This is a genomic window from Afipia dichlorophenoxyacetatis (assembly GCF_055386385.1).
In genome coordinates, this window is the sequence record NZ_AP029250.1 from 3,968,088 (window position 1) to 4,083,430 (window position 115,343).

105 protein-coding genes and 1 pseudogene (2 of these 106 cut by a window edge) are annotated in these 115,343 nt (G+C 58.5%); 29 read left to right on the forward strand and 77 right to left on the reverse strand.

Annotated features, from left to right (window positions below):
* The 10 genes from ACZ5C3_RS18635 to ACZ5C3_RS18680 form a co-directional block, all read right to left on the reverse strand.
* Positions 1 to 488, reverse strand: partial view of a polyamine ABC transporter substrate-binding protein gene (locus tag ACZ5C3_RS18635; RefSeq protein ID WP_464031994.1) — the start only. 613 nt of this gene lie to the left of the window's left edge; the window shows 488 of its 1,101 coding nt (coding positions 1-488); the start codon lies at positions 486 to 488; its stop codon lies off the left edge, out of view.
* 28 nt (positions 489 to 516) lie between these two features.
* Positions 517 to 1,668 (reverse strand): aminotransferase, encoded by a 1,152-nt coding sequence (locus ACZ5C3_RS18640; RefSeq protein WP_464031996.1) that lies wholly within the window; start codon positions 1,666 to 1,668, stop codon positions 517 to 519.
* A gap of 7 nt (positions 1,669 to 1,675) precedes the next feature.
* Entirely contained in the window at positions 1,676 to 2,005 is a 330-nt protein-coding gene (locus ACZ5C3_RS18645; protein WP_464031998.1) for a rhodanese-like domain-containing protein, read from the reverse strand.
* A 72-nt stretch (positions 2,006 to 2,077) separates the two neighbouring features.
* Entirely contained in the window at positions 2,078 to 4,003 is a 1,926-nt protein-coding gene (locus ACZ5C3_RS18650; protein WP_464032000.1) for a potassium transporter Kup, read from the reverse strand.
* Positions 4,004 to 4,134: 131 nt separating this feature from the next.
* Positions 4,135 to 6,036 carry a potassium transporter Kup gene (locus tag ACZ5C3_RS18655; protein ID WP_464032002.1) on the reverse strand — a complete coding sequence of 634 codons (1,902 nt, stop codon included), beginning with the start codon at positions 6,034 to 6,036 and terminating at the stop codon, positions 4,135 to 4,137.
* Between the two features lie 315 nt (positions 6,037 to 6,351).
* Entirely contained in the window at positions 6,352 to 7,176 is an 825-nt protein-coding gene (locus ACZ5C3_RS18660; protein ID WP_464032004.1) for an OmpA/MotB family protein, read from the reverse strand.
* A gap of 29 nt (positions 7,177 to 7,205) precedes the next feature.
* Complete coding sequence (locus ACZ5C3_RS18665; protein ID WP_464032006.1) at positions 7,206 to 7,979, reverse strand: motility protein A; 774 nt, start codon at positions 7,977 to 7,979, stop codon at positions 7,206 to 7,208.
* 193 nt (positions 7,980 to 8,172) lie between these two features.
* Complete coding sequence (pssA, locus tag ACZ5C3_RS18670; RefSeq protein ID WP_464032007.1) at positions 8,173 to 9,051, reverse strand: CDP-diacylglycerol--serine O-phosphatidyltransferase; 879 nt, start codon at positions 9,049 to 9,051, stop codon at positions 8,173 to 8,175.
* Positions 9,052 to 9,130: 79 nt separating this feature from the next.
* Positions 9,131 to 9,829, reverse strand: a complete 699-nt coding sequence (locus ACZ5C3_RS18675; RefSeq protein ID WP_464032009.1) for a phosphatidylserine decarboxylase — start codon at positions 9,827 to 9,829, stop codon at positions 9,131 to 9,133.
* A 33-nt stretch (positions 9,830 to 9,862) separates the two neighbouring features.
* A complete protein-coding gene (locus ACZ5C3_RS18680) occupies positions 9,863 to 11,824 on the reverse strand; it encodes an ABCB family ABC transporter ATP-binding protein/permease (RefSeq protein ID WP_464032010.1) in 1,962 nt (653 codons plus the stop codon).
* A 232-nt stretch (positions 11,825 to 12,056) separates the two neighbouring features.
* Here ACZ5C3_RS18680 and ACZ5C3_RS18685 point away from each other — a divergent pair, with 232 nt between their 5' ends.
* Positions 12,057 to 12,662 carry an LOG family protein gene (locus tag ACZ5C3_RS18685; protein ID WP_464032012.1) on the forward strand — a complete coding sequence of 202 codons (606 nt, stop codon included), beginning with the start codon at positions 12,057 to 12,059 and terminating at the stop codon, positions 12,660 to 12,662.
* A gap of 14 nt (positions 12,663 to 12,676) precedes the next feature.
* Here the strand turns inward: ACZ5C3_RS18685 and ACZ5C3_RS18690 are convergent.
* The 4 genes and pseudogenes from ACZ5C3_RS18690 to cysS form a co-directional block, all read right to left on the reverse strand.
* Positions 12,677 to 13,062, reverse strand: a pseudogene (locus tag ACZ5C3_RS18690) (VOC family protein).
* 9 nt (positions 13,063 to 13,071) lie between these two features.
* On the reverse strand, positions 13,072 to 14,670 hold the full coding sequence (gene cimA / locus ACZ5C3_RS18695; RefSeq protein WP_464032013.1) for a citramalate synthase: 1,599 nt from the start codon (positions 14,668 to 14,670) through the stop codon (positions 13,072 to 13,074).
* Complete coding sequence (locus tag ACZ5C3_RS18700; RefSeq protein WP_464032014.1) at positions 14,667 to 15,191, reverse strand: GNAT family N-acetyltransferase; 525 nt, start codon at positions 15,189 to 15,191, stop codon at positions 14,667 to 14,669. Before ACZ5C3_RS18700 ends, cimA begins: the two co-directional genes overlap by 4 nt.
* Positions 15,192 to 15,305: 114 nt before the next feature.
* Positions 15,306 to 16,700: a cysteine--tRNA ligase gene (cysS, locus tag ACZ5C3_RS18705; RefSeq protein WP_464032016.1), complete on the reverse strand. Its 1,395-nt coding sequence runs from the start codon at positions 16,698 to 16,700 to the stop codon at positions 15,306 to 15,308.
* 293 nt (positions 16,701 to 16,993) lie between these two features.
* Between cysS and ACZ5C3_RS18710 the strand changes: the two genes are divergently transcribed.
* The gene (locus ACZ5C3_RS18710) at positions 16,994 to 17,302 is read left to right on the forward strand and encodes a hypothetical protein (protein WP_464032018.1); all 309 of its coding nucleotides are present in this window, start codon (positions 16,994 to 16,996) and stop codon (positions 17,300 to 17,302) included.
* A 194-nt stretch (positions 17,303 to 17,496) separates the two neighbouring features.
* Positions 17,497 to 18,567, forward strand: a complete 1,071-nt coding sequence (locus tag ACZ5C3_RS18715) for a DUF2865 domain-containing protein (RefSeq protein ID WP_464044208.1) — start codon at positions 17,497 to 17,499, stop codon at positions 18,565 to 18,567.
* 109 nt (positions 18,568 to 18,676) lie between these two features.
* On the opposite strand, the gene ACZ5C3_RS18720 is transcribed toward ACZ5C3_RS18715, so the two are convergent.
* Genes ACZ5C3_RS18720 through ACZ5C3_RS18730 form a run of 3 tightly spaced genes read right to left on the reverse strand, consistent with a single transcriptional unit; the run spans position 18,677 to position 22,222 of the window.
* On the reverse strand, positions 18,677 to 20,434 hold the full coding sequence (locus ACZ5C3_RS18720) for an NAD+ synthase (RefSeq protein WP_464032020.1): 1,758 nt from the start codon (positions 20,432 to 20,434) through the stop codon (positions 18,677 to 18,679).
* A gap of 43 nt (positions 20,435 to 20,477) precedes the next feature.
* Positions 20,478 to 20,831 (reverse strand): diacylglycerol kinase, encoded by a 354-nt coding sequence (locus tag ACZ5C3_RS18725; protein ID WP_464032022.1) that lies wholly within the window; start codon positions 20,829 to 20,831, stop codon positions 20,478 to 20,480.
* A 2-nt stretch (positions 20,832 to 20,833) separates the two neighbouring features.
* Complete coding sequence (locus ACZ5C3_RS18730; protein WP_464032023.1) at positions 20,834 to 22,222, reverse strand: class II 3-deoxy-7-phosphoheptulonate synthase; 1,389 nt, start codon at positions 22,220 to 22,222, stop codon at positions 20,834 to 20,836.
* Between the two features lie 168 nt (positions 22,223 to 22,390).
* Between ACZ5C3_RS18730 and ACZ5C3_RS18735 the strand changes: the two genes are divergently transcribed.
* The gene (locus ACZ5C3_RS18735) at positions 22,391 to 23,278 is read left to right on the forward strand and encodes an alpha/beta hydrolase family protein (protein WP_464032025.1); all 888 of its coding nucleotides are present in this window, start codon (positions 22,391 to 22,393) and stop codon (positions 23,276 to 23,278) included.
* A 46-nt stretch (positions 23,279 to 23,324) separates the two neighbouring features.
* Here ACZ5C3_RS18735 and ACZ5C3_RS18740 read toward each other — a convergent pair whose 3' ends face one another.
* The 4 genes from ACZ5C3_RS18740 to rpiA all read right to left on the reverse strand — a co-directional run bounded on the left by ACZ5C3_RS18740 (position 23,325) and on the right by rpiA (position 27,586).
* Entirely contained in the window at positions 23,325 to 24,488 is a 1,164-nt protein-coding gene (locus ACZ5C3_RS18740; RefSeq protein ID WP_464032026.1) for a YncE family protein, read from the reverse strand.
* 273 nt (positions 24,489 to 24,761) lie between these two features.
* Positions 24,762 to 26,147, reverse strand: coding sequence for a glutathione-disulfide reductase (gene gor / locus ACZ5C3_RS18745; protein WP_464032028.1), 1,386 nt, complete (start codon positions 26,145 to 26,147; stop codon positions 24,762 to 24,764).
* Between the two features lie 200 nt (positions 26,148 to 26,347).
* Positions 26,348 to 26,866, reverse strand: coding sequence for a DUF2059 domain-containing protein (locus ACZ5C3_RS18750; protein WP_464032029.1), 519 nt, complete (start codon positions 26,864 to 26,866; stop codon positions 26,348 to 26,350).
* Positions 26,867 to 26,881: 15 nt separating this feature from the next.
* Entirely contained in the window at positions 26,882 to 27,586 is a 705-nt protein-coding gene (gene rpiA / locus ACZ5C3_RS18755) for a ribose-5-phosphate isomerase RpiA (RefSeq protein ID WP_464032031.1), read from the reverse strand.
* 166 nt (positions 27,587 to 27,752) lie between these two features.
* Here rpiA and gph point away from each other — a divergent pair, with 166 nt between their 5' ends.
* From gph to ACZ5C3_RS18780, 5 genes are all read left to right on the forward strand, one after another.
* Positions 27,753 to 28,439: a phosphoglycolate phosphatase gene (gene gph, locus ACZ5C3_RS18760; protein WP_464032032.1), complete on the forward strand. Its 687-nt coding sequence runs from the start codon at positions 27,753 to 27,755 to the stop codon at positions 28,437 to 28,439.
* Between the two features lie 159 nt (positions 28,440 to 28,598).
* Positions 28,599 to 29,090 carry a PEGA domain-containing protein gene (locus ACZ5C3_RS18765; RefSeq protein WP_464032034.1) on the forward strand — a complete coding sequence of 164 codons (492 nt, stop codon included), beginning with the start codon at positions 28,599 to 28,601 and terminating at the stop codon, positions 29,088 to 29,090.
* A 110-nt stretch (positions 29,091 to 29,200) separates the two neighbouring features.
* A complete protein-coding gene (moaA, locus tag ACZ5C3_RS18770) occupies positions 29,201 to 30,235 on the forward strand; it encodes a GTP 3',8-cyclase MoaA (RefSeq protein ID WP_464044209.1) in 1,035 nt (344 codons plus the stop codon).
* Between the two features lie 212 nt (positions 30,236 to 30,447).
* Positions 30,448 to 30,984, forward strand: a complete 537-nt coding sequence (locus tag ACZ5C3_RS18775) for a TRAP transporter small permease subunit (protein ID WP_464032036.1) — start codon at positions 30,448 to 30,450, stop codon at positions 30,982 to 30,984.
* A gap of 28 nt (positions 30,985 to 31,012) precedes the next feature.
* Entirely contained in the window at positions 31,013 to 32,425 is a 1,413-nt protein-coding gene (locus ACZ5C3_RS18780) for a TRAP transporter large permease (RefSeq protein WP_464032038.1), read from the forward strand.
* Between the two features lie 79 nt (positions 32,426 to 32,504).
* Here ACZ5C3_RS18780 and ACZ5C3_RS18785 read toward each other — a convergent pair whose 3' ends face one another.
* Together ACZ5C3_RS18785 and ACZ5C3_RS18790 are read right to left on the reverse strand one after the other, a co-directional pair.
* Positions 32,505 to 33,593, reverse strand: a complete 1,089-nt coding sequence (locus tag ACZ5C3_RS18785; RefSeq protein ID WP_464032039.1) for a TRAP transporter substrate-binding protein — start codon at positions 33,591 to 33,593, stop codon at positions 32,505 to 32,507.
* 124 nt (positions 33,594 to 33,717) lie between these two features.
* Positions 33,718 to 34,848 carry an Mrp/NBP35 family ATP-binding protein gene (locus tag ACZ5C3_RS18790; protein WP_464044210.1) on the reverse strand — a complete coding sequence of 377 codons (1,131 nt, stop codon included), beginning with the start codon at positions 34,846 to 34,848 and terminating at the stop codon, positions 33,718 to 33,720.
* A gap of 172 nt (positions 34,849 to 35,020) precedes the next feature.
* Between ACZ5C3_RS18790 and ACZ5C3_RS18795 the strand changes: the two genes are divergently transcribed.
* From ACZ5C3_RS18795 to ACZ5C3_RS18810, 4 genes are all read left to right on the forward strand, one after another.
* Positions 35,021 to 35,890: an NAD(P)-dependent oxidoreductase gene (locus tag ACZ5C3_RS18795; protein ID WP_464032041.1), complete on the forward strand. Its 870-nt coding sequence runs from the start codon at positions 35,021 to 35,023 to the stop codon at positions 35,888 to 35,890.
* 248 nt (positions 35,891 to 36,138) lie between these two features.
* Complete coding sequence (locus ACZ5C3_RS18800) at positions 36,139 to 37,740, forward strand: sensor histidine kinase (RefSeq protein WP_464032043.1); 1,602 nt, start codon at positions 36,139 to 36,141, stop codon at positions 37,738 to 37,740.
* A 90-nt stretch (positions 37,741 to 37,830) separates the two neighbouring features.
* The gene (locus ACZ5C3_RS18805) at positions 37,831 to 38,043 is read left to right on the forward strand and encodes a DUF1289 domain-containing protein (RefSeq protein ID WP_464032045.1); all 213 of its coding nucleotides are present in this window, start codon (positions 37,831 to 37,833) and stop codon (positions 38,041 to 38,043) included.
* 37 nt (positions 38,044 to 38,080) lie between these two features.
* Positions 38,081 to 38,599: a TIGR02281 family clan AA aspartic protease gene (locus ACZ5C3_RS18810; RefSeq protein ID WP_464032047.1), complete on the forward strand. Its 519-nt coding sequence runs from the start codon at positions 38,081 to 38,083 to the stop codon at positions 38,597 to 38,599.
* Here ACZ5C3_RS18810 and dusA read toward each other — a convergent pair whose 3' ends face one another.
* The 23 genes from dusA to ACZ5C3_RS18925 form a co-directional block, all read right to left on the reverse strand.
* Complete coding sequence (gene dusA / locus ACZ5C3_RS18815; protein ID WP_464032049.1) at positions 38,600 to 39,598, reverse strand: tRNA dihydrouridine(20/20a) synthase DusA; 999 nt, start codon at positions 39,596 to 39,598, stop codon at positions 38,600 to 38,602.
* A gap of 267 nt (positions 39,599 to 39,865) precedes the next feature.
* Complete coding sequence (locus ACZ5C3_RS18820; protein WP_464032051.1) at positions 39,866 to 41,467, reverse strand: amidohydrolase family protein; 1,602 nt, start codon at positions 41,465 to 41,467, stop codon at positions 39,866 to 39,868.
* 68 nt (positions 41,468 to 41,535) lie between these two features.
* Positions 41,536 to 42,852 carry a hypothetical protein gene (locus ACZ5C3_RS18825; RefSeq protein WP_464032053.1) on the reverse strand — a complete coding sequence of 439 codons (1,317 nt, stop codon included), beginning with the start codon at positions 42,850 to 42,852 and terminating at the stop codon, positions 41,536 to 41,538.
* A 226-nt stretch (positions 42,853 to 43,078) separates the two neighbouring features.
* A complete protein-coding gene (locus tag ACZ5C3_RS18830) occupies positions 43,079 to 43,783 on the reverse strand; it encodes an ABC transporter ATP-binding protein (protein WP_464032055.1) in 705 nt (234 codons plus the stop codon).
* Positions 43,770 to 44,570, reverse strand: a complete 801-nt coding sequence (locus ACZ5C3_RS18835; RefSeq protein WP_464032057.1) for an ABC transporter ATP-binding protein — start codon at positions 44,568 to 44,570, stop codon at positions 43,770 to 43,772. Before ACZ5C3_RS18835 ends, ACZ5C3_RS18830 begins: the two co-directional genes overlap by 14 nt.
* A complete protein-coding gene (locus tag ACZ5C3_RS18840) occupies positions 44,570 to 45,604 on the reverse strand; it encodes a branched-chain amino acid ABC transporter permease (RefSeq protein ID WP_464032059.1) in 1,035 nt (344 codons plus the stop codon). The genes ACZ5C3_RS18835 and ACZ5C3_RS18840 overlap by 1 nt, the downstream gene beginning before the upstream one ends.
* Positions 45,601 to 46,473 (reverse strand): branched-chain amino acid ABC transporter permease, encoded by an 873-nt coding sequence (locus ACZ5C3_RS18845; protein ID WP_464032060.1) that lies wholly within the window; start codon positions 46,471 to 46,473, stop codon positions 45,601 to 45,603. The genes ACZ5C3_RS18840 and ACZ5C3_RS18845 overlap by 4 nt, the downstream gene beginning before the upstream one ends.
* A gap of 95 nt (positions 46,474 to 46,568) precedes the next feature.
* The gene (locus ACZ5C3_RS18850) at positions 46,569 to 47,732 is read right to left on the reverse strand and encodes an ABC transporter substrate-binding protein (RefSeq protein WP_464032062.1); all 1,164 of its coding nucleotides are present in this window, start codon (positions 47,730 to 47,732) and stop codon (positions 46,569 to 46,571) included.
* 179 nt (positions 47,733 to 47,911) lie between these two features.
* A complete protein-coding gene (locus tag ACZ5C3_RS18855) occupies positions 47,912 to 49,279 on the reverse strand; it encodes an L-serine ammonia-lyase (RefSeq protein WP_464044211.1) in 1,368 nt (455 codons plus the stop codon).
* Between the two features lie 33 nt (positions 49,280 to 49,312).
* Entirely contained in the window at positions 49,313 to 50,269 is a 957-nt protein-coding gene (locus ACZ5C3_RS18860; protein WP_464032064.1) for an LLM class flavin-dependent oxidoreductase, read from the reverse strand.
* 17 nt (positions 50,270 to 50,286) lie between these two features.
* On the reverse strand, positions 50,287 to 51,057 hold the full coding sequence (locus ACZ5C3_RS18865; RefSeq protein WP_464032065.1) for a CoA-transferase subunit beta: 771 nt from the start codon (positions 51,055 to 51,057) through the stop codon (positions 50,287 to 50,289).
* The gene (locus ACZ5C3_RS18870) at positions 51,050 to 52,021 is read right to left on the reverse strand and encodes a CoA transferase subunit A (RefSeq protein ID WP_464032067.1); all 972 of its coding nucleotides are present in this window, start codon (positions 52,019 to 52,021) and stop codon (positions 51,050 to 51,052) included. Before ACZ5C3_RS18870 ends, ACZ5C3_RS18865 begins: the two co-directional genes overlap by 8 nt.
* The gene (locus ACZ5C3_RS18875) at positions 52,018 to 53,529 is read right to left on the reverse strand and encodes a pyridoxal-phosphate dependent enzyme (RefSeq protein WP_464032069.1); all 1,512 of its coding nucleotides are present in this window, start codon (positions 53,527 to 53,529) and stop codon (positions 52,018 to 52,020) included. The genes ACZ5C3_RS18870 and ACZ5C3_RS18875 overlap by 4 nt, the downstream gene beginning before the upstream one ends.
* Before the next feature lie 78 nt (positions 53,530 to 53,607).
* The gene (cofH, locus tag ACZ5C3_RS18880) at positions 53,608 to 56,037 is read right to left on the reverse strand and encodes a 5-amino-6-(D-ribitylamino)uracil--L-tyrosine 4-hydroxyphenyl transferase CofH (protein ID WP_464032070.1); all 2,430 of its coding nucleotides are present in this window, start codon (positions 56,035 to 56,037) and stop codon (positions 53,608 to 53,610) included.
* 1 nt (position 56,038) lies between these two features.
* The gene (gene cofC / locus ACZ5C3_RS18885) at positions 56,039 to 56,740 is read right to left on the reverse strand and encodes a 2-phospho-L-lactate guanylyltransferase (protein WP_464038376.1); all 702 of its coding nucleotides are present in this window, start codon (positions 56,738 to 56,740) and stop codon (positions 56,039 to 56,041) included.
* Positions 56,740 to 57,720, reverse strand: a complete 981-nt coding sequence (gene cofD / locus ACZ5C3_RS18890; protein WP_464032072.1) for a 2-phospho-L-lactate transferase — start codon at positions 57,718 to 57,720, stop codon at positions 56,740 to 56,742. Before cofD ends, cofC begins: the two co-directional genes overlap by 1 nt.
* Complete coding sequence (gene cofE, locus ACZ5C3_RS18895) at positions 57,717 to 58,484, reverse strand: coenzyme F420-0:L-glutamate ligase (protein WP_464032074.1); 768 nt, start codon at positions 58,482 to 58,484, stop codon at positions 57,717 to 57,719. The genes cofD and cofE overlap by 4 nt, the downstream gene beginning before the upstream one ends.
* 12 nt (positions 58,485 to 58,496) lie before the next feature.
* A complete protein-coding gene (gene npdG, locus ACZ5C3_RS18900; protein ID WP_464032076.1) occupies positions 58,497 to 59,153 on the reverse strand; it encodes an NADPH-dependent F420 reductase in 657 nt (218 codons plus the stop codon).
* Positions 59,154 to 59,192: 39 nt separating this feature from the next.
* Positions 59,193 to 59,969: a LamB/YcsF family protein gene (locus tag ACZ5C3_RS18905; protein ID WP_464032078.1), complete on the reverse strand. Its 777-nt coding sequence runs from the start codon at positions 59,967 to 59,969 to the stop codon at positions 59,193 to 59,195.
* A gap of 106 nt (positions 59,970 to 60,075) precedes the next feature.
* Complete coding sequence (locus tag ACZ5C3_RS18910) at positions 60,076 to 61,284, reverse strand: xanthine dehydrogenase family Fe-S subunit (protein WP_464032080.1); 1,209 nt, start codon at positions 61,282 to 61,284, stop codon at positions 60,076 to 60,078.
* The gene (locus ACZ5C3_RS18915) at positions 61,281 to 62,120 is read right to left on the reverse strand and encodes an FAD binding domain-containing protein (RefSeq protein ID WP_464032082.1); all 840 of its coding nucleotides are present in this window, start codon (positions 62,118 to 62,120) and stop codon (positions 61,281 to 61,283) included. Before ACZ5C3_RS18915 ends, ACZ5C3_RS18910 begins: the two co-directional genes overlap by 4 nt.
* Complete coding sequence (locus ACZ5C3_RS18920; RefSeq protein ID WP_464032084.1) at positions 62,117 to 64,480, reverse strand: xanthine dehydrogenase family protein molybdopterin-binding subunit; 2,364 nt, start codon at positions 64,478 to 64,480, stop codon at positions 62,117 to 62,119. Before ACZ5C3_RS18920 ends, ACZ5C3_RS18915 begins: the two co-directional genes overlap by 4 nt.
* Before the next feature lie 131 nt (positions 64,481 to 64,611).
* The gene (locus tag ACZ5C3_RS18925; RefSeq protein WP_464032086.1) at positions 64,612 to 65,565 is read right to left on the reverse strand and encodes a GntR family transcriptional regulator; all 954 of its coding nucleotides are present in this window, start codon (positions 65,563 to 65,565) and stop codon (positions 64,612 to 64,614) included.
* Between the two features lie 118 nt (positions 65,566 to 65,683).
* Between ACZ5C3_RS18925 and pxpB the strand changes: the two genes are divergently transcribed.
* Positions 65,684 to 66,409 carry a 5-oxoprolinase subunit PxpB gene (gene pxpB, locus ACZ5C3_RS18930; protein WP_464032088.1) on the forward strand — a complete coding sequence of 242 codons (726 nt, stop codon included), beginning with the start codon at positions 65,684 to 65,686 and terminating at the stop codon, positions 66,407 to 66,409.
* Positions 66,406 to 67,443, forward strand: coding sequence for a 5-oxoprolinase subunit C family protein (locus ACZ5C3_RS18935; RefSeq protein WP_464032090.1), 1,038 nt, complete (start codon positions 66,406 to 66,408; stop codon positions 67,441 to 67,443). The genes pxpB and ACZ5C3_RS18935 overlap by 4 nt, the downstream gene beginning before the upstream one ends.
* Positions 67,444 to 67,479: 36 nt before the next feature.
* Here the strand turns inward: ACZ5C3_RS18935 and ACZ5C3_RS18940 are convergent, their stop codons facing one another.
* The 3 genes from ACZ5C3_RS18940 to ACZ5C3_RS18950 form a co-directional block, all read right to left on the reverse strand.
* Entirely contained in the window at positions 67,480 to 68,445 is a 966-nt protein-coding gene (locus tag ACZ5C3_RS18940; protein ID WP_464032092.1) for a 2-hydroxyacid dehydrogenase, read from the reverse strand.
* A gap of 90 nt (positions 68,446 to 68,535) precedes the next feature.
* Entirely contained in the window at positions 68,536 to 69,921 is a 1,386-nt protein-coding gene (locus ACZ5C3_RS18945; protein ID WP_464032094.1) for an MFS transporter, read from the reverse strand.
* Between the two features lie 155 nt (positions 69,922 to 70,076).
* A complete protein-coding gene (locus ACZ5C3_RS18950; protein ID WP_464032096.1) occupies positions 70,077 to 72,092 on the reverse strand; it encodes a class I SAM-dependent methyltransferase in 2,016 nt (671 codons plus the stop codon).
* Positions 72,093 to 72,300: 208 nt separating this feature from the next.
* Here ACZ5C3_RS18950 and ACZ5C3_RS18955 point away from each other — a divergent pair, with 208 nt between their 5' ends.
* Positions 72,301 to 72,606, forward strand: coding sequence for a hypothetical protein (locus ACZ5C3_RS18955; protein ID WP_464032098.1), 306 nt, complete (start codon positions 72,301 to 72,303; stop codon positions 72,604 to 72,606).
* Between the two features lie 47 nt (positions 72,607 to 72,653).
* Here ACZ5C3_RS18955 and ACZ5C3_RS18960 read toward each other — a convergent pair whose 3' ends face one another.
* Positions 72,654 to 73,769, reverse strand: a complete 1,116-nt coding sequence (locus ACZ5C3_RS18960; RefSeq protein WP_464032100.1) for a four-carbon acid sugar kinase family protein — start codon at positions 73,767 to 73,769, stop codon at positions 72,654 to 72,656.
* 268 nt (positions 73,770 to 74,037) lie between these two features.
* Here ACZ5C3_RS18960 and ACZ5C3_RS18965 point away from each other — a divergent pair, with 268 nt between their 5' ends.
* The 3 genes from ACZ5C3_RS18965 to ACZ5C3_RS18975 all read left to right on the forward strand — a co-directional run bounded on the left by ACZ5C3_RS18965 (position 74,038) and on the right by ACZ5C3_RS18975 (position 79,156).
* Positions 74,038 to 75,006 (forward strand): zinc-binding dehydrogenase, encoded by a 969-nt coding sequence (locus ACZ5C3_RS18965; protein ID WP_464032102.1) that lies wholly within the window; start codon positions 74,038 to 74,040, stop codon positions 75,004 to 75,006.
* A 94-nt stretch (positions 75,007 to 75,100) separates the two neighbouring features.
* Positions 75,101 to 76,468, forward strand: coding sequence for a cation diffusion facilitator family transporter (locus ACZ5C3_RS18970; protein WP_464044212.1), 1,368 nt, complete (start codon positions 75,101 to 75,103; stop codon positions 76,466 to 76,468).
* Positions 76,469 to 76,726: 258 nt separating this feature from the next.
* A complete protein-coding gene (locus ACZ5C3_RS18975; protein ID WP_464044213.1) occupies positions 76,727 to 79,156 on the forward strand; it encodes a PAS domain-containing sensor histidine kinase in 2,430 nt (809 codons plus the stop codon).
* Here ACZ5C3_RS18975 and ACZ5C3_RS18980 read toward each other — a convergent pair.
* The 11 genes from ACZ5C3_RS18980 to ACZ5C3_RS19030 form a co-directional block, all read right to left on the reverse strand.
* Positions 79,047 to 82,010 carry a bifunctional [glutamine synthetase] adenylyltransferase/[glutamine synthetase]-adenylyl-L-tyrosine phosphorylase gene (locus ACZ5C3_RS18980; RefSeq protein ID WP_464032104.1) on the reverse strand — a complete coding sequence of 988 codons (2,964 nt, stop codon included), beginning with the start codon at positions 82,008 to 82,010 and terminating at the stop codon, positions 79,047 to 79,049. The two genes, ACZ5C3_RS18975 and ACZ5C3_RS18980, sit on opposite strands and share 110 nt — an antisense overlap.
* Positions 82,007 to 83,446 (reverse strand): sensor histidine kinase, encoded by a 1,440-nt coding sequence (locus ACZ5C3_RS18985; RefSeq protein ID WP_464032105.1) that lies wholly within the window; start codon positions 83,444 to 83,446, stop codon positions 82,007 to 82,009. The genes ACZ5C3_RS18980 and ACZ5C3_RS18985 overlap by 4 nt, the downstream gene beginning before the upstream one ends.
* Positions 83,430 to 84,155 (reverse strand): response regulator transcription factor, encoded by a 726-nt coding sequence (locus tag ACZ5C3_RS18990; RefSeq protein WP_464032107.1) that lies wholly within the window; start codon positions 84,153 to 84,155, stop codon positions 83,430 to 83,432. The genes ACZ5C3_RS18985 and ACZ5C3_RS18990 overlap by 17 nt, the downstream gene beginning before the upstream one ends.
* Positions 84,156 to 84,431: 276 nt before the next feature.
* Positions 84,432 to 86,009: a Do family serine endopeptidase gene (locus ACZ5C3_RS18995; protein WP_464032109.1), complete on the reverse strand. Its 1,578-nt coding sequence runs from the start codon at positions 86,007 to 86,009 to the stop codon at positions 84,432 to 84,434.
* Positions 86,010 to 86,138: 129 nt separating this feature from the next.
* Positions 86,139 to 86,636: a cytochrome c-type biogenesis protein gene (locus ACZ5C3_RS19000; protein WP_464044792.1), complete on the reverse strand. Its 498-nt coding sequence runs from the start codon at positions 86,634 to 86,636 to the stop codon at positions 86,139 to 86,141.
* Positions 86,637 to 86,643: 7 nt separating this feature from the next.
* Positions 86,644 to 88,626, reverse strand: a complete 1,983-nt coding sequence (locus ACZ5C3_RS19005; protein ID WP_464032110.1) for a heme lyase CcmF/NrfE family subunit — start codon at positions 88,624 to 88,626, stop codon at positions 86,644 to 86,646.
* Positions 88,623 to 89,096, reverse strand: coding sequence for a cytochrome c maturation protein CcmE (gene ccmE, locus ACZ5C3_RS19010; protein ID WP_464032112.1), 474 nt, complete (start codon positions 89,094 to 89,096; stop codon positions 88,623 to 88,625). The genes ACZ5C3_RS19005 and ccmE overlap by 4 nt, the downstream gene beginning before the upstream one ends.
* A 15-nt stretch (positions 89,097 to 89,111) precedes the next feature.
* Positions 89,112 to 90,212, reverse strand: a complete 1,101-nt coding sequence (gene ccmI, locus ACZ5C3_RS19015; RefSeq protein ID WP_464032114.1) for a c-type cytochrome biogenesis protein CcmI — start codon at positions 90,210 to 90,212, stop codon at positions 89,112 to 89,114.
* A 194-nt stretch (positions 90,213 to 90,406) separates the two neighbouring features.
* Entirely contained in the window at positions 90,407 to 91,795 is a 1,389-nt protein-coding gene (locus tag ACZ5C3_RS19020) for a hypothetical protein (RefSeq protein WP_464032116.1), read from the reverse strand.
* 188 nt (positions 91,796 to 91,983) lie between these two features.
* Positions 91,984 to 93,375: a sensor histidine kinase gene (locus tag ACZ5C3_RS19025; protein ID WP_464032118.1), complete on the reverse strand. Its 1,392-nt coding sequence runs from the start codon at positions 93,373 to 93,375 to the stop codon at positions 91,984 to 91,986.
* Positions 93,365 to 94,042, reverse strand: a complete 678-nt coding sequence (locus ACZ5C3_RS19030; protein WP_464032119.1) for a response regulator transcription factor — start codon at positions 94,040 to 94,042, stop codon at positions 93,365 to 93,367. Before ACZ5C3_RS19030 ends, ACZ5C3_RS19025 begins: the two co-directional genes overlap by 11 nt.
* Before the next feature lie 307 nt (positions 94,043 to 94,349).
* Between ACZ5C3_RS19030 and ACZ5C3_RS19035 the strand changes: the two genes are divergently transcribed.
* Positions 94,350 to 95,114 (forward strand): S1 family peptidase, encoded by a 765-nt coding sequence (locus tag ACZ5C3_RS19035; RefSeq protein ID WP_464032121.1) that lies wholly within the window; start codon positions 94,350 to 94,352, stop codon positions 95,112 to 95,114.
* 63 nt (positions 95,115 to 95,177) lie between these two features.
* On the opposite strand, the gene ACZ5C3_RS19040 is transcribed toward ACZ5C3_RS19035, so the two are convergent.
* Positions 95,178 to 95,342, reverse strand: a complete 165-nt coding sequence (locus ACZ5C3_RS19040) for a hypothetical protein (RefSeq protein WP_424627016.1) — start codon at positions 95,340 to 95,342, stop codon at positions 95,178 to 95,180.
* A gap of 95 nt (positions 95,343 to 95,437) precedes the next feature.
* The gene (locus tag ACZ5C3_RS19045; protein WP_464032122.1) at positions 95,438 to 95,806 is read right to left on the reverse strand and encodes a response regulator; all 369 of its coding nucleotides are present in this window, start codon (positions 95,804 to 95,806) and stop codon (positions 95,438 to 95,440) included.
* 419 nt (positions 95,807 to 96,225) lie between these two features.
* On the opposite strand from ACZ5C3_RS19045, the gene ACZ5C3_RS19050 reads away from it, so the two are divergent.
* Positions 96,226 to 96,426, forward strand: a complete 201-nt coding sequence (locus tag ACZ5C3_RS19050; RefSeq protein ID WP_464032123.1) for a hypothetical protein — start codon at positions 96,226 to 96,228, stop codon at positions 96,424 to 96,426.
* A gap of 58 nt (positions 96,427 to 96,484) precedes the next feature.
* On the opposite strand, the gene ACZ5C3_RS19055 is transcribed toward ACZ5C3_RS19050, so the two are convergent.
* The 5 genes from ACZ5C3_RS19055 to ACZ5C3_RS19075 form a co-directional block, all read right to left on the reverse strand.
* On the reverse strand, positions 96,485 to 96,676 hold the full coding sequence (locus ACZ5C3_RS19055) for a hypothetical protein (RefSeq protein ID WP_464032124.1): 192 nt from the start codon (positions 96,674 to 96,676) through the stop codon (positions 96,485 to 96,487).
* Positions 96,677 to 96,884: 208 nt separating this feature from the next.
* Positions 96,885 to 97,610 (reverse strand): RES family NAD+ phosphorylase, encoded by a 726-nt coding sequence (locus ACZ5C3_RS19060; RefSeq protein WP_464032125.1) that lies wholly within the window; start codon positions 97,608 to 97,610, stop codon positions 96,885 to 96,887.
* Complete coding sequence (locus tag ACZ5C3_RS19065; protein WP_464032126.1) at positions 97,601 to 97,999, reverse strand: antitoxin Xre/MbcA/ParS toxin-binding domain-containing protein; 399 nt, start codon at positions 97,997 to 97,999, stop codon at positions 97,601 to 97,603. Before ACZ5C3_RS19065 ends, ACZ5C3_RS19060 begins: the two co-directional genes overlap by 10 nt.
* A 110-nt stretch (positions 98,000 to 98,109) precedes the next feature.
* A complete protein-coding gene (locus tag ACZ5C3_RS19070) occupies positions 98,110 to 99,693 on the reverse strand; it encodes an MDR family MFS transporter (protein WP_464044214.1) in 1,584 nt (527 codons plus the stop codon).
* A 185-nt stretch (positions 99,694 to 99,878) separates the two neighbouring features.
* Positions 99,879 to 100,397 carry a YcgN family cysteine cluster protein gene (locus ACZ5C3_RS19075; protein ID WP_464032130.1) on the reverse strand — a complete coding sequence of 173 codons (519 nt, stop codon included), beginning with the start codon at positions 100,395 to 100,397 and terminating at the stop codon, positions 99,879 to 99,881.
* 298 nt (positions 100,398 to 100,695) lie between these two features.
* Between ACZ5C3_RS19075 and ACZ5C3_RS19080 the strand changes: the two genes are divergently transcribed.
* Genes ACZ5C3_RS19080 through ACZ5C3_RS19100 form a run of 5 tightly spaced genes read left to right on the forward strand, consistent with a single transcriptional unit; the run spans position 100,696 to position 106,349 of the window.
* Positions 100,696 to 102,957: a transglycosylase domain-containing protein gene (locus ACZ5C3_RS19080; RefSeq protein WP_464044215.1), complete on the forward strand. Its 2,262-nt coding sequence runs from the start codon at positions 100,696 to 100,698 to the stop codon at positions 102,955 to 102,957.
* A gap of 25 nt (positions 102,958 to 102,982) precedes the next feature.
* A complete protein-coding gene (locus tag ACZ5C3_RS19085) occupies positions 102,983 to 103,561 on the forward strand; it encodes a DUF1214 domain-containing protein (RefSeq protein WP_464032131.1) in 579 nt (192 codons plus the stop codon).
* Complete coding sequence (locus ACZ5C3_RS19090; RefSeq protein ID WP_464032132.1) at positions 103,558 to 104,121, forward strand: DUF1254 domain-containing protein; 564 nt, start codon at positions 103,558 to 103,560, stop codon at positions 104,119 to 104,121. Before ACZ5C3_RS19085 ends, ACZ5C3_RS19090 begins: the two co-directional genes overlap by 4 nt.
* Before the next feature lie 56 nt (positions 104,122 to 104,177).
* Complete coding sequence (locus ACZ5C3_RS19095; RefSeq protein ID WP_464032134.1) at positions 104,178 to 104,654, forward strand: thiol-disulfide oxidoreductase DCC family protein; 477 nt, start codon at positions 104,178 to 104,180, stop codon at positions 104,652 to 104,654.
* A complete protein-coding gene (locus ACZ5C3_RS19100; RefSeq protein WP_464032136.1) occupies positions 104,655 to 106,349 on the forward strand; it encodes a DUF4166 domain-containing protein in 1,695 nt (564 codons plus the stop codon).
* Here ACZ5C3_RS19100 and ACZ5C3_RS19105 read toward each other — a convergent pair.
* The 4 genes from ACZ5C3_RS19105 to ACZ5C3_RS19120 all read right to left on the reverse strand — a co-directional run bounded on the left by ACZ5C3_RS19105 (position 106,328) and on the right by ACZ5C3_RS19120 (position 108,849).
* On the reverse strand, positions 106,328 to 106,966 hold the full coding sequence (locus ACZ5C3_RS19105) for a TerC family protein (protein ID WP_464032137.1): 639 nt from the start codon (positions 106,964 to 106,966) through the stop codon (positions 106,328 to 106,330). The two genes, ACZ5C3_RS19100 and ACZ5C3_RS19105, sit on opposite strands and share 22 nt — an antisense overlap.
* A 225-nt stretch (positions 106,967 to 107,191) precedes the next feature.
* Positions 107,192 to 107,542, reverse strand: a complete 351-nt coding sequence (locus ACZ5C3_RS19110; protein WP_464032139.1) for a hypothetical protein — start codon at positions 107,540 to 107,542, stop codon at positions 107,192 to 107,194.
* A gap of 158 nt (positions 107,543 to 107,700) precedes the next feature.
* Positions 107,701 to 108,429 carry a hypothetical protein gene (locus tag ACZ5C3_RS19115; RefSeq protein WP_464032141.1) on the reverse strand — a complete coding sequence of 243 codons (729 nt, stop codon included), beginning with the start codon at positions 108,427 to 108,429 and terminating at the stop codon, positions 107,701 to 107,703.
* A gap of 219 nt (positions 108,430 to 108,648) precedes the next feature.
* On the reverse strand, positions 108,649 to 108,849 hold the full coding sequence (locus ACZ5C3_RS19120; RefSeq protein WP_464032143.1) for a hypothetical protein: 201 nt from the start codon (positions 108,847 to 108,849) through the stop codon (positions 108,649 to 108,651).
* 143 nt (positions 108,850 to 108,992) lie between these two features.
* Here ACZ5C3_RS19120 and ACZ5C3_RS19125 point away from each other — a divergent pair, with 143 nt between their 5' ends.
* Positions 108,993 to 110,009: a DUF2336 domain-containing protein gene (locus ACZ5C3_RS19125; protein ID WP_464044216.1), complete on the forward strand. Its 1,017-nt coding sequence runs from the start codon at positions 108,993 to 108,995 to the stop codon at positions 110,007 to 110,009.
* On the opposite strand, the gene ACZ5C3_RS19130 is transcribed toward ACZ5C3_RS19125, so the two are convergent.
* From ACZ5C3_RS19130 to ACZ5C3_RS19140, 3 genes are all read right to left on the reverse strand, one after another.
* A complete protein-coding gene (locus ACZ5C3_RS19130; RefSeq protein ID WP_464032144.1) occupies positions 110,010 to 110,357 on the reverse strand; it encodes a DUF1491 family protein in 348 nt (115 codons plus the stop codon).
* Positions 110,358 to 110,561: 204 nt separating this feature from the next.
* Positions 110,562 to 111,200, reverse strand: coding sequence for a peptidoglycan-binding domain-containing protein (locus tag ACZ5C3_RS19135; RefSeq protein WP_464032146.1), 639 nt, complete (start codon positions 111,198 to 111,200; stop codon positions 110,562 to 110,564).
* Positions 111,193 to 112,944, reverse strand: coding sequence for a PAS domain-containing sensor histidine kinase (locus ACZ5C3_RS19140; protein ID WP_464032147.1), 1,752 nt, complete (start codon positions 112,942 to 112,944; stop codon positions 111,193 to 111,195). The genes ACZ5C3_RS19135 and ACZ5C3_RS19140 overlap by 8 nt, the downstream gene beginning before the upstream one ends.
* Before the next feature lie 538 nt (positions 112,945 to 113,482).
* On the opposite strand from ACZ5C3_RS19140, the gene ACZ5C3_RS19145 reads away from it, so the two are divergent.
* Positions 113,483 to 113,926, forward strand: a complete 444-nt coding sequence (locus tag ACZ5C3_RS19145; protein WP_464032148.1) for a DUF5330 domain-containing protein — start codon at positions 113,483 to 113,485, stop codon at positions 113,924 to 113,926.
* A 75-nt stretch (positions 113,927 to 114,001) separates the two neighbouring features.
* On the forward strand, positions 114,002 to 114,427 hold the full coding sequence (locus tag ACZ5C3_RS19150) for a SufE family protein (protein ID WP_464032150.1): 426 nt from the start codon (positions 114,002 to 114,004) through the stop codon (positions 114,425 to 114,427).
* An 81-nt stretch (positions 114,428 to 114,508) separates the two neighbouring features.
* Here the strand turns inward: ACZ5C3_RS19150 and ACZ5C3_RS19155 are convergent, their stop codons facing one another.
* Together ACZ5C3_RS19155 and ACZ5C3_RS19160 are read right to left on the reverse strand one after the other, a co-directional pair.
* Entirely contained in the window at positions 114,509 to 114,925 is a 417-nt protein-coding gene (locus ACZ5C3_RS19155) for a Ros/MucR family transcriptional regulator (protein WP_464032152.1), read from the reverse strand.
* Between the two features lie 154 nt (positions 114,926 to 115,079).
* Positions 115,080 to 115,343 carry the end of a hypothetical protein gene (locus tag ACZ5C3_RS19160; RefSeq protein ID WP_464044217.1) on the reverse strand. It continues 735 nt past the right edge of the window, so 264 of the gene's 999 nt are visible here — the last part of the coding sequence; the start codon falls outside the window, past its right edge; it ends in the stop codon at positions 115,080 to 115,082.

A 115,343-nucleotide genomic window follows, 5' to 3' on the forward strand; every position in this document is an offset into this window, starting at 1 on the left:
GGCTTGAACACGATATCCCAGGAATCGATCTTTGCGTCCGGCCCCAGGATGTCGCGAACCATCTTGACGTTATAGCCTATGCCCGTGGTGCCCCACATATAGTTGACGGCGTAGGCGTTCCCCGGATCGTAGATCGCGAGACGCTTGGTCACCTCGGGCCAAGCATTGGCGAGATTAGGCAGCTTGGTCTTGTCGAACTTCTGAAAGATATTCGCCGCGATCTGACGCTGCAGGAAATAGGCTGTCGGGACAACCACATCGTAGCCGGACTTGCCCGCAAGCAACCGCGTTTCGAGTGTCTCGTTGGCATCGAATGTGTCGTAGACAACCTTGATGCCGGTCTCCTTGGTGAAGTCGTCAAGGACGCCCGGCGCCATGTAGTTCGACCAATTGTAGAAATTGACCGTTCGCTGCTGGGCTTGCGCTGAACACGCCGTCAGCACGCCTGCGATCAAAGCTACCAGGCGTAGTCCTTTCGCAATCCCCATGCCCATCAGCCTTCTTTCGTCGTCTCAATCAGCCATTCAGCACACGCGACAGTCGTTCCAGCGCCGTGTCGATCGTTTCGTCCTTCTTTGAGAAGCAGAACCGCACCACCGACGTCACATGATCCTCTTCATAGAAAGCTGACACAGGAATCGTCGCGACCTTGTGCTCAGTGACGAGACGCTTGCAGAAGGCTTCGTCAGTCTCGTTCAGCCCAAGCGGAGCAAGGTCCACATTGACGAAATATGTGCCCTGCGATTTCAGGACAGGAAAACCAATCCGTGACAATCCCTCACTCAACCGGTCGCGGCTGCGCGCCAGTTCTGCGCGCATGTTGAAGAAGTAATCGTCTGATTTGCCGAGCCCGTAGGCCACCGCGACCTGAAGGTTCGGCGCTGTAGTAAAGGCCAGGAACTGGTGAGCTTTTGCCAACACGCGCAGGAGATGCGGCGCGGCGCAAACAAAGCCCACTTTCCACCCGGTCAGCGCGAAGATTTTTCCGGCAGAGCCGACCTTCACAGTGCGATCGCGCATTCCCGGAAGCGAAATCAGAGGAATGTGTTGCAATCCGTCGAAGACCACATGTTCCCAGACCTCGTCGCAAACCGCGATCAGGTCGAACTCCTGACAGATCCGCGCAAGCATCTCCAGGTTTTCGCGCGGATATACTACAGCGGCGGGATTCAATGGATTGTTGAGAACGACGTACTTCGTTTTCGGCGTAATCGCGCGACGGATCGCTTCTTCCGGTAGCAACCAATGCGGTGGCTCGAGGCGAATGAATTTCGGGATGCCGCCCGCCAAGCGAATGATCGGCACGTAAGAATCGTACATCGGCTGGAACACCAGCACCTCGTCGCCGGGCTTGATCAAGCCGAGCAGTGATCCCGCCAGTGCCTCCGTTCCGCCGGAGGTCACCATGACTTCCGTCATGGGGTCGAGCTGGACGCCATGCCAGTGCGCATAATGGGTCGAAATCGCCTGACGAAGTTCAGGGATCCCCATCATGGAAGGATATTGATTGTAGCCGTTCAAGACGGCGTCGGCCGCCTTTTCACGAATGTCCAGCGGACCCGGGTCATCCGGAAATCCCTGGCCGAGATTGATGGCGTTGAGGTCACGCGCAGCCTGCGACATGGCCTCGAAGATTGTGACCGGCAGGTCCGCGAATATCTTGTTCATCGAAAAATCAGCCGCCCGTCTTCGTCGGCAGGCCAGCAGCCTTCCAACCCAGCATGCCGCCGGCAAGATGCGAGTCATAAGGCTTGCCGTCCGCCTGCGCAGCCAGCGACGCGGTCACGGAACGTTTGCCAGAACGGCAGGCGAAAACGATCGTCTTGCCCTGCGGGTCGGGAATGTCGGAAGGGTCAAAAGTTGAGAGCGGTACCACCACCGCGTCAGGATAGGCTTCGACCGCAACTTCATTCGGCTCCCGGACGTCGATCAACAGATAACGCCCTTCGGCAATGCCCTTGGCAACGTCGGCCGGAGCCAAATCGTGAACTTTATGGTCTGACAATTTAAGCCTCCGGGAGGTGCATGGATGCCGCAAACTCCCTTTTTATGACGGGAAAATCAAGCTTTCGCGCAGCTAGATAGTGACCTGCGTTCCGACTTCAACGACCCGCCCGGTTGGGATCTGGAAGTAATCGGTGGCATCGTTGGCGGAGCGGCTCAAGGCAATAAACAAGTGATCCTGCCAGCGCGGCATTCCGGATTGGGCGGCGGGCTTCAAGGCACGGCGCGACAGGAAAAACGAAGTCGACATGATGTCGAACTGCCAGCCCAGCTTGCGGGCGATGACAAGGGCCCGCGGCACATTCGGCGATTCCATGAAACCGAATTTGAGCACGACCTTCGAGAACATCTCGCTCACCTCTTCAAGCCGCACGCGCTCCGACGGATCGATGCGCGGAGTCGGCGCGGTTTCGATGGTGAGAATAACATTCTTCTCATGCAGCACTTTGTAATGCTTCAGACTGTGCATGAGCGCTGTCGGCGCGTAGTCGGGGTTGCTCGTCAAAAACACCGCCGTACCTGGCACGCGCTGCGGCGGCTTCTTTGCCAACATCCCGATGAGATCGGTCAGAGGAATTTCCTGCTTGTGCGACTTCTCATAGAGCAGCCGACTGCCGCGCCGCCACGTATACATCAACAGCATGACAAGGCCGCCGAGTGCGAGGGGCACCCACCCGCCTTCGAAAATTTTCAGCAGGTTGGCCGTCAGGAAAGTTAGGTCGATCACGAGGAACGGCAGAATCAAAGCGGCAGCCGCGAGAGGATGCCACCGCCAGACTTTCCAGATCACCACAAAACCCATCATCGCCGTGACGACCATCGTCCCCGTCACCGAGATGCCGTAAGCCGAAGCGAGCGCGCTGGAGGAACGGAATACGACCACCAGCATCAGCACCGCGATGAACAGCAGCATGTTGACGCGCGGAATATAGATCTGACCGGAATGCGTTTCAGACGTGTGAGTGATTTCAAACCGCGGCATCAAACCGAGTTGGATCGCCTGGCGAGTCAGCGAATAAGCACCGGTGATAACCGCCTGACTGGCAATGACGGTTGCGATGGTCGCAAAGATCACCATCGGCACAAGAGCCCAGTCGGGAAACATCAGATAGAACGGGTTCTCGATCGCCTTCGGATTGCCGATGACGAGCGCCCCCTGCCCGAGGTAGTTCAGCGCCAACGACGGCAAGACAATGCTCAGCCACGCGGTCTGAATTGGGCGTTTGCCGAAATGGCCCAGATCCGCATAGAGCGCCTCTGCGCCGGTCACCGCCAAGAAAACGGCGCCCAGTGTTACTAGCCCGATCACGCCATGGTGGAGGACGAACGATACGGCATAGGTCGGGTTGAGAGCTCGTAACACCTCCGGATGCAGCAGGATTTGCGGTACGGCCGCAACGGCGATCACGACAAACCAGAGACACATGACCGGACCAAAGAATGCAGCAACCCGTGCCGTCCCGCGCGATTGAACGGCAAACAGCGCCATAAGGATGATGACCGTCAAGGGAACGACGTAGGGATCCAGAGCCGCGGTTGCGAGCTTCATGCCTTCGATGGCCGACAGCACTGAGAGCGCAGGTGTGATGACGGCATCGCCGTAGAACAATGCGCCGCTGATAATGCCGAGCATAACGATCAACCCGCTGCTCGACTTCAGCGCACGCTGGGCCAGCGCCATGAGCGCCAGGGTGCCGCCCTCCCCGTTGTTGTCGGCCCGCAACAGGATCACGACGTATTTGAGGGTCACGACGACGATCAACGCCCAGAGGATCAATGACAGGACGCCAAGCACCGCGAAGGGTTCAATGACGTCCGCCTTTGTACCGGCTGCAGCCACCGCTTCACGGAAGGCATAAAGCGGACTGGTGCCGATGTCCCCGTAGACAACACCGATACTGCCGAGCATTAGCGCACTGAGTGAAGCCGTTGAATGCGTCTCGCCATGGCCGCTTGCCGCCGGCGTATCTACGGCGGTCATTGATGTGTCCGTGGTCATGGATCAGTGCCTCAACCCTCGCTGCCCTTAAGCAGACAACGAAGTATACCGGTAAATTCACGCGGACGCACTGCGAGAGCATCCACAAGGGTTAAACGTTTGCGCATATCAGCCGGTTCAATTTTCCGGGGTTAGATAGTGACTTGCGTACCGACTTCCACGACCCGTCCCGTCGGAATCTGGAAGTAGTCGGTTGCGTCATTAGCCGAACGGCTCATTGCGATAAACAGGTGATCCTGCCAAAGCGGCATTCCGGATTGCGCTGCCGGCTTCAAAGACCGCCGCGACACGAAAAATGACGTCGACATGATGTCAAACTGCCATCCGAGCTTGCGGGCAATCGCCAAGGCCTTTGGCACGTTCGGTGATTCCATAAAGCCAAATTTAAGGCGTACCGTGGAAAACTTGTCACTGATGCGCTCCATCTTGACGCGCTCTGAAATATCCACGCGCGGTGTCTCCGCCGTGTGAATGGTCAGGATGACATTGTGCTCGTGAAGAACCTTGTTGTGCTTCAGGTTATGCAACAGCGCGGTCGGCACATATTCCGGGTCACTGGTTAAAAAGACCGCAGTTCCCTTGACGATATGCGGCGGCCGTTTCTCGAGGCTTTGGATCAAATCCCGCAATGGCACTTCGGTACGGCGGGTCTTGTCGATCAGAATCGCGGCACCCTTGCGCCAGGTCCAAATCATCATCACCATGATCAGACCGAACAGCAGCGGCACCCACGCTCCCTGAAGCAGCTTCAGTAAGTTAGCTGCCAGAAACGTCAGGTCGACCACAACAAGTGGCGCAATCAACGCAGCAGCCGCGGCCGCGCGCCAATTCCACAGCTTCCAGATCACAACAAAACACATGATGCCGTCAGCAACCATCGTGGTTGAAACCGCGATGCCGTAGGCCGACGCCAGTCCGCTCGATGTCCGGAACAGACCAACCAGCAGCAACACGCCGATCAGCAAAAGGATATTCACACGCGGCAAATAGATTTGCCCGGCGTGCGCCTCCGAGGTGTAGCGGACCTCGAAACGGGGCAGCAATCCGAGCTGGATCGCCTGACGTACCAACGAGAATGCCCCTGTGATCACTGCCTGACTGGCAATCACCGTCGCGGCCGTCGCCAGACAGATCAACGGCACCAGAACATTTTCCGGCACCATGCGGTAGAACGGGTTTTCGACTGCCCCCGGATGAGACAGGACCAGTGCACCCTGACCAAAGTAATTGATGAGCAGACTGGGCAGCACAAAGAAGAACCAGGCGGCCTGAATCGGTTTGCGTCCGAAATGCCCCAGATCGGCATAAAGTGCCTCGCCACCCGTGACGGCGAGGAATACTGCGCCGAGAATAACCAGGCCGATCACGCCGTGAGTCAGCAGAAACCCGACCGCGTGGACCGGATTGATGGCGTACATCACGGTGGGATCATCGCTGATGTGCATCAAGCCCAGGACGCCAAGCGTGGCGAACCAAATGATCATCACGGGAGCGAAGGCGCTTGCAACCAGCGCCGTTCCACGGCTCTGTACGGCGAACAAACAAACGAGGATCACGATCGCCAGCGGCACAACATAATGTTCAAGCGCGGGGGCCGCCAACTTTAAACCTTCAACGGCCGAGAGCACGGAGATAGCCGGCGTGATCATGGCGTCGCCCAGGAACATCGAGCCGCCGACAACACCCAGCGCGAGAAGGAGCCAGCTTCGCCGGCCGAGCGCGCGCTGACCGAGCGCCATCAACGATAGCGTGCCGCCCTCCCCGTTGTTGTCGGCCCGCAGCAGCAGCAGCACATACTTGATGGTCACGACGACAATCAGCGACCATAAAATCAGCGATAGCACCCCCAGCACGATCTCGCGCGACACAGGCCCGCCATGGGCTGCGTTGTGGACCGCCTCGCGAAAGGCATACAGGGGCGACGTGCCGATATCACCGAACACGACGCCGATACTGCCGAAAGCAAGCGCCCAAAAGCCGGTCCTTACCGGGACTTCGTGCGCAGCTTCAGCCGATGTCTCGCTGGCCGCCATATCGAGGGAACGCCTATGGTGTTTCTTTGATCCTGACGGACCATGATCGATTTGAGGTGGGGCTTCTTATATCACCCCAACCCAAATGGCACCTGCGACAATGCAGATCAGGTTCTTCTTAGTGGTGGTTCAGAGGTTCGCCCGATTTTTCCTGCGAGACCTGCCAGCGAACGTCTAAACACTAAAGTGTTTTAGAATCATATACTTATTAGCGCCCCCTCGAATCCAAAGTCCGCTGCGGAGCGCGCTGCGCATGAGTTAGACTTCGGATTCGGGACACCGGCAGCGCAAGAGGTATAATAGTAGTGATAAATCTTATGGCTTCAGATTGGGAGGCAGCGGCGGATCTTCCCGCATCAAGGTGATGGTCACCCGCCGGTTTGCTGCCAGCATCGGGTCATCCGGGAAGAGCGGCTGGGTGTCGGCCTTGCCCGATACCGCAAAGACGTGTGACGTCGGCAAGCCTTCCTGCTCCAGGATCTGACGCACGGCATTGGCGCGATCGGACGACAGATCGAAGGCATCGTATCCCGATCGCGATGGAACGAAGCTGGCCGAGGTATGACCAACAACCGACACGCGGAGCGGAGTCATTCGCAGCGGCGCGGCGAGCCGTTGGATCAGTCGCCGCGTTCTTTCCAACGGCTGTTTCGACCCTTCGGCAAACATCGAGCGGCCGTCTTGATCGACGATTTCAAGATTGAGCCCCTCCTTGGTTTCTTCGAACATGATGTTCTTGGACACCTCGGTGATTTCCGGCATGTCCTGCAAAGCCTGTCGCAGCGATGCTGACGCGAGCGCAAATTCGCGATCGGTCTTCATCTGCGCGCCAACAATTTTGTTCTTGTCATCCTGGTCTGGCGTCGGAGTGGACGATGCCTCTTCCGGGGGAATATGAGCGGCGTTCTTCATCCTGGCGCGCGTCGGCAGACCATCGACTTCAATGATCCCCGCGTAGCGCTGAATCGAAACGCCGAACGCGTCGCGCATGGAGCCCGCAACAACCTTCAGTTTGTTTTGGTCCTGATTTGAAAATGCGACGAGCACGACGAAAAACATCATCAACAAGCCCATCAGATCGGCGAACGTGACGAACCAGCCGTGACCGCCGCCATGCCCGCCACGATTTTTCTTGGCCATGACCTGTCTCCTGCCTCAGCGTTATGAGATCAAGCCGGAACCGGCTCGCCCGCTTCATGGCGGTGCTTTTCCGGAAGATAGGCCAGCAGCATTTCACGGACGAGCGTTGGAGACTTCGCATCGCGAATCATCAGGATGCCGTCGATGATCAGGGTGCGGTTGGTTTCCTCGTCGGCCAGTTTGACATGAAGCTTGTCGGCAAGTGGGAGACAGAACAGGTTGGCCACAAGCGCGCCATACAGTGTCGCAAGCAGCGCAACAGCCATGAAGGGGCCGAGCTTGGATGCGTCGGACATGTTGGAGAACATCTGCACCATGCCGATGAGCGTGCCGACCATGCCGAACGCCGGAGCGCAGTCGCCGATAGCGCGATAGATCTTCTGTCCCTCGTCGAGGTGCATCAGGAAGTTGTCGCGATCGCGCTCAAGGTTGTCGCGAATGAACTCCATGTCGTAACCGTCAGCGACATAGCGGATGCCTTTGGCAAGGAACGCGTCGTCTGTCTCGACCTTTTCAAGACCAACCGGCCCCTGCTTGCGGGCGACTTCGGCCAAACGCGCCAGCTCATCGACCAGCTCGCGCGACGTGGTGCTGCGGATGGTGAAGGCGAATTTCAATCCCAGCGGCATGCCATGGAGGATAGCGACCAAAGGAAAGCGGATCAGCGTTGCGGCAAACGAGCCGCCGCCGATAACGATAAGCGCGTGGGTATCGTAGAAGGCTCGGAAGTCGCCGCCCAGAAGAATAAGTGTCGAAACAACGATGAGCCCCGCAATAAGGCCGGCAGCGGTAGTGATATCCATAGAAGCACCCCAACGCATTTACGGCGCGCCTCGTTCTGAAACGCGCAGCGTGACCCTAGCGTCGATGCAATTAAATTCGCGTAAAGGTTATCGAGCGAAGTACTCGGACAACCGCAAATGACGATCGCGATCGCCCAAAGCGCGTCATGGAGATTTTTAAGAATCTCCTAACGATCGCGCTAATGATTGGCCGTCAGTTCAGGCGCGACGGCCGATCCGTCTGGTCCTGCTCAGCTGCTGCAGGCGCGCTGAAGTCCGGCGCAGCCTCCTGACGGCCGGCATCACTTGAAGCCGCCGCCGCACGAGCCCGGTGCTCATGGTCGCGATAGGACTTCCATCCGATAGGCAGGGAGATGAGATAGAGAAGCGAGCCGCCGGTCAAAAGATGCCACGGGTAGCTGATCAGGATGGCGATGAAGAGGACGACCAGTACGACCACGGGCAGCACCATGTCAGGCGCGACTTTGGCGCCGATCATTTTGCCGGAAAAGACCGGCAACCGTGACACCATCAGGAAGGCAATCGTCAACGTATAGATAGCGGTCAGTGTGGCTGGGAGTTGAGGAGCCCCGATGAGCACGAGGTACATCGGCAACAGCACGCAAATCGCTCCGGCAGGCGCCGGCACGCCGGTAAAATAATTCGCGGCGAACGGCGGCTTGTTCGGATCGTCCATCGTGGCGTTGAAGCGCGCCAGACGCAGCCCGCCGCTGATCGCGAAGATCATCGCGGCGATCCAGCCGACATTATTGAGATCGTGCAGCTGCCAGAAATAAAGAATGAGAGCAGGCGCCACGCCAAAATTGACGAAGTCTGCGAGACTGTCGAGCTCGGCGCCGAAGCGGGATTGCCCCTTGATCATGCGCGCCACGCGGCCATCGATGCCGTCGAGCACTGCGGCGAAAACAATCGCCGCCAGGGCCAGTTCGTTGCGCCCCTCGATAGAGAGGCGGATTGCGGTTAGTCCGGCGCAGATCGCCAGCAACGTGATGACGTTAGGCACCAGCATCCGGATCGGAATCTGGCGAAACCGGCGGCGGCGGAGATCGGGCGATCTTGGATCAGAAACCATGGGCATAACCCATTATATAACAAGTCAGCCCGCCTCCGCCACGACGGTCGAAGGCTTTCCGTTCCTGCCACAGGCGTGGTTAATCGACCCGGTACGTCCGTCCGCCATCGCCGAGGCGGAAGTCTGCCAAGACGGTCTCGCCGGCAATGGCGGTCTGTCCCTCGGCCACCAGCGCCTTGGCCCCCTCTGGAAGATAGACGTCCAGGCGCGATCCAAAGCGGATCAAGCCAAAGCGCTCACCAGCCGCCAGGGTCTGCCCTTCCCGCACGAAAGATACGATGCGCCGGGCAACCAGCCCGGCAATCTGGATGACGCCGATCCGGCCGGCCGGGGTCGAAATCACCAGCGAGTTGCGCTCATTGTCCTCGCTCGCCTTGTCGAGATCGGCATTGAGGAACTTCCCGGGGCGATAGGCGATTCGGTCGATCCGGCCTGCCACCGGGCTGCGGTTCACATGACAGTTGAAAACGCTCATGAAAATGGAAACGCGTGGGAGCGGCCTGTCGCCCAGCCCCAATTCCGCTGGCGGTACAGCCTGCACCACCATGGAGACACGCCCGTCAGCTGGCGAGACAACGAGGCCTTCGCGGGTTGGGGTGACTCGGACAGGATCGCGGAAGAACAGCGCGCACCATATAGTCAACCCGCATCCGATCCAGCCCAGTGGCGTCCAGATCCAGAACAGGATCAGGCTGGCGAGCGCAAAGCCACCGATAAACGGATAGCCTTCCGGATGGATCGGAGGGATTTGCGCGCGAATGGAATTGACGACAGACATAAAATTCTGACCTGTGTTTAAACGTAATACAGATTATTCTGCAGCGACCAACGGATCGTCGATCTGTGGAGGTGCGCGATTCAGCGCGATGTTTTCATCGGCCATCATCGCCAGCTTCTCGCGCGCTTCCTGAGCTTCACGTTGCCTGTTCCACATGCTGGCGTAAAGGCCGTTTGCCGCCAGAAGGCGTGAGTGCGTGCCACGCTCGACGATCCGTCCTTGATCCAGCACGATAATCTCATCTGCGCCAACGATCGTGGACAACCGATGCGCGATGACCAGTGAAGTGCGGTTGCGCGATACCTTCTCAAGTTCGTCCTGAATCTCGTGCTCGGTGTGGCTGTCGAGCGCGGACGTCGCCTCATCGAGAACCAGTATCGGAGGCCCCTTCAGAATGGTGCGTGCAATCGCCACGCGCTGCTTCTCGCCACCCGATAGCTTCAGACCGCGCTCGCCGACTTCGGTTTCGTAGCCGTGTGTCGACCTGCGGATGAAGCCATCGATCTGCGCCATGGCCGCGGCCTCTTCGACTTCCGCATCGGTCGCATCCCAACGGCCATAGCGAATGTTGTAGCGGATGGTGTCGTTGAACAGCACGGTATCCTGCGGCACCATACCGATCGAAGCACGAAGCGACGCCTGTGTAACCGCACGGATATTCTGGCCATCGATCGTGATCTGTCCGCCGCTCACGTCGTAAAGGCGGAACAGCAGCCGCGAAATGGTGGACTTCCCCGCCCCTGACGGACCGACGATGGCAACGGTTTTACCCGCCGGGACCTCGAAGCTGAGCCCCTTCAGGATGGGCCGCTCGGGATCGTAAGCGAACTGCACATTGTCAAACCGGACAACGCCTGCCGACACATGCAGCGGCTGCGCACCTGGAATATCCTTTACCTCTGCACTCCGGCCAAGCACGCCGAACATCTTCTCGATGTCGATGATCGCCTGTTTGATCTCGCGATACACCATGCCCATGAAGTTGAGCGGCTGATAAAGCTGGATCATCATGGCGTTGACCATGACGAAGTCGCCCACGGTGTTGGTGCCGTTGCGTACGCCCATGGCGCACATCATCATCGTCGCAGAGAGGCCGAGGGTGAAGATGATGGCTTGTCCGGTGTTGAGCACGGCGAGCGAGGTGTAAGTCTTGACGCTCGCGCGCTCGTAGCGCTCCATCGACTTATCGTAGCGCGTTGCCTCGCGATCTTCCGCGCTGAAATACTTCACCGTCTCATAGTTGAGCAGCGAGTCGATGGCCTTGGTGTTTGCCTCCGTATCGGAGTCGTTCATCTTGCGGCGAATTTCGATCCGCCATTCCGTCGCGATGTAGGTGTAGTACATGTAGATCACGACAGTCGCGAGCGTGACGAGCGCATAACGCCAGTCGAACTGCCAGACCAACACCGCCATCAATAATGCAAGCTCAACGATGGTGGGTGCGAGCTGCAGGATCACCATACGCACGATGGTCTCGATGCCGGTGCGACCACGCTCCAGCACACGCGTCAAACCGCCGGTCTTGCGCTCCAGATGGAAGCGCAGCGACAGTTCATGCATATGGATAAAAGTCAGGTAGGCGAGCTTGCGCACCGCATGCATCGCCACCTTTGCAAAGATGCCGTCGCGCCACTGCGTCAGCACCGCCATGAGGATACGCGTGCCGCCATAGCTGGCAGTCAAGAGCAGCGGCGATGCGAACAGCCACAGCGTCCAGTTTGACGCCTGCACAGGCGCCGTGTCCGCCCCGGTCAATGCGTCGGTCGCCCATTTGAAGGTGAACGGCACAGCGAGCGTTGCCAGCTTGGCGATCAACAGCAACACCATCGACCAAACGACACGCATCTTTAGATCGAAGCGGTCACCTGGCCAGATATACGGCCACAGGCGCGCCAGCGTTCCGAACAGCGTTGCTTTTTCGGCTTTCAAGTCTGCGATGGCATTTTCAGCAGCGGCGGCGGAAGCCGCGGGGGACGAAGCGCTCGTATCAACCATTGGCCGTCCCGGTCACATAGGGCAGCCGTTCGCGGCCGCCAATCTCTTTTTGTTCACGGATTGTCATGCGCCCCATATAGAGGCTTTAGGTCCGTTTCGCACCCTTTTTGGTGGTAATTCTTTCCAATCCCACCTCGCCTTGGGATGATTTTCCCCGCCTGATTTCCTGAGCCCATAATCCCGCAATGCGGCCGTCTTGACGATGTCGCAATGCGATGCCACATCGCAAAGTATGAAAATTATCAAGAATGTTTGCGTTTATTGTGGTTCCGGCCCTGGCACTAATCCCGGTTTCGTCAAAGCAGCCACAGCGTTCGGCAAGGCCCTTGCCGAGAACGGTGTCGGCCTCGTCTATGGCGGCGGCTCGATTGGCCTGATGGGCGCTGTCGCGACAGGCGCGCTCGACCACGGCGGTACGGTGACCGGCATCATCCCGGACTTCCTGACCGCGCGCGAGAACGCGCTGAAACGTGCGCAGGAGCTGATCGTCACGAAGGACATGCATGAGCGAAAGCAGCTCATGTTCGATCGCTCCGACGCGTTCGTGGCGCTTCCCGGCGGCATCGGCACGCTAGAAGAGCTTGTCGAGCAGATGACCTGGGCCCAGCTTGGCCGTCACACCAAGCCAATCCTCATCGCCAACATCGAAGGCTTCTGGAATCCCCTGCTCGTGCTGCTCGATCACATGAAGGATACGGCGTTCATTCGCGCGAATCTGTCGGTGGATATTTTGACCGCGGAACATGTCGAAGACATTTTGCCGATCCTGGAAAAGGCGGCAACCCGCGTTCCTGAAGCGACCAAGCTGATGGACGACAAAGTCGCAAGCCGGCTCTAATCTAGAGCTAGCTATCAGCCGGACTTGTCCTTCAAAAAGGTCACGGCCTCGATCCGATTGCCGTCCAGGTCGACGATGAACGTCGCATAGTAACTCGGATGATACTCTAGACGCGGGCCAGGCGCTCCACTGGACTGCCCGCCCGCTTTTAACGCGGCTGCATGAAGGCTTCGATCGCAGCCGTTGTCGGCGCACGCAGGCAGATATGCGTTCCACACTCAAGCGGGACCGGCTTCATGCCAGCGCGAAGATTGATCCAGAACTCGGGATAGTTTTTTCCAAACCCGATCGTGGTGGGTCGCTCAACCAGCTTGGTCATACCAAGCGGTGCGAGCACAGTTTCATAGAACTTTGTGCCGCGCTCGAGATCGGAAACCCCAACAGAGACATGATCGATCATCAGACCTCCTCACGTCGGTGCGTTCGATTTCACCAGCTTGTAGATCACCGAGTCCATCAGCGCCTGGAATGACGCGTCGATAATATTGGGCGAGACCCCGACGGTCGTCCAGCGCTCGCCTTGCTCATCCTCGCTTTCGATGAGCACGCGGGTCACCGCTTCGGTGCCGCCGTTGAGGATACGCACACGATAATCGACGAGCTTCAGGCCTTCGATATACTTCTGATACTTTCCCAGGTCCTTGCGTAGTGCCACGTCAAGCGCATTGACAGGACCGTTGCCTTCCGCCGCGGAAATCAACTTCTCTCCGGCGACATCAACCTTCACCACCGCCATCGCCACGGTGACACGCTCGCCGAGGGAATTGTAGCGCTGTTCGACGTTCACGTCGAACTGCACAACATTAAAGTAGTCCGGAACCTTACCGAGCGTCCGGCGCGCCAACAGATCGAACGAGGCATTGGCAGACTCGTACGCGTAGCCGGCGGCCTCCCTCTCCTTCATCTCTTCGACAAGCCGTGTGAACTTCTGGTCGTTCTTGTCGAATGGAATATTGGCGCGCTCCAGTGCCGCAATGACATTGGACCGCCCCGCCTGATCGGACACCAGCACCCGGCGATGGTTACCCACGGCCTCAGGCGCGATATGCTCGTAGGTCTGCGGATCTTTCAGCACCGCAGAGGCGTGAATACCCGTCTTGGTGACAAACGCACTCTCACCGACATAGGGCGCGTGACGATCCGGCGCCCGGTTGAGAATATCGTCAAGCGCGCGCGAGGCATGAACCAGCGTCGCGAGCTTTTCCGCCGACACGCCGATCTCGAACTTCTCAGCAAATTCCTTCTTCAGCTTCAGCGTCGGAATCAGCGAGCAAAGGTTGGCGTTTCCGCAACGCTCGCCGAGCCCGTTCAGCGTGCCCTGAATTTGACGCGCACCCGCACGAACCGCAGCCAGCGCATTCGCTACGGCCTGTTCCGTGTCGTTGTGGGTATGGATACCAACGTGGTCGCCCGGAATGTGTTTGACGACCTCAGCGACGATCGCCTCTATCTCATTCGGCATGGTGCCGCCGTTGGTGTCGCAAAGCACAACCCAACGGGCCCCGACGTCGTAGGCAGTCTTCGCACAGGCCAACGCGAATTGCGGATTTTCCTTGTAGCCATCGAAGAAATGTTCGCAATCGAGCATCACTTCGCGGCCTGCAGCTTTTGCTGCACTGACACTGTCACGGATCGACGCGAGGTTTTCCTCATTGGTGGTCTCAAGCGCGACACGGACCTGATATTCCGACGACTTCGCAACAAAGCATATTGCATCGGCCTTTGCTTCGATAAGCGCACCAAGACCCGGATCGTTCGATGCAGAGCGGCCGGCACGGCGCGTCATCCCGAATGCGGTGAACTTCGCATGACCGAATTTCGGCTTGGTAGAAAAAAACTCGGTGTCGGCAGGATTGGCCCCCGGATAACCGCCCTCAATGTAGTCGATGCCGAGCTCATCGAGCATGGTGGCGATAATCTGCTTGTCATGCAGCGTAAAATCGACGCCATTGGTCTGCGCACCGTCGCGCAGGGTCGTGTCAAACAGATAAAGTCGTTCGCGGCTCATGACGGCCTGCCGGGCGCCTCGCCACGCGCGCCGTCACCGCCGAGAGCTTTCCTCATCGTGGTGTTGGTGAGCCATTCGTCACCCAACGAAACTGTGTTGCGTTGCTCGGCAACATAGCCGCGCTTTGCGAAGAACGGCTCAGCCGTGTCGCTGGCCTCCACTTTGAGAGAGGTCACGCCACGCGCGGCCGACAATTTCTCGATCGCATCGCAGAGCGCCGTAGCGACGCCTTGCCGAACAAAGCCCGGATGAACATACAGCAGGTCGATGTGGTCATTGCCCTTCACGGAAATGAAGCCCACGGGCGAACTTTGGATGGTCGCGACCAGGGTCAACTGGCCGGCGAGACGCTTGCCGAATTTCTCCTCGTCCTCAGCGACGTTGGCCCAGGCCTCGCGCTGCGCCTCCGAATAGTCGTCCTCGGTCAACTCCTCGACGCTTGCGACGAAAATCGCAGCAAGCACCGCAGTGTCCACGGGAAGAAGTGGCCGCAAGCCAACCTTGGGAAGCGCCTGTCCCATGACGTTAGAAGACTCCGAATACTTTGAGTGCGATCACGACAGCAGCGGCAATCACAACCCACTTGATCACGATGTAATAACGCCAATGCTTCGGAAACGGAGTGTCCGGCTTTGTCATCTCGCGATCTCCCAAGTGGTTCCTTCTTTCGAATCCTTGATGACGACCCCAATCGCGGCGAGTTCGTCGCGGATGCGGTCAGACTCCTTGAAATCCTTGCGGGCACGGGCGGCCGTGCGATCTGAAATCAGGCTGTTGACGCGATCGGCGTCGATGCCGCTCGCCTGTTGTTTCTTGGCTTTCCATCCCGCTGCACTCTCGGACAAAAAGCCAAGCAAGCGCAAGGACGCAGCGAATTCTTCGCGCTGTTTCGCGTCACCTTGTCCCGCAGCGTTGCGCAAACCATGCAACAAAGCGACAACCTGAGGCGTATTGAGATCGTCGGACAGCGCATCGAGAACCGCCTCAGATGCGATTTCTCCCTTGCTGTCAGCGGCAACCTCATACCAATCATCAAGCGTCTTGGCACTTTCTTCCAAGCTCTTGACTGTCCAGTCGATTGGCGAGCGGTAGTGTGTTTTCAGCATATTGAGGCGCACCACTTCGCCGGGCCAATCCTGCAGCAGCTCATTGATGGTGACGAAATTGCCGACGCTCTTCGACATCTTCTCACCTTCGACCTGCAGGAAGCCGTTGTGCATCCAGATATTCGCCATGGTATGCGTGCCATGAGCGCATCGCGATTGCGCGATCTCGTTTTCATGATGAGGGAAGATAAGATCGAGACCGCCACCGTGGATATCGAAAACTTCGCCGAGATAAGCAGCGCTCATCGCCGAGCATTCGATATGCCAGCCGGGGCGTCCCCTACCCCATGGACTGTCCCATCCAGGCTCCTCGTCCGATGAGCGCTTCCACAACACGAAGTCGGCCGCGTTCTTCTTGTGCTCGTCAACCGCAACGCGGGCGCCCGCCTGCTGTTCATCGAGCTTGCGGCCTGACAGCATTCCATAGTCCGGCATCGACGACGTATCGAACAGTACCTCGCCTGCGGCCTCATAGGCATGTCCGCGCGCGATCAGTTGCTTGATCAGGGTGACCATGTCCGTTTTGCCGTCAGGGCGCGGCAAGACAAATTCAGTCGCGCGCGGCTCAAATGTCGGCTTCAAGCAGCCCAACGCCGCCACGTCGGTATGAAACTGAGCAGCTGTCTTTTCAGTGACTCGCCTGATCGCCTCATTCAGCGGCAGATCGGGAAAATCACGCAACGCCCTTGCGTTGATTTTGTCATCGACGTCCGTGATGTTGCGAACATAGGTGACATGGCTTTCGCCATAGACCTGCCGCAGCAGCCGGAACAGCACATCGAATACGATCACCGGGCGGGCGTTGCCGATGTGTGCAAAATCGTAGACCGTCGGTCCACAGACATACATACGCACGTTTTGCGGATCGAGCGGCCGGAACGGCTGCTTGTGCTTGGTGAGCGTGTCGTAAAGCTTCAGTTCCATGGAAGGCGCATCCGTCCTTTGCCTTGCGGCCGGGCGTCCCATGATCTCATTTTTGAGAAAAGACGGCTCCAGCCAGCGAATCGCTAGCGAATAATCCCGCGGCAAATGCCGAAAATGGAGAGAGAACCGTTCATTGGCCGCACAATGGTCCAGCCAAGGGGACCGCGTCAAGGCCGTGGTATGTCCGGCACACTCTCCAAACCTTTTGTATAACTGGGGCTCGTAGCCTTAATAATTCTTAACTGTTTGGACCTATTCGTGTATGCGCCTGCTTCCCTCTCTACCGGTGCACCATGCGATTCGTGTCCGCGCTGTCCTTCTGCGCTCTTTTGTTGGTCAATTCGTCTGTCCTGGCTGACAGCCGCGTCTTTGTGATCGCCAATCAGTCAGACGGCTATGGCGTTAACGAGTGCCTTGCCAATGGGGACAAGTGTGGCGAACACGCCGCCCGAGCCTATTGCCAATCTCGGGACTTCTCCCAGGCCACCAATTATCATCGCATCGACCCCGACGAAGTGACCAGCTCGGTTCCGGCATCCACAAGCCGCACCTGCAGTGCAGGCGAGTGCGGCGAGTACATCGCAATCACCTGCCAGCGTTGAGCGGCAACACTCACGTTCCTTTGCAACTTTTGCCTTATCTGCGCCCCGGAATCGACGTGACCTCGCCGCCGGAAGCTAGTATGTGAGCATCCGTCGACCGCGTCGCGGTCAGTCAGCCGGATCGTGACAGTTTGCCCAGCCTCTTCTTCAAGCGATGCATCCTTGCCTGCGCCGCCGCCCTAAGCGTCGCAGCGATGACTTTCGAAGCCTTGGCGCAAGGTGCCCCTCCGCCCCCTCCCGGAGCGCCAGCAGGCAGCCCTATGTGTCAGCGGCTCGTCGGCCAGCTCGCAGCCATCGATGGCGGTGGCGGCGACAGCGCCCGCGCAGATCAGATCCGCCGCTACGAAGAAGCCGCCCGTCGTCAGCAGGGAGAGCTCGAGCGCGTACAAGGCCAGGCACGGCGCCAAGGATGCGATAGTTCGGGATTTTTCTCGCTATTCAGCGGCCAGTCGGCGCAGTGCGGGCCGATCAATACCCAGATTCAGCAAATGCGCTCGAATCTCGACCAGATCACCACCAACCTCGAGCGATTGCGCGGCGGTCCCGGCGGCAACCCTGAGCGCGACAATCAGCGCCGTTCGGTACTGTTGGCGCTGGCCCAGAACAATTGCGGCCCTCAGTACGCCCAAGCGGCTCGCGCAGCTGGCGGCGGGGGATTCCTGGAAAATCTGTTCGGCGGCGGCGGTGGAGGCCAAGTAACGGATGCACCTCCGTTGGACAATGGCGCTCCTTCATCGACATACCGCACCGTCTGCGCGCGTAGCTGCGACGGGTATTACTTCCCGATCTCTTTTGCCACAGTCCCGAGCCGTTTCGCGGACGACGAAAAGGTCTGCAAGAGCCTATGCCCAGCGGCAGATGCGACACTCTTCACCTATCGCAATCCGGGCGAAGACATGAATCAGGCCGTCTCGCTCACAGGCCAACCCTATTCGCAGTCTCCGAATGCGTTTCGCTATCGCCAGCAGTTCGACAAAACATGCAGCTGCAAGGCAGCCGGGCAAACCTGGTCGGATGCTCTGAAGAACATCGACGATAAGGCGGCTCTTGAGCAGCAAGGCGATATCGTCGTCACCGACGAACGTTCGAAGAAGATGGCGCAGCCGCAGCAAACACCGGTGTCGCAGCGTAAAGGTGCCGCGCCTCCGGCGGCAACGGCACAAAATCCAGTTCCAGCCGCCGCACCGGCTCCAGACCAGAGCACGACACCATCGGACAACAAACCGATCCGCTCGGTCGGGCCCACGTTCATTCCGGCGCGCTAATTTGCGCACCAGTGCGACTGATCGGCGACGCTACCAGATCTGCTCCGACGTTCTTTTCCGAGATTCCTGCAACACCGCATGAGCTGCGCGGCTAACGCCGTGCAACCAACTAGCCGTCAAAGGCTTCAACCGAGCCGCGGCTTGGGCGTGTGACCAGCGTGTCGTCCGCCTTCGGCAACGGCACACCGTTTTCACGAAACTTGTTGGTGATGGGATAGCGGCGGTCGCGGCCGAAATTCTTCCGGGTGACCTTCACGCCGGGTGCAGCCTGCCGACGCTTATATTCCGCGACATTCAGCAAACGGCTGATCCGCAGCACCGTGTCGCGATCGAAGCCTTCTGCAATGATTGAAGCCAACGGCTCTTCACGCTCGACAAGACGTTCAAGTATGGCGTCGAGCGTATCGTAAGGCGGCAGCGAATCCTGGTCGGTCTGATTTTCACGCAATTCCGCCGTCGGCGGCCGCGTGATGATGTTGGGAGGAATAACCTCCCCCGATGGCCCGAGGGCCCCTTCCGGCTTCCAGCTATTTCGCAACGTCGATAGCCGGAATACTTCCGTTTTATAGATGTCCTTGATCGGATTGTAGCCGCCGTTCATGTCGCCGTAGAGCGTGGCGTATCCCACCGACATCTCAGACTTGTTGCCGGTGGTGACCAGCATCGCGCCGGTCTTGTTCGAAATCGCCATCAGCAGCACGCCACGCGTACGGGCCTGAAGGTTTTCTTCCGTGACGTCGCGTTCCAGCCCTTTGAACGGGCCGGACAAAATTTCCTCAAGGCCAAGTACAGCGGGCGCGATAGGAAGCACTTCGTACTGAATGCCGAGCGCACGCGCGAGCTTCGCAGCATCGTCGAGCGACTCCTGCGCTGTAAAGCGGAACGGCAACATCACGCCGCGCACCTTATCAGCCCCCAGCGCATCGACTGCGATAGCAGCACACAGCGCGGAATCGATACCGCCGGAAATTCCCAGCAGCACACCGGGAAAGCCAGTCTTGTTCACATAATCGCGCAAGCCGAGCACACAGGCGGCGTAGTCACCCTTGTCGCCATCAATAACCGGAGCGATCGGCCCCTTCTTGCAGGTCCAGCCATCCTCGCCCTTGATGCACTGGATGGTCGTAATGTTTTCCTCGAATCCAGGGAGCTGTAGCGCCAGCGAACGATCGGCGTTCAGCGCGAACGACGAGCCGTCAAACACCAACTCGTCCTGGCCGCCCACCTGATTGAGATAAATCAGCGGCAGACCACTTTCGGCTACGCGCGCTACAGATACCGACAAACGCATGTCGTTCTTCTCGCGAGTGTAAGGCGAGCCGTTGGGCACGATGAGAATTTCCGCACCGGTCTCTGCGAGGCACTCAACGACATTTTCGTAATCCCGGGATTCTTCCATCCACGTATCTTCACAGATAGGAATTCCGATCCGCACACCACGAATGGTGATCGGTCCTGCGACCGGACCGCGCGCAAACACGCGCTTCTCGTCGAACACGCCGTAGTTCGGCAAATTGACTTTGAACCGCAGGGCCGCGATCCGCCCTTCGTCGAGCAGCACGCACGCATTGTAGAGCTTGCCGTCCTCGACCCATGGCGTGCCGATCAACATCGCAGGTCCGCCATCGGCGGTTTCGCGTGCCAACCCCTCAACTTCGGCGCGGCAGGCAGCCTGAAACGCCGGCTTCAGCACAAGGTCTTCCGGCGGATAGCCCGCTATGAACAGTTCGGGCAGCACAACAACATCCGCACCATCGGCTTTCGCCTGCGCGCGTGCCGCGCGCGCCTTGCCGGCATTGCCGGTGACGTCACCGACGATCGGATTGAGTTGCGCAAGTGTGATCGTAAGTTGGGAAATATCGGCCATATCTGCTTTTAGCCCGGCGGATGAGATTTCCGCAATTGCTCGCTTAGATGAAGCCTATGCGCTCTGCGATGGCAAACAGCCAGGTGATACCAGCTATGAGGAGCGCCACCCCCACGGCGGCCGAGCCCATATCTTTGACCCGCCCGATTTGCGGATCGTGATCCTTCGTCAGGCGATCCGACAGCTTTTCAATCGCCGTATTCAACAGCTCGACCACGAGCAACAGCAATATGACAATGATCAGTTCAACACGGCGCGCCGGCGTCACGCCGATGAACCACGCTAGCGGGATCGATATAACAAGAGCGACCAGTTCCTCGCGGAAGGCCTGTTCGGAACGGACTGCAAAAATCAGTCCGTTCCTGGTGTTGATGGTGGCGCGCCAGATGCGCAGCACCTTTAGAAGCCTGCGACAGCCGGCATCGGTTTCACCTTGCCTGCACGCTCCTGCTTCAGCAGTTCGGCGATCAGGAAGGCCATATCGATGGACTGCTCGGCATTGAGCCGCGGATCGCAAACCGTGTGATAACGGTCATTGAGATCCTCGTCGGTGATGGCCCGTGCGCCGCCGATGCACTCGGTAACGTCCTGACCGGTCATCTCCAGATGCACGCCGCCTGCGTGGGTGCCTTCAGCGGCATGAATCGTGAAGAACGATTTCACCTCCGACAACACGCGGTCGAATGGCCGGGTCTTGTATCCGGATGTCGATGTGATGGTGTTGCCGTGCATCGGATCACACGACCAGACCACCACCCGGCCCTCGCGTTGAACCGCGCGGATCAACTGCGGCAGATGATCGCCAACCTTGTCCGAGCCGAACCGGTTGATCAGCGTCAACCGTCCCGGCTCGTTCTCGGGATTGAGAATGTCGATCAGCTTGAGCAGTTCATCGGGCTTCAATGATGGGCCGCACTTGAGACCGATCGGATTCTTGATCCCGCGGAAATACTCCACGTGGCCATGATCGAGCTGCCGGGTGCGGTCGCCGATCCACAGCATATGGCCGGATGTTGCGTACCAGTCGCCGGTTGTGGAATCGACGCGGGTGAACGCCTGCTCGTAACCAAGCAGCAAAGCCTCGTGGCTAGTGTAGAAATCCGTGGCGCGCAATTCCGGATGGCTTTCGAGATCGAGGCCGCATGCGCGCATGAAATTGAGCGCATCGGAAATGCGATCAGCCAGTTCCTTGTAACGGCGCGACTGCGGTGAGTCCTTCAAGAACCCAAGCATCCACTGATGCACGCTGCCCAGATTGGCGAAACCACCTTGTGCAAATGCGCGCAACAGGTTCAGCGTCGCCGCCGACTGACGATACGCCATCAACTGGCGCTGCGGATCGGGCATACGAGCCTCCGCCGTGAACGCATTATCGTTGACGATGTCGCCACGGTAGCTCGGTAGTTCCACGCCGTTGATCTTCTCGACCGGCGACGAACGCGGCTTGGCAAACTGCCCTGCGATACGTCCGACCTTCACCACCGGCAGCGCGCCAGCGTAGGTCAGCACCACGGCCATCTGCAGCAGCACGCGGAAGAAATCGCGAATGTTGTTCGCGCCATGCTCAGCAAAGCTCTCGGCACAGTCGCCGCCCTGGAGCAGGAAAGCTTCCCCAGCCGCAACGCGCGCCAAGGCCTTCTTCAGGTTGCGGGCTTCACCTGCAAAAACCAGCGGCGGAAACGTCGCAAGTTGCGCCTCGACATCAGCCAACGCCTTGGCATTGGGGTATTCAGGCACTTGCAGCACTGGCTTCTTGCGCCAGCTATCGGGCGTCCACCGCTCGGACATCGCTGAAACTCCTAACAGAACCATCTGGACAATAGCGCGGGGTTATACACAGATGGCCCCTCTGTTGCCAGTTGCAATTCGCCTTTGCATTTCAAGCGCTTGCACACCCGGCAGGTTAACTTTTGACGATTTTACTGCCGTTTTGGCTTGCTACGAAAGGGAATAGCCGTGCTAACCGCGATTTCGAGCCCACCGCCGGATACCGGGCCTAGTGAGAACCTCTCGTTCAAGGCCTCTGACGGCTACCCGCTCGCCGCTACCCTGTTCAGGCCATCCGGACCGGTCCGGAGCGCGGTGCTGGTCAACTCAGCCACGGCCGTCCCACGGAAGATCTACCGGGGGTTCGCCAGCTATCTGGCAGAGCGCGGCTGTGCAGTCCTGACCTACGACTATCGCGGCACGGGCAACTCGCGCCCGGAATCGCTGGTGGGATTTAAGGCATCGATGGCGGATTGGGCCGCACTCGACGTGACGGCAGCGGTCGCCTGGATGCGATCGCAGTTTCCCATGCCGCTCCGCTATGTGGGGCATTCATTTGGCGGTCAGGCCCTCGGGTTGCTGCCGAACAACACCGAGGTTTCACGCGGGCTGCTCGTGGCAGCCCAGGCCGGTTACTGGGGCCTAATGACGCCGCCGGAAGGCTATCGTGTCTACGCGCTGATGAATTTCATCGGCAAGCCGCTCACCCAATTCATGGGCTATGCCTCCGGCAACAAGATGGGCATCGGCGAAGATTTGCCAAAGGATGTCTACCTGCAGTGGGCCCGTTGGGTCATGAGCAGGCGTTACTATTACGACGACCCATCGCTGGCTGCTCTAGCGAATTATCCGAACTATCGTGGCGCAGTGCGCGCGCTGAGCTTCAGCGATGACCCGTGGGCGACGCCGCCTGCAGTAGAGGTCCTGTGCTCAGGCTTCACATCGACCAAGCCGGAGATTCTCACGATCACTCCCGCGAGTGTCGGCGCAACGAAGATCGGACATTTGGGCTTCTTCCGCCGCGAGCATCGCAATAGCCTCTGGAAAGACGCTGCCGATTGGCTGTTGCCTGACTGAACCGGCAAGCGGGAAGGAAATGTCACTTCCCTTCCCGCCATGCTGATCACTTCTCCGCAGTGCGGATGCCGGCCGGACCATTGACCTTGATCGCAGGCTTCGAGGTCAGCTTCTTGCCGTCGAAGTTGAAGATCATGATCTCGTTCTCGACCATGCATTGTACGAGGATCGTCTTGCTGTCCTTGTTGAACGCGATGCCCTGGCACCAATGGCCAACTTTGGCTTCAGTCACAGGTGTCAGGCGCTTGTCCTTAAGCCTGTAGATCTTCAGCAAACCATTGTCGTTGAAGAACGGTGATGACTTCGGCTTGTTGGAGCCGTTCATCACCGCGACTGCAGCATACTGGCCATCCGGGGAAAGCTTGAGACCTTCCGGCGTCTGCCCGACGGTAATAGTGTCGGCAACGCGTGGCGGCTTTGCAGCGATGTCGATGACGCTGACAGTATCAGCATCACCACCGCTGGTGCCGATATTGGCCACAACCGCAGCATCGCCCTTCGCGGAAACGTCGATGCCGTAAGGACGCAATCCCGCTCCGAGGTCGCGCTTGGTGTATTCGACCTTGCTACCGTCCACCGACAGAACGGAAATCTTGTTATCGCCATCCCGGGTCACGAGCGCCGTTTTCCCGTCCATCGAGAACACGACATGGCTGGGCCCGGACGCCTTGGCGTCAAAATCAACCTTGCCTGCGGGCGTCAATGTCCCGCCGCTGACGGTGAAGATCGAAACCGTCCCCTCTGATCGATTGGCGACCAGAACAAGATTTCCCGCGCGATTGAAAGACACCCCGGCCGCACCAAGTCCCGCTTCCAGCGTGGCCACCACCGCAGGTGGTTTGGCCTTGAGGTCAATTACGGAGAGTTTGTTATCGGGAACGGATTTGGTGGCATCCGCAGGGTCGATCTTCATTGCGCCTGTGACGACCGCGATCGATTCATCCGGCGCTACGGCCACGCTCATTGGGGGGCCCACCACGCTGGTCGGCGCCTTGACTTCGCCGATGACCTTCGGCGGCGAAACATTCAAATCGATAATTGAAACTGTATCAGGCGCAGTCCAGGCTGGCGTTTTCGATACACCATCAACGAGCACAGCCTTGCCGTCGTTTGCCGAGACGGCAAGTTGAGCATGAGCCACAGAACCAAGCAAAGGAAGAGCAACAGCTGCGCACGCAATCACGCGCCCGCAGGAAATTCCAAACGGCATGGGACGTCCTCCCGCCCCGATGATTGTTTTTAAAGCCGCAGGTCCCGCGGGGGCGTCACAGGCCAGCAGCTTTAGTAAACACCGCCACAAGCCTAGTGTCACGAATCCGAAGTTCGCCTCATGTTGCAGCGCATCTCATAGCGAACTTCGGATTCGAAAGGACACTAGCAATCTATGATTCCAGTGTGGTGCAGGTTCAGAAGTTCGCTTAACGGACTCGTCGAGAAATGAAGCGAACTTCTGAACCACCACACTCGTCGTCCAACAGGAGTTTTATTCAGCTGCCTGCCTGACGTGCCGCGCACTCGGCATGCGCATGGTCACGAGCTCTTCGGCAGCCGTTGGATGCACTGCCATCGTCGCGTCGAAATCGGCCTTGGTTGCCTTCATCCTCACCGCAATGGCAACCACCTGAATGAGTTCGCCCGCTTCAGGGCCAACGATGTGGCAACCCAGGACGCGATCGGTGCTCGCATCCACGATCAACTTCATCAGCACGCGAGACTCGCTGCCTGAAAGCGTCGCCTTCAGCGAGCGGAAATCCGCCTTGTAGATGTCGATGTGTGTGTACTGCGCCAGCGCTTCTGCTTCCGTCAGCCCCACTGTGCCAACTTCCGGCTGAGTGAACACGGCGGTTGGGATATTGGAGTGATCGACCTTTACGGTTTTGTTGCCGAAAACCGTGTCGGCAAACGCATGTCCTTCGCGAATCGCAACCGGGGTCAGATTGATCCGATGCGTGACATCGCCCACCGCGTAAATGTGCGGCACGGATGTTTGCGAAAACTCGTTGACGGTGATGCCGCCATTCTTCGGATTGAGCGCAACGCCGGCCTTCTCAAGGCCGAGCCCCTTCACACTCGGATGCCGGCCGATGGCGAACATGACCTGATCGGACGCAATGCTCGACCCACTCGACAAATGCGACGTATAGGCTTCCCCGTGCTTCTCGACTTTAGTCACGATACAGCCGGTCAGAATGGTGATTCCAGCCTTCTCCATCTCGCGACGCACATGGGCACGCACATCGTTGTCGAAACCGCGCAGGATATTGTCGCCGCGATAGACGACAGTGACGTCGGCGCCAAGGCCCGCAAAAATGCAGGCGAATTCGAGGGCAATGTAGCCTCCGCCCTGGATCAGAATGCGCTTCGGGAATTTTGAAAGATGAAACACCTCATTTGATGAAATGACGTGTTCGATGCCTGGAATGGCATCACCGTGATTGGGCGCACCGCCGGTGGCAACCAACACATACTTGGCTTTGACAGTCTCGCCTGTGCTGAGACGCAACGTATGAGCATCTTCGAAGACGGCGCGGGCTTTGACGATCCGTGCTCCGGCCTTCTCAGCGTTGAATGTGTAGGCTGCCTCAAGCCGGGCAATTTCCCGATCCTTATTGGCAATAAAGGTCGACCAGTCGAACGTCGCTGGAGGAATGGTCCAGCCGAAACCCGCCGCATCGTCCAGCTCGTGCCGGACGTGCGACGCATACACCATGAGCTTTTTGGGCACACATCCGCGGATCACGCAGGTGCCGCCCATTCGGTATTCTTCGGCGATAAGGACGCTGGCGCCGTAACCAGCGGCAATCCGGGCTGCGCGTACGCCACCTGAACCACCACCGATGACACATAAATCAACGTCGCAATCGGCCATCAGAACCACCTGCAGAACTAATCGTCGCCGTAGTGGAGTGGATTTGACATTCGCTACCCGCCTTGCAGCGAGTTCATCAAGCGAATGTCAAATTCAAAACTCCACTCAAAACTTATATTTGCTAGTGGTCCTTTGATTCCAACATTCGCAGGAGATGCTGCTGAAACGGGATGCAAATGTTAGAATCGGACTACTAGCGCTTAGATATCTTTTCCGCGCGCCTTCATTTCAGCACGAAACTTGCCGTTGATTTCTTCGGAAAATCTCTGCGCCCACTGGTCCATATATTGCCGCGCCGTTGCGAATGCGACCGGCTCCCGTGCGATCGCCTTCGCGCCCAGCGGCGACTTATAGAATACAGCAAGCTCTTTCAGTTCTTGTTCCGTGAACAGCGAGGCATAGATCTTTGTCATCTGCTCGCCGATTTCCTTCTCGCGACCAGCAAGATCCTTGGCCACCTTCACAGCCACTTCATCGAGATCCTTCTGATAGTTCAGATTGCTCTGAAGCAGCACATCCTTGGTGCGCTGAACCAGACCCGGCACTGCCCCTTGATAAATCTGTTCGATGTGCTTGGCGGTGAGAATTTCTTTTGCATAGCCGAGAGCAGCCGCGCTCGGTGGCGGCGCTGCCGGTGCTGGCTGCTGTGCCTGGGCCGTGGCGCAAAACAGCGCAAGTGCAGCGCCGGCTCCCAGCAGCGTTTTCGAGAATTTCGTCATATTCAATCTCCTCACTTACGGCGAAGGCCGTTCAATCGTCCGAATTCCATTGGCTCCCGCGAGCACAACCATGCTCGCCAAGCCGACAAATAAACCGTGCTCGACCACGCCCGGGATCGAACTCAGAGACCTCGCCAACCGAGGGGGGTCCACTATCCGTCCAAGCCGCGCGTCGACAATCCAGTGGCCGCCATCGGTGACAAAAGCATGGCCATCTTTGCCCCCGCGAATGTCCATTTGGCCGGAGAGGCCGTTTTCCGCAAAAGCCTCCTCGATGGCCAGCCGGGTCGCGCCGAGACCAAACGGAATAACCTCGATCGGGAGGGGAAAGCGGCCAAGCGCCTCCACCCACTTGGACTCGTCGGCAATCACGACCATCCGGTCCGAAGCGGCCGCCACAATCTTTTCCCGCAGAAGTGCCCCGCCACCGCCCTTGATCAGGTTGAGGTGAGGATCGACTTCGTCGGCACCATCAACCGTCAAGTCGAGCCGGTCGATGTCATCTAACGTTGTTAAAGGAACGCCACATCGCTCTGCATCCGCGCGCGTGGCTTCAGATGTCGGGACGCCGATGACTTTCAATCCGGCATTCACCCGTTCGCCCAGAAGCTCCACGAAATGCTTTGCGGTCGACCCCGTACCGAGACCGAGCTTCATGCCCCCCTCGACCAGCTCGACCGCGCGAGCCGCCGCCTGCCGTTTCAGATCATCCATCGACACGATCGACCTTCGGTGAAAGTTCCAACCAACCGGAACGCGTGGCATATAGCGCGACTTCCGCAGGCGTGGATACCGGTTTTGCGTCCCCAAAGGCGTAAATTCCGCCGAATTTACCAGACCGGCCTAACATCTTGCGTGATCGCCCGTCGCCCGCTAGCCATTGATCATGACAAGCTCTCCTCTGATCGTCTTCGACCTCGATGGCACCCTGATCGACACTGCACCGGATCTGGTGGCCGCCCTCAATTTTGTCCTGCAGCGCGAAGGACTTCCCTTGGTCCCCGTCGCATCTGCGCGAAACATGATCGGCGCCGGCGCGCGGAAGCTGATCGAACGGGGGCTGGAGCTGGAAGGCCGCACGATGACCGTGCAGGATATCGACCGCCTGACCGCCGACTTCATTACCTATTACAAAGCGCACATCGCCGACGCTTCCCGCCCCTTCGACGGCCTTCATGCTGCACTCGATGAACTTGAGGGATCAGGCTTCCGGTTTGCCGTCTGCACCAACAAACTGGAGAGCTTGTCCAGGCTTCTGCTCGATAAGCTCGATATGACTTCGCGCTTCGAGGCCATTTGTGGCGCGGACACCTTTGGCGTTTCAAAACCGGATCCGACAATTCTCCGTCAGACCATCGCACGCGCGGGCGGCGAGATTGCATCATCGATCATGGTTGGCGATGCCGGCCCTGATGTCGGTGTCGCGCGCCGCACCGGCATTCCCGTCATTGGTGTCACATTCGGCTATACCGAGATACCGATTGCCGAGCTGAAGCCTGACGTCCTGATCGCGCATATGAGGGAGCTGCCGGCCGCTGTCAAAACCTTGATGCCAGAAACCATCACTCAATAAGGCATTGAAATTAAATCAATAATCCGCCACATCGTCCGGCGCCAAGGGCGTTAACCTTTCCTTAACTAAAAAGACGCGTCCGGTTGCGCCCACCAAGTGACGCTTCTATTGTCCGCGCCTGGGGACTTGCGGTTCGCCGCACTATTTGACGGATGCACTATGCGTAAAATTGTTGTTGTCGCTGCGGGCCTCGGCCTCGCAGGCTGTTCGTCGTTCTCCACACCGGAGATGTTCAAATCGACGCCACCCAGTGTGACAATCCAACTTGAATCACAGCCTGCCGGGGCTGAAGCCCGCACATCGGGCGGCCAGACCTGCCAGACGCCCTGTTCTTTGTCTGTCCCCGCGGAAGGCGATTTCACGGTGACCTTCTCGCTTCCCAAGTACGCGCCGGAAACCGTTCCGGTGCAGGTTTCCCGCCAGCAGCAGGATGGCCTGACGGGCTCATCGCTCCCCGCGACCGTGGATCCGAATCCGGTCTATGCGGAACTGCAGCTAGCGCCTGCCGCGGGCAGGAAGAGCAAGGCTAAGGCCAAGGCCGCCCCACCGCGACCAAAGAAGCCAAAGGCAGCACCTGCGGCTGCTGCACCAGCGGACGCGGCGCCAGCCGCAGATAACAGCTCTCCATTCCCGGCTCCTCCGGCGCGCTAAGTCAGCGCATCCGTTAGAGATCCGTTGTATACCACCGCGTGAATGCCTAAGTTATAAGTGACATCGGATGCTCCGTGCTGTCATGGAGCATCCGTCACAAGGCATATTGAATGAACGGATCTTTGCCGAATTTTCTTCCCTCAGCCTCGTCTGCGATGACCGATCCATTCGGCCGGACGATCAGGTACCTGCGCGTCTCTGTCACGGATCGCTGTGATCTGCGGTGTTTCTACTGCATGTCCGAGGACATGACGTTCCTGCCCAAATCGGACCTGCTCTCCCTGGAAGAACTCGATCGGCTATGTTCAGCGTTTATCGCCAAAGGTGTTCGCAAGCTCCGCCTCACCGGTGGTGAGCCCCTCGTCCGGCGCAACGTCATGTCGCTCGTACGCTCGCTGTCGCGCCATCTCGATACGGACGCGCTCGACGAACTGACACTGACCACGAACGGCTCGCAACTTGAGAAATTCGCCGGCGAACTAAAGGATTGTGGGGTTCGGCGCATCAATGTGTCACTCGACACTCTGGACGCTGCGAAGTTTCGCGCGATCACACGCTGGGGTGATCTGGACAAGGTGTTGCGGGGCATTGAAGCCGCACGCGCCGCCGGGCTCAAAGTCAAAATCAATGCCGTTGCGTTGAAGAACATGAATGAGGATGAAATTCCCTCACTCATGGAATGGGCCCATGGCAAGGATATGGATCTTACGCTGATCGAGGTCATGCCGATGGGTGACATCGGCGAAGGCCGCATCGATCAGTACGTGCCCCTATCGATGCTGCGCGCGCGTCTCGCTGCACGGTACACACTCACCGATCTCGATGAGAGCTCCGGAGGGCCGGCGCGCTATGTCCGCGTCAGCGAAACAGGCGGCAAGCTCGGCTTCATTACACCGATGACTCATAATTTCTGTGAGTCCTGCAATCGCGTCCGTATCACCTGTACCGGCACGCTGCATACCTGTCTCGGCCACGAGGATGCGTCCGATCTGCGCAAGCCTCTGCGTGCGTCCCCGGACAATGAGCTGTTGAGCGCAGCCATTGACCGGGCCATCGGGCTCAAGCCAAAGGGCCACGACTTCATTATCGACCGTCGGCATAACCGTCCGAGCGTCAGCCGGCATATGAGCGTCACCGGCGGCTGACGGCTGCGCCGCGGGCCGCGGTTTAGCAATTGGCCGAGATTCCGGCCCCTCGCCGGGCGATTTTACCTGCGTCAAAGTGTCAAATTACTAATTGACGTCAGCGCATCTCGCTGAAATGGTGCCGCCGCATCACATGATCCGCGCTAGAAAAAGCCATTTCGCACATGCGAAAAAGAAGCGGACGTGCTGACGCCAATCACGAGGGATGAGCGGTGGACGTCGTTAAAATCACGCGCGTAATCGATGGCATCAGCGATGCCTTCGGATTTATCGCGAAATGGCTGGTGCTGTTGGCATGTCTAGTTAGTGCGGGTAACGCCATTGTCCGTTATCTGTTCAGCTACAGTTCCAACGGGCTGCTTGAAATCCAATGGTACATGTTCGGCGGCATCGTTCTGCTTGGTGCAGCGCAGACCCTGCGGCTGAATGAACACGTCCGCGTCGACCTCCTCTACTCCAACGTCTCGGATAAAACCCGGCTTTGGATCGACATCTTCGGCTTTACGGTCTTTCTGCTGCCGGTGATGGCCTATCTAACATACCTGACCTGGCCGTTCTTCCTCAGTTCATTTACGTCGAAAGAGATGTCGATGAACGCAGGCGGATTGATTCTCTGGCCAGCAAAACTTCTGCTGCCAGTGGGTTTTGCGCTCTTGTTCCTGCAAGGACTTGCGGAGCTTGCCAAGCGTATCGCTGCACTGACTGGCGCGATGCGCATCGACACGCATTACGAAGCACCGCTGCAATAATTTCGAACACACAACACAGGACGATTTAATGTTTTCGCATGGTGTGTTCCCCCCGCTGATGTTCGGGACCATGATCCTGTTCATGCTGATCGGATTTCCGGTCGCGTTTTCGCTGGCTGCAGTGGGTCTGTTCTTCGGCATTCTCGGAATCAATACCGGCCACTTTGACCCGTCATTCCTTCAGGCTCTTCCCTTCCGCTTCTACGGGATCATTTCCAACGATCTGCTGCTCTCGATTCCGTTCTTTACCTTCATGGGCGCGATCCTTGAGCGCTGCGGTCTAGCGGAAGATCTGCTCGAGGGCACCGGACAGCTGTTTGGTAAAATTCCAGGTGGCCTCGCTTACGCGGTGATCCTCGTCGGCGCTGTTTTGGGTGCGATCACGGGCACTGTCGCCGCGTCGGTCATCGCGATGGGTGTGATCTCGCTCCCGATCATGATGCGCTACGGATACGACATGAAGCTTGCGACCGGTGTGATCGCGGCTTCCGGCACCATCACGCAGTTGATCCCGCCTTCGCTCGTGTTGATCGTGCTGGCAGACCAACTCGGCCGCTCCGTCGGCGACATGTATCTCGGCGCCATCGGCCCATCGATCCTGCAAGTCGTAATCTTCCTTCTCTACATTGTCGGACTTTCGATCGTCCGCCCCAACGCGATGCCGCCTCTTCCTGAGTCAGCGCGTGAGCCGATGAACTGGAAGCTCGTGCGCCGCGTCTTGTGGGGCATGATCCCTTCCATCGTGCTGATCTTCCTGGTGCTCGGCACCATCGGCATGGGCCTCGCAACGCCGACCGAAGCGGGCGCCATGGGCGCCGTCGGCGCGATGGCGCTTGCAGCGATGCATCGCCGCCTGACGTGGCCTCTTGTCGAACAGGCCATGACATCGACCATGCGCCTCACCGCGATGGTGGTGTTCATCCTTGTCGGATCGACCTGCTTTAGCCTTGTCTTCCAAGGAATGGACGGCGCACGCTGGATCGAACACCTGTTGACCGGCCTGCCCGGCGGCGTTGTCGGCTTCCTGATTTTCGTCAACATCTTCGTGTTCTTCCTCGCGTTCTTCCTCGACTTCTTCGAGATCGCCTTCATCATCATCCCGCTGCTTGCACCGGTGGCAAGCAAGCTCGGCATCGACCTCGTCTGGTTCGGCGTTCTTCTCTGCGTCAATATGCAGACGTCGTTCATGCATCCGCCATTCGGCTTCGCTCTCTTCTACCTGCGCGGTATCGCGCCGCCGGAAGTGAAGAGCTCCGATATCTATTGGGGTGCCATGCCCTGGGTACTGATGCAGGTCATTCTCGTCGTCGTCGTGATCATGTGGCCAGGCGCGGTCACCTACTGGATCGACAACACCAAGGTCGATACGACGAACGTCAAGATCGAGATCCCGCAGATTGAAATGCCGAACCTCGATTTTGGTGCGCCGCCCAAGCAATAGCGTGTCGCACTAAACAGCGAGACAAATAAAAAACCCGGCCTTCGCGAGAAGGCCGGGTTCTTTTTAGAGCTTAACTTGATCAGCCGCGGGTACGCGAGCGGATCATGAAGCTGTCGAAGGTGTATTCGGCAACCTGCCACCACAGATACTGGTCCGAGCGATAGGCCTGCATCGCATCGATCGACTTCTTGAAGTCGGCGTTCTTAGCAGAGAGCTCCGCCCACAGCTCGTTGGTGGATTTCAAGCAGGCGTCGAGCACATCGTTGGTGAACGGACGCAGCTGCGTACCGCTGGCAACGAGACGCTTCAGCGCAGTTGGGTTCTGCAGGTCATAGCGTGCGGCCATCCAGGAGTTGGTGTTGGCTGCCGCGTTGGCGAGGATCGCCTGATAGTTCTTCGGAAGCGAATTCCACTTATCGAGATTTGTGAATGCGTGGACCGTCGGTCCGCCTTCCCAGAAGCCTGGATAGTAGTAGTACTTGGCAACCTTCTGGAAGCCGAGCTTCTCGTCATCATAAGGACCGACCCACTCAGCAGCGTCGATGGTGCCCTTTTCCAGCGAAGGATAGATATCGCCGCCAGCGAGCTGCTGCGGAACGACACCGACTTTCTGCAGGACCTGACCGGCGATACCACCGATACGCATCTTCAGACCCTGAAGATCCGCAACGGTCTTGATCTCCTTGCGGAACCAACCACCCATCTGGGTGCCGGTGTTGCCGGCCGGATGCGCGATCACGCCATACTTCTTGAAGAACTCGTTGCCGAGCTCCATGCCGCCGCCCTGATACCACCAGGAGTTCTGCTGACGTGCATTCAAGCCGAATGGGACCGACGCATAGATCGCGAAGGTCGGATCCTTACCGACGTAGTAGTACGCGACAGTGTGGCACATTTCGACAGTGCCGTTCGACGTCGCGTCCAGCGCCTGCAGACCGGGAACGAGCTCGCCTGCCGCGAACACCTGGATCTGGAATTTATTGTCGGTCATTTCGGCGACTTGCTTCGCCAGATATTCACCGCCGCCATAAATCGTATCGAGCGACTTCGGGAAGCTCGACGCTAGGCGCCATTTGATCTCAGGCGACGACTGGGCAATCGCCGGCGAAGCCACCGCAGCAGCGGCGGCCCCAACGGCCGATACTTTCAAAAACTCACGACGCTTCATTAGGCATCTCCTTTGGGGTGTGTTTCTTTTTGAAATCCTTCGGTCTCTAGCATGGAAATTCACCCGCAGAAAATGCGGGGAAGCTCGCTATTCCGAAGGATTAAACGAAAGTCGAAGGGGTATCTCAAACAGTAACACCCGTAAGCTGCGATTTAATCTTCTCGCCAATCGCTCGGTACATCGCTGCGTGCGGGCCATTTGGCTCGCTATCAACCACCGGTGCACCTGCATCAGACGACGTGCGAATCGCCATATGAAGCGGGATTTCGCCGAGGAATGGGACATTAAGCCGCTCCGCTTCGTGCCGCGCTCCACCATGCCCGAAGATATCCGAACGGGTCCCACATTCAGGACATTGAAAATAGCTCATGTTCTCGATGATGCCGAGGGTCGGAACATCGACCTTGCTGAACATCGCAATGCCGCGTCGCGCATCGATGAGGGCAAGGTCCTGAGGCGTCGAGACGATCACCGCGCCCCTTAGCGGCACCTGCTGCGCCAGCGTTAATTGTGCATCACCGGTCCCGGGCGGCATGTCCACGATCAACACATCGAGTACGCCCCAATCCACGTCCCACAGCATCTGCCGGACTGCGGACATGACCATCGGGCCGCGCCACACCATGGGTGTCTCCTCGCCCACCAGGAACCCGATCGACATCAGCGCGATGCCGAAGCGCTGGATGGGGACCATTTTCTTCGCGTCGTTCAGCTGCGGCTTTTGCAGAACGCCGGTCAACCGTGGAACGGAGGGGCCGTAAATGTCCGCGTCGAGCAGCCCGACCTTGAGACCAAGATCGCGCAAGCCAAGCGCGAGATTGAGCGCAGTAGTCGACTTGCCGACACCACCCTTGCCCGAGGCGACAGCGATGATGGCGCCAACTCCGGGGATCGCAACCTGCTTGCCCATCGGAGAGTCAGCCGGCGCGCCATGCGGGCGGTGCTGCGAATCCGGCCTCACGCCATGGGAATGTTGGTGAGACTGTTGCGGTGCGGGTGCTGCTCCCGGTCTGCGCTCTGCTGTCAATGCAACCATCACCGTGGTGACGCCCGGAATAGCCCGGACTGCAGCCTCCGCACGCGCACGGGTATCCTCCCACGCACGCGCCTCGGCGGCATCGACATTGATGGAAAAAAACACCTTCCCATCGCTCGCTGCGATCTCGGACAGGACCCTCGCCTCGGTCAACGGAACGCCTCGTGGCGACGTCACCGACCGAAGTGCGGCAAGGACTTTATCTTTATCGACAGACAAAATGCATCTCCAGGGCGGCGGAAGGACGAAAAATGCCGCATGTCGGCCTTCATACGCGTGTTACCTGCGCCGTCAACGCCCTTGCATCGGAGCGCATCATACGCATAGCTGTCGGCGCCACGCGGGCCTGTGGGTCCTCATCACCAATCTCAACCATCAAAGAGCATACGATATGGCAAAAGTCGCATTTCTCGGTCTTGGCGTCATGGGTTTCCCGATGGCGGGCCACCTCGCCGCCAAGGGCGGCCACGAGGTGACGGTTTACAACCGCTCCGGTGCAAAGGCGAAAGCCTGGGCCGACAAATTCGGCGGCCGCACTGCAGCAACACCGAAAGCCGCTGCCGAAGGACAGGATTTCGTCATGTCCTGCGTCGGAAACGACGACGACCTGCGCGCGGTAACCATCGGTGACGACGGCGCTTTTGCCGGCATGAAATCCGGCGCGGTCTTTGTCGATCACACCACGGCCTCCGCCGAAGTGGCGCGCCAACTCGACGCTGAGGCCAACAAGCGCGGATTCCATTTCATCGACGCCCCTGTCTCCGGTGGACAGGCCGGTGCCGAAAACGGCGTTCTCACCGTGATGTGCGGTGGCAAGGAAGCGGACTACAAGCGCGCGGAGCCGATTATCGCGTCCTATGCGCGGATGTGCAAACTGCTGGGGCCTGCGGGCGCCGGTCAGCTCACCAAGATGGTCAACCAGATCTGCATCGCGGGTCTTGTCGAAGGCTTGTCCGAAGGCATCCACTTCGCCAAGAAGTCCGGTCTCGACATCAACGCTGTGATCGACACCATTTCCAAGGGCGCCGCGCAATCCTGGCAGATGGAAAACCGCTACAAGGCCATGAACGAGGGCAAATTCGATTTCGGCTTCGCCGTCGAATGGATGCGCAAGGACCTGTCGATCTGCCTCGCGGAGGCCCGCCGCAACGGCGCGAGCCTGCCCGTGACCGCCCTCGTCGATAACTTCTATTCCGAAGTCGAAAAAATGGGCGGCAAGCGCTGGGATACATGCAGCCTTCTCGCCCGGCTGGAACGCTGATCCTCCTCTTATTTGGGCTCTCACAGAGCCTGACGAACGAAAGGCGGCACCCAGGTGCCGCCTTTTCCTTTTTTGGGGCCTTTGAACGGATCCTCGCCCTCAAATTTAGACTTTCTTAACCCGATTAAATTGACCTTTAAGCCACCTCTTAATGTTTTAGCGCCAAATATAGCGGTGGCTGTTTGTGCGCGACCATGCGTGGCCTTCGCACGGGTTTGGGAATTCTGCGTTGTAGTTGTTAGAGTGTAATGAGTGAGTCCGCAGACAAAATTGAAGTTCCCGCGGCAACCGCGGATGGATTGAGCGCGACTCCTGCCCGGAATCGCCGGGCTGCTTCGCAGCGCGTCCGCGAAGCGCGCGATCGGCTAACTTCTACCAGCGGAACTCGACCGGCCTTCGATCACGAACTGCTTCGCCAATACGCCCAGACACGGATTTCAGCCTCGCTGGTGGTCGTGCTCCTGGTCGTCGCGACCGGCGTGCTTTGCAGTGTCTGGATTCCACCAATTATCGCCGCAGGATGGACTTTCGGCGTCCTGACGCTCCACGCCATCATCGTCCGCTATTGCCGGAAATTTCTTGCGCAAGCATCAACTGCTCCGGCCACCACCCGCAAATGGCGACTGCGCTTTGTTGCGCTCGACCTGTTGTACGGCCTGGCATGGTCCTTCATCCTTATTCATCCGTCCGGCATCGATGTGGTCTCGAACACGCTGATGCTGTTTCTGATGCTGCTTGTCGTAGCGGTCTCCAGCATGCTGGCCGCGAGCCTCCCGATTGCCGCCTTCGCGGCAACGGTGCCAGTCGCGACAGTCATTGCGGTCAACTTTGTTCTGCGCAGAACGTTCGACGACTACATGCTCGCAGCGCTTGCTGTGACCGCGGAAGGTTATTTCGCGCTTCTCGCTCACCGGCTTCACTCAACGACCCTTGCGACACTGGAGGCCCGCGCCGAAAAGGATGCCTTGATCGGCGAGCTGGAACAATCAAAGGCCATCTCGGACGAGGCCCGCTATCGCGCCGAAGCAGCGAACGTCTCCAAATCGCGTTTTCTCGCGCAAATGAGCCACGAGCTGCGCACGCCGCTCAACGCCATTCTCGGCTTCTCCGAAGTCATGAAAAGCGAGATTTTCGGCGCGCATACGGTTGAGGTTTATAAGGACTACTCCGCCGATATTCATAATTCCGGCGTGCATCTGCTCAATCTCATCAACGAAATCCTCGACCTGTCACGCATCGAAGCCGGACGTTACGAACTCAACGAAGAACCGGTGTCGCTCACACACGTCGTCGCGGATTGCCACCATCTTTTGAAGCTTCGCGCCTCGAGCCGCGGTATCACGATCCACGAAGTGTTCGAACACGGCATGCCGAAGCTATGGGGCGACGAGCGCGCAACGCGTCAGGTCGTTCTCAACCTGCTCTCCAACTCGATCAAGTTCACCCCGCCGGGCGGCGAGATCTGGCTCAAGGTAGGTTGGACCGCGTCGGGTGGTCAGTATCTCAGTGTCAAGGATACCGGCTCAGGCATCGCCGAGGACGAAATTCCCGTGGTGCTGGCTTCATTCGGCCAGGGATCGAACTCGATCAAATCGGCCGAGCAAGGCGCGGGCCTTGGCCTCCCCATTGCAAAAAGCCTGATCGACATGCACGGCGGAACGTTCACGCTGAAATCTACACTGCGTGTCGGCACGGAAGTGATCGTCACATATCCGCCGGAACGCGTGATGACAGCATTGGCGCCGATGCGGGAAGAGTCCCCGCCTCTGCAACCAATGCCGGACGCAGTAACCAGCGAGAAAAGCCGGCCGCGTCATACACCCATCATGAGCGCAGGAACTGGACTATGAGGCCAGGGACACTGATCGATCGAGTTTCCCTGCCCTTGGCCCGACTTTCCATGCTTGCGCAATCCGTCAAAATGCCCATCAGTAGCGTTCATGAAAATCGAAACGCCCTGCATCGCGGTCTGCTTTATCGATCCGAAAACCGATCTTTGTTTCGGCTGCGGACGCACGCTGCCCGAAATTGCGCGATGGCATGCGATGACCAACACCGAGCGCGTCGAACTTATGGCAACGCTCCCCCAGCGCATGCTCGATGCCGGACTTTCCGTACCAGCCGCGACAAAAAGGCGGCACGCGGAATCCTAAGCCGCAGCATGCGGAATGCTGACGCGGCAGGTGCAGCATGATCCGCGCGTTTCTCATTCTCACGGCCGTCGTCACAGTGGTAACGCTTCTGCTTTCTATCTCGGATCCCGTCGCCTTCGCGAACATCAAGGGATCAATCACACGCGTCGCTGAAAAGCCGTTTAGCTCCCGATCGTCATCACGCTCCGTCGAGATTGCGCGCAGTGACCGCGGTGATTTCGCGCTACGTGCAAAAGTAAATGGCGTCAGTGCGCCGATGGTAATCGACACCGGTGCAACATCGGTCGTTCTCACCTACGAAACGGCCAAGGCCGCAGGCCTGCCGCTTGAGTTGCTCGACTACAACGTGGACGTTGAAACTGCCGGCGGGCGTGTCCGCGCCGCGCGGCTAACATTGGACCGGCTTGCCATCGGCAAGCTTGTCGAACGTTCAGTCCCGGCGCTGGTGGTGCCGCGTGGACAGATGAAATCCAACCTGCTCGGTATGAGCTTCCTCAATCGCCTTGAGAGCTGGGAAGTGCGAGCCGACCGCTTATTGCTGCGCGGCTATCCGTAGTCACGCCGCGATCGGCGCGACTGCGTCTTCATCCACCAGCGCAAGCGCTTCCCGCAGCGAGGCGACGCCTGCGCCCGGTTTCATGCACACCTCGGCGAGATATCGACGAAACGCCCGTGCACCGGGAACGCCCTGAAACGCGCCGACAAGATGCCGCGTGATCGAATGAAGCCGCGTGCCTGCCGCAAGTTCACGCGCGATATAGGGCATCAGTGCTTCAATGGCTTCATGCATCGACGCGTGCGGCGCTGCTTCGCCAAACAGCTCAGGATCGACGCTTAGGAGACGCCATGGCTCCTGATAGGCGGCACGTCCGAGCATCGCGCCATCAACGTGGGCCAAATGCTCTTTGGCGGCAGCAATAGTGGTGATGCCACCGTTGATCGCAATTAACACGTCAGGCAGCGAGGCTTTGAGCCGATAGACACGATCATAATCGAGCGGCGGAATGTCACGATTTTCCTTCGGCGACAGTCCATTGAGCCACGCCTTTCGTGCGTGCACGACCAAGGCGTCGGCTCCAGCCGCAAGCACTGCATGAGCAAGAGTGTCGAGCGCGATCTCAGGGTCCTGGTCGTCGATGCCGATGCGGCATTTGACGGTGACCGGAATGCTGACAACCTTCTTCATCGCCGTGATGCATTCCGCAACGAGATGCGGCTCCGCCATCAGGCATGCACCGAAGCGACCGTCCTTCACGCGGTCTGATGGACAACCGACATTGAGATTGATTTCGTCATAACCAAAATCTTCGCCGATGACCGCACTCGCGGCGAGGTCTGCGGGATTGGAACCACCAAGCTGAAGTGCAACGGGATGTTCGCTCACGTCGAAGCCAAGCAGCCGCTGCCGGTCACCATGGATGACCGCGCCTGTTGTCAGCATCTCTGTGTAAAGCCGCGCACGCCGCGACAGCAGACGGTGGAACACCCGGCAATGCCGGTCTGTCCAGTCCATCATAGGCGCGACGGAGAATCTAAATATATGATATTGTTTCATTTTTTGTAGCTTTAGAACGTTTAACTCATGTGGTCTACGCATAGGCACACGAGATTAGCCATCATTACCAAACTAGATTCTGGTTCTTGGAGAGGCAGATACGTCGAAACGGTCAAGAGCTCAACGAGACATTTCTGCCGGAAGGATGCGGATAGTTCAACATGAGGTCCGCAGCGACCGTCAGGAGCCCGCCATCATGCAAGTCCCGTGACGCCTAACTTGCAACTCACCGGCCCGGCATTGCCGGACCTTAATCGCCATAACGTTCTATAAGGACGATCGCAACCAAGCTGGAATATTGATATTGCTCTTCAGCCGAGTTCTGAACTGGTAATCATCGACTTCTGAGATTGGGTCCAGGACCATCGGCTCAACATCATCGCGACCGATCGATCGTGCTCCTGCCATTAGCTCCATCGCATAATCTTCATCGAACCCCAGCTCCACGACGAAGCCATCGGTGGCTCCGCCCATAAGCTGATGCTGCGCATGAAATTGCTCCGCCAAGTCTGGCAAGTGCTCCAGAGCGTAGGACAACGTCGCGATCGCGGTCCCCAGGGACATGCGCTCAAGTGGGTGCCCGGGATCAATCAGATCGAGGACCATATCCTGTCCCGCTATGCGCAACATCTCGACGTCTCTGGTTAGAGGATTAATGACCGTTGCCCGTCCTGCACGTGGCCGGCCATTGATAAGTACCGCAACAACATCACTCTCTCGTGCTTCAATCACCTGCGCGTATGGGTCTTTCGACACTCCATCGAGAACAAGGAGATCAGCGATCTTCCCGACTTCCACGGTGCCTAGAAACTTGCTCCAGGACATCATTTGAGCCGGTGTACTCGTTACCATTCGCACCAAGTCTCTATCAGAAATTAGGTTCCCCAGATGCGCGCTCACGATCTTGGCAATCTTGAGCTCGCCAAGAAGATTCTTAGTACCACTAGGCCCCCAATCTGAACCGAGAGCGACACGAACCCCGTCCTGCAGTGCTGTCTCGACGTCCGTAGTTGAACCATAGAGAAGAAGATTGCTTAAGGGGGACCAGACGATGCCAGAGCCGTCCTTCATCCTCTTCATCTGCTCCTTATTCAACGCTGTTCCATGAATTCCGACAAGGTTGGGGCCTATGAGGTATGATCCATCAGGCGCTTTAAGAGATTCGAAAAAGCTTCGCGATCTATCATCTACGCCTTCAGACAGATGCAAAAGAAAAGGCTTTTGCATGTCGCCCCGTAACGGACCATAGATTTCCTTAACCTGATCAAAGCTCGTAAAATTGTCTATGCGATCTTCTGCGGCCGGCCAGCTCCTATCATCTGGCAGCTCGACGTTACGGACTAATCCAGCATATGCGGCACGCACACCAGAGTTCATCGACTTGATCGATAGACCTTGCGTCGTCGTTACTCCACCAAGAAGCGCGCGGCATTCGACAAAACGAACCACGGCTCTCGAAATTTCTGAAAGCGGATCGTGAGTGAGCAATGCCGCAGGATCCTTGACGAACCGTTTGTATTCGCAAGCGTTACGCCACTGCTCACGGCACTCATATAATCGAGGAACATTCCAAAGCGGGATCATGTTGTAACTAGGATGATTATGCAGCTCGAACAATCCTGGATAGATTGTCCCCTTCAGCTCAATTGGCTTGAGCGAGGTGAACTCGCTAGGTAGCGGCTTTCCTCGCTCTGCACAGTGAACGATCAACCCGTCCTCGATTGCAATCACACCATCGTGGAGGATCGTAAAGCTTCCATCCATTGTTACTATACGCCCGTGCAAAACCACACGAGAAGGCGGCGGTAGCACCTTCTTGGTTAAAGGTAGGGCATCAGCTAGATCGGTCTCATCCCGGAACCACGCCATCCCACACTCCAATTTTCAGAGTTGTTCAAACTGGCCGCGCATCAAGGAGTAACTTCCTGAAGCCGCCATCACTGCCTGGGAGGAGGCATCGCTTCCAAGGCTTGCCTCAAGGGCCCAGCTGGCTCCGGCGCACTACAATGGGGCTGATTGTGGAAGCCGGTTGATCGGCATATGGCCGGCGTTGCTCCTTTCAAATCGCCTAGCTTACACGCGCTGCACATCCGAAAGATCGCCGCGTCCAATTGCAAAGAATAATCGAGTGACGATGCCGCCGGCTCCTGCGGCTGAAACAATGCTCCGCTTTTGATGTTTTGAAACCAAATGTCGACATGATCTTTCACACGCGCCGGAATGCCGAAATCATTTTTGCTAAAGCTGCTGTTGAGAATACCGATTGAGGCTCTGGGAGTGCGCGCCGCAGCATGGCATGACAAACAAGACGAACGCATATTGTCCGCTGGACCATTCGCACGTCCTTGAAACCCCGTTGTGAGTCGGGCAGGCCAGCCGTATGTGATGCCTCGAAGACTTGGATTGACCCAAGTTTGCCGGAGCGACGTGTCATATATCTGCGGATCGTTTCCCCATTGCAGCGAAACTGGCACAAGATTGTCAAAGAGATTGTCGCCTTTCGGTGGCCCTAGCCACACGAACGTTCCGAATACCCATCCTGTGTCACGGGATCGGGTATCCTTAACCGCTATGTCTACCTGCAGCAGACGCAGTGATCGCTTGATCCGACCGCTCGCGGGAAGCGGTGTGCTGCCAGACCCAGCAGGATCAATGAATGCATCAAATTCTGGGCCCCCTTGCAGATAAGCGACCTCCGTAGTTGAGGCATCGGTAAAAAGGAATTTGATCGATGCTGTGTCTGGAGGAAATTCAACAGCAACCGGTAACGACGGATTACAGGGCTCATAAAAGATATCGCCAAGGACCGCCGCCCCTGCGCGATTGTAAAATCCTACTGCCCAAACTTGATATCCATCTACATTGGATGGCGAAAGATCCCCTCTATCGGGGCCGCGCTCTTTTGTCAGGCCCATTAGGGGCTCGCGGCCCGAATTCCCATAGTCCAACCACAGAGAAGTCCACCAATTCTCTCGCCCCGTCCCCACTAACTTTCGATCAACGATACGGAAAGAGCTTCTGGCTCCGGCCAGAACAGAAGTCATGTACTCGACAGGACGAACTTGAAAATCGATCGACTCCCACGGCTGTTCGTCGCGCGGGTCGTGATGTTGTTTCGGGTAATCAATACGCCACTTTACCGAAGGAACCCCATTCGCGTTTAGCGTACTCGCTGAAAAGGTTGAGCAGACATCGGCCTGAGAAGACGAAAGGCAAACAATCGATAATACGAAGGCAAGCAAAAATGCTTTCACGGCCTCCTCCATCAATTGCAATTGGTAATCGAAATGTTCAACTAATATAACGCAATAACGATTTCCGCAACCGATCAGCGAAAACGGTGTTCATCACCCACCAGATTAGCGCCCAACGACGGCTGTTGGAGCATAGGACAGAGACCAGATAAGCTCTGTCTGGCAATGGCTTAATTGACAACTCTAAGCCAAACTCACAAACACAACTATCGCTGATGCAGGCTTGTCACCCGCCCAAATAAGCCTCTTGGATGTGCTTGTCGTCGATCAACGCGTCACCGCTGCCTGACAGCACAATTGACCCTGCCTCCATCAGGTAGGCGTAGTCGCACATGTCGAGGGCTGAATAAGCATTCTGCTCCACCATCAGGACCGTGGTGCCGGACTTGCGGATGCCGTCAATGATCTCGAACACTTGCTCCACGATGTTGGGCGCAAGGCCAAGCGACGGCTCATCGAACATGACCAGCTTCGGCTTCGACATGATGGCGCGACCAATGGCCAGCATCTGCTGCTCGCCGCCGGAGAGCGTACCCGCAACCTGATGGCGGCGCTCCGCGAGCCGCGGAAACTGAGTGAAGATCCGGTCACGATCCGCAGCGATCCCGTCAGCGTCGTTTCGGAGATACGCACCCATGTCGAGGTTCTCCTCGACCGTCATGTCCGGAAACACCCGACGCCCTTCGGGGCAATGAGCAATGCCGCGCGCCAGGATCTCCCGGGCCGAGCAGCGCGTAATGTCTTCGCCCTCGAAGATCATACGGCCGGACACCGACGGCAGAATCCCCGAAATCGAACGCAATGTGGTGCTCTTGCCGGCGCCATTTGCGCCGATCAGTGCGACGAGCTGTCCCTGTTTGATGGACAATGAAATGCCCTTGAGGGCCTCGACCTTGCCGTAACGGCAAACGAGATCGCTAATCTCTAGCACGTCTCTTAGCTCCCTGCCCGAGATAAGCGCGGATGACTTCAGGATTGCCCTGGATTGCCGCGGGCGGTCCTTCGGCAATGATCCGGCCGTAATTCAACACAACGATGCGATCCGACACGCCCATCACCATCGGCATGTCGTGCTCAACCAACAGGATGGTGACGCCCAAGCCACGCAACTTGTCGAGAAGCTGCATGAAGCGCGCGGTCTCCGTCGCGTTCATGCCGGAGACCGGCTCATCCAGCAGCAGCATGGACGGATCAGCGGCCAACGCCAGCGCCACACCAAGAAGTCGTTGATCGCCGTAAGCAAGTGATCCCGCGAGTTCGCGCGACCGCCGTTCGATGCCGACAAGCGCAAGGATCTCGGCGGCCCTCGTCTTCAACTCGTTTTCGGATTGCTTTTCGCGCGGCAGCGCCAGCAGCGTATCCCATAGGTGCGAGCGGCCACGGCGATGCAGGCCGATCATCACATTCGCGAAGACGCTCACACTCTGGAAAACGCTGGTGCGCTGGAAGGTTCTGACCAAGCCCAGCGACGTCACTTGATGCGGCTTGAGATTGTTCAGGGACGTTCCGCGATAGCGGACTTCACCCTTCGTCGGCCGCAAAAATCCGGTGATAACGTTGAACGCCGTCGTCTTGCCCGCACCATTCGGACCGATCAGGCTGACGACTTCGCCCTCATTGACGACGAAATTCATATCCGAGATCGCAACAAGTCCGCCGAAGTGGACGGCGATGTGCTCGATCGATAGCGCGGGCTGCTTCTGTGGCTGCGCGTCCATCATCGTGCATCCTGTATTTTGGCCTCGGTTGTCGGAGCAACGTTTGGCTCATCGTTCACGCCAAACCACTTCTCGATCGCCGGCACGATACCCTGCGGCAGAATGAACACGATCAGGATCATGAACAAGCCGTAGAGAATCCACTGGATCTCCGGCGCGGCGAAAGATCGCGCGACCACCGGAATAAATCCGAAGATCAAACCGCCCACGATCGGCCCCGCGAGTGTTCCCTTTCCACCGGTGATGACCATGATCACCATGGTGACGGTGTAGAGGAAGAGGAACACATCCGGATCGATGATCTTGAGATAGTGCGCGTAAAGGCTGCCCGCGGCACCTGCGATGCCGGCAGAAACAATCGCAGCAAGCACCAAGTAACGGGTCACGTCGATACCGACCGACACCGCGAGCGATTCATTCTCTTTCAGAGCCACCATCGCGCGCCCCACCCGTGAATGCACCAACCGCTTGATGACGACATAAGAAATCACCATCACTGCAAGCACGAGGTAGTAATTCGACTGCTTGCTATAGAAGTCGAAATAGCCGAGCCCGGGCAATCCCAATGTCATGGGAGGAATGGACGTGAGCGCTAGCGGCCCCTGCGTGAGCTCGACCCAGTTCAGCGCAACCAGTCGCACGACCTCGGCGAAGCTGATCGTCACGATCACAAAGTAGGCGCCACGAACACGGAACGACAGCTTTCCGACGAGGTAGCCGCACAGGCCGGAAAATAGAATGGCGATAATAAAGCCCGACCAGACCGGCCACGGTTCGTGAACCACCCGGTATCCGCCGACGAGCTCGACATCGAACCCGAGCGAAACCAGGGCGCTGGTATAGGCACCAATGCCGAAGAACGCGACGTGACCGAGACTCAGCTGTCCGGTGTAGCCCAGCAGCAGATTGAGGCTCATCGCCGCGATGATGAAGATGCCTGTCGTGATGAAGGCATTCAGAAGATAAGGATCGTTGAGCCACATCGGAACGGAAGCGAACACGATGAGCGCGATCCAGGGAAACAGCCGCTTCATCCAATTCGCTCCGTTCGCGCAAACAGGCCCGTCGGCTTGAACAGCAGCACCGCGATGATGATCAGGAATCCCATGGCGTCGCGATATCCGGATGAGATGTAACCCGCCCCCATTTCCTCCGCGAAAGCGAGAATAAAGCCGCCAATCGTCGCTCCGCCGATACTACCAAGGCCTCCGAGGATGACGATGGCGAAGGCCTTCAGCGACGCAATGTTCCCCATCTGCGGTGAAATCACGTAGACAGGACCAAGCAGCGCGCCGGCCGCAGCTGCGAGGCTCGACCCAATGGCAAAGGTTGCCATGTAGATCATCTGAATGTTGACACCCATCAGCGAGGCTGTATCGCGGTCCTGGAAGGTCGCGCGCATTGCCTTGCCGAGCTTGGTGCGGTTGATCAGGAAATACGCCACAGCGATCAACGCTAGAGCGGCGAAAAAGACAAACAGCCGCAACCAGGACACCGAGAACGGCCCGATGACGAGTGGCGTCTCGGGAAACGGCGTCGAGACCGATTTCGCCACGCCACCCCAGACATATTGTTCTGCGTTCTGCATCACGATCATGGCGCCGATCATGATCAGCATCGTGGTATCGATATCGGCACCACGCATCGGCCGCAACAACACCACTTCGATCAGCGCGCCAAGCAAACATCCGGCGACGATCGCCACGAGGATTGAAAGAAAGAAATTCAATCCGAGCATGATAGCGACGAAGTACACGAAATACGCTCCGAACGCATAAAGCTCGCCGTGCGCAAAATTGACGACACGCATGATGCCAAAGATCAAAGTCAAACCGATGCCGAGCAGTGCGTAGGTACTGCCAAGGATCAGCATGTTGATCATGTGTTGCAGAAATTCAGTCATTGTGTCGGGACAACCCTCTCCATCCGGCGAAGATCGCCAGTGTCACAACAAAAACGTGGGCACCGGTCAGAGACCCGGTGCCCACGCAAACATGCTTAGAGCTTAGGAAGAACAACCTTCGCGTCGTCGATCTTGATCAGATAGACGTTCGGCATGCTCTGACCACTTTCCTTGCCGGCTGGGCCCTGCTTCTGGAATTTGATCTTGCCGTTCAGGCCGAGCAGCTCGACGTCCCAAAGCGCCTTCGTGATGGCTTCGGGCTCCGCCTTGCCTGCCTTTTCGATGGCAGCCGCAATCGTGCGGATGCCGTCATAGCCACGGAAGCTTTCCGTCGCGCCAGCGAAATTGAAGCCGCGCTTCTTCCACTCGCCGAGGAAATACTTGGTCGCTTCCGGATTTGGCGTCGCATCCGGATACCACGGTGCGAAGGTGGTCAGATGGAAGGTGCCGTTGGCGGCAAGACCGCCCTGCTCGATCAGCTGGTCGGGATTCTGCGATCCGCCGGTAGTGATGATCTGCTTCTTGATGCCGAGCGCAGTCGCCTGCTTCAGAACAAGGGTGAGCTGCTCAACGGCAGTCGTCACCATGATCGTATCGGAATCCGATGCCTTAATTTTAGACAACTGCGCGCTCATATCTTGAGCGGACTGATCCATGGTTTCGACGAGCCCGACGCCGACGTTATCGACTTTGAAGATCTTTCCGAAATCCTCAGCAGCACCACGTCCCCAGTCGTTGTTGATGACGAGAAAGTCGGCCTTCTTCACTGACATCTTCGGCAGAATGTCCTTGAACGCTGCGGCTTCAACGGACGACGGCGGCGAGATGCGGAAAATGTAAGGATTGCCGGTCGTCGTGATCTTGCCCGACGACGAGGTCTCGACCACCATCGGGACTTTGTATTCCATCAGCTTGGGCATGACCGCGAGCGTCAGGCTGGAGCCCCATGCGCCCATGATGACAGGCACCTTATCGGCCGTAATGAGCTTTTCAGCGACAGCTGCAGCTTCGGTCGGATTGCTCTTGTTATCTTCGATAACGAGCTCGATCTTCTTGCCGAGTACACCGCCCTTGGCGTTGATTTCATCGGCCGCGATTTTCGCGCCGTTGACAACGTAAGTGCCGGAAGCCGCGAACGGCCCTGTCAGCGGTTCGTTGACACCAATCTTGATGGTCTGTGCGAACGCCTGCGTTGCCAAACCTGTCGACAGCAGCGCTGCGGCTGCGATCGCCGTAAGTAACTTCGAGTGCTTAACCATCGTCCGTTTCCTCCGTTACGTGACATGCGGAAAACCAGTTGCCTTATTTTTCAAGCAAGCATTATGCCAGTTGATCCGCACTTGTTTGTATTTGTCGTTGGCTAATCGTCCCTAACTACAATCGTCCTATTTTTGGTACCTTAGCATCATCTGCATCGGCCGTACGGCGTCAAGTTCTTTCAGCAGTCAGGCACATTAACAGCGAGGCCTCCGCGCGAAGTTTCCTTGTATTTCGCCTGCATGTCAGCTCCGGTATCCCGCATCGTGCGGATCACCTGATCAAGCGAGACGTGATGCGACCCATCGCCGCTTAACGCCAATGACGCGGCGTTGATCGCTTTCACCGCGCCGAACGCATTGCGTTCGATGCATGGGATTTGCACCAACCCGCCGATCGGATCGCACGTCATCCCGAGATGGTGCTCCATTCCAATCTCCGCAGCATTTTCAATCTGCCGGCTGCTGCCGCCCAAGGCCGCTGTCAGGCCAGCGGCAGCCATCGAGCATGCCACACCAACCTCGCCTTGGCATCCGACTTCCGCTCCGGAGATGGACGCGTTCATCTTGCAAAGCGCTCCGATGGCGGCACTGGTCAGGAGAAAAATCCTGATCCCCTCCTGTGAAGCACCCTGGCAATGGTCGACATAGTAGCGGAGGACCGCCGGCAACACGCCCGCAGCGCCATTGGTCGGCGCGGTTACCACACGACCACCCGCAGCATTTTCCTCATTGACGGCAATTGCATAGAGGCTGGCGTAATCCATCGCCGGGATCGAATGCCGCATGTTCTTGGTTTCCGACGCCTGCAGTCGGTCACGTAGGGAACGTGCACGGCGCTTGACTTTCAACCCGCCCGGGAGCTCGCCATCCGTCCGCATGCCCCGGTCGATACAGTCGAACATGACAGCAGCGATACGATCCAGCCCGGCATGAACCGAGGTTTCATCCGCAAAAACGGCCTCGTTCGCCAACACGATATCCGCGATCGAAAGGCCCGATCGATCACACATGTCGATCAGTTCCGCGGCGCTGTGGTAGTCGTAAGAGATCTCTGACGACGACGTCGCAGCCGAGGTCGACTCGCCTTCCCGCTGGATGAATCCGCCGCCGATCGAGTACCAGGTCTCTTTTTTCAGCTCATTGCCGTTCGCGTCGAACGCCGAGAACCGCATGGTGTTCGGATGACCGATTGGTACTTCGTCAAAATTGAAATCGATGTCCTGCGCGGGATCGAAGCCAATCGTCCTACCGCCCGGCAATGTCAGCTGTTTCTGAGCTGCGACAGTGGCGACGTTGGCATCCGCCTTATCGGGATCAATCGTTTCCGGCGCAAAGCCCGAAAGGCCGAGCACCACAGCCTTATCGGTGCTATGGCCTTTCCCGGTCCACGCAAGCGAACCAAGCAAAGTCACCTTCAACCGGTGAACGGCCGATTGTTCACTCTCATTCAGCGAGCCGATAAAAGCCGCAGCGGCCTTCATCGGCCCCACCGTATGAGAGGACGAGGGCCCGATCCCGATCTTGAACAGGTCGAAAACACTGATCATGACACGGGACCGGACATTGTTACGACCGATGCTTTACTTGGCTTTCAGCCTTGGGATGATCTCGCGTGCGATCGTCTCAACCTGATCCATCTTGTACTTGTAAGGCACGAAGATGATCTTTTGTACGCCGACCGCGAGATGAGCCTTCAATTGTTCGACACATTCATCGACGGAACCCATGATCGCACTGTCACGTGAACAATCGCTGTGTTCAGGGAAGTCCCATTCCTTGTTGAGCCAATCCATCATCTCATCGCGGACGGCCTCCTTCGACGGACCGACCATAATTGGCAACTGCGATGCATTGAGCAGCTTGTCCGGATCCTTGCCGCCTTCCTTGGCGAAATTGCGCAGCTTGGCCCAGGACTTCGCGAAGGCTTCCGGAGAGTAGAAATAGGTCAGCCAACCATCGCCAGCCGTCGCCGCACGCTGCAGCACGCGGTCGACGTAACCGCCGATCAGGATCGGCATGCGCGGCTGCTGCACCGGCTTCGGATACATCACCGCCGCAGAAATGTTGTGCGCGATGTACTTGCCGTCAACCATCGGCTCGGTCCACAGACGGTTGAGAATCTCGAGGTTCTCATCCATCAGCTTGCCGCGCTTGTCGAACGGAATACCCATCGCATCGAATTCACGCTTGTACCAGCCGGACGCCATGCCCATCAGCATGCGCCCATTGGAGAACTGGTCCATGGTCGACAGCTGCTTTGCGAGAGCAACCGGATTGCGCAGAGGCAGAACAAGAATGCCGGTGCCAAGCTTGATCTTGCTCGTGCGCGCGGCAATCGCCGTCAACGTCGTCAGCGAGTCGAGGATCGGAAAATGCGGATCGACGCCGAGAAGAATATGGTCCCAGACCCAAAGCGAGTCATAGCCAAGCTCCTCAACACGCACGCCATAGTCGACCAGCGCCTTGGCATCCGGAAGCTCAGGCCAGGCGGTGAAGTTGCGCGCGGCGATACCGAACGTATTCGACAGGATTGTCATTCTTACTCCCCGTTTTCTTATGCGATGAACAGACGATCGGGATCGAGCATCCGCAATGTCGATAATTCGTGCTCCGTCGGCGGCTCGGTAACGTTGATCTGATCTTCAAAAATCAGATCGAACCCAGTGTTGTCCTGCACCTGCTCCCGCGTAATGCCGGGGTTAAGCGCAAGAACCTTCATGCGACGAGACGTCTCATCGAACGAAAACACCGCCAACTCAGTGATCACCCGGAACATGCCGCCCTGGGGCAAGCCGCTCTCAGCGCGTGTCTTGCCACCGCGGATATATCCCGGGCTGGTGATGAAATCGACTTGATCGACGAAGCGGCGCTTCTCGTGCTTCATCGCAACAATCATGTTGGTCAGGCTGGAAATATCGTTACCGCCGCCGGTACCCGGAAGCCGCGTCTTCGGGTTATCGGAATCCCCGATGAACGATGAATTCAAGTTGCCATACTTGTCGATCTGCGCGCCGCCCATGAAGCCAACATCGACATAGCCGCGCTGGAGCAGCAGAAGAACATCCGCACTGCCGAGCACCATGTTGGCGCGCTTGGTGCAGCGCTGGTCATTTGTTGATGGCGGCAGCTTGCCCGGCTCCACAAAGGCACCGACGACCCCACCTTCAAACAGAATCGTAAGACCAGGACAACGCAACCGCTGCGCCAGCGTCGCCGCCAGCAGTGGAATGCCGATGCCTGCGAACACGACCTGCCCTTCCCTCAGCTGCCGCGCGCTGAGGATCGCCAGCATTTCCGACGCGGTGTGACGGTTCTGCTCAGTCATCGAAAATGCTCCTGCCCCTTCGGCTCGCGGTCACGATTTCGTCTATGCCGATCATCGACAGGAAATCGTTCCAGGTTTTCGGCCCGTAGACATAGTCGTCGAGATATTTCTTCATGCCGCCGACCGGATCGCCGTTGACCTGCTTCACATAGGCATCGAGGTGATTCATCATCGGCTCGTAAACGCCGTAGCATTCATGGGGCGCAGAGCCGTAAGGCACCTCCACCACCGCATCGACGCAGAAGAACGGAATCTTGGTGTGATCGGGCGCGCGCCGGATCTGATCGTTGGAGACGATCCGTTCCGTCGTCAGGATCACACGATTGGCCGCCATCGCCAGATCGATATCCATGAACTGAAGACCATCGATCTGCGCGTTGCCGTAGGCATCGCAACGCTGCACATGGATCAATGCGACGTCAGGATTGAGCGCAGGCACCAGCAGGATCTTTTCGCCCGTGAACGGACAATCGATTTCCTTCGCTTCCGTCCGTTTTTTTCCGACATCCGAGCCAAGCATCGAACGCATCGGCATGAACGGAACGCCCATGGCGCCTGCGCGGAAGCGCATGCCCATGCCCATGTGGCTCCATTCGTCATAACGCGCGTGGCCGCCTTCGACGTGGTGACGCATCACCTTGGACAGGCCCCACAGAATACCCTGCGCGAACCAGCTCGACATAATGTGGTTCGATGCCCCCGAACCGAGCAGCAAATCACCATCCGTCGAAATGATACAACGCGAGCAGGACAACTCCTTCTTGCGCGCGCGAATGAGCTGCCAGATCGTCGCCATCGGCGTACGCGACATCGTCGAACCGCCAATGCCAACCGTCGCACCATCGTTCACGAACGATGCAGCTTCCTCCAGCGTCACCACCTTCTCGCGCAGGCTGCGGTCGCGCCGCGCCAAATTCTCCCGCAGCGTCTGATAAGGCTGAACCACGTTCTGATCCACGCTCATGACCTCGCTTTACCTGACGCTTCTGTATTCGACCCGGCGACCTCGGCGTTAAAGTCCTCGATCAGTTTGTCCCATTGGGGAAGGCTCGCTGCGATGCCTTCCCAGAACGATTGGTGCCTGCGCCGTTCGAAGTCCTCGACGCTGACGCCCTGCTGCTCGACCCAGGTATAGTAGCCAAGATTGAAGACCTGCCGCCGCAACTGATCCGTGAGCTCCATCACGTTATCTGTCGCGACAGACGTAAGGCACGATCCGAAGATCTCGCCTGCGTTGACTTCATCGAAGGTACCAAACTGCTTTTCGCGGTAGCCGTCGCGCTCGCTGTCGTAGAGCGAGGCGCTATCGGTCGCGACCGTGACGATGACGTCGTCAGCCCCGTAGTGGAGTTGCTTCGCCAGCTTGATCGCAGCGACAATGTTCGCGAAGCCGGAAATACCGACGTCCGCGAAGGATTCGACCAACGCCTTGTCGAGATTACGGCGGTTCTGAAGATACTTCCGTCCGACTTCCGAGCCAAACAGCAGATTAAGCTGATCGGTGACGCGATCCGACACGCCGATCACGACATCCGTGTTCATTACGTTGTGGATGAACGGGATGTGCTTGTCGCCAATACCCTGGATGTTGTGCTCGCCATAGCCGTTGTTCAGCATGGTCGGGCATTCGAGCGCTTCAACGGCCGCGATCTTCGTGCCGTGGTGCTTCTTCAGATAGTCGCCTGCGGCAATCGTGCCCGCCGACCCTGTCGCCGAGACAAAGGCCGCAAGCCGACGATTGCTGCCGCCCTTGAATGCGTTGAACGCGTGTTCAGCCGCAGCACCGGTGCATGTGTAGTGGATGAGGTAGTTCGAGAATGCGGAGAACTGATTGAGAATCACGTTCTGCGGATCACGCTCGAGCTCCGCGCACTTGTCATAGATTTCCTTGACGTTGCTCTCGGTGCCCGGCGTCCGGACGATATCCTCCGGATGCGAGACCCACTTCTCCAGCCAGTCGAACCGCTCGCGGCTCATACCGGCAGGCAGAACGGCAACACCACGGCATCCGAGGATGCGCGAGACGGACACGCCGCCACGACAGTAGTTGCCCGTGGATGGCCAGATCGCCTTTTGCGCTTCCGGATCGAAACGCCCGGTCACAAGCTGCGCCGCAAGGGCAGAATAAGCCGGCAACACCTTGTGCGCCCCGATCATCGGGAAACGACGACCCAGCAGCACGACGATCGGCGCTTTCACGCCAGAGATCGATTCAGGGATCACGATGTATCCCGGCACATCCGTCCGGCTCTTCCGATCCGAGGCGTTGTACCAGTTGACGCGCCAGAGGTTTTCGGCGCGCGGTTCGTCCGGCGCAACATCCGCGAGCTTCTTGGAGACCTCGGCTGGAATGGTCGAAGGGTTGGCGAGCTGCGAAAACGTCGGCAGCACCATGCCATGCTCTCGCGCCTTGGCAACGGCCCGCGCCCTCAGCTTGGCGTCGACGATTTCCGGATTAATGACTGAAGACATTCGTAAACTTCTTTCGGCTTCACGTCGTGTTGAAAGATACTAACATTAGGACGATAGGATGTCGAGCGACGCCCTGCCTCAAGAGGAGGCGACCATCTGCACATTTTTGTCGCGAGCAGCCTCTAGGGCTCTCGCGGCTGCAGCCTCGAAGGAGCGTTGCCGCACGGCATCATCGGCATTGGCATAGACCGTGGTTCGCTGTCGCGGCGTCCTGCCACTCGAAAGGATAATCCGTTCCATCTCCTGCGGCGTCATCTCCTGGCCATGGGATGCGCCGGCAGAGCGCGAGATGCTCTCATCCATCAGCGTTCCACCAAGGTCATTGACGCCCGCGGACAGGCACTGGCGTACGCCCTCTGCGCCGAGCTTGACCCACGATGCCTGAATGTTCGGGATCAGGGGATTGAGCACCAGCCGCGCGACGGCATGCATCAGGATCGCCTCCCGGAATGTCGGTCCCGGCCGCGCCCTGCCCTTGAGATAGATCGGTGCTTCCATGTGAACGAACGGAAGCGGCACGAATTCGGTAAAGCCGCCAGTATCCGCCTGCAGATTGCGGATACGCAGCAAGTGCCTTGCCCAATGCTGATAGCCCTCGATGTGGCCGAACATGATGGTCGCAGTCGAGCGGAAGCCGACCAAGTGTGCGGCGCGCATCACATCGAGCCACTGCTGCGTTCGGATCTTGTCTGCACACAAGACCACACGAACTTCATCATCGAGAATTTCGGCCGCTGTGCCCGGCAACGTGCCGAGACCTGCTGCTTTTAGCTCACGTAGAAACTCAATGACAGGAATGCCGAGGGTCTGCGCACCCTGATGGATTTCCAGCGGCGAGAACGCGTGCATGTGCATTTGCGGCACAGCATCTTTCACAGTGCGACAGATATCGAGATATTTCTGGCCCGTGTACGACGGATGTATTCCGCCCTGCATGCAAACCTCGGAAGCACCCCGCTCCCACGCTTCGACGACGCGCCCAGCGACTTCCTGCATGTCGAGATCGTAGGGCCGGCCGCGCAGGTTCTCGCTCATCTTGCCCTTGGAGAATGCGCAGAACTGGCACTTAAAAGAGCAGATGTTCGTATAGTTGATGTTGCGCGTAACGACGTAGCTCACCACATCGCCATTCACCTCGCGGCGCAGTTCATCGGCAGCCCGGCAGATTGCCGAGAAATCATCGCCGCGGCCGCGGAACAGCCGAATAATCTCTCCCTCGCCGAGCGCCTCACCGCGTTGCGCCTTGGCAAGGACACGGCCCAAATTGTCAGATGGCGCGACTGAAGGCGCCTTCGCAATCCAGTTCAGTTCACGGGCAGGCAATTCGCCAACGTGGCCCGGACACCAATCATCGACGCGTGGCATGCCCTCGCCGTCGATATGATTGAGCACGGCTGTTCGCAATCCCTGATCAACCCAGCGATTGGTGTCGCACGCGAATGCTGGATAGATCGCCAGGCGCTCCACCAGATCCATGCCGGCAGCTTTGGTTGCAGCTTCGAGCACGCGCAGATGCGGCCACGGCGCCTCAGGATTCACGTGGTCCGGGGTGACCGGCGACACCCCGCCCCAATCATTGATGCCTGCCGCAACAAGCCTGCCAAGCGCACCAGGGCTCAAGTTCGGCGGCGCTTGGATATTCATCTGCGGTTCGAAAATCAGGCGCGCAATCGCAATCGTCCAGAGGTGGTCTTCCACATCGGGCGACGCCGCGGTTTCCATCCGCGTGCCCACCTTGGGGCGGAAATTCTGAACAATGATTTCCTGGATGTGCCCATGTTGATCGTTGAGATCGCGCAGTGCGAACAGTGAATCGATACGCTCATGCCGCGTCTCGCCGATACCGATCAGAATACCCGACGTAGACGGAATCTGCCGCTCACCGGCAAGCTTCATGGTTTCAAGCCGCGCCGCAGGCACCTTGTCCGGCGAGCCATAATGCGCGCCGCCCTTTTCACACAGCCGATCTGAGACGCTTTCCAGCATGATCCCCTGCGAGACCGAGACCTTGCGCAGGGCATCGAGGTCCTCGCCGGTCATCAGGCCCGGATTGATATGCGGCAAAAGCCCCGTCTCGCGGAACACCACGCCTGCAGCTTCAGCCACGTAAGACAGCGTCGTCGCATGTCCCAGACGATCGAGCTCTTCGCGCGCGACGCGATAGCGCAACTCCGGCTTGTCGCCGAGGGTGAACAGCGCTTCCTTGCATCCGGCCTTCTTGCCGGCCTCTGCGATCGCAATCATCTGGTCGATCGACAGGAAAGGCTTCTCGTCGGCACGCGGAGCATGAGCGAACGTACAGTAGTGGCAGACGTCGCGACAAAGCTGCGTCAGTGGAATGAAGACCTTACGCGAGTAAGACACTCGCTGGCCATGGGCGGCATCACGCCGTGCGGCAGCGGCATTCAGCAGACTGTCGAGACTGCCAGCATCGACGAGGCACGCAGCCTCTTCGCGCGTCAGCCTGCGATCGTTCGAAAAATCTTGCAAAAGAGAGCTGACGTTCATGTCACACGTGCCTCTCGGAAGCGGGCAGAGCCGCGGCATGGAGCCGTTCTGCGATGTTGAATTCAGCGAACAGAGCGGCCGTCAGCGAGAATTTCTTGATGCCTGCCCATGGCAGCAGATCGTCAGGGCAGTCGATGTCCCGGCCAATGCCCTCATTGCGGACGACGCCGCAATCGATGCTGCTGGCCTGGGCTAACGCCTGATGCCGTGCAAAGCTATCGTCGCCAAAACTTGGAATGACCAGATCGGGAGTGCGCAGCGCAAGTGCGTTGGTGCCTCCGTCCGACAGCGCAGGCGCCAGCACAACCCGGTGACGGTCAAGTTCGCTGATAACATCCCGAAGATCGCTGGCCGTGGCGAACGGTACGTCGGCCGGCACAACCAGCGCAGCGGACGATACATCGAGCGTCTTCAGACCCTGCAGGACGGCGGCATTGATGCCGGTCTCCAACACGTCCGTCACCACGCGCGCTTCGAACAACGTCGCAAGATTTGCCACCATCGGATCACCGGTGACGACGATGGTCCCGGCAATCTCTGGCGTCGCGCACAGTGTGGTCAGAACTTCATGCAGCATAGTGCGGGCGAGCTTCACGCGTTCATTGCGCGACAGCACGCAGGCAAGTCGTTGCTTGGCTCTGCTCAACCGTTTGACGGGAACAACAGCCCAGACATGACCGGAGGTTTCTGCGGCGATCTGCATCACGCGGCGCTCTCTCCCCTCTCGGCAATGGACAGCTGAGCCGCGAACTCCAGGCATTCGGCGGCCAACCGATCGCGATCTTCAAGACTTCGCATCCAGGTGGAGGTCACATGCACCGGCATATCGATTATATCGGCCTCGCCCTGATCGGTCTGATCAATGATCAGTCCACTCAGGAACGGATAGTGCCGGGCGATCGTCACCGAGTCTGCCGGCAAGCCAAGCTCCGCCATGATCTTCGCCGTCGGCCCCTTGACCGCCTGTCCGCCGATCAATGGCGACACGGCAACAATCGGAGCTTTCACGCCATTGAGCGCTTTGCGAATATCCGAGACGGCGAGAATGGGATCAACGCTGAGATAAGGATTGGAGGGGCAGATAATCACTGCGGCCAGATCCGGATTTTGGAGAGCCGATAACACTTGCGGGGTGGCAACGGCCTTCTCGGCTCCCTTGAATTCAAGCTGTTTGACAACCGGCGCGCATTGCAGACCGACGAAATAGCGCTGGAACGGCAATGGGCCATCGGGAGTCATGACCATCGTCTCGATACGATCATCGGACATCGGGAGAATGGTCGCAGCGATTCCGAGACGGCGCGCCATCGCGGTCGTGAACTCGGTCAGCGTGGTCCCGCTGCGCAGCGCCTGCGTCCGCTCCACATGCATCGCCAGATCGCGATCACCCAGCCGGAACCAGGTTTCGCCACCGAGACCATCGAGCGATGCCATGAAGTTCCAGGTCTCATCGGCGCGGCCCCAGCCGCGCTCGATGTCACTGAGGCCGCTCAGCGTGTAGACGACCGTGTCGATGTCGGGCGAAACATGCAGACCGAGGTGCTCGAAGTCGTCACCCGTATTGACAACGACGGTCAGGTCCGCGCCGATCGAGCGATTAAGACCAAGCGCCAGCTTGGCGCCCCCGACGCCGCCACACAGCGCCACCACCGGCTTGCCCTTGAATGCGCTCGCGATGCTCATCGGAACATATCCCGTTCACGCGGGCGTATCAGAGCCGACGCCGGCCGCGCCGCCGCAGAAAACGATAGCCCCCGGACCACAACCACCGGCAGTCCCTCCGCTGCCTGCCCCATGAGCAATGACGCTCCGGCGGCAATTTCATCGGCCACAGCGATCTCGGTTACCTGCATCGGCCGGCCGAACATATCCGGCGCGCCAATCATATCCAGCAGCGATGGCAAACCTGCGACACCAAGGGCAACGCCGGTGACGCCGTTACGCCAAGGCCGCCCAAAGCTATCATTGATGATAACGCCAACCTTCGCCCCGAACGCAGCATCAAAGCTCGCCTTCAGCGCCGCAGCGGAACCATCCGGATCCTTCGGCAACAGCAAGACGCGTTCCTCGCCATCGTTGTGCTGGATATTCGATTGATCGATCCCGGCATTGGCCATCACGTATCCGAGCCGGTGCGCCACGATCATGATGTTTGGCCGGGTCCGCACCACCTCTTCCGACTCGGAGAGAACAACTTCTATAAAGCGCGCGTCCTTGCCGATGTCGTTTGCTAGCGCGTGCGCCTTCTCCGACGGAACAATGCTGTTCAGCTCGACGTAGCGATCTTCGGATTTCGAAACGATCTTCTGGGCGATGACGACAATGTCGCCAGTCGTCAGCTTAAACTGCGCGGCCCTGAGAGCGTCTTCGATTACCGTGGCGATATCATCGCCTGGCTTGATCAACGGTATACCGGGCACGGCAAAATATGTGACGCTCTTCGCCATCGCGAACGCCGGTTATGGAGCAGGCGCAGGAAGCCCGGTAATGCGGATACCCGCACCCGGCACTTTGTAGCGGCGGTTGATCCCGATCAACACTGACGTCAGCGCTTCCGCCGCGGCCGAGTTGGCCAGTACGCCGCCATCGATACCGCTGGTCGCAACTTCGCCAGCCAGCGCGATCACAAGATCACGAGCTTCCTTGTCATTGCCGAACACCAGTACGTCGCAGTCAGCTTTGCCGCCGGCGTGCAGCTTCGTCGCGCCGACATTGTGGAAGGCAGAGACGACCTTGACGCCGTCACCGAGTAGATTCTGGGCGATCTGAGCAGCGGACCCTTCCGGCGGAAGCTGCACGACGGAAACCTTCGGTGGCACCAGTGGCACCGCGGCGTCGACCACGATCTTGCCCTGGACGGCGTCCTTCACTTCGAGAAGCGTAGCTTCATGGCTACCGAACGGCACCGCGAGAACCACAATGTCGGCCGACTTCGCTGCACCGACATTGTCAGCGCCTCGCGCTGTGCCGCCGAGTTCCTTGGCAAACGTCTGCGCCTTCTCGGCGGAGCGAGATCCGATCACGACGGAGTAGCCCGCAGCGATCCATCGTTTCGCCAGACCTGAACCCAGGTCGCCGGTGCCTCCCAGAATAGCAATACTTGGCTTTGCGCTCATGTCACCAGCCTTCCCTGGATCATATTTTTTCGAATGATGTCAGTCGAGCGACATCTCTGGCAGAGTCACCAGCTTGACGCCTGCCTTTTCCAGCCCCTCGCGAACAGTTTTCGCCAGTGCCACTGCTGTCGGCTCATCGCCGTGAACGCACAGCGAGTGCACCTTGCACGGGATTGTCTTGCCGTTGCGCGACGTGATGGTGTTGTTCACCACCATGTCGATCACCTGCTTAGTCGCAGCAGCAGGATCATGCAGCACGGAGCCCGGGATCTTGCGCGAGGTCAGGTTGCCGTCGTCTTCGTATTGGCGATCGCAGAAACCTTCCAATGCAACCGGCAATCCAAGTGCGCGACCGGCCTTCTCCATTTCGGATCCGGCAAGCGCGACGTAAATGATCTTAGGATCGACCGTCTTGATCGCGCGGCCGATGGCCATCGCGTATTCCTTGTTCTCAGCGGCCATATTGTTCAGCGCGCCGTGCGGCTTGAGGTGGGTCACCTTCACGTCCGAGTAAGTCGCCAGCGCCTGCAGCGCGCCAATCTGATAGGCGATCATGTATTCGAGATCCTCGGGCTTCATATCGATGCGGCGGCGGCCGAAGCCCCAGAGATCGTTAAAGCCAGGATGCGCGCCGACGGTGACGCCTTCCCGCTTCGCATCGGCAATGACCTTGCGCATGGTCAGCGGATCGCCGGCATGGAAGCCGCACGCGATGTTGGCTGAACCGATAATTTTCAGAATGCCGTTGTCGTCGCCGATCTTGTAGGCGCCGAAACCCTCTGCCATGTCTGCGTTGAGATTGATCTTGATCGTCATTGCTCGCTCCGGATTACCACGAATGGCAAAAAGTCATCTATCACAGGCTCAAACGAGGATAAGGTACTATCTTTAGGATGACAATACCTTTGCGGCCGTCCAAGCCTCATTGTCTGCCAAACAGCCGATTCAGCAGGTTTTGGAACCTATCTTTTATCACCGAGAACACCAGTGATCCCGCATCAAGGCCGGCCTCTGCGGATGGCATGTCTCCAGTGGACTTTCCTGCCAGACGCGCCTCGAGATTCTTGACGAACATCGCGATCAGGCGTCCGGCAATGTCCTGCACAAGGCCTGACCGACTGAACTGTGCCAGCGCACCGGTCAGTGTGAAGCCGATATTGACGTCAACCCGCGTCTGGTCCGGCGTATCGCCCTGCTTGACCGCATAACCGACCAGCCCGCGCGTGGCAGAATTGCTGCGCTTGTCCCTCCCCGCCCCGATGATCGTTCCGGTCCGGGTTGCTTCGTCGCGCGTGATGTCAGCGACACCCTGGAATTCCGCTGAAATCGGGCCAACCTTGACCTTCATCTGGCCTTCGACATGACCATCCACCGGCTCCCCAGCCAGCGATGCACCGGGCAGACATGCGGCAACAGCCGCCACGTCGCCGAAGAAGTTCCAAACCACGTCAACCGGATGAGCGACCACGAAGCTCTGCGTGAATGTCGTCTGCGGCTTCCAGTCCGGATCCATGCGCGCTGTGGACGCGGAAGTCGTGCTTTTCGCGGCAACCTTAGGTGCGGCGGCTGGGCGCGGTGCCGATCCCGACGTGACAGGCACTGCATGTCCCGACCCTGACGGGCCGAGCCGCGTGCGATTGGCGTTCAGGATCGCCGCAATGCCCCGATTGCGGCGGTCCGCGACCACCCGCTGTATCGCACGAATGATGCCGACATAGCCGGTGCAGCGGCAGAGGTTACCGCTCATGGCGACGCGGATGTCATGCTCGCTCGGCGCATCAAGCCGCAGCACGACATCGCGCGCAGACACAAGCATCCCCGGCGTACAATATCCGCATTGAAGCGCATGCTCGTGCGAAAACGCAGTGCGTAGTTCAGTCGCGATCTCGTCGTTATCCAGGCCTTCGATCGTCGTGACTTCGGCCTGCTCGCAGGCGGCCGCATAAGTAATGCAAGAACGCGTGGGCACGCCGTCGACAAGGATCGTGCAGGCACCGCATACGCCATGCTCGCAACCAAGATGGGTGCCCGTGAGATTCTGGGTTTCACGCACAAAGTCAGCGAGATTGGTGCGCGGCTGCACGCTGGCGCTGGCGGACTTTCCGTTGATTGTGAGACTGACGAGAGTCATGCCGACTGCGCCTGTTCGATAGCGCGCCGCAACGCGACAATATGGGTTTGCTTGTCGAGCGGATCGGTCATACCCGCAGCCTCCACAACGCTTGCAACAGCATTTCTGTTGAACGTCGTACTCAACTGCTTCGCGCGTCCGTCGCCAAGAATGTTGCCCGCTTCCGTGACGACGATCGGACGGGTTTCCGTGGCACCGATCACAACGCGGCTGACACCGCGATCGGGGTCTGACAGGAACGAGCCGATGGCATGGGCGAATTCACCGGTCTTGCGGCAGGTCTTGTAGTAACCCCAGCGTGCCGAACGGCTGAGCTTCGGCACCCTGACGCCGACGAGCATTTCGCCTGGCTGAAGGTCAGCTTCCAGCGCACCGACCATGTAATCCTCGACCGGGATCGTGCGCTCGCCACCCGGGCCGCGCAGCACAACCTTCGCACCCACCGCGGCCATGATCGAGTGCCAGTCGGCAGATGGATCGGCGTGCGTCAGGCTGCCGCCGATGGTGCCGCGATTGCGCACCGCGCGATAGGCAATCCCGCTCGCAACGTAAGGCAGCGCGCCGCTGGTCACATCAGGAACGCGCAAATCCTCGATATCGGCATGTGTGATGCAGGCACCGAGCACGATCTCGTCTGCACGCTGATCGACGCTGCGAAGTTCCTCGATGCCGGTGATGTCCACCAGCAAATCAGGCTGAACCAGACGCATGTTGAGCATCGGGCCAAGCGACTGGCTGCCGGCCATGATCTTAACCGTCTGACTATCGTCGGCGATCAGCTTGAGAGCTTCTTTGACATCGCCGGGACGCGCATAATCGAAATTAACCGGTTTCACGCGGGAACTCCTTCGCCCGCTTTCGTCTGACGCTTTGCCTTCGCTGCCTGAATTGCTTCGAGGACCCTGCGCGGCGTGATCGGAGAGTGAAGCATTTCCGCACCGAGCGATTTCAACGCATCGTTGACGGCATTGCCGATCGCTGCTGGCGGCGCAATCGCACCGCCCTCACCAAGACCTTTGACGCCAAACTCGGTGTAAGGCGCTGGCGTTTCCATGTGGCCAAGCTTCGGCGCCGGCACTTCTGTCGGACCCGGGAGAAGATAATCGGCGAAGGTCGATGCCAGCGGCTGGCCGGACGCGTCGAAATTCATCTCTTCGTAAAGTGCGGTGCCAATGCCCTGCGCGAGACCGCCATAGATCTGGCCATCGACCACCATCGGGTTGATCAGCTTGCCGCCGTCCTCGACGATGACGTAGTCGAGGATCTCGATGTCGCCCATTTCCGGATCGACCGCGACCACGGCAACATGCGTCGCGTAGCTGAAGGTGCCGGAATCGCGAACCGGCTTATAGCCTACCGTCACCTCCAGACCTCTCGGATCGACCGACGGTGGCAGATCCTGCGGGCGCCGATACCATGTGTACGCGATTTCCTGCAGCGTGACGCTGCCGTTCGGACCAACCACAGCACCATCGGCGAGCTTGACGTTGTCGATGTCCGTCTGGAGCAAATGCGCGCCGATCCCCAGTGCAAGCTTGCCAAGTTCGCGCGAAGCCGTTGCCACGGCGCCACCGGCCATCACTGCGCAACGCGAGCCCCAGCTGCCGGTGGAGTACGGTGTATATTCCGTGTCGCCATGGACCAGCTTGATCCTGGAAACATCGATGCCGAGAATTTCGTTCGCCACCTGCGGCAGCGTCGTCTCCATGCTTTGGCCATGGGAGTGGACGCCGACGCGCAGCTCAAGCCCGCCATCTGGCGTCATGCGTGCGGTAGCCTGCTCGTGACCAGGGACCATCGGAATGCCCCAGCCGGCATAGACCGATGTTCCGTGCGCGCCCTGTTCGCAATAGACCGACAGGCCGACGCCGATCAACCGGCCGTCAGGCTCAGGCGTCTTCTGCCGCTCGCGCAACGCGGCAAGATCAATCTTGGCCAGCGCCTGCCGCAGCGATTCCGGATAGTCGCCGCTGTCAAAGTGCTTCTTGGTGATGTTGTCGAACGGCATCTGCTCGGGCTGCACGAGATTCTTCAGCCGCACTTCATATGGCTCGAGTCCGGCCTCGCGCGCGACCGCATCGAGCATCAGTTCGATGGCGAAGCAGACCCCTGTGCGCGCCACGCCGCGATACGGCAAGATTGGGCACTTATTGGTCGCGACCGACCACGTACGGCAACGATAGGACGGAAAATCATAAGGTCCCGGCAGAATGCTCGCGACCTGCGCGGCTTCCAGACACGCTGAGAACGGATAAGACGAATAGGCGCCGGAATCGACGGTCGCCTCGCATTCAACACCGCGAAGCGTGCCGTCACGGTCGGCATAGACTGTGATGTTGTAGTGATGCTCGCGGCAATTGGCACCGGCTGTGAGGTGCTCACGGCGATCCTCGATCCAGCGCACCGGATGACCACAGCGCATCGCGAGCCAGCCAAGGCAGACGTCTTCCGTCAGCACAATGCCTTTGTAGCCGAAGCCGCCACCGACATCAGGCGACACGATCCGCACGTTAATCTGTTCAAGCCCGAGACATTCCGACAAACCATTGCGCACGATGTGCGGCTGCTGGTTCCCCGTATAAAGCACAAGCTGACCCATGCGCTTGTGCCAGAGGGCGACCGTGCCTCTTCCCTCCATCGGTGCCATGCTTTGGCGCGCGGTTGAAATCTCGCGGGTAATTTTGATCGGCGCGTCGTACGCCGCTTCCATGTTGATATCGACGAACGTCTCGAGAAAGACGTTGTCGCCCCAATGCTCGTGGAGCAGCGCCGAATCCGGGCGCTTCGCCAGCAGCATGTCGTAAACCGCAGGCAATTCCTCGAACTCAACCTCGACAGCGGCGGCAATATCTTCTGCCTCAGCGCGTGTGTCAGCGACACACATTGCAATCAATTCGCCAACCTGGCGCACCTTTTCGAAAGCGAGGATCGGCTGTTCGGAAACCTTGAAACCCGGCAGGCCTGACACTGCACGGATTGGTTTCACGCCCTCGAGATCTTTCGCAGTGAAAACACTATCGCGGAACTGCGGCGGGATTCGAATGTCCTTGATGCGGGCATGAGCAAGCGGACTGCGAACGAACGCTACATCACGCATTCCGGCCAGGCGGATGTCCGCAACGAACTCTCCGCGCCCACGCATCAGGCGGTCATCTTCCTTGCGCAGGAGCCGCGCGCCCACACCCTGCTTTGCCATGCACATTCCCTCGAAGGCCCGATGACAGCTGCCTCGCCAAATTCATCCTATTTTTAGGACGATAGCAAGACCTCGTTCGCAGACTTCAACGACCAAAGAATTTGCAAAAATACAGGCAGACTGACGCGGATTTAGGCTTTGCGAGTTTTGCTGCGCCGCGCCAAATCAACGGCCTTATAGCCATTGCGCGCCTTTTTTTCCTGGACAGGGTTGGTCGCGAGCAAATCCATCTGCAGCTTGATGCTCTCGCTGCGGTAGATGATGTCGCCAACGTAGATAGCAATCCCGCCATCATCGACGACGACACAATGGGCTGCGACCGTTGGCGCCCCAATCGAAATTTTTAAAAGGTCAGCGATCTCAGGGTCGGCGCTACCGATCGTCAGAGTCTGATGCGCTTCAAGCAGTGTGATCTCTTCCATTGCATCGATCGTAACCAGCGCCGCGGCGTTCTTGAAACGAATGGGATTCAAGTCGAAGACTTCGCGCGCCAAAAGAATGTTGACGACCGAGTATGGATCCTCGTTGCGGTACTGAACGCTACGCAATTTCACATAACTTGACGCAAGATCTCCGTCGGAACTGCCCAGATTAGGAGGCGGCACGTCTTCGTCGATTGTCAGACGCCGAGGCACGTTATCCTTGAGCGAGTCGATCAGGGTATTCCAGCTTGTGGCGAGCTTCACCCAATGCCGATCCTGGGTCTTCTTCGAAACGAACGTCCCTAGCCCCTGACGGGCCTGCAGCAATCCCTCTTCACGCAGGATATCGACAGCCTGCCTGACCGTGACGCGCGCAACCTCGAATTCCCGTTCAAGCTCTTCAAGCGTGGAAATTTTCTCTCCGGCGCCCCATTGTCCGGACTGTATTCGGGTTCGCAACACCGATGCCACCTGAATATACAGGGGCACGCGACTGCGATCATATGCCTTTAACAGCTTGGACACATTAGCACTTCTTGTTTGGAATCCGATGCTTGCGCGGGGATCATAGCTAACCATGGAATCAAAGCAATGTGCTAGCAAATCTGCCGTCGCATGCACCTGACCGTAAAGACCATGCCTTCTGACAACATCCTTTGGCATGGCGCAGGAATTGCAAGCTCTGGAGGCGATGCGAGCACGCGCAGCCTGTCCTCTCAAGAGATTTGACGCAATAATACTATCTTCGGTACAATAATATCAATGCGAATGGGTGTTCGTCATGGCTGACTTTAGGATATTGAAAGCGGCGGACAGCGCGCTCGTGATCGAATTTGGCTCGACGATCGACCGCAAAATTAGCGATCGCGTGCTCGCACTTGCGGAAACCATTGAGCAAGCAAAGCTCCCCGGCGTGACGGAGGTTATCGCAACCTTTCGATCGCTGAGCATTAACTATGACTCGCTCGTCACGACAGGTCATGAACTCGAACAAGCAGTTCATGCGTTCGTCAATCAATCCACGCAGGCTTCGGGCGGCAAGCGGCTTTGGCAAATTCCGGCCTGCTATGAACCGGAATTTGCGCCAGATATCGAAGAAATAGCGAAAGCTGCCAAGCTTTCGGTCGAGGAAGTGGTCTCGCTTCATTCCGACACTCACTACCATGTTTACATGATCGGGTTCGTTCCCGGCTTTCCCTACATGGGCGACGTCCCGGAAAAACTTCGGTTTCCCCGCCGCTCCGATCCGCGGATGCGCGTGCCACCCGGTTCGCTCGCCATCGCGACCAGCATGACGGCGGTCTATCCCTATGAAAGCCCCGGTGGCTGGCATCTGATCGGAACGACGCCCGTGCGGTTTTTCGATGCAGCATCGGCGCGGGGCGCCCTGCTCGGTCCCGGCGACGCAGTAAGGTTCAATCCGGTCGCACGGGCTGAATTCGAACGCATCAAGCTCGCGGTGCAGCGGAATGACTACGTTCCGGACAGTGTGGAGATTGCGGCGTGACTCCGATTTTTAAAGTCATTGCTCCCGGCTTTCTCACCACCGTTCAGGACGAAGGACGCCGCGGCTTCCAGCGTGTTGGGGTGCCAGTGGCGGGCGCGCTCGATCGTGACGGCTTTACACTAGCGAATGCCTTGGTGAGCAATCCGCCGAACAGCGCTTGCCTTGAAGTGATGGGATCAGGGCCGGAGCTGGAAGTCCTGGGTGACTCGGCGAGACTTGCGCTGGTTGGCAGCGGCGGCGGCCTTGAGATCAAAGGACGCGACCAGCCGCTCGTCCCTTCGGGACAGACCGTGCGCTTGACCAGGGGAGAGATCGTCCGCATCAAACTCGGCGGGGATGCATTTTGCTCGTATCTCGCGATTGAAGGCGGGTTCGACGTCCCGGTGTGCCTCAACAGCAAGTCCACCTATACCCGCGCAGCCTTCGGCGGCCTCGAAGGACGGCAACTTCAAGCCGGCGATATTCTCAATGGCAACAAGGATGACGTTGCTGTTCGGGAAGAGGTCACGCTGAGCGAGCCCCGCGATCTGCGTTTCGTGCAACCGATCCGCGTTGTTCTAGGACCGCAAGACGACTTTTTCACCGAAGCCGCTATTCGGGAATTTCTGTCTGGCATTTACACTATTACGCCGGCATCAGACCGCATGGGCTTCCGGTTGGAAGGACCATTGCTCGAGCACGAAGGCGGCAACTTCAATATCGTATCGGACGGTATCGTCGCCGGTTCGATCCAGGTCCCCGGTTCAAAGCTACCGATCATCCTGATGGCTGACGCGCAGACAGCCGGTGGTTACCCGAAAATCGCCACTGTCATTTCAGCAGACCTGCCGCGGCTCGGTGTACGCGGATCCGGACGCACCATTCGCTTCCAGGCAGTATCGCGCGAGGAAGCCGAGACCATTCGGCGCGCCGAGCACAAGCAAATTCAAGATATCATTCAGGCGATCCGCCCTGTCGGCGAGACCCAGGGGATCAATCTCGAAGCGCTGTACAACCACAACCTGATTGACGGAGTCGTTGACGCATATGCGTGAGAACGTGCCGCCTCTTATGGGACAAGCGAGCTCCTCCTAATAGCCACGCTTCAGATTGACGACGTTGTCCAGCGGACGCCCAGCTTCAAATTGCTCGATCTGCCTGGCGACATAAGCCGAGATTTCCGTCGGATCCGTGTCCGCCGCGTTATGCGGTGAGAGAACAACCTTCGGATGCGACCAGAACGGGCTCTGCGCTGGAAGAGGCTCCGTCTCGAACACATCAAGGGAAGCCGCTCCCAACGTGCCGTCATCGAGACAGCTAAGAATATCGGCTTCGTTCTGCAGACCGCCCCGCCCTGCGTTGATCAGTACCGGAGCTCCCAGCGAACTGCTGTGATTGAGCTTTGAGAAAACGTTTCGATTGAGGATATGGCGCGTATCCGGCGTGAGCGGCAAGAGGCACACAAGAATATTGGTGCGTGCTAGAAACTCTTTCAGTCCGGCTTGCCCCGAAAAACATTCGATACCCGGCAAGTTCTTCGGGCTCGCACTCCAGCCGGCAACACGGAAGCCCAGGCGCTTCAGTACATCTGCAGCATCGCGGCCAAGCGTGCCGAGCCCCATCACACCGACGGAAATCTCGCTCGCCGACCATTGATGCTTGGGCACCCAGATCTTGTTCTGCTGACTTTGAGACAGATAAGGCTGCTGACGGTGATGCATCAGCACATGCATGACAACGTATTCCGTCATGCGCCCCGTCAGATCACCGATGGCAACGCGGACAATCGGCACTTTCGGCAACGTGGTATCCGCAATCAACGCATCAACCCCGGCACCGAGATTGAAAACAGCCTTCAAGTTTGGAAATGCAGCAAGCGCGCCGGGTGTCGGCTTCCAGACCGCAGCATAGCCTATGTCTTCGGGCCGATGGGTATCGTCAGGCAGGAGCGCGACTTGCCTGTCTTTGCAGACAGCATTGAAACGCTCTCTCCAGCGTTGCGGTGACCAATTATCAGTCCCGCCGTTGATGAGTACCGCGAGCGCCGCCTTGCTCATTTGATTCAATCCCATCCAGACCGCAACAACCAAAAGCGCGTCTTGTTTCCCACAAGACATACTTGGTTCGCAACCTCGGACAAAACAGACTTATTTGGCGCGCGGAGTTGCAACGAGGCGCAGGAAGCTCATCACGGATCCGAGCGCGGCAAACCCTGCCCCAAGCGCCAGAGCGAGCGTAGCGCCGTGGTGACCGGCGAGGCCAAAACAGAGTGCGGCAAGGGCCGCGCCCGTGGTCTGGCCAACCAAGCGAGCCGTTGCAACGAGACCGCTGGCACCGCCGCTGCGGCCGGGCGGCGCGCTGGACATGATGGCCTTCATGTTCGGTGACTGGAAGAAGCCAAACCCGCATCCGCAAACCGCCATGCGCCAAACGATATCCGCAACGCTCGGCTCAGCCGGAAGCATCGCGAGCAACACCATGCCGATACCCAGCATGACAAGACCCATTCCGCCAAGAAGGCCCGCGGGATGCCGATCGGACAGCCGCCCTGCGATCGGCGCCATGATGCCGACAACCAGAGACCACGGCGTCATGAAGAAACCCGTCTCCACTTGCGTCCGATGCAGCACATCTTCGAAGTAGAACGGCAGCGACACGAAGGCGAGGCCCTGCACCGCGAATGTACAAACTGCGGTTGCGACTGACAGAGAGAAGATCGGCCGGCGAAACAGATCGATCGGCAACATCGGCGCAGGATGGTCAGCCTGTCTGCGGATCAGGAGTGCGCCAAACACGACGGCGCCGGCTAGTTCCGCGATGACAAGCCAAGGTGACGTATTGTGGGCCGCACTGCCGATGCCGAGAATAAACAGACAAAGCGCGACCGATGTCAGCAGCGCGCCGGGATAGTCAAACGCATGGGGCGCGCGCGGAGTTTGCGGCAGCGTCTTCATACCGATCACGATCGCCGCCACGCCAAACGGAATGTTGATAGCAAACAGCCATGTCCAAGGGCCGACGGACAAAATTCCAGAAGCGATTGTCGGTCCAAGGGTAAATGCTGTCGCTACCACCAGGGCGTTATTTCCGAATCCCCGTCCATGAAGCCGTTCGGGATAGATGAAGCGAACCAACGCCGTGTTGACGCTCATGACGCCGGCGGCACCCAGCCCCTGAACGACACGCGCAACCAGCAGGCTGGGCAAGGACCACGCACAAGCACAGCCCAACGAAGCGATCGTAAACAGCACCAAGCCCCAAAGATAAATGCGCTGATGACCGACAATTTCACCGAGCGCTGCGACTGGAAGCAAGGTGGCCACCATCGCGATCTGGTAGACGTTCACGACCCAGATGACATCCGCGGGCGTTGTGTGAAGGTCATTGGCAATCGCCGGCAAGGCGACATTCGCAATGGCTGTATCAAGAGCTGCCATCGCCAGCGCAGTGAAAACGGCCAGCAGCGCCCAGCGCCGCCGCTCCGGAGGAAGGCCGTCAGTCACAGGAGGAAACTTCCCCGAAATTGCATCCATCCTGCGGGCTTTCCGAGTCAGGCTTTCAATGTGGTGAATTTAGGCTTTATCTAGTCGGGATACGCGACGATCGGCAGTAGCAGGTCTGCATGCGGCATATGCACCAGAGCTTTACGAGAACTACATGGAATCTGTCGGAAACAACGACCTGCGGATTAAGCCTTTTGGATCCAAAACTGATACATCTCGGTAAAGGTTGTGGGGTTCTCCGTCTCGAACACATGCCAATTGTCGAGATTAACGGCAGCAGCGTCTTCCGGAAAACGCTCCAGATAACGGCTTCGATGGGAGGTCTCAAATCCCAAAAATTTGAAGCCAGCTTCCGCCAGGAACGCAGCTATCTGCGGGATGGAAAACTGATGCTCCTGGACGTGAAAGAGCAAATCCCTGCATTCGCTGGTGCTGAAGAAATCTCCAAACTCGGTCACCGCCTTCTGCTGGTCGTCGTGGGGTAGGCTTGCGGCTTGAGCCCGCAATTTTCGGACCTCCGAGACAGAGTAACCCCTTCCCTCCTTGGCCAGGTACTCACGGAGGGCGTTGATATTCTTCCGGGCGATGGCGCTATAGAGCCCAATGTGCATCAGGCCGCTTGGCCGCAGTAGCCCTGCCAGATTTCGCCACCCCTTGAGAGGATCTCCGAGGTGGTGAAGCACACCCGACGAATCGATGACATCGAAGGTCATGCTCGGCTTTAACGCGAGAATATCGGCCTGCGCGTAACGGATGTTTTTCAATCCCAGTTCCTGGGTCTTTCTCGCTGCATAGCTCAGGCTGCTCAAGCTGAGATCGATGGCTAAAACGTCGGCGTTCTTGAACTGCTCCGCGCGTTGAATCGCGTGCATACCTGTTCCACAACCTGCAATCAGGATATTGATCGGACCATCGCCGAAGGCCCGATACACCGCGCCCGGCAGCTGCGCGCTCAGATACTGATCGATCGGTATTGCTTCCCTGTGCGCTGGAATCCTTGTCCAGCGCGGATACGGGTTTTCCTCATATTGATCCCTCACCTTCTCCGAAACAGTATCTTCAACTGCAGTCAGCTTTTCAATCCGCCCTCGAATTTGCTGCTCTTCAGCCCATTCCAAAATTTGCTGCTTGATAACGGGTTGAAGAACATCCGGCCAACGCGCCTGCACGAGCCGGTCTGCTTTAGCGAGAGAATGGAGAGGCAAATAGCTCGCAAAAGCAGCTATTTGAATTGGCGCGACATTCCTGCCTGCGTCTAGTGCATCAACGATGGAGTTACGAAGACTCAATATCTGAGATTCTTCACGATCAGTGACGTGGAATACATACTCGTTGATGTAGCACTGTTGAGCGATGGCAACACCGAGCGGCAGCCACGCGTCAAAGCCTTCTAGTTTCCCATTGGAAATTTCGTCCAAAAGAGCGGTGCGGATCGCCGTCAGAACCCGTTCGAGCGCGATGTCAGCAATCGGGCACGTCACCAAAAGGGCGTGCAACAATCCATCGGCCCCAATTGACGCAAGTTCGTCAGCGTTAAACAAATCATCCAGGCGAGAGGCGCTTGGCATTGCCAAGCGTTCGAAGCTCCGCCCGAATGCGGGAATTCGCATGAGAAGCTCGCTTACGCCTTTAGAAAGATCTCTCGGCCGGCACCAAGCTTCGACGAGCGCACGGTTGAGAAACTGAATCACGCTGCGATCGAACTTGGTGCTCGAAGGGTCCAAAGATCGTAGCACCATCACAAACGTGGACTTCAAATCCGGGGTAACGCCTAGTTGCAGTCCCTGCACCACGACTTTTAGAGCTTCGGTGCCCTGTCCATGCAGAAACAGCAGTGCAGCGAGATTGTTGTGCGCCCCCGGATAATTGGGCTGCAGCACCAATGCTTTCCGGATGTAGCGGATAGCTTCCTGATGATGTCCGGAATCGGCCAGCATGCGCGCTAAGTTATAGTGCAGTTCCGCGTTCCGCTTGTCGGATGCGATGGCCTTCTTGAGAAGATCAATACCGTCGGCGCTGTGGCCTGACTGATGAGCCAGAATACCCAGGTAGCCGAGAGCGCCGGGATGCTTGGGATTAGTGGCCAAGACCTGCCGATAGCCTGCTTCGGCCTCTCTCATCTGCCCCGCGCGGTGATACGCAAAAGCTTGTGCGAATAACGCATCTTCGAAAGGCTTTGATTGCAATTTTCTGTTGTTCATCAGTTCGTCTGTATTTTTCGATCGTTTTGATCGATGGATGCGACATGTAATAACGGGACAACTGTTGAAGCAAAGTGCTTTGCAGTAGCCCCCCAACAACCCTGCACGCTATAGTTACTGCACGATCTCGTGAATAAATAGCCCCTTGCTCACCAGCCTTAACCCACTTAAAAGCGGCTGTTTCCTCTTGCATCAAGGGAGAAACATCTTGGGTGAACTCACCACGTGGCTTTCGAGCCAGCATTCCGGCCTTCGTACCTACAAGGCCTTTCGCAACAAAACTCTCGAACTTTCGGCATCGGATAACGAGCACCGGGCACTTTATGCTCTGCTCGCGGCCATGGCCGGCCGATACATTGAATCGTTCGATGAGGAACCGCTTCCCGTTGAGACAGCGGATCGCGCTTACGAAAAGCTTCTCAAGATCGTTTTGGAAGCAGAAGGATCGACCTCGGCTCCTGCGTCACAGCAGATTCAGGTTCTGAATCGCGTCGCGTCCACCGAACTCTTCTGATCCAGGCGTCGCACGGTTGCTGGCACGGGTAATCTCGCTGCGAGGCGCTAGCGCACCCCGGTCCGTTCCGGAATAAGATGATTGCTACGCAACAGATCGCGCCACAGATTTGGCGTACCTAACGATCCTGATTTGGAGACAACTTCGACACCCGACCAACGCCCGCCCTGGATCACCGATCGTGGCAGGCCCGACATGACCTGGCCCGTCAGTTTCAACGATCGTGCACCAAGAGAAACGCAAAGTGCCTTGAGCGTTTCCCCGCCGGCAACGATGAGTGTGCCCGGCGGCTGGAGTTGCAACGTGATGGCCGCGAGTTCACGTGCAATCCGTCGCGCGGCGTCTGCTCTGGTCAGCCCAAAAGGAAGGCCAAACCTTGCCAGGACAACGCCATCTGTCGCAAGACGCTGCTCCACGTCACGTGCGTTATCTGGCGCACCTTCCGCAAGCGTGATTGTCTGCGGTTCGCATGCTGCAAGCTGCGCGACGGTGGCGAGCTGATCAGAGCCAAACAATCCAAGCACAGGCGCTTGCAACCGCGATGACACGCTCACTTCATTCCCGCGTGCCAGCGCACGTGAGAGGCCGCCGCTGCCAACCCACAACACAGAACCTGCGGCTCGGCGCCCCAGCGCGACAACGCGATCAAGATCATCATCGCTATCGGCATCAAAGACGCTGATACCCGATGGCAACTCGTTTGCGGGCTCTCCCTGTCGCGCCTCAATTCCTTCAGCAGCGAGTTGCGTGAGAATATTGCCCCCGACGGGTGACCAGCCTCCGTCCCCTGTCTTTGCAAACTGCTGGCCTCCACGCGTTCGCCGCCCCTGATTCAGCCAAGCCGGCGCAACGATGCAGGACGACCACCTGCCCGACCGCAGGCAGGCTGCAAGTTCAGCGGCCCACTCTCCGCGCATCAAGCTATCGACTTTCTTGAAGGCAATGGTCGCGTCGTACAACATCGGCACCAACCTCTCCACAATTGGCAACACCTGGGCTTTGTCGAGTTCACGCGTGCCGCTGTCGAGGACCAGATTTCCGGAGAGCGTTGGCGGCAGGGTCTCCATCCAGGAAACATCCAGTGGACCGCATACTCCGACGAACTCAACCGCAGTATCCAACGCACCGGTCAAATCGTCAGCGAGGAGGCGAAGCAACGCCATCGAGTTTCGTTTCTAGGAAGAGAGTCACGCAATCGTGGGTTTGCGTGGTCCAGGGATTTGCGTCAAGAGTAATCCGATCGTCTGCTAGTGTGGTGGTTCAGAAGTTCGCTAAATCTTTCCTGCGAGTCCTTCCAGCGAACTTCTGAACCTAAACCACACTAGAATTATAAATTTGCTAGTGTCCTCCCGAATCCAAAGTTCACTACGGAGCCCGCCGCACGATGAGGCGAACTTTGGATTCGGGACACTAGAAACGTCAGGAACGCCCATGAAAGCTTATGTCTATGGCACTAACGGTGCCGCCATCACCGATACGCCAAAGCCTTCCCCGAAAGGATCGCAGATTCTGGTCAAGGTTCACGCCTGTGGCATGAACCGCGCCGATCTCGGCATGATCAAGGGTCACGTGCACGGTTCGGCAGGTGGTGCGGGCACGGTCCTTGGCATGGAGTGGGCCGGCGAGATCGTCGAGCTCGGGCCGGAAGCAAAGGGCTGGAAAGTCGGCGACCGCGTCATGGGTTCAGGCGGCGGTGGATACGCCGAATACGCTGTGACCGACTTCGGCCGCGCTCTCCCTATTCCATCGGGAACGAGCTTCGAACAGGCTGCATCCCTGACACTGGCGCTGACCACGATGCACAACGCGGTTGTCACCATCGGCGGGCTTCAGTCAGGCCAGAGCATCCTGGTCCAGGGCGCCAGCTCGGGCGTCGGGCTGATGGCGCAGCAGATCGCCAAGCTCAAGGGAGCAAAACTCGTCATCGGTTCGTCGACCGATGCTACGCGCGGGGCGCGGCTTAAGGAATGCGGAGCCGACCTCGCGATCGATTCCAACGATCCGAAATGGGTCGAGCAGGTGCTCGAAGCGACCGGCGGCGCAGGCGTCGATGTCATCATCGATCAAGTCTCCGGCAAGCTCGTCAATCAGAATTTGGCCGCGACCAAGGTCCTCGGCCGCATCGTCAATGTCGGTCGCCTCGGCGGCACGCACGGCGACTTCGATTTCGATCTCCATGCCGCGCGTCGCATCAGTTACATTGGCGTGACATTCCGCACGCGCTCGCTCGAAGAGATCCGGGAGATCTTTAACCAGGTCAGAAAAGACATCTGGCCGGCTGTTGAAAGCGGTGAATTGAAGCTGCCGATCGATCGTGTGTTCCCGTTTGACGAGATCGCGCAGGCCGTCGACTACATGTCCAACAACAAGCACTTCGGCAAAATTGTCCTTAAAATCTGAAGCTTGCTGCGAATGAAACTCATTTCAACAAGCAAATAGCGTTGTTGACGCTCGCCGCAGGATCGTGACAAGTCCCTCTTAGCGAGAGGGCCCGATGAGCGCAGTCAAACAACAAGTTGCAGCAATCTCGATCGCGGCCAGCGCCAGCATGGCCGCGGTCAAGTTCATCGTCGGCGTCGCCATCGGAAGTATCGCGCTGATCTCCGAGGCCCTGCATAGCTCCGTCGATCTTGTCGCCACAATCATCACCTGGATCGTGGTCCGTATTTCGGACAAGCCCGCGGACGCCGAACACCATTACGGCCATGGCAAGATCGAAAGCCTATCAGCGCTGGGCGTCATCGCCATGCTTTACATCCTCGCCGGCGGTATCGTGGTCGAGGCATTCGGACGGCTGCGTGAAGGCGCCACTCCCCCGACCCTGTCAGCACTCCCCTTCGTCGTTCTGATCATCGATATCGCGGTGAACTTCTGGCGTGCGCATGCCCTGCATCGCACGGCGATGGACACCAAGAGCCAAGCATTGGAAGCCGACGCGCTCCATTTCGCCTCGGACGTTCTGGGCTCAGGCGCCGTGATCATTGGCCTCGGCCTTTCGGCATTCGGTTATGAATGGGGCGATTCGGCTGCCGCGATCGCTGTTGCGATTCTCATTTCGATTTTGGGATTAAAGCTTGGCCGCTCAACGATCGAAACCCTGCTCGACCGAGCTCCTGAAGGAGCGACCGAAGCCGCCGAGAGTGCCATCCGGGCAATCCCTGGCGTCATCGACGTCGAACGCCTGCGTGTCCGCATGGTTGGCGCCCGGTACTTTATTGACGCGACGGTTCAGGTGCCTCGCACCTACCCCATCGACCGCATCGATGCCATCAAGCACAAAGCGCAGGAAGCAGTTACCCAGGCGCTCCACGACGCGGATTTGACGTTCACCGCGGTGCCTGTCGCGCGCGACAACGAGACTGTTCGCGAGCGAATCATGGTGATCGCACGCAATTCAGGACTCGCCATTCACCACGTCACCATTCACGACCTCGGCGGGAAGCTGACGGTCGGCATTGACCTGGAAATCGACGCCGACATGCCGCTCGATCGCGCCCATGGCATCGCCCACGATCTCGAACATGCGATCCGGGAAGACTTCGGGTCGGATGTCGAGGTCGACACCCATATCGAGCCGCTGGAGCCCGAGCTGCCGCTCGGTAGCGACGCCGGAGTGGAGCGGACCAGCGCCATTCAGCAAACGCTGGCTCGTCTCGCCGCTGAAGGTGGAGCGATTCACGACGTCCATAATGTACGCGTACGCAACACCGATGCCGGTGAGGTTGTTAATTTTCACTGCCGGGCAGCGCCGTCAATGACTGTCATCGAAGTCCATGACCATGTCGATGCAATCGAGCGTGGACTGCGACGCGCCTACCCCTCTGTAAAGCGCGTCATCAGTCACGCTGAGCCGGCACACTGATTTCCTAGCGTCCCTTTGATTCCGAAGTTCGCGCAGGTTGCTGGCGTTTGGTTGAGATTGCGCAACGCGTTCTCGTTTCGGACTCACTTTGCACGCACCAAATCGTCCCAATCTTCTTTGGATAAGATTTATTTCGCTTTAAGGATTCGTTGACTCTCGACAGCACTGAAAAAGTGGATTCAAATCGACCTATGATTCGAGAGGTCGGGGAAAACCTTTCGGGCGGGGTGGCGATACAAAATTCAAGGGGCCGAAGGCATGGCGCGCTCGCACGCAGCGACGACGTGTGTCCAATCCGATTCCATCAAAGGGATGGCGCAATCGATTGCGAAACCGACCTATCACCGGTGGCAGATCGCGGAGCCCGCGCTGCGACGCGCCATTCCGATTCTCATCATCGCCTTCCTGATCACCATCTGCATTGGTGCTTTCGTCCAGGTGCTGGACCAACGCAGACAACAACGCGTTGCAACGAACCACGAGCTGACAGCCCTTGCCGATCTGCTTACTGAGCGCCTCGACCACGTGATCTTCACGCGGCAAGAGCGCGTTGCGCCAGGGGAGCGACTTCAAAGTCTGTTGCCCGGCCTGCTGCCCCGCTGGGCAATTGTCGCAGGCCGCCATTTCATCATTACCACTGCTGAACAGCGCGTCGTGGCGCGCATGTCCACTGAAGGCTTCACTGAGGACAACGACCGTATCCGCGATATTGTCGGCGCAACGCAGTTGCTGACGTTGCAAGGCACACATTCGGATGCGGTGGACGTCAATCTGGCCGATGGAGTGTCCGCCTTGGCGACCCAGCGCGCCATCAAGTCCCTCCCCGGCTTTATCACAATTGTTCAGGAGCCGGTGGAATCGCTGTGGCGCTCTGATGCCACGCTTCAGATCACGTTATCTGCCACGACCGGGTTCGTAGTGCTCATTCTCGGTTTTGCCTTCCACTGGCAGTCGACGCGGGCTCGAGAAGGCGATTTGATCAACGACGCAGTCCGCGCGCGAATCGACACGGCCCTCAATCGTGGCCGTTGCGGCCTGTGGGACTGGGATCTGTCGCGCGGCCGCATCTTCTGGTCGCAATCCATGTTCACGCTATTGGGCCTGGAAAGCCGGAGCGATCTCCTGACATTCGGTGAGGTCAATGCGCTGGTCAAATCCGACGACATCGACCTGTTCGAGACAGCGAACCAGCTCATGTCCGGCCACATCGACCACATCGACCAAAGTTTCCGGATGCGTCACGCCAACGGCCACTGGATCTGGCTGCGGGTTCGCTGTGAGTTGAGCCAGGGTCAGGGAGACAGCGGTTGCCATCTGATCGGCATCGCCATCGACACTACCGAACAAAAGAATCTTGCCGAGAAGACTGTCGAGGCGGATCTGCGGCTGCGTGATGCCATCGAAACCGTCCCTGAGGCCTTCGTTCTGTGGGATGCCGGGAATCGCCTGGTTCTTTGCAACTCGCATTTCAAGCGCCTGCACAAACTCCCGGACTCAGTGGTGAAACAAGGTACGCCATTCGAAACCGTTGCGGAGGCCGGCACCATGCCGTCGATGCGCTCTCGGGTACCGAATTCGATCGAGCCTGGCGCGCGCACTTTCGAGGCGCAACTCGAAGACGGGACTTGGCTGCACATCAGTGAACGACGTACCAAGGATGGCGGCTACGTTTCGGTTGGCACCGACATCACGCAGATCAAGCTCCACGAGCAAAAGCTGATCGACAACGACCTTCGCCTCACTGCGAACGTGATCGACCTCAAGCGCTCGCAAACTGAGCTTGAACGGCAGGCTCAGGAGCTAGCCGATCTGGCGCAGAAATACTCGGAAGAGAAAAATCGCGCCGAAGAAGCGAACCAGACCAAATCGAAATTCCTGGCCAATATGAGCCATGAATTGCGCACCCCTCTGAACGCCATCATCGGCTTCTCGGAAGTGATGGGCAGCGGCATGTTCGGTGCATTGGGCTCTGAAAAGTATCATGAGTACTGCCACGATATCCTGACCAGCGGGAACTACCTGCTCGAGGTCATTAACGACATCCTCGACATGTCGAAGATCGAAGCTGGACGTATGAAGCTCGACTACGAGCACCTCGATCTTGCACAAACCCTGGCAGAATCGTTGCGCGTGGTATCCGGCCGCGCCGAGCACAAGAATCTGACTGTGACAGCGGACATCGAAGGCGCGATCCCGATTGTTGCCGACCGCCGCGCGATGAAGCAGATTGCAGTCAATCTGCTGTCAAACGCGGTCAAATTCACCCCGGACAATGGACTTGTGACGGTTCGTGGACGCGTGTGTGGAAAGTTCGTGATCCTGACCATTGCCGATTCCGGCATCGGCATCGCCCCACAATCCCTGACGAAGCTCGGACGCCCCTTCGAACAGGTCGAAAGCCAGCTCACCAAGAGCTACCACGGCTCCGGCTTGGGTCTGGCGATCGCTAAATCGCTCGCCAACCTGCACGGTGGCTCGATGAAGCTACGCTCCAAGCTCGGCAAGGGGACGATCGTGTGCGTCAAGTTACCGTTGGGGAGCGCGAAAGACGAGCCTCAACTGATTCAACTTGCGTCCATCAGCCCGCCGCTTCAACCAGCTTCAAGAAAACCTCGCGCACGGAAGTCTGCGTCTCTCGTACATGCGCCTCAAGCGCGGAAAAGTCCGGCGCATCACCAGCCCGCGTAAGAGCGCGCAACAGATCTTCCCCCGCCGTTTCCGGATTGAATTTCGCGCTCACACACAGCCGAAGAATCTGCGTCAGATCGTGATAGAACGGCGCCGCCTTACGTAGCGTATCGGCATCGGACTGCGACAGAATTCCAAGTGTCAGCGCATTGGTGAGGACCTGCACGGTGCTGACATTGAGAATATCGGGCTTATCCGCAGCATGTATCAACTGAAGATACTGCGCGATGAACTCGATATCGATCATGCCACCGGCGGCATACTTCAAGTCCCAAATGTCGCTCTCGCCTTTTTCCTCGGCGATGGCACGGCGCATCTCAAGCACGTCGTTGGCGATAATGCGGGTGTCGCGACGGCGCGTCAGCACGTCGCGGATCACCTGCTCTATCTTCGCCTTGAATTCGGGTGAGGAAGAAATCACCCGCGCCCGCGTCAGCGCCATGTGCTCCCACGTCCACGCTTCATGCTGCTGATACTCAGCGAACGCGTCGATACGCGAAGCCAACGGCCCGGCACGCCCGGATGGCCGCAGCCGCATATCGATCTCATACAACACGCCATAGTTCGTACGCGTCGTGAAAGCGCTGATGAGGCGCTGAGTCAGCCGTGCGAAATACTGAGAGCCGTGGAGCGACTTGGCCCCATTTGAATCCGGATTGTCATGATCGAAGTCATAGATCAGGATCAGGTCCAGATCGGAGGACGCTGTCATCTCGCGGCTACCGAGCTTGCCCATCGCTACGACCGCCGTTTCCTGCTCCAGAATCTGGCCATGTTGCGCGGCAAACTGATCCATGACGAGCCCATGGACCGTATGAGCGATCCCCTCTGCGACATCGGCAAAGGCAATGCCAGCTTCTCGCGCAGATACGGTGCCGGAAAGAATTCGCGTGCCGATCAGAAACAGGCTCTCCTGCCCGAACAGCCGCAAGCGATCGAGAAATTCTTCGTAAGAACCCGCGTCGGCCAATGTCGCGGCAAGGCGCACCGACAATTCATTTTGATCCGGCATGGCTCCGAAGAAGCGCGGATCAATTAACCCATCCATGATTTGCGGCTGACGCGCCAGCATGTCGCCCAAGCGCGGTGCTGCACCAAGGACGAGCGCGACCAGCGCCACCAATTCCTTGTTCTGGCTGAGCAACGAGATCAGCCGCCCACCGCGCTGCAAAGCCTGCAGGAAACGGTCAAACGCCATGACCGCGTTATCCGGCTCTTCAGCCCGGGACAACCCGCGGATGAGATCGGGAACGAACTCCTGAAACGCCTGCCGGGTCGCATCGACCTTGAACACGCGATATTCCCCGGCCACCCAACGCTGAACGGTCTCAGCCGCAAGTCTGGGCTTTTTAAAGCCGAGATTGAGGAGATGATCGACGAGCCGCTGATCTTCAGGGCCCGCGCCGTAATTGACGTCCGGCGATGTTTCAGCGCCGGGATCACCTTCAAACAGCCTGCCGTAGTGGCTCTGCACGCAATTCAGATGAGCGAGCAGATCCTTCGCGAAATCGTCGCGGCTGCTGTATCCGAAGAAACGGGCAAACCGCTCGACGGCTTCCGCATCGGCTGGAAGCGAATGTGTCTGTTCGTCAGCAACCATTTGCAGACGATGTTCGACGCGGCGCAGGAACGTATAAGCGGACGTCAATTCATCACGCGCCTCGAACGTGATCCAGTTGCCTGCTGCCAGAACTTCCAGGGTTTCCAGCGTGGGCCGCGTACGCAGTTCGGGATGCCGGCCACCCGCGATCAGCTGTTGCGTCTGTGCAAAAAACTCGACCTCTCGAATACCGCCGCGGCCAACCTTGACGTTGTGTCCCTCGACAGAAATCTCGCTCTGACCGCGAAACGTCTGCATCTGACGCTTCATGTCGTGAATGTCGGTGAGTGCCGCGAAGTCGAGATGCTTGCGCCAGACGAAGGGCGCGATATCGGTCAGCAACTCGTTGCCTGCCTTGAGATCACCGGCACAGGGTAGCGCCTTGATCATGGCGGCGCGTTCCCAAGTCCGCCCTTCCCGTTCGTAGTAGTGCAACGCTGCCGCCGTCGACACAGCAACCGGCGTCGATGCAGGATCTGGCCGTAGCCGCAGATCCACGCGGAAGACATATCCATCGCCGGTGCGCTGTTGCAGAAGTCTCGGCAGTCCCTGCGCGACCTTGACGAAGAACGGTGTCGGATCAAGCCCCTCGGCCAGCACCGACGTTTCGAGATCGTAAAACACGATCAGATCGATATCGCTGGAATAGTTCAGCTCCCCGGCTCCCATCTTGCCCATGGCGAGCACGACGAGGCCCGTTCCATCTTCGGGATGATCCGGATTGGACGGCAGCAGGCGGCCGCGTGCAGCCTCCTGCATCAGCAGGAAACGAATAGCGCACTGGACCGACGTGATGGCGATGTCCGTGAGCGCCTTGGTCACATGCATCACCGGCCACACGCCGCCGATGTCACACAAGGCAATCAACAGCGCGGCCTCGGACTTCATCCGACGCAAAGCGGACATGACGTCCGCTTCGGTCGACGCTGCAGCCACCTCAGCGACCGCGTTGTCGATCAGGCCAGCCACATGATTGTCCGGGTCGCATTGGAGCAACCGCAACGTCCGCGCAGCATCGAACCTGACCAGGTCGAACAGATAGGGTGAGGCCTCGGCAATTCCCGCAAGGATCAACTTCGCATGAGGGAAGCGACCGATGATCTCTTTGATCGCGCTCGCATGCTCGGGCGCGATATCGCCAAACCAATCCGCGAGACGGCGTTCGGCATCCGCAGGTTCAGATAATTGGGGCCCGGTGACAAAACGCGTAGCCAAATATGGCCGATCCGCGTCGCCCGTCGCGGTCAACATCATACGTTCTTTTGTTCCACGCCCCGGCTCGGGATCACAAGCGTCACGCGTAGCCCCGGCTGGCTGTCCGCGAGTCGCAGGTCGCCACCATGCAACGTCGCGACGGCCGAGGCCAGACTTAACCCGAGCCCCGATCCCGGCTGTGTCCTGCTGGCTTCAAGCCGGACAAATCGTTCGACCGCCCGCTGACGATCAGCTTCTGGAATGCCGGGGCCATGATCTGTGACACTGAGATAAACGTTGTCACCTTCGCGCTGGGCTTCGATCAAAATATCAGGGGCTTTGTCGGCGGTATTTTTATCCGGAGAAGCAGATTCCAGAGCAAGAGCAACCGGTTGGCCATATTTGATGGCATTCTCGACGAGGTTGGCGAGCGCCTGGCTGATCAACTCGCGATTGCCGTGGATCGTTGCCGCCTCCGTTTTCACCTCGAGCGACAGCCCCTTGTCCTCCGCCAGCGGCTCGTAGAGTTCCTGGATGCCCTGAGCCACCTCGGCGGCATCAAAATCGACCATGTTGTCACGTGCCTGTCCGGACTCGGCGCGCGCAATCATCAGCAACGCATTGAACGTCCGGATAAGCCCATCCGACTCGTCGATCGTCCGTTCTAGAGCCGCGCGGTATTCAGTTTCGTTCCCTGCCTTTGCTAGCGCCTCTTCGGCGCGATTGCGGAGCCGGGTCAGCGGCGTCTTGAGGTCGTGCGCAATGTTGTCTGAAACCTCCTTGAGACCCACCATCAGCGCCTCGATGCGCTCCAGCATTGCGTTGAGATTTTCGGCAAGGCGATCAAGTTCGTCACCACTGCGCCCCACAGGCAACCGCTCGCTCAGGTCGCCCGCCATGATGCGCTGGGTCGTGCCGGTCATCGCATCGATCCTGTGCAGCACGCGCCGTGCAACGAATACGCCGCCGCCGAGCCCCAGCACGATGACGATCAGGAGAGACCACTGCGCCGCCTTGGCGACAATACCGAACAGCCTACGCCGCTCTTCCAAGTCACGGCCGATCAGCAGGCGAAATCCACCGGGAAGCTGCGAGACGCGCACCAGCGCATAGTGGTTCCTGGCATCGTTTTCATCGAGCCGCGTATAGAAGGTCTCGGCCCACCCCGGATGATCCATGATACCGGGGGCAAGGGAAGCGATGTTACCGGCAACACCCTGCCCTTGGGATGTGGCGACCAGATAGAGATTGGCGCCCGGACGCAGCGCGCGCGCCTCGATCGCTGATACAAGACCCCGAAGCCCCGCGCGCGAATACTGATCCGTGAGCTCGCTGAGTTCGGAGTTGACCGTCTCAGTAATTTGTTCAGTGATCATGCGGCGCGTGTTCCAGGCGAAATAGCCCAACAGCGACGCCGCAAATAATGCAAAGAGAAACAAATAGACCAGCGTCAACCGAAACGCTGTCGTTCTGATCAGTTTACCGAATGCCGTCACGTACCATATATCCCGCACCACGAATGGTGTGCAGCAGCGGGCGATCGTAGCCCTTATCGATTTTCGAACGCAGCCGCGAGATATGAACGTCAATCACATTTGTCTGCGGATCAAAGTGATAGTCCCAAACGTTTTCAAGCAGCATGGTGCGCGTGACCACCTGTCCTGCATGCTTCATCAAATATTCGAGCAGCCGGAATTCGCGCGGCTGCAGCGTGATCTCGGACGTCCCGCGCACCACACGATGCGACAACCGATCCAGCTCCAGATCGCCGACACGATAAGTCGTATCCTCCGACGGTCCACCTTTGCGGCGTGACAGTACTTCGACCCGCGCCAGCAGTTCGGCAAACGAATACGGTTTCGGCAGATAGTCGTCGCCACCGGCACGAAGTCCCTTGATGCGATCGTCGACCTGTCCCAGCGCCGAGAGAATGAGTGCCGGCGTATGATTGCCCTTGCCGCGCAGGGTCCCGATGATCGAAAGCCCGTCGCGCTTAGGCAGCATACGGTCGATGACCAAAACGTCGTAATCGCCGGTCTCGGCCAGTGCGAGGCCTTCCTCGCCGTCGCCGGCATGGTCAGCGATATGACCCACCTCGCGAAATGCCTTGACGAGGTAGTCCGCCGACTCGCGGTCGTCTTCAACGATGAGCAGTCGCATTTTTGATTCGGTCTGGGGCGAAAGAGCTGTGCTTTGTGTCACCATGGCGCGATGCAAGTCCTCATGCAAGCGGCGGGGCGGTTCGATGCTCCATAAAGGGAAACGGGCGGCGAAGCTGGGGAGACTCCGCCGCCCGCCGCACGACCGACTGGAGTGCGATCGCGCGCTCTTTCGACGAAGGGGGGCGTATTCCGTCGAAAGTGGGGAACGAGGGATGGGCTTTTGACCCATCCCCGGGAAGGAGCCGTCGGCGGGGGCGAAAATGCCGGCGACAACTCCCCATCTTGTGCTCCGTTCCGTAAGGCACGGAGCAATTCGTCATCAGCCCTTGGACACCGGCAGCGCAACGAAGCGCGAGGAGTCACCCGAGCGAACACGAACCAGCACGCTGTTCTTGTTCTCGGTGCGCGCAGTCGTCACGGCTTCGCGAACCTCACCCGGCGTAGCAACCAGCTTGCCGCCGACTTCAAGAATGACATCGCCTTCCTTGAAGCCACGTTCGGCTGACGGGCTGTTCGGGTCGACGTCAGTTACGACGACACCATCCTTACCCGCACCCGCAACACTGTTCGCCGGCGCCAAAGTCAGGCCGAGGTTCGGCACCTTTGTCCCACGGCCCGCACGAGCACCGTCGTCCTGGTCCGTATCAGCCTTCGCCGTTTTCGCGTTCGGCAGCTCACCCAGCGTCATGCTGAGGATCTTGTCCTGTCCCTTATGAAGCACGTCGAGCTTCACTGTCGTTCCAGGCGCCATGCCACCGATGGTGCGAGCAAGCTCGCGCGCATCCTTGACCGGCTGATCGTTGACCTTCGTGATCACGTCGCCGGATTCGACGCCGGCCTTTGCAGCCGGACCATTCGCCTGCGGCTCGGCCACCAACGCACCTTCGGTCTTCTTCAGACCAAGGCTGTCAGCAATCTCAGGCGTTACCTGCTGGATCTGAACGCCGATCCAACCGCGGCTGACCGAGCCCTTGTCCTGCAGCTGCTTGACAACGCTCTGCACTGTCGACGCCGGAATGGCGAAGGCAATACCGACGCTGCCGCCGGACGGCGAGTAAATCGCAGTGTTCACGCCCACGACCTCACCCGCGGTGTTGAAGGTCGGACCGCCGGAATTTCCTTTGTTCACGGGCGCATCGATCTGGATGAAGTCATCGTATGGGCCGCTGCCGATGTCACGACCGCGCGCCGAAACGATACCCGCCGTCACGGTGCCACCAAGGCCGAACGGATTGCCGACAGCGAGCACCCAATCACCAATACGCGGTTGACCGTCGGAAAGTTTCGCGAAATTGAATTTACCGCCGCCGTCTACTTTGATCAGGGCAAGATCGGTGCGCGGATCGGTACCGATCACTTTCGCCGTGTGAACCTTGCCGTCGTCGGTGGTCACTTCAACTTTCTCTGCACCATCAACCACGTGGTTGTTGGTCACCGCATAGCCATCATCCGAGATAAAGAAACCTGACCCCTGACCGGTCACCATCTGGCCACGGCCACGGCCGCCACGGCCGCCTGGGAAGCCATCCGGTCCACCAAAGCGACGGAAGAAACGTTCCATCGGAGATCCAGGAGGGAACGGCGAATCTTCAGTTGCATTCTCCGATGTCTTCTCGTTGATCTTCACGCGAACCGAGATAACCGACGGCTTCACGCGTTCGACGATATCCGCAAAGCCGATCGGCTGTTGAACCTGACGAACGTCCTTGTTGACCTGCGCATGTGCCGAGGTCGTCAGCACATCAACGTTGTTGAGCGCGGGACCAAAGCCGTATGCAGCAACACCAAGACCAGCAACCACCGACGCCATCAGCGCGAACTTGCGCGCAGACAACACCGAGCGACGTGGAGTGGAGTACGAAGGAAGGTTAGAAAGGTCGACGGGACGGTCAGACATGAATGATCTCCAGGGAAAAAACTCGCGGTGCGTTGTGCACCTCTCCCCTGCAAGATGGATGTCGCGGCCTTACCGTGCACTGACGGTGGAATTAATGTTTTGTAATAAAGATGCCGTCCTAAAAACCCGTCAAACCGGCTTTTTCATTGATTCTTCATCGGCAATGAGCTTCTCGAGCCGGGCCTCTTCATCGGGGCTGAGGTGGAATGTCGCACCCCTCTCCCCCTCGACTGCGCGGTTGCGGCGACGGTTGTAAAACCACAAGGCCGCACCACCGCCGATCAACGCCAATGGCGGGATCGCCCATAGCACGAACGTATGCCCTTCGAGGCGTGGCTTCAGCAGCACGAATTCGCCGTAACGCGAAACGAGGAAGTCCATGACCTGTGCGTCGGTGTAGCCGGCGGCAATACGCTCGCGCACCAGCAACCGCAGGTCCCGCGCCAGCGGTGCATCGGAATCATCGATCGATTGATTCTGGCAGACCATGCAGCGCAATTCACGCGACAGCGCCCGCGCCCGCGCTTCCTGTTCGGGATTCGCCATAATCTCATCGGGCTGAACGGCATGAACAACTGACGGAGACAGCAACAACGCCGCTAACAAGACAGGAATGATGCGCTTCATCATGGCCCTACTCCGCAGGCTGCAAGGCGCGCGGCGCCTTCGCAGGCTTTGGCGCTCCCACGCGCAATCGCCGGTCCGACAATGACAGCAGGCCGCCAAATGCCATCAACACAGGCCCAAACCAGATCAGGAGCACCATGGGCTTATAGTAGGCACGAACAGCGATCGAACCATCGGTATGCTCGTCGCCAAGCGAAACGTAGAGCTGGCTCACACCGCGAGTCAGCAACGCCGCCTCGGTCGTCGACATGCCACGCGTGGCGAAGTTACGCTTTGACGGCGTCATCACTCCAATAACTTTGCCATCACGGGTGACAGTGAATTGCGACACTTGCTCGCGAAAATTCGGCCCCTGCTGCTGAGTGATGCCGTCGAGCTTAACCTCGTACCCGCCAAGTTGTGCAACATCTCCCGGCTTCATGGACGCAATGCGTTCGCTGTTCCAGGTGGTTTCGCAGACAATCCCGATCAGTGCGATGCCGAGACCGGCATGGGCGAAGGCGGCTCCCCAAGCCGAACGCGGCAACCCACGCGCACGATGCAAAGACGTCACGAACGGTACGCGAAACAATTGCGCGCGCTCGATGATATCGCTCATTGCGCCCGCAACGACGAAGACGGCGACGCCAATCATCAATGGCGCAAACGCCCCGCCGCCACGGGTCCATGCCCAGATCACAGCGATAGTCACCAGCGCGACAATGCCGGCAGCTGTCAGCCGCTGCGCTGCCCCGAGAAGATCGCCGCGCTTCCACGCAAGGAGCGGCCCGAACGGCACGGCCAACAACAAGGGCAGGAACAGCGGCGCAAACGTCAGATTGAAGAACGGCGCACCAACGGAAATCTTATCACCGTTCACGACTTCAAGCGCCAGCGGATACAGCGTCCCGATGAACACCGTCGCACACGCCGTGGTCAGCAGCAGATTGTTCAGAACCAGTGCCCCTTCGCGCGAGATCGGCGCGAACAATCCCCCCTGCTTCAGGGCCGATGCACGCCACGCGTAGAGGCTTAGGCTGCCGCCAATGAACAGACAGAGGATCATCAGGATGAACACACCGCGTGCCGGATCACTGGCGAATGTGTGCACCGAGGTGAGCACGCCGGAGCGCACCAGGAATGTGCCGAGCAGTGACAGCGAGAATGTGAGGATGGCCAGCAGAATGGTCCAAACCTTGAGCGCGTCGCGCTTCTCCATCACGACCGCGGAATGCAGCAGCGCTGTTCCCGCAAGCCATGGCATCAGCGAGGCGTTCTCGACCGGATCCCAGAACCACCAGCCGCCCCAGCCGAGTTCATAGTAGGCCCAGTACGAGCCCATCGCGATGCCGAGCGTCAGGAATATCCACGCCATCAGCGTCCATGGCCGCACCCACCGCGCCCATGCCGCATCGATACGACCTTCGAGCAGCGCTGCCACTGCGAACGAGAACGAGATCGAGAATCCAACATAGCCGAGATAGAGCATCGGCGGGTGCACGGCGAGACCAATGTCCTGCAGGATCGGATTGAGGTCACGTCCTTCGATCGGCGGATTACCAATCCGCAGGAACGGGTTCGATGTCAGCAGGATGAAAAGATAGAACGCCGTGCCGACCCAGGCCTGCACCGCCAGCACATGGGCGCGCAGCGACAGCGGCAGATTATTTCCAAATGCGGCGACAAGTCCGCCGAACAGCGCAAGAATTAGCACCCACAGCAGCATGGAGCCTTCGTGGTTTCCCCACACGCCCGTAATTTTGTAGATCAACGGCTTCAGCGAATGCGAGTTCTCATAAACATTCACCACCGAAAAATCCGAGGTGACGTGGAGATATGTCAGGGCTGCGAACGAGGCGGCAGCGAACACAAACTGCGTGAGTGCAGTCGACCGCGCGACGTTCATCAGCGCCGGATCACGCAGGCGCGCGCCAACCACCGGCACCACGGCCTGGATCAACGACAATGCCAGTGCGAGCACCAGCGCATAATGTCCCGCTTCCGCAATCATTTCGCGGCTCCCTGCACGTCGGACGTTTTCTTTTCGTAATTGTCCTTCCAGTGGCCTTCTTTCTTGAGTTCGTCGGCCACTGCCTTGGGCATGTATGTTTCATCGTGCTTGGCCAACACGGTATCAGCCTTGAACACGCCACTTGCGTCGAGTGAACCTTCGGAGATCACGCCCTGCCCCTCGCGGAACAGGTCCGGCAGGATTCCCTGAAAGGTCACCGGCACCGTGGCCTTGCCGTCTGTCACCTGAAATTTCACCTTGAGGTTCTCGCCGCGGACCAGCGATCCGTTTTCGACCAGGCCCCCCAGTCGAAAACGCTGGCCGGGTGCGATGTGTTTTTCGGCGATACTTCCCGGCGTTGTGAAGAACACGATGGAGCCACTCAGCGCATTGAGGACCAGTGCGGCTGCAATCGCAAGCACCGCGAGCGCCCCGCCAATCAAAGTCAGTCGCCGTTGCTTACGCGTCATGCTCTATCCACCGCACTAGCCATCCAGTCCGAGATTTTTCAGGCCGTCGTTCAACTGCTGTAACCGCGTGGCGTCCTTGCCCACGGCCTGCCGCGCCTCACCGAGTGCAGCCTGTGCTTTGTCGTGTTCGCCCAGGACGGTGTAGGCGCGCACGAGCCGGAGCCATCCTTCAACATCTTCGCCGTTGTCTTTCAGGCGTGTGGCGAGACGCTCCACCATGCCGCGGATCATCGTATTACGATCGCCTTCGCTCATGCTCTTGGCCGCGGCCATGTCCTCATCAGACAGTTTGGGCGCCGCAACGCCGATGCGCTGCAATGAGCTTTGCACTAGCGGCCGCCAGGGCGCGTCGGCCGGCGCATCTGTCAGCATCGTGCGCCAGATATTCGCGGCATCGGCGTTGCGGCCATCCTGCTCGGCCGCAAGACCGATAAAATAACGGGCTTTGACTTCCTTAGCGTCGAGCGCGACGGCGCGCTCAAACTCCGCCTTGGCGTCTGCTGTCACAATACCGTTGGCCGCACCGGCGATCGCTTCTCCAAGGTCGGCCCGGCGGGCCGCTGTATCACCATTGTAGGTAATCGAATTGCGCAAGGCGCGGACAGCGTCGTCATATCGGCCGAGTTTCACCAGCACCGGTGCCAGCACCTCCCAGCCCCGCCCGTCGGTGGGATTAGCCTCGAGGTGGGTCTCGACCTGCGCGATCAGCTTCTCCATGGACGCCGAAGCAACCGGCGCACGTGCCCGCTCCGCAAGCGGGAAATCGCCAAGCAGCGGCGAGCCGAGTTGCGCATAAAACAGCACCGCAACCAAGGGCATGCCGATGAGCGCCACGACAGCAACGGCGCGACGGAACGGGATGCTAGTAGATGCCACGACACCCTTTTCCGCATCTGATGCCGCAAGCAGACGGCGACCTATTTCGACGCGAGCAGCCTCGGCTTCACCCGGCCCGATCAGACCAGCCGACGAGTCGCGCTGAATTTCAGCAAGTTGGTCCTTGTAGACCAACGTTTCGGTGCCTTCGCGCTCAGGCTTGGCCCCGCGCCCCAATGGCCACAGCACGGCGAAAACGGCTGCGGCGGTCATCAGCGCGAACACAAACCAGAGCGTCATTCATCAGGGTTCCAGTGGGCGGCGGTATCCAAGGATGAAACCTTGAATCTGTCGGCATAGGCCGGGTTACACCATGACTGGCCAGGGTGTGCAATTGACATTTCCGGCACGGAGTGACGCGGTTTCGTAGCAAAAACAACGCGATTGGCACCGGAATGAAGCCGAAACGTTCGGCTTCCGCCGGATAGGCTGGATCAGCCGGCTTTCGCTTCCTTCTTTTCGGCCGGCTTGATCATTTCAGCAGCTCTGCGCATCAGAGAAGCGTAATCGGGTCCGAACATGACGTCGCAAAACCGGATCGCCGCTTGCATTTGCATCAAACGATAGGCCCGGATCGTCGGATCAGGCGAACGCAACGATTCCATCAACGTCTGGGTTGCGCTCTCAACATATTGCTGCAGCTCCGAGTATGAGCGCAGGCTAGCCTCATTGATCGCAAGTTCGGCGGCATAGTTGCGGCAAATGGCGACGAAATCGATGAGCGCGGCCACTTCCTCCACATCGGCGGCGTCGACCTTGCTGTTTGCGGTGACTTCCTTGTCCGGTCCTTGCCGCAGCAGACGTCGCACCTTTCCAGGAACGCCATCGATTTCGGAATGCAGCGCACTTGAGATTTCGGACCGGATTGCAGTCAGCCGGCGACCCCAGGCTGAATCCGTGCGAATATCGAGTTCGGTGCGCAGGCCCCGCATACCATCGTGAAGCGCCTTGAGATGGCTCGACAGATCCTGGAAGTGACTGCGCTTGAGGTCCGAACGTAGAGCCGTCACCAATTGCGACATATCGTGGATTGCCATGGTAACGGTCACACCGAACGGCGTGCCGGCGACCCGAAGCTCGTCATCTGACGCCGCGACCGAAATACCAAGCCGAATGACCTGCCATGGTTCCGGAAGACGCAGCGTGACGATCGACAGCGCGAATGGAAGGGTTTGGGGTGTCTGAAGCGCAGGAACGTTGATGAATCCCATGACCGACCTGATCTGGGATTCGGCAAACACCCGCATTTGCCCCGGTAGTTTCGAATTCAGCGTATCGAGCGCATCGCGGACGCCAAGCACTGCACCGATGGATACGATATCCTCGGATACGCTCTGCGATCCAAAGCGAGCCGTTGGCCGCGAGCGCGCGCTGCCATCCGAAGGACCCGCTCCGGTGGCCTGCGCGATTGCCTCAGCGGCCGCCATCTGCACCTCGCGAGTTGCCTTTTCCAGGCCATCCGCGTCACTCGGCGTTTTCAAGAACTCTTGAAAGGCGCTCAGTTTGTCCGGGATACCCTCATTGCTCAGCCAGACCCAGACAGGTCCCAATGAGGTGCGTCTGATTTGCCCGGGCCTGATGGACGGCACATTCTCGACGAGAAACCGATCAAGGGGGCGAAACACCAGCCGCATCGGGTCTTCAGTGCGGGCCGTCAGATCCTCGCTGGGAGCCCGTACAATCTTGCGCAGCTCGGAAAGCACGAAATTTGCCACAGTGGCGTCGTCACCGCGCTCGATGGAACGTTCAAATTCCCGCATCAACAGCGCCTGCGCGCTTGGCGGAAGTGCCCCGAGATACTCTCTCAACCGTTCAATCGACATAGGCTGACGCCCACCGCTTTACTTTCGCAGGGTGCCGCCCACCCGACGCCCTTCGCAGTTTTAGCCGGGCCGCCGTTAATATCGCGTTGAAGCGGAAGGGTTTAATGCCAGAGCATATTTAAGACGAACAGGCTCAGCGCCGGATGAGCGAATACCGGTAACATGCTGCTCCCGGGTGAGAATTCGTGTCAGATCCCCGGCAAGATTAGTTCTGCCCGCAGCCCCCCAATCGGGGCAGCGCCAAGCTGAAGACTGCCGCCGTAAAGCTGGGCCAGATCCGTCACAATGGATAGCCCGAGGCCGGAACCGGGTTTGGACTCATCCAGCCGCTGACCACGACGCGCCACTTGGGCGCGTTCGGCCGGTGACAATCCAGGACCGTCATCGTCGACGATGATGCGCAATGTGGACTCGATTGCACCGGTAGCCCGCTCCGCAAGCACTTCGATCCGCACTTGGTGCTGCGCCCACTTGCAGGCGTTATCGACCAGATTGCCGGCCATTTCTTCGAGATCCTGACGCTCGCCCCGAAATTTCACACCTGCGGCAACCTCGGTATCGATCTGCATGTCCCGATCGCGGTGAATTTTCTCCATCGTCCGGGCCAAGGCTTCGACAACCGGGGAGACCTCCGTCACGGTCCCGATCGTCGTCACGCGCGCGGCGATACGTGCCCGCTCCAGATGGTGAGCCACCTGCTCGCGCATGATGGCGGTCTGTTCAAGAACCTTCGCTGCAAATGGATCTCCACGATTCACTGAAGCTTCATTGACGATGACTGACAGCGGAGTCTTGATGGCATGGGCGAGATTGCCGACATGGGTGCGCGAACGCTCGACAATGGCACGATTGGCGTCGAGCAGCGCGTTGGTCTCCCGTGCGAGCGGCGCGATCTCAAGTGGAAATTGTCCTTCAAGCCGTTCGGCATTGCCCGAACGAATGGCCGCGAGCGAATTTGAAATACGCTTGAGCGGCGCAAGACCGAACCGCACCTGGAAGATAGTGGTCAACACCAGGCCGATGCTTAGCGCCGCGAACGTCACCGTGAGATAGAGATCGAACGTCTGGGTCTCTTCATCGATCTCCGTGGCGTCGCCCGCCACCGTTGCCAGGTATTTCCCTTCGCTTCCGAGATCGACCGGCCGTTCCACCATGCGCAGGCGCTGGTTTTCCGGTCCGTTCACATAAGCAAGACGCACACCAGATTGATTGAGCTCAATCCCCATGTCCTCGAGTTTGGGAAGCGTCGCATCCCACAAAGAACGCGAGGCCCGCACTTCGGGCTTGTCGCCGTCCACCCGAGCCATGCGCCAATACCAGCCCGACAAGGGCAGTTCGAAGAGCGGCTCACCAAGAGACTGGACCGACCGATCCGACTTATCACTCTTGTCGGAAGGATCATCCGGCTGCGCAGCTTCAGCGATCAGGGTGCGGAGATAGAAATTCAGCCGGCGGTCGAACGCCCGTTCAACCGAGCGGTTGTAGAGCGACGACAGTGCGATACCTGTGATGAGAAGGATCGCGACCACCCAGACTGTCGCCGAGACGAACAGCCGTGTCGCAAGGGAATTAGCGCGCATTGGGTTGGGTTGGCGGCGTCAGCAGATACCCAAGGCCCCGCACCGTCTGGATGATATCGACATCGAGCTTTTTTCGGATGCGGCCGACAAACACTTCAATCGTATTCGAATCCCGATCGAAATCTTGATCGTAGAGATGTTCGACCAGTTCAGTGCGCGACACCACCCGTCCGGAATGATGCATGAGGTAGGCCAGAAGCCGATACTCATGTGACGTCATCTTGATCGGGTTGCCATCGACGCTGACGCGATTGGTTCGAGTATCCAGCATCACCGGCCCACACGTCAGTTCGCTCTGAGCGTGGCCCGTACTCCGGCGCAGCAGTGCGCGAATTCTCGCCAGCACTTCTTCAAGGTGGAACGGCTTCGCGACATAGTCGTCGGCACCGGCATCAAAGCCCTGCACTTTGTCGCTCCAGCGATCGCGCGCCGTGAGGATCAAGACGGGCATGGTCCTGTTGTTCCGCCGCCAAGCTTCCAGCACAGAGATACCGTCCATCTTGGGCAAGCCGATATCGAGCACCACCGCGTCGTAGGGCTCGCTATCGCCGAGGAAGTGCCCCTCCTCACCATCAAATGCGCGGTCAACGACATATCCCGCATCCGACAAGGCCGTCGTCAGTTGGCGGTTCAAATCAGGATCGTCTTCGACAACAAGAAGGCGCAAGGTCGTCTCCGCAGGTTGCAGGCCCGCATATCGAGCAGCCCGTTACCTATAACATGAATGGTTCGGCCGTGAACGACGGATGAACAACAGGGCCGCGGATATTACTTTTTCTTCATCGGCATGAGGCCCCACGGCAAGGCCGGTCCGCTCTCCAGCCTATTTGCGGCACGATGAGCGTGGTGCAATATCGCTCGTTCAGATATACGTCCCTCGCCATCGGCGGGCGAAGCTCCAGTTTCTCGTGCCGCACAGGAAGACGTCAGGCCGTCGTGACGGTGCCCGACACAGAAATTGGAAAGTTCGAGACGTGCTTCGCCTCCCCATCGCGATCGCCGCAGCCACGCTCCTCACCGCTCATCCCTCGTTTGCCATCACCGGCAGCGCATCGACACCAAGTGCGAACATGAACCGAGCGATCGTCACTGTGGTCGGTTCACGCGGCAATGTGTGCACCGGGTCGTTGATCGCGCCGCACATTGTGCTGACAGCCGGCCACTGCATCACGCCAAAGACGTCCTATCGCGTTATCGACAACACAACGCAACCACCGCGTCTGATGACTGTCAGCAAGATCATGACGCATCCGCAGTTCAATCTACAGACGATGCTCGCGCATCGCGCCACTGCGGACGTAGCACTCCTCTTGCTGCCTGGGCCGGTGCCCCAAAAGGAACCTGCTCAACTCGGCGTGCCCCGCACGCCCATCGCGCCAGGCTCTAGCTTCACCGTGGCCGGCATCGGCGTGACAACAGCAGGTAGCGATGCCGGGATAGGCACCGTTCGAACTGCAGCCCTCTCGGTGACAGGAAATCCAGGCACCTTGCAAATACGCCTGGTCGATCCCGTCACCGACAACAAGCGTATCGGTATGGGTGCCTGCACCGGGGATTCCGGCGCGCCGGTGTTTGAGGATCAGAACGGACAGATGGCGATCGTTGGCGTGGTGAGCTGGTCCACGGGGCCAGGCAACTCGGACGGCTGCGGCGGTCTCACAGGAGTGACACCGTTGACGCTCTACAAGGACTGGATCGTGAAGACTGCGCGTAGTTGGGGCGCGGGAGCGCTCGACTGATCGTCAGCGCTCTTCGTCCCATCCAGCTCATGTGCTGCGACAGTCTGACGGAGCCGGCATGCATCACGTCCGGAAAAATACGAACCAGACTATTGCCAACACGAATACCGCGGCGATGGTGCTGACGGTAAGCAAAGCCAACACAGACGGCCCTCGTTCGCCCTGTCTTGCCTCCGTCGGAGTCTCCACCACGCGATGATGTTCTTCAACACGTTCGACCTTTGCCATCACGCCCTCATTGTTTCTGCGGATGTTTCAAAGGCAACGCGCCGTGTTTGGTGATGTTCCGGGTCCGCTCAGTGGCAGAATCTCACGACGATCCCCTAGTGCCGTGCCCTTGATCGTTCGGCTTCGCGCAACAGTTCAAGCGGCAACCAGGGTTTCGGCAAAAACAAAGTGTTTTCTGGAATGCGATCGACGCCCTGTCCCGACGTGATGATGACATCAATATTGGGAAAGCGCCGTTTGGCCAGTTCAGCCAATTCAACGCCCGACATTTTTCCCGCGAGTTCAACGTCGGTGAACATCACCGTCAGATCGCTCCCCGCTTTCTCCAGCACCACCGCTGCTGCTTCCGCGCTCTCACATTGAATCACATTCATTTCGCTTTCTTCAAAAATCAGGCTTACGAGTTCCCGTTGGAGTTCATCATCTTCAACGACCAAAGCGGTATGCTGGAGAGCGCGTCCCATGGTCACCTCCCTGTGATGTAAGGGAGAGCAATGCATCAGCCGCCGCGAAGTTCAAAAAAATGCGGACGCATGCCATTTCTGCATCGAAGCCAAGCCGATGCGACCTCGCTATGTCCGGAACTGGAACTCGCGAACTCGCGTTGGCGCCTCGGAAGTGAGGTGCCCCATGAAAGAAATCATTGAGCGAGTTGTGAATACGTTCTCGCAGAAACGAAGCGCGCGTACCAACTCGCCAAATTCGGTAATACAGAACCGTGTGCTTAAGTTTTAGATCGAATTCTTTCTTTCAAAGGTGATCCAGTTCCCACTCGGGAAAGGAACCGAACGCAGCCAGGTCTGTTTCCACCGGATAGCGTGGAGTTCGGCACATGACACCTCAAGAGTGTGTTCTGGACGCAGTTCTGAGAGCGCAAGGCATCTTGGCCGAATACATCGAACCCGGTCCGCATGACTGCGAGAGAACCATCAATCGGTTGTTCGATATTTTTGACGATGAAAAGCTAATGATCGCGGTCAACAAGCTGAATTTGGATTTGGCCCAGTCGCAGTTGAGAACCGCCGCAGCCGAAGAACCCAGCAGCAAAGCGGCGGCCAGTCGTCTCGTCGATGAGATTGAGTAGATCAATACCGTCGATCTTCCCGTCATGCGGGCCTGACCAATCTCACTTTAGTCCGGTGTCAGCTGGCGAGAAGCTCGGGACCGAGCGCGCGCTCGACAGCTTCCAACAGCATCTCTGTTCCCTCAAGAGCCGCTTCAGTCTGCTCGGCAATGAAGTCACTGCAAGGTTGGGAGAGGATGCCGTTAAGGCGTTCAAGGTCGGCCAGCAGCCTCGCCTTGGTTTGCAAAAGAGACGTCCGATTGTCATTCATGGAATCACTCAACACAAACTCAAATGATACATTAATTTATCGAATGCTCACCGAACGCTCAATATGCATTCTCGGCCAATAACTTAGATGTGAAAGATATTGTTAACGATTGGCAAGAGGATTTTTGTCGCAGCTCGATTCGTTCTTCGCGAACAAAATGGAGTCATTCCAAGAACTAAAGGAGCCGGACGGTCGCAGCAGTCAGAAACTAGCCGGCGTCGGCCGACACCCATGTCTCCAAACTGTAATCGAAGTAGCGCGAGAAGCGCTTTCCGTCCCACTCGTATTGCAGGTGACGCTCCTGCATTGGGATACCGATGACGTCGGGCCAGAACGCCGCGACACAGATGCCCGCCTCGTCTCGTACGCTTGGATAAATCAGCCCGTTGCTGCCTGCCTCGCGCAATTCGAATGCAAACGGCCGGCTGTCGGAATAAGAGCCGGGGCTTAGCAGTTGCTTCCGTGTCGCCTCCTCTAGAGAGGCGACATCATGCAAATCCACATCAATCGTCCCCAACAGAACACGCATGTCTTCACGGCGCGGCGGGTCCTGCGCGTCAGCCGCGAAACGCGCGAAATGATAGCCGGTCTCGTAGATGGCAGTCCGCAAACTGCTTGCAGCGTAGTAGACGCCGTAACTGCCATTCGAAAACCGCGATCCCTGCGGGTTTACGTGAGTGAATGGCGCCATCACCCAGGAGGCTCCGGCGCCTGCGACCCTGCGATCTGCCGGGACCAGGATAATCTCGCCGGTCTCGTCGCGCACACGCGGATTGGTCGCCTGCTCAAGTTCGATCAGCACATCCCATACCGCCGGGTTGTCTGAAACACGCTCGAACAGAGCGATCGGCGGGTAACGTGACGCGATGATGCGCCAAGCCTGAGGCCACCGCACATGAGAGATTTTGATGTCGCCCGCGGGCGTCACGACCACGGCGAGCGCGCCGCATCGATGTAAGACCTGACCGCGGCAAGGTCGGTCACGTCACCCGCCACCATACGGGCGAGCGGCGTCTGTCCCCCAAAGGCTTTGTTCGGGCGAGTGATCCAGGTGTCCGCAAGGGCTGCGTCTGAATAGACGATCTGCAGGGCCTTCCAGATGCCCGCGACATAGCCGATCCGGCGCAGGGTATCCTCCGACACCCGGGCGGCCTTACCGCTCTTCCACTGAAAGAACGTGCGCTCTGCGGGGCTACCCAGGATGCAGCGCGCATCGCTATTGCCGACATTCCAGCGCGCCATGATCTGGAAAAACCCTTCCAGCGCGAGCCCCTGGCGATCAGCAGCGACAGGGTTTAGAACCCTCTGTGAAACTGCAGACATTTAGCGATCTCCTGCATTCTTGCAGAAGATATGGTGCACCAAAGCGGTTCGTCAACGCTCCATGTCGAGGACTATATTCCTTGAAAGCCACAGCGCCTGCTGGTCAGGCGCTATTCCGCCATCGCCGACGCGGCGCCGGCCTTTCCAGGACCGGCCAGGGGGCGTTCTTCCATCAGAACGACCAGCATGGCGGCCGTACCTAGGAGCACCGCGGCTGCGCCAAAGACGTAGCGGAAGGCTGCGGTCATATCAGCGGCGGAAATGCCTTGCGTCGCCCCCACATGATGCTCCGCACCAATCGACACATGAGGACCCAGCACCGTCAGCAGGATCGCGGTGAACACCGCCACAGTGAAGGACGCCATCAACGAACGGAAGAAGTTCATCGCACCGGTTGCAGTACCGATCTGGTTACGCGGGACCGCATTCTGGATCGACACCACGCTGACCGGGAACACTGTGCCAAGGCCGATAGCAAACAGCGAAAGAAGCGCTAACAGCTCCCAGAGAGGCAGCGGGGTCGCGAGCGCCATTGCTATCGCAGCGCAAGTCGAGATCGATGCACCGCCGATTGCTGCACGCTTGTAGTGCTTCGTCATGGCCATCGCGCGGCCGGCCGCCCAAGCGCCGAGCACAGAGACGGCAACAAGCGGGATGAGTGCGACGCCCGCTTCACTCGCCGACAAACCGTAAACGACTTCGTAGTAGAGAGGCATATGAACAGTGAGGCCGATCATCGCGCCAATGCAACAGCCCCCGGCTACCATTGCAAACGGCACCACCGATCCGGACAACAGCGGGATCGGCAGGAATGGCTCGCTGGTTCGCAGCGCGTGAATAACAAACGCTACGCCGAGGCAGATCGCCGATCCAATCATCGCAAGGATGGTTAGTGACACCCAGGCGAATTTGTTACCGCCCCACGTCAGGACCAGCATGATGATGACGGCAGACGCCATCAGCAATAGGCCACCGATCCAATCGACTTTGCGTTTGCGATGGAAAACAGGGATCTTCCCCATCTTGGGCAATAGAAGAGCAAGCGAGAGCACACCAAGCGGCAGGTTGATCCAGAAAATCACCGACCAATGCAGATGCTCTGCAAACAAACCTCCCAGAACCGGTCCCCCGATCCCGGCCGCGACCCATACCGAACTGAAATAGGCTTGGTACTGGCCACGCTCACGCGGCGAGACCACGTCGGAAATAACGGTCTGTACCAAGGGCAGAATGCCACCGCCGCCAATGCCCTGCAGGGCGCGAGCCAGAATCAACGTGAGCAGATTTGGCGCGACGGCACACAACACCGAACCGACGAGAAACAGCGTCAGCGACAGGATGATCATCGCGCGCCGGCCGTAGATATCGCTGAGAGTGCCGTAAACCGGCGCGACGGCCGTCGACGACAACAGATACGCCGTGATGACCCAGGAGAGATTGGTTACGTCCCCGAACTGCCGACCGATGGTCGGCAGCGCGGTGGCGACAATGGTCTGATCCAGCGCTGTCAGGAACATCGTGAGCAACAAGCTCAGCAGGATGGTCCTCACCTCGGTTTTCGTCAGCGCGGGCGCCGGGGATATCGGTGGCGCTTCGTTGATCTCAATGACTTCGGTGGGGAGGTTTGAAACGTCGTCTGCCGTTTCGGTGTCCTGCGTCGCCGCGTCAAAACGCTGTCGATGAGTCTCGGTCATGAGCCTGGGTTGAGAGGCTGGAAGAATGAATATCTGAAGAATGGCTCGCGCGTAGCGGCAACGAACTGAAATCATCAGGGATGATGGTGATTTATCCTGTTCGCGACGTCTTCATAAGGCGCGCGAGTGCATGGGTGCACCGCGCTGGTAGACCATCACATTATCGGGACACCGCTAAGGGCGTTTCAACGGGACGCTGGCCGCTTTTTCAAACGCGCACGCTTCGGCAGCAAGGCTGGCCACCGCACGATGTGATCCTCAAGATCAGCCTCCTCGACCTCGTCCTCGGTGCCCCACACCCTCCCCCGGACCGAGACGCCAGCCTCATGAACCGTATTCGGGTCACCCGAAATCAGCGGATGCCACCAATATAGATCCCGCCCCTCGGCAACGAGCTTGTAACCGCAACTTGGCGGCAACCAGTTCAACGTCCGGACATTCTCCGGCGTCAGGCGCACGCAGTCAGACACCTTGTCCGACCTGTTGGGATAGTCCTTGCAGGCACACAGCCCTGCATCGAGAAGCGTGCAGGAGATGTGGGTAAAGTAGATCTGTCCGGTGTCCTCGTCCTCGAGCTTCTCCAGGCAGCACCGCGCGCAGCCATCGCACAGGCTTTCCCACTCGCTGTCGGACATTTCCTCCAACGTCTTGGTTTTCCAGAAATATTCGCTTTGCGTTGATGGCGGCCGCGGCCGGGTTGTCATAGCCTGGAACTCATCGTCCCCTCATGGGGCGTTAGCTTTTCAAGTGCTTTATGGGGCTTATCAGCGGTTACGCAAGCTGCAAGACAGAAGATGCGCTGTTCCGTCCCTAAGAAAGAATGGGACAGGTCTTAGGCTTACGATCAAAAAACCAACGGCACCATTGGTTTATGCCCAATGGTCGGTTAGAAGATGACGGATTCTCAAAGGTCGAAAGCGCCTTGGGGATGCCGCAAATTGACGAGCATCGTTCTCGCCAACAGTCGGCGATTTAATCGCCGTATCATGATCAAGGGTTTCGGTGAGTCAGATCGAACCAGGTGGATGGATGAGAAGGATCCGGCATTTCCTGCTGGATCTCGACGCACGCATCGATTCGACCCTGTTTTCGTCGGCTGTCGGCCTGCGTGAACTGTTCGAGCGCTACACAACGTTCATGGACAGGTTCTATGTCGGCCGCTGGAAGCGCTGGGTTCTTGTCGAGCCGCTCTCAGAAGCCGCAACCATCGGCCTTGGTGGCTTGATCCTCATGCTGGCGCTCGCGTTGCCGGCGTTCCGCGAAACCGCGGATGATGATTGGTTGAAGAAATCCGATCTCGCTGTCACGTTCCTCGACCGTTATGGAAATCCGATCGGCAGCCGCGGCATCAAGCACAACGACTCGATTCCGCTGGAAGAGTTTCCGGACCATCTGATCAAGGCGACGCTCGCCACGGAAGATCGCCGCTTCTACGATCACTTCGGCATCGATATCGCCGGCACCGCGCGCGCGCTGATGACCAACGCACAAGCCGGTGGTGTACGTCAGGGCGGCTCCTCCATCACCCAGCAGCTCGCCAAGAATCTGTTTCTGAGCAACGAGCGCACGATCGAGCGCAAGGTCAAGGAAGCCTTCCTCGCCATCTGGCTCGAAACGCGTCTGACCAAGAACGAGATCCTGAAGCTCTATCTCGACCGCGCCTACATGGGCGGCGGCACCTTCGGCGTAGACGGCGCGGCGCATTTCTATTTTAACAAGTCAGCCCGTGACGTGAACCTCGCCGAAGCTGCAATGCTCGCCGGACTGTTCAAGGCGCCAACGAAATACGCCCCGCACATCAACCTGCCCGCGGCTCGCGCCCGCGCTAACGTCGTGCTCGACAATCTGGTCGACGCCGGCTTCATGACCGAAGGTCAGGTGTTCGGTGCCCGACGCAATCCGGCTACCGCAGTCGATCGCCGCGACGAAAATTCGCCGAACTACTATCTCGACTGGGCGTTCGACGAGATGAAGAAGCTCGTCGAAACCTTCCCGAAGTCCTACACCGAGCGCGTCTTCGTTGTGCGCACAGCCATCGACATGAATGTGCAACGCGCGGCGGAAGCCACGGTTGAAAACCAGTTGCGTCAATTCGGCCGCGACTATCACGCTACGCAGGCGGCGGTCGTCCTTGCCGATCTCGATGGCGGCGTTCGTGCCATGGTCGGCGGCAGAGACTACGGCGCGAGCCAGTTCAATCGCGCGACCGACGCGATGCGCCAGCCCGGTTCATCGTTCAAACCTTACGTCTACACCACTGCACTGCTGAACGGCTTCACGCCGAAGTCCATCGTCGTGGACGGACCGGTCTGTATCGGCAACTGGTGTCCGCAAAACTATGGCCGTTCCTATTCAGGACCTGTGACGCTGACGCAAGCGATCACGCGTTCGATCAACGTCGTCCCGGTCAAGCTGTCCATCGCGATTGGCGGCAAGGGGGGCCCGAAGGCGGGCCGCGCGAAGATCGTCGAAACCGCGCGCAAGTTCGGCATCAAGGCTCCGCTGCCGGATACGCCTTCACTGCCGATCGGCGCCGACGAAGTCAGCGTGCTTGAGCACGCCGTGGCCTATGCCACCTTCCCCAACAAGGGCAAAGCGGTCACCCCACATGCCATCCTTGAGGTAAGAACCGGCGCTGGCGATCCCGTCTGGCGTTTCGACCGGGATGGCAAGCAGCCGACGCAAGCAATCCCCGCCTCGGTCGCGGCCGACATGGCGGAAATGATGAGCCACGTCGTCGATGAAGGCACGGCCCGGCGCGCGCGTCTCGACGGAATTCCAGCTGCCGGCAAAACCGGCACCACCAATGCGTTCCGCGACGCCTGGTTCGTTGGTTACACCGGCAACTTCACCATGGCGGTCTGGTACGGCAATGACGATTACTCGTCCACAAACCGCATGACTGGCGGCGCCCTGCCCGCCCAGACATGGCACGACATCATGGTCGCCGCCCACCAGGGGGTCGAGATCAAGGATCTGCCCGGCGTTGGTGCAGGCAAGAAGCTGCCAGAGTCCGAGGTCGCGGCAGCAAACGCAAAAGCTCCCGAAGTCGCCCCTGGCCCGCCGCCTGTCCTAACGCGGCGCGGCGCGAATATCCTGGTAAAAGTCGAAAAAATGTTCGACGACGCCGCAAAGACCATAGGCGTGCCCGGCAAAACGTCGTTAAACGATGCCGATAAAAAGGCGTCGCCCGATCGAGCGTTCCCCGATAGCTTTGCGTCATCGGATATGCCCGCGGCTTCGGCGCCATCCCTGAAGAATTGATCGCCCTCATGATGGCGCCTCGATCGTGCGACTGATTTTTACCGCCCTTCTATCGCTGGTGATCGCGACCATTGTCGGCCTTGGCTTGACATGGGTGACGTCAACACGCGGTGTCAATGTCGGCACGATCAACATCGGCGCGTGGACGGCCCGGCCGAAAACCGGCACCAGCGACATCGATCCCTACTCACGGGCATCAATCGCAAGAAGTGGTGAGCTGCCAGTCGGCACCGGCGATGGCATTACCTTCAGCACCACCAAGGATGACGCACAGCGCCGGCTCGACGGGCGATGTGACGTGCTCGTCAAAGGCGTAACTCCGCCGGCACGCTTCTGGACCCTGACCTTGTACGATATGAAGGGGCAGCTCGTAGCCAATGTGCTCCAGCGCTACGGCTTTACCAGCCAGGAAATTGTTCGCGAGTCTGACGGCTCATTCGAAATTCGAGTATCGTCACGATCGCGCGCGGGAAACTGGCTGCCAACAGCTGGCGTCGATCACTACTTCCTCGTTCTGCGGCTTTACGACACGCCAGTGGGCGTCGGCACGCGAACGCAGAAAGATGCACCAATGCCATCGGTCACCACGGTGGGTTGCTCATGATCCGCTGGCTGTTCGCAATTATCGGCGGCATCCTGCTTGGCGGGGTCGTTCACCTCGTGAGCGTGCTGGTGCTGCCGCGCGTCGCGACGTTGGACGCCTACTCCCGGCTTGAGCCAATCACGAAACTCAACGCCGTCACGGCGCTTCCGGCTGCTGCACCGACCGGGGCGCCGATGCCCTTCATGGATCCCGCCTTCGCCACGGCGGCCTGCCGCTACGACCTCTCGGACGGTCCGATCAAGCTGACCGTGCCCGTCAGTCAGGCTTATACGTCGGTGTCATTCTATACCCGCAGCGATGTCGCCTACTACGCCATCAACGACCGCTCGGCCGGGCGACGCGTGATTGAGCTCGACCTCATGACCGAAGCGCAGCACGCTGAACTGCCGGAAGATGAAGATGTCACCGCCGCCGACAGGCTCATTATCGATTCACCGACCGCGACGGGCATCATCATTCTGAAGGCCCTAGCGCCGGAGCCGGGCTTGATGCTGCAGGCGCAGGCTTCGCTTGCCGCAGCAACCTGCCGCGTACAAACCGACGCCGCGGAAGCGAAATAATTAGTTTCCCGATCGGGGGAAATGATTTGGCGACGCTGCGGTGATAGATTGCCGCAATGGACAGCCGCATCGCTCCCTCACCTGGTGCTACCGAAGCTTCGGTATCAGTCACGCCCGTAAACCCCGATGGCCTTATGGTGTTTGACGGTGTCTGTAACTTTTGCTCGGGATACGTCCGGCTGGTGCTGATGATGGATCGCGAGGGTATCATTCGCTTCACGCCCATTCAGTCCGAATACGGACGGCTGCTGTGCAAAAAGCATGGCGTCGATCCCGATGATCCATCGACCTTTCTGTTTTTCGACCATGGCAAGCCCATCGGCGGCACCGACGGGATGGCTGCAATGCTCGCTCGGATGCCACTACCCTGGAGAGCGTTGCGCGCACTCATAGTTATTCCGCGACCCATCCGGAACGCTATGTATCGCTGGACAGCCCGCAACCGTTATCATCTGTTGGGCAAACGGCGGGAGTGTATGATCCCGTCGCCACATGTGCGCCAGCGTTTTGTCACCGAATCACCGGCTTGCTAGATGATGCGGCGCGTTTTGTTGATTGGTGCGACGGGAGTATTTGGGAGCCGCCTGGCTGCTCTTCTGGCAACAATTACGAACATCGAACTTGTATTGAGCGCGCGAGGCCTGGCTGCTCTCACCAAATTACGAAACAGTCTCATCGACCAAAATCCTACAGCCCAAATCTCCGTTCAGCAATTCGATAGATCGCATCCGGACGGCATTGCCAAAATAGCACCATGGCTTGTCATCGACACGGCCGGTCCTTTTCAGGAGAGCGATTATGTTCTGGCGCAAGCTGCCATCGGTTGCGGTGCGCACTATATCGACATCGCCGATGCGAGAGCTTTCGTGGCAAATTTTGCAGAGGCTCTGGGTGCACAGGCACGCACGGCCGGTATTCTCGCTGTTACCGGAGCAAGTTCTACACCCGCCCTTTCGCATGCCGCGTTGGCATCTCTGGTCTTCGGTTGGCGTCGCATCGACGACGTGATCGTCGCGATTTGTCCCGGCGCCAAAACCCCACGTGGGCTTTCAGTTGTTCAGGCCATTCTCTCCTACGCCGGTCGGCCTGTCCGCGCTTTCAGCAATGGACAATGGGAAAACTCGTATGGATGGTCGGGAGCTCGCCACCTCGATATTCCTGGCCTCGGACAGCGATGGGCGTCGCTATGCGAAACACCCGACCTTGACCTATTGCCCGCTCGCTTCCCCATTCAGCGGAATGCATTGTTTCTGGCGGGTGTCGAGCCTGGCTTTATGCACCTTGGCCTCACGGCGGTGAGCTTGCCTGTACGATGGGGACTCATCCCCTCATTGAAGCAATTGGCGCGGCCATTACACTTCGTCGCCGGCCTCCTCGAGGTATTCGGATCGGACCGCGGCGGAATGCTGGTGCAAGCATCTGGTGCAGATCGCGATGGCCAAAACATCGTTGCGTGCTGGTCCCTGCTCGCAAAAGATAACGCTGGTCCGAACGTGCCCATAGCCACCGCAGCAGCAGTGGTGCGCGGCCTGCTGGAAAATCGGATCATGCAAACCGGCGCTCAGGCCTGCGTTGGCCTGTTTAAACCGGGAGCCATCCTTTACGAATTGCGACATCTCCCCATAACCACGCGGGAAGATGAGGCATGGTCGAGCCATCCCATCTTGTTGCGCCGGTTGTTAGGACGGCACGCTGATGATCTTCCGCGATCGGTTCAGTTCGTCCACGATCAGGCCTACGCGGCAAATTTCACCGGCACGGCCATTGCTCGATCCGGCCGTGGATTGCCGGCTCGTCTGCTGCGTTGGCTCGTAGGGTTGCCGAGAAGCGGCCGTTATCCCGTCACAGTGCAGATCTCTCCGGACGCAACCGGAGAAACCTGGATGCGTCAGTTCGGCCAAGCGCAATTCAGTTCACGTCTGCGGAGCACGTCGAACGTTGGATCATTCGAAGAGCAGTTCGGGCCACTCAGATTCACTTTCGATTTGGCTCGAACCAAACGCGGTGTCCGCTGGCAATTTCTCCGCTGGTCGTTCCTCACCGTTCCGTTGCCCTCTTGGGCGGCGCCGAAAATCAGAGCCATCGCGGAGGATGCAAATGGCGATTACCGTTTCCGCGTAGCCGTGCTGCATTCGTGGCTTGGGCTGTTGTTTGCGTATCGCGGGACGCTCGCTGTCAAGCAGGAGCATCCCGCACCTCACGCAATTTATGAAGCGACGCGCGGATAGACTTCGAGCATTCCGCGATAGATCATGTCACCCGCGACGTAGAGAATGACCGCAAGGCCGACATAGGCAATCCAGCGATGGTTCTGCAGCAGCCGCGCGATGAACGAAGCCGCAATACCCATCATTGCAATGGAAAGCGCCAGACCGAAAACCAACACCCACGGATGTTCACGCGCGGCGCCTGCGACAGCCAGCACGTTGTCGAGTGACATCGACACGTCAGCCACGATGATCTGCCACGTCGCCTGAGCGAGCGTCTTGCGAGGCACGTCACCGGTTTCGGAGCCAATCGAAATGCCTTCGGCAACTGCCATCTCAGCATGTGCAGCTGATGCCCGTAGCTCCCGCCACATCTTCCAGCAGACCCACAACAGCAAAATGCCGCCTGCGAGAAGCAGGCCGACAATTTGCAGCAGCTGCGTCGTCAAGCCCGCGAACACAATTCGCAGCACTGTCGCCGCACCGATGCCAATCAGAATCGCCTTGGTGCGCTGCCCATGTGGCAGGCCTGCAGCGGCAAGACCGATGACAATGGCGTTGTCACCCGCAAGAACGAGATCGATGATAATGACCTGAAAAAGTGCCGTCAGGACGTCAGCGGTAAGAAAATCAAACATGAGCCGGGCTTCCCTTGTTTAAGGAAGAGCGGCCTCCTATCGCAGGCTTGTATATGCGACATCACAACGACGTTCTCGATGCCGGCGGTCAGCCGAACAACGCTTCACGTGCAACACGCTAATGTCGCATATCAGAAAGGGGCCACTCCAACTGAATTCCAGTCCGACATCGCAGCCTGCTGGCTGCCAGAGGGGCCCGGCCTGGTAGGTGTTTAGTATCTCCTGCTACTGCGTGTTGGTTCGACGTTCGAACAGATGCTCGAATAATTGTGTAACTTGATCGGGTTCGCCGAGTACGGATGCTGCACAGCCGGTCAGGACGAGCCCACCAGCAACATCCCACAATGTCAGCTTCTCCGGATCGCTCTCAGTCCTCACTGAGCAAGCCAGTACCACTGCCACTGCCGCGCCCGAAAACAAAAGAACGCTAAACGCCGGCAGAATGAGTTCCATCTCTAGCGAATACACGATCAACGCAGCGGGAACCGCGAGCGCGACACTTAATAGTGCCAGCAGCCCAGATGACTCGCTCGGATGCAGAATCCAATTTATCCGATGCTTGATGGAACCACTCACTTCATGCCTCTTCGAGCAATTCACATCGCTTACATTGACGCGCATCACTGCGCGTCTCTCAAAATTTCATGACCTCAGTATAGAGAGAACATCCGATTACACGTTGAAACAACGCGACTTTCAGCCGCACATTTCGCGGTAACGTGTTGCTGCGTTGATTAACCGCCCACCCGAAGCGCACGGCCAACAACGGCAGGCGCTGTTGTCCATGCCGCCGATGCGCGATCCGACAATTGCGCGATGAGACGATCTGCATCTGCCGCCATAGCGTCGGGCGCCTGAATCACGAGACGCTCGAGCGCCCAGCGATAGGATGCAACGCGCTGCTGCAAACACTGTTGCGCCCACTGCACCACCAGGACATTTTCCCGCATGCGCGCCTGCGCATCATCACGCTCACGTGGAGACAGCTCGGTGATGTAGCTCAGAGCCTTGTTGCGCTTGATGTCGAGATCGTTGACGCGTTCGGCAACCGGAAGCAATTGATCCAGCATGTAGCCGTCGTTGCGAACATCCTCCATCAGGCCGGCGTAAGCAGAAGCTTGCGAGCGATGAGGCTCATCGATCATGCGGCGGCCGTAAAGCGTGCGGTCGAAAAAGACCTTCTGGCGCCACGGCGCCGGGATCGGCTTGTAGTCGCCAAACACAGCTTTCCATGCCGGGCGCGTGTGTGGCGGCTCGATAAAATAGTATGCGTAATCGCGCAGCGTCCGCTCGTAGTCGGTCAACTGAAATTGTGACGGTCGCCCGCCGAGGCTGGTGGTCGCCTCGATGCCGACCCAGCTGTGCATGTCCTCGTGATAAAAGGACCCCTGCGTACGACCGAAATCGTCACCCGGACAGGCCAGGCTCGCAACGAACGGCAGAAGATAAAGCGGATTGCACATTGTAGCCCGGCGCTCGGTGTTGAAGATCCGGCGTCACCGCCGAACCGGTCTGATTGCTCTCAATGTGGCGGTTCAGAAGTCCGCATCATTTGTGCGGCGAGTCCGGAAGGCGGACTTCTGAACCAAAGCCACACTAGATCTATAACTTGCTAGTGTCCTTCGATTCCGAACTCGCAAATGATGGTGCCGCGCAAGGATGCGAACTTCGGAATCGAAACACTAGGAACGAGCCCTGCGCTTGCGTCGGCGTCCCGTCGTCCCTTCCTTCGGGCCGCTGTCGCCGCGCGTTTCTTCGTAACGTTCGATTCTCACAACAGGAAGGATCACAACTGTTGCACTTCCCTCACGCGGTACCTGATACGCGCTTTCTCCCTGGCGTCGCGCTGCGGCGCCCACTGGGAATTCAACGACAGTGCCCATCTCAACCACTCTCTGCTGGCCGCCCCCTAAACCTCGCAAGGCCCTGCGGCGCACGGTCATTAAGGACAAACGTGGTTAACGGCTCATTAATGAGCGCGCGATAACGTCGGGTTAAGATTTAACTCCGGCTGCGCAGCACTGGCATGACGGCACCTGCAATCCCTAGTGGCCTCGACGGCCTTTTGAATTTGTCTCAGCGGGAGGGAGTCGACATCCGCCCGACGCTCCTGCGTGTGCTGACCGATCTCTATGTTCAGACCCGCGATCACACCCGCGACGAGGAGCGGCAATATGTTGAACTCGCGTCAAGGTTGATCGACGAGGTTGACGACGCGACACGCGCGGCCATTCGGGCTCGCCTGTCGATCTATCCGCAGACCCCGACAGCGCTGATTTGGAAATTGAGGCTGAGGCCCCCTGCCGAGCCGCACACGAATCAGTTCAGCCAGACGCAGGGTTACGCTGCAAACCAGCAGCAGGACGAGATCTTCGAAATCGATGTCGAGCCTGACCTGGAGGACCTTGAAATCGTGTCCGAGCCGGAAGTCCGGATCGCGCCGACGCTGTCGATGCAGCCGGAAGACGCTTCGAAATTGGTCGATGTGTTTCTTGCCGCGGGGCGGAGCGAACGTACGCGAATGCTGTACGGCCTGACGGATGCGCCGCTCAAGCCATCCCCACGGATCGATCCGCGGCGTGCAAGGCGTGCAATTGCTGTGCTTGAACAGGCTGCAATGGCCGCGGATACACTGACGTTCACTGCAGAGCTTGCCGACTCGTTGATTCTGACGGCCCGCGTCGCTTCGCAGATCGTTGACGACGCGGAAGGTGAACCGCTCGCCTGCGCCGCCAAGGCGCTCGGCATGCCGTCCGACGTCTTTCAGCGCGTCCTGCTGTTCCTCAATCCGAGGCTCGGAACATCGGTGACCGACGTGTACCGGCTTGCTCGCCTGTACGACACAATCAGCGAGCGAGCCGCCCTGATCATGCTAACAGCGTGGCGTGGCGCGACCGTTGCAGCGACCCGCGCCAAATACCGCCCCACCCTTTACGACGACGAACGGCAGCGTGCCCGATCGACCACGTTGGAGACCCGCTCGACACCACAGCCGTCCGCCACAGTGGTCCGCAACGCCACTGTCGGTCCAACAAAACGCTAGTTAGCTTTTCGCCAAATCGAGGAAGTGTCTTCCCGCCTTGTCCTCGATCTCGACGATCCAGACGTCGGGATCAAAGCTAATTTCCTTCGCCAAACGAGCTTCTATCACCTGTTCTTCAACGGGCTGAGGGGGCGACGGCGTGAAGACGCGTTCAACCGGCCGGCTCTCGTCATAGGCTGTTTGTGGTGCCGGTACGTACAGCCACGCAGTCCCATCCAGAAGAGCGAGCTTGACGAAAACAGCGCCAGCCTCCTCGGCGCCACGCCTGCGCACTGCGCCGAACACTCCTTCACTCTGACATCGCCGCAGATATCCAGCGACCCAGATAGATGATTTTAGACGCGACATTTAATGAGCCAGTTGACGACGTGAAGCTGTGACATGCCGAACATATCAGCGGATGTCATGGCGTTGGCAGCTTTTTTCCAGTTTTCAAATCTCGACCGGCACCGCCTGCCCCTGAGCACGCAGCAGGGGCGCAATCCGCAAGCCGTTTCAATGGCCCGCTATTGGAGATGCTTGATGGTCAAAGGATAGAACCAGTGCCGCCGCTTATTCGATCGGTTTGCCGGTCAATACGACGAGATCCTTGATCAAACGATCCGAAATCTGACCCGTGATCGGCAGCTTGCGATCTTTTTCAAACTTCTGGATTGCCGCTTGCGTTTCGGGTCCAAACACCCCTGTCACCTTGAACTGCCCATAGCCGTAGTCAGTCAGCGCTCGCTGGACCGCCGCAATCCGGCGTGTGGAGTTGATCAGATCGCCAACCGGATCCGCCCGATGCGCTGTTGCGGCCGCGGGGGCGCGTGACGCACTCGAAGGCGGAGTTGCAACCTTCGCCGGTGCCAGAGTTGGCGCTGGCGCTGGCGGCTCAACCGGCGAGACGTCGGATGGCCGAAGGTCGGCCTCGGCGGGGCGAACCCGCGGAAGCGGAGCCGAGATTGGGGCTGGAGATATAAACGCCGCGCCGAACATGGGCGACGGATGCCGACCAGCCTGAAGGAACAGCGCATTGGTCATGATGGCGACAACAGCAGCTAGGGCGGCAGCAGCCGCGATCGTGTCCTTCGGACTATGCAGCAGCACGCGCATGATCAGCCCACGCTCACGCTCGGGCTCGATTGCGACGGCTGCTGCAGCCCGGCGACGGCGCGGCTTTTCTTCATCTGCTGAAATACGCTTAGGCACTTTTCTTCACCTGATAGTCTTGTTTCTGGACGCGCTGGGTCGGCGCGAGAGTTGCCACATTGCTCGCGTTGCTGAGCACGGGCGGTGTATAAGCGAGCGGCAATGCGACGGTAACCGTGGTGCCCTCATCGATTTTGCTCTCGACGGTCATGTCCCCGCCGTGCAGCCCCACCAGGCTTTTGACGATGGACAAACCAAGCCCCGTTCCTTCGTGGCGGCGCTGATAGGTCTTCCCCGCCTGGAAGAACGGATCGCCAAGCCGCTTGAGATCTTCTGCTTCGATACCAACGCCGGTATCCATGACACGCACCATGAGGCGCGGCCCTTCGACCAACGCAGTGACCGTCACCGTACCGCCGCGCTCAGAGAACTTGATCGCGTTGGACAGCAAATTGAGGAGGATTTGCTTGAATGCACGCGGATCACCATTGATCTGCGGCAAATCCATCGGCGCACGGGTGACAAGGTCGATGCCACCTTCGCGCGCCTTGAGCACCATCAGATTGCAGCAACTGACGAGCGATTCTCTCGGAGAGAACAGCTCCGGCACAATTTCAAAATTTCCGCTCTCCATCTTCGACATATCGAGAATGCCATTGACGACAGAAAGCAGATGTAATCCGGACTCGTTGATGAGCTTGGCATACTCCTTACGCCGCGCAGCATCGATCATCATCTCGTCTTCATGGACGATCATCTCGGAGAAGCCGATAATGGCGTTCAACGGCGTGCGCAGTTCATGGCTCATTGTGGCGAGGAACCGCGACTTCGTTTCCCCTGCCCGCTCGGCTTCGTTTCGAGCCGCCTCGAGTGCCTGCTCCTGAATCTTTCGCTCGGTCACATCGCGCATCACTGCAACAACTTCGACACCGGGCTCCGCATGCGGCCCCGAGATAAAGTCGATCGGCCGGCAGCGCATCTCGATCCAGATGAATTCAGCTACCGAGGTACGCGACAATGCATCGCGTTTGACGCGGAATTCAACGCTGCGCTCGCTTCCGCTACGCGCCGCTTCCGATAGCGCCGTAAGGTATGAAGGGCGATCTGCAACGTGAACCCGGTCGAATAATCCATGCTGCAGCAAACGTGCAGCCGGCGCACCCAGCAACGCCTCTGCTGCCGGAGAAATGAACTGGATCGCACCGTTGCGGCTGTGTCGGGAAATGACGTCGCTGATGTTGCGGGCTAGAAGACGATAGCGCTCTTCTTCTTCGCTCAGCAACTTCTTGCTCGTGCGGGCCAGAGTCTCTGCGCTGAACGCAAGAGCCGCAGCATACATCGTTGCGGTTGCAATGCCGATCGTGGCGAAGAATGAATTGAAGTGCTGCGGAACTTTCGACGCAGGCAGCACTCCGAGCGACTCCATGGCGACCAGAGCCAACGCGCAACCGAGCGCGAGCACCACGGCGGTAGCCACGATACGGCGCGACGCCGATAGCGCCGCTTCAAGCGGAACAGCAATGAGCCAAACGGCGGCAAACGATGAAATGCCACCCGTATGGATGCAAAGAATCAAAACGACCGCGGCAAGCGACGTTGACGAGAGAATATGGGCGCTTTCGTAGTGGCCGGTTCGCGACAGATAGTACGAGATCAGAATCGGCACGATCAGCCATGCGAAAGCCATCACCTCGATGACGGTCGGCGCGCCACGAACTGCAAGATAAAGTGGGAGCGACGCGAGCGCCACGAGACTTCCCAACAAGCGAGGAGCGATAAAGGCGCGATGTCGCGCGCTCGTCATCGCATCTCGCCGTGCTGACGGATGCAGCAGGGTGTCCAGGTGGTCCCGTATGATCGCAAACACTGTCACGCTTTAATACTCACGTTCGGCTCTCACGTCAGCGACGCATGCCGGAACGCCCCCTTTATTCGTTGCCGGATGCTGTCAGAGCGAACTTAAGCGAACACTAAGGGACACTGGCAATCGCGGCTTGCGGCCGCTGAACACCCGGTTTTGCGCACAATCCGCGTTGCATTTGACGGGAATGGTGAACGCGAAGTTTCCATCGGGACGCCGGTATGGTTTCGAAATGGTGGACAATGCTTTGGCAATGATCATCCCGACGCTTCATACACACTTAACGATCCTCGCACTGGTCAATTGAAAATTTACGCCAAATGAAACGATTCGAATTTTAGACAAATTGAAGTTGGTCAAAACACCGGGGATTTAACCGGCCCTGCTAAAGAACAGGCGAGTTTGAAAATAACCAGTAGCAACATGAGTGCTTCAAGGGGAATGAAGCGCTTCATCGGGTACGAGATCGACGGGGTTTGAGATGTTCTTTCTGCTTCGCATGGCATTCTGGCTCGGGCTTGTGCTTGTGCTGCTGCCAACAGACAAGACGCCGGACGCGGATAAGGCTCCTGAAGTGGCGACGTCGGATGCCATTTCCGCTGCCACCGCTGCGGTCTCCGACATGAGCCAGTTCTGCACACGTCAGCCGGCGGCTTGCGCTGTAGGTGGTCAGGCGGCGACGGTTATTGGCGCGCGTGCTCAGAACGGCGCCAAAAAGGTTTATCACTTCATCACGGACAAGACCGAGAACAAGACTCTGATCGGTCCCGAGAAGCCGGAGAAGAAATCTCCCGATCACACCGGCTCCATCGCCTCGCTGGATGACGATGCTGACACCAGTGGCATCACGCATCAGACGCTCACGCAGGAAGACCTGCAGATGGAATGGCAGCCTCCCGCTGCGGAGCCTGTTCCGGCTCCGTAAAAACGCCGTCCCCGATATGGCTATCGAAGGCCTTCGATCTCATATAAGGGTTCTGCCCATGAGATCGGAACTATCATGACCATTGATGAAATCAGGGACAATTTTGCGCTGCTGGAAGAGTGGGACGATCGCTATCGCTATGTGATCGAGCTCGGCCGGACTCTTGATCCGATGACCGAAGAAGAACACTCCGCTGCCAACAAGGTCCAGGGCTGCGCCAGCCAGGTCTGGTTGTCTCGTGACATCGATCGCCAGAACGGCGAACCCGTGCTGAATTTCAAGGGCGACAGCGACGCGCATATCGTCCGTGGGCTGATCGCAATCCTGCTGGCACTTCAGTCCGGAAAGACCGCGCGCGCAATTCTCAGCGCCGACCCTATCGCCGTCTTCGACGAACTGGGTTTCCGCGAACATCTGACACCGCAGCGATCCAATGGTCTGCGGGCAATGGTCGAGCGCATCAAGAACGATGCACGCGCGACACTGGCGGAAACGTCCTGATCCCAGGCTCAGAGCCGCAATCCGAATCACAACCGGCACCAGCAGGCGACGACGAATAGGGAAACATTCCCATTCAGCCCCTTACCGGCCGCGGCGGCGGCGCTGTTGTCCGAGCCCCATCTTCTTGGCGAGATTTGACCGGGCAACGGCGTAATTGGGGGCGACCATCGGATAATCTGCCGGCAGGCCCCATTTTTCCCGGTACTGCTCTGGCGTCATATTGTACTGCGTCCGCAAATGCCGCTTCAGCGACTTAAAGCGCTTGCCGTCCTCGAGACAAACCAGATAGTCCGGCGTCATCGATTTCTTGACCGAGATGGCCGGCTTAACCGGCTCAAGTGCGGCTTCAGTGCCACCGGTAGAGACCCGTAACAACGCTGCGTGAATTTGGCTGATCAGCGCCGGGATCTCGGCAGCGGTCGTCGTGTTGTTGCTGACATAGGCCGACACGATTGACGCGGTCAGGTCGACAAAACTCTTTACAGACGTCTCGCTCATCTTATTTCTTTCGGGCGTTCAAATCCGACGGGCCGAACAACTCCCGCCGATCGACGATTTGTTACCGATTATACTTTGCGATTATGGGGAATATTGCAGATCAGACAAGTAAAACACCGTTACATCGATGTTTATTTTTCAGCAGAGCGGGTTTTTAACCGCGCTGGTCCAGGTGGGCTCGCAGCTCCTCAATGGATGCGAAACGAACCATGCCTTCGGGCATCTGCGCCTCGATCGAGCCATCGGAATACAGCGAATAGGCCATCGAATCGACGACACCGGATTTCACGACGGTGACCGACTCCGTCTCAGCACGCTTCGGAAGCTGATACCGCTCGCGGGGCGCTTGCGGTTCGTTGTTCTCAGATGCGGATGTTCGCGAGAGACGGCTCGTTCGCAACGAGGTTGGATCGCGCCG

Excerpts from the sequence above, each read along its gene's own strand:
- gor (WP_464032028.1), bottom strand. The coding sequence starts at position 26,147 with ATGGCCGATTGCGACGTTGATTTATGTGTCATCGGTGGTGGTTCAGGT.
- ACZ5C3_RS19120 (WP_464032143.1), bottom strand. The coding sequence starts at position 108,849 with ATGGGCACTGTCGTTGAATTCCCAGTGGGCGCCGCAGCGCGACGCCAG.
- ACZ5C3_RS18990 (WP_464032107.1), bottom strand. The coding sequence starts at position 84,155 with ATGGTGACACAAAGCACAGCTCTTTCGCCCCAGACCGAATCAAAAATG.
- ACZ5C3_RS18715 (WP_464044208.1), top strand. The coding sequence starts at position 17,497 with ATGACTTTCGAAGCCTTGGCGCAAGGTGCCCCTCCGCCCCCTCCCGGA.
- ACZ5C3_RS18980 (WP_464032104.1), bottom strand. The coding sequence starts at position 82,010 with ATGATGTTGACCGCGACGGGCGACGCGGATCGGCCATATTTGGCTACG.
- ACZ5C3_RS18660 (WP_464032004.1), bottom strand. The coding sequence starts at position 7,176 with ATGGCCAAGAAAAATCGTGGCGGGCATGGCGGCGGTCACGGCTGGTTC.
- ACZ5C3_RS18675 (WP_464032009.1), bottom strand. The coding sequence starts at position 9,829 with ATGTCTGTCGTCAATTCCATTCGCGCGCAAATCCCTCCGATCCATCCG.
- ACZ5C3_RS18945 (WP_464032094.1), bottom strand. The coding sequence starts at position 69,921 with ATGGATGCAATTTCGGGGAAGTTTCCTCCTGTGACTGACGGCCTTCCT.
- cofH (WP_464032070.1), bottom strand. The coding sequence starts at position 56,037 with ATGAACGTCAGCTCTCTTTTGCAAGATTTTTCGAACGATCGCAGGCTG.
- ACZ5C3_RS18845 (WP_464032060.1), bottom strand. The coding sequence starts at position 46,473 with ATGACTGAATTTCTGCAACACATGATCAACATGCTGATCCTTGGCAGT.
- ACZ5C3_RS18810 (WP_464032047.1), top strand. The coding sequence starts at position 38,081 with ATGATCCGCGCGTTTCTCATTCTCACGGCCGTCGTCACAGTGGTAACG.
- ACZ5C3_RS18680 (WP_464032010.1), bottom strand. The coding sequence starts at position 11,824 with ATGGTTGATACGAGCGCTTCGTCCCCCGCGGCTTCCGCCGCCGCTGCT.
- ACZ5C3_RS18740 (WP_464032026.1), bottom strand. The coding sequence starts at position 24,488 with ATGCCGTTTGGAATTTCCTGCGGGCGCGTGATTGCGTGCGCAGCTGTT.
- ACZ5C3_RS18875 (WP_464032069.1), bottom strand. The coding sequence starts at position 53,529 with ATGTCTTCAGTCATTAATCCGGAAATCGTCGACGCCAAGCTGAGGGCG.
- cysS (WP_464032016.1), bottom strand. The coding sequence starts at position 16,700 with ATGGAACTGAAGCTTTACGACACGCTCACCAAGCACAAGCAGCCGTTC.
- pssA (WP_464032007.1), bottom strand. The coding sequence starts at position 9,051 with ATGGTTTCTGATCCAAGATCGCCCGATCTCCGCCGCCGCCGGTTTCGC.
- ACZ5C3_RS19130 (WP_464032144.1), bottom strand. The coding sequence starts at position 110,357 with ATGTCGCGTCTAAAATCATCTATCTGGGTCGCTGGATATCTGCGGCGA.
- ACZ5C3_RS18950 (WP_464032096.1), bottom strand. The coding sequence starts at position 72,092 with ATGAACAACAGAAAATTGCAATCAAAGCCTTTCGAAGATGCGTTATTC.
- ACZ5C3_RS18975 (WP_464044213.1), top strand. The coding sequence starts at position 76,727 with ATGGCGCGCTCGCACGCAGCGACGACGTGTGTCCAATCCGATTCCATC.
- ACZ5C3_RS18730 (WP_464032023.1), bottom strand. The coding sequence starts at position 22,222 with ATGTCCGAGCGGTGGACGCCCGATAGCTGGCGCAAGAAGCCAGTGCTG.
- ACZ5C3_RS18870 (WP_464032067.1), bottom strand. The coding sequence starts at position 52,021 with ATGAGCGTGGATCAGAACGTGGTTCAGCCTTATCAGACGCTGCGGGAG.
- ACZ5C3_RS19045 (WP_464032122.1), bottom strand. The coding sequence starts at position 95,806 with ATGGGACGCGCTCTCCAGCATACCGCTTTGGTCGTTGAAGATGATGAA.
- cofC (WP_464038376.1), bottom strand. The coding sequence starts at position 56,740 with ATGCAGATCGCCGCAGAAACCTCCGGTCATGTCTGGGCTGTTGTTCCC.
- dusA (WP_464032049.1), bottom strand. The coding sequence starts at position 39,598 with ATGAAACAATATCATATATTTAGATTCTCCGTCGCGCCTATGATGGAC.
- ACZ5C3_RS19145 (WP_464032148.1), top strand. The coding sequence starts at position 113,483 with ATGTTCTTTCTGCTTCGCATGGCATTCTGGCTCGGGCTTGTGCTTGTG.
- ccmE (WP_464032112.1), bottom strand. The coding sequence starts at position 89,096 with ATGACGCGTAAGCAACGGCGACTGACTTTGATTGGCGGGGCGCTCGCG.
- ACZ5C3_RS18700 (WP_464032014.1), bottom strand. The coding sequence starts at position 15,191 with ATGGGACAGGCGCTTCCCAAGGTTGGCTTGCGGCCACTTCTTCCCGTG.
- cofE (WP_464032074.1), bottom strand. The coding sequence starts at position 58,484 with ATGGCGAAGAGCGTCACATATTTTGCCGTGCCCGGTATACCGTTGATC.
- ACZ5C3_RS19020 (WP_464032116.1), bottom strand. The coding sequence starts at position 91,795 with ATGTCGATTGAACGGTTGAGAGAGTATCTCGGGGCACTTCCGCCAAGC.
- ACZ5C3_RS18965 (WP_464032102.1), top strand. The coding sequence starts at position 74,038 with ATGAAAGCTTATGTCTATGGCACTAACGGTGCCGCCATCACCGATACG.
- ccmI (WP_464032114.1), bottom strand. The coding sequence starts at position 90,212 with ATGACGCTCTGGTTTGTGTTCGCGCTGATGACCGCCGCAGCCGTTTTC.
- ACZ5C3_RS18820 (WP_464032051.1), bottom strand. The coding sequence starts at position 41,467 with ATGGCGTGGTTCCGGGATGAGACCGATCTAGCTGATGCCCTACCTTTA.
- ACZ5C3_RS18925 (WP_464032086.1), bottom strand. The coding sequence starts at position 65,565 with ATGCCAAAGGATGTTGTCAGAAGGCATGGTCTTTACGGTCAGGTGCAT.
- ACZ5C3_RS18795 (WP_464032041.1), top strand. The coding sequence starts at position 35,021 with ATGGCAAAAGTCGCATTTCTCGGTCTTGGCGTCATGGGTTTCCCGATG.
- ACZ5C3_RS18940 (WP_464032092.1), bottom strand. The coding sequence starts at position 68,445 with ATGAGCAAGGCGGCGCTCGCGGTACTCATCAACGGCGGGACTGATAAT.
- ACZ5C3_RS19100 (WP_464032136.1), top strand. The coding sequence starts at position 104,655 with ATGATGCGGCGCGTTTTGTTGATTGGTGCGACGGGAGTATTTGGGAGC.
- ACZ5C3_RS19025 (WP_464032118.1), bottom strand. The coding sequence starts at position 93,375 with ATGCGCGCTAATTCCCTTGCGACACGGCTGTTCGTCTCGGCGACAGTC.
- ACZ5C3_RS18850 (WP_464032062.1), bottom strand. The coding sequence starts at position 47,732 with ATGGTTAAGCACTCGAAGTTACTTACGGCGATCGCAGCCGCAGCGCTG.
- ACZ5C3_RS18865 (WP_464032065.1), bottom strand. The coding sequence starts at position 51,057 with ATGACTGAGCAGAACCGTCACACCGCGTCGGAAATGCTGGCGATCCTC.
- ACZ5C3_RS18655 (WP_464032002.1), bottom strand. The coding sequence starts at position 6,036 with ATGGCGGCCAGCGAGACATCGGCTGAAGCTGCGCACGAAGTCCCGGTA.
- ACZ5C3_RS18650 (WP_464032000.1), bottom strand. The coding sequence starts at position 4,003 with ATGACCACGGACACATCAATGACCGCCGTAGATACGCCGGCGGCAAGC.
- ACZ5C3_RS18970 (WP_464044212.1), top strand. The coding sequence starts at position 75,101 with ATGAGCGCAGTCAAACAACAAGTTGCAGCAATCTCGATCGCGGCCAGC.
- cofD (WP_464032072.1), bottom strand. The coding sequence starts at position 57,720 with ATGAGCATCGCGAGCGCATTCAAGGGCAAGCCGGTGGTGGCGCTGTGT.
- ACZ5C3_RS18910 (WP_464032080.1), bottom strand. The coding sequence starts at position 61,284 with ATGACTCTCGTCAGTCTCACAATCAACGGAAAGTCCGCCAGCGCCAGC.
- moaA (WP_464044209.1), top strand. The coding sequence starts at position 29,201 with ATGAACGGATCTTTGCCGAATTTTCTTCCCTCAGCCTCGTCTGCGATG.
- ACZ5C3_RS19005 (WP_464032110.1), bottom strand. The coding sequence starts at position 88,626 with ATGATTGCGGAAGCGGGACATTATGCGCTGGTGCTCGCACTGGCATTG.
- ACZ5C3_RS18835 (WP_464032057.1), bottom strand. The coding sequence starts at position 44,570 with ATGGACGCGCAGCCACAGAAGCAGCCCGCGCTATCGATCGAGCACATC.
- ACZ5C3_RS19105 (WP_464032137.1), bottom strand. The coding sequence starts at position 106,966 with ATGTTTGATTTTCTTACCGCTGACGTCCTGACGGCACTTTTTCAGGTC.
- ACZ5C3_RS18720 (WP_464032020.1), bottom strand. The coding sequence starts at position 20,434 with ATGGCCGATATTTCCCAACTTACGATCACACTTGCGCAACTCAATCCG.
- ACZ5C3_RS18960 (WP_464032100.1), bottom strand. The coding sequence starts at position 73,769 with ATGGCGTTGCTTCGCCTCCTCGCTGACGATTTGACCGGTGCGTTGGAT.
- ACZ5C3_RS19065 (WP_464032126.1), bottom strand. The coding sequence starts at position 97,999 with ATGTCTGCAGTTTCACAGAGGGTTCTAAACCCTGTCGCTGCTGATCGC.
- ACZ5C3_RS18800 (WP_464032043.1), top strand. The coding sequence starts at position 36,139 with ATGAGTGAGTCCGCAGACAAAATTGAAGTTCCCGCGGCAACCGCGGAT.
- ACZ5C3_RS18665 (WP_464032006.1), bottom strand. The coding sequence starts at position 7,979 with ATGGATATCACTACCGCTGCCGGCCTTATTGCGGGGCTCATCGTTGTT.
- ACZ5C3_RS19070 (WP_464044214.1), bottom strand. The coding sequence starts at position 99,693 with ATGACCGAGACTCATCGACAGCGTTTTGACGCGGCGACGCAGGACACC.
- ACZ5C3_RS19155 (WP_464032152.1), bottom strand. The coding sequence starts at position 114,925 with ATGAGCGAGACGTCTGTAAAGAGTTTTGTCGACCTGACCGCGTCAATC.
- ACZ5C3_RS18750 (WP_464032029.1), bottom strand. The coding sequence starts at position 26,866 with ATGACGAAATTCTCGAAAACGCTGCTGGGAGCCGGCGCTGCACTTGCG.
- ACZ5C3_RS18995 (WP_464032109.1), bottom strand. The coding sequence starts at position 86,009 with ATGTCTGACCGTCCCGTCGACCTTTCTAACCTTCCTTCGTACTCCACT.
- ACZ5C3_RS18780 (WP_464032038.1), top strand. The coding sequence starts at position 31,013 with ATGTTTTCGCATGGTGTGTTCCCCCCGCTGATGTTCGGGACCATGATC.
- ACZ5C3_RS19000 (WP_464044792.1), bottom strand. The coding sequence starts at position 86,636 with ATGAAGCGCATCATTCCTGTCTTGTTAGCGGCGTTGTTGCTGTCTCCG.
- ACZ5C3_RS19040 (WP_424627016.1), bottom strand. The coding sequence starts at position 95,342 with ATGGCAAAGGTCGAACGTGTTGAAGAACATCATCGCGTGGTGGAGACT.
- ACZ5C3_RS18640 (WP_464031996.1), bottom strand. The coding sequence starts at position 1,668 with ATGAACAAGATATTCGCGGACCTGCCGGTCACAATCTTCGAGGCCATG.
- ACZ5C3_RS18920 (WP_464032084.1), bottom strand. The coding sequence starts at position 64,480 with ATGGCAAAGCAGGGTGTGGGCGCGCGGCTCCTGCGCAAGGAAGATGAC.
- ACZ5C3_RS19140 (WP_464032147.1), bottom strand. The coding sequence starts at position 112,944 with ATGACGAGCGCGCGACATCGCGCCTTTATCGCTCCTCGCTTGTTGGGA.
- ACZ5C3_RS19125 (WP_464044216.1), top strand. The coding sequence starts at position 108,993 with ATGACGGCACCTGCAATCCCTAGTGGCCTCGACGGCCTTTTGAATTTG.
- ACZ5C3_RS18855 (WP_464044211.1), bottom strand. The coding sequence starts at position 49,279 with ATGATCAGTGTTTTCGACCTGTTCAAGATCGGGATCGGGCCCTCGTCC.
- ACZ5C3_RS19055 (WP_464032124.1), bottom strand. The coding sequence starts at position 96,676 with ATGAATGACAATCGGACGTCTCTTTTGCAAACCAAGGCGAGGCTGCTG.
- ACZ5C3_RS18785 (WP_464032039.1), bottom strand. The coding sequence starts at position 33,593 with ATGAAGCGTCGTGAGTTTTTGAAAGTATCGGCCGTTGGGGCCGCCGCT.
- ACZ5C3_RS18805 (WP_464032045.1), top strand. The coding sequence starts at position 37,831 with ATGAAAATCGAAACGCCCTGCATCGCGGTCTGCTTTATCGATCCGAAA.
- ACZ5C3_RS18685 (WP_464032012.1), top strand. The coding sequence starts at position 12,057 with ATGAAAATTATCAAGAATGTTTGCGTTTATTGTGGTTCCGGCCCTGGC.
- ACZ5C3_RS18840 (WP_464032059.1), bottom strand. The coding sequence starts at position 45,604 with ATGAAGCGGCTGTTTCCCTGGATCGCGCTCATCGTGTTCGCTTCCGTT.
- npdG (WP_464032076.1), bottom strand. The coding sequence starts at position 59,153 with ATGAGCGCAAAGCCAAGTATTGCTATTCTGGGAGGCACCGGCGACCTG.
- ACZ5C3_RS19090 (WP_464032132.1), top strand. The coding sequence starts at position 103,558 with ATGATCCGCTGGCTGTTCGCAATTATCGGCGGCATCCTGCTTGGCGGG.
- ACZ5C3_RS19095 (WP_464032134.1), top strand. The coding sequence starts at position 104,178 with ATGGACAGCCGCATCGCTCCCTCACCTGGTGCTACCGAAGCTTCGGTA.
- ACZ5C3_RS19115 (WP_464032141.1), bottom strand. The coding sequence starts at position 108,429 with ATGTGCAATCCGCTTTATCTTCTGCCGTTCGTTGCGAGCCTGGCCTGT.
- ACZ5C3_RS18860 (WP_464032064.1), bottom strand. The coding sequence starts at position 50,269 with ATGACAATCCTGTCGAATACGTTCGGTATCGCCGCGCGCAACTTCACC.
- ACZ5C3_RS18905 (WP_464032078.1), bottom strand. The coding sequence starts at position 59,969 with ATGACGATCAAGATCAATCTCAACGCAGACATGGCAGAGGGTTTCGGC.
- ACZ5C3_RS18710 (WP_464032018.1), top strand. The coding sequence starts at position 16,994 with ATGCGATTCGTGTCCGCGCTGTCCTTCTGCGCTCTTTTGTTGGTCAAT.
- ACZ5C3_RS19150 (WP_464032150.1), top strand. The coding sequence starts at position 114,002 with ATGACCATTGATGAAATCAGGGACAATTTTGCGCTGCTGGAAGAGTGG.
- ACZ5C3_RS18765 (WP_464032034.1), top strand. The coding sequence starts at position 28,599 with ATGCGTAAAATTGTTGTTGTCGCTGCGGGCCTCGGCCTCGCAGGCTGT.
- ACZ5C3_RS19075 (WP_464032130.1), bottom strand. The coding sequence starts at position 100,397 with ATGACAACCCGGCCGCGGCCGCCATCAACGCAAAGCGAATATTTCTGG.
- gph (WP_464032032.1), top strand. The coding sequence starts at position 27,753 with ATGACAAGCTCTCCTCTGATCGTCTTCGACCTCGATGGCACCCTGATC.
- pxpB (WP_464032088.1), top strand. The coding sequence starts at position 65,684 with ATGGCTGACTTTAGGATATTGAAAGCGGCGGACAGCGCGCTCGTGATC.
- cimA (WP_464032013.1), bottom strand. The coding sequence starts at position 14,670 with ATGAGCCGCGAACGACTTTATCTGTTTGACACGACCCTGCGCGACGGT.